Origin of the sequence: Nitrospirillum iridis, assembly GCF_014205765.1 — a bacterium.
In the GTDB taxonomy this organism is placed as follows: domain Bacteria; phylum Pseudomonadota; class Alphaproteobacteria; order Azospirillales; family Azospirillaceae; genus Nitrospirillum; species Nitrospirillum iridis.
The window spans coordinates 111,995-227,016 of sequence record NZ_JACIIZ010000005.1; the positions used below are offsets into that span (position 1 = coordinate 111,995).

Annotated in this window: 99 protein-coding genes and 1 riboswitch (2 of these 100 running past the window's edge); of the genes, 51 read left to right on the forward strand and 48 right to left on the reverse strand. The window is 67.7% G+C overall.

Features of this window, described 5'->3' with window-relative positions; translation table 11 throughout:
• A protein-coding gene (locus FHS74_RS31140; protein WP_184800044.1) for a hypothetical protein crosses the window boundary here: on the reverse strand, nt 1–1,340 show its 5' portion. It extends 403 nt beyond the left edge of the window; the window shows 1,340 of its 1,743 coding nt (coding positions 1–1,340); the start codon lies at nt 1,338–1,340; its stop codon lies beyond the left edge, outside the window.
• A gap of 278 nt (nt 1,341–1,618) precedes the next feature.
• Here FHS74_RS31140 and FHS74_RS10145 point away from each other — a divergent pair, with 278 nt between their 5' ends.
• The 7 genes from FHS74_RS10145 (at nt 1,619) to FHS74_RS10175 (ending at nt 11,411) form a co-directional block, all read left to right on the forward strand.
• Entirely contained in the window at nt 1,619–2,539 is a 921-nt protein-coding gene (locus FHS74_RS10145; protein WP_184800046.1) for a hypothetical protein, read from the forward strand.
• On the forward strand, nt 2,536–3,657 hold the full coding sequence (gene dprA / locus FHS74_RS10150) for a DNA-processing protein DprA (protein WP_246463040.1): 1,122 nt from the start codon (nt 2,536–2,538) through the stop codon (nt 3,655–3,657). The genes FHS74_RS10145 and dprA overlap by 4 nt, the downstream gene beginning before the upstream one ends.
• A gap of 77 nt (nt 3,658–3,734) precedes the next feature.
• Complete coding sequence (topA, locus tag FHS74_RS10155) at nt 3,735–6,428, forward strand: type I DNA topoisomerase (RefSeq protein ID WP_184800048.1); 2,694 nt, start codon at nt 3,735–3,737, stop codon at nt 6,426–6,428.
• Between the two features lie 35 nt (nt 6,429–6,463).
• Nucleotides 6,464–8,797, forward strand: a complete 2,334-nt coding sequence (rnr, locus tag FHS74_RS10160; protein WP_211106215.1) for a ribonuclease R — start codon at nt 6,464–6,466, stop codon at nt 8,795–8,797.
• A 4-nt stretch (nt 8,798–8,801) separates the two neighbouring features.
• On the forward strand, nt 8,802–9,194 hold the full coding sequence (locus FHS74_RS10165; RefSeq protein WP_184800050.1) for a VOC family protein: 393 nt from the start codon (nt 8,802–8,804) through the stop codon (nt 9,192–9,194).
• 203 nt (nt 9,195–9,397) lie between these two features.
• Nucleotides 9,398–9,781, forward strand: a complete 384-nt coding sequence (locus FHS74_RS10170) for a DUF983 domain-containing protein (RefSeq protein ID WP_246463041.1) — start codon at nt 9,398–9,400, stop codon at nt 9,779–9,781.
• 103 nt (nt 9,782–9,884) lie between these two features.
• Nucleotides 9,885–11,411: a S41 family peptidase gene (locus tag FHS74_RS10175; protein ID WP_184800054.1), complete on the forward strand. Its 1,527-nt coding sequence runs from the start codon at nt 9,885–9,887 to the stop codon at nt 11,409–11,411.
• Between the two features lie 11 nt (nt 11,412–11,422).
• On the opposite strand, the gene FHS74_RS10180 is transcribed toward FHS74_RS10175, so the two are convergent.
• Entirely contained in the window at nt 11,423–11,848 is a 426-nt protein-coding gene (locus tag FHS74_RS10180) for a hypothetical protein (RefSeq protein WP_184800055.1), read from the reverse strand.
• 22 nt (nt 11,849–11,870) lie between these two features.
• The gene (locus FHS74_RS10185) at nt 11,871–12,074 is read right to left on the reverse strand and encodes a RebB family R body protein (RefSeq protein ID WP_184800057.1); all 204 of its coding nucleotides are present in this window, start codon (nt 12,072–12,074) and stop codon (nt 11,871–11,873) included.
• Between the two features lie 330 nt (nt 12,075–12,404).
• Between FHS74_RS10185 and rpmG the strand changes: the two genes are divergently transcribed.
• Nucleotides 12,405–12,572 (forward strand): 50S ribosomal protein L33, encoded by a 168-nt coding sequence (gene rpmG / locus FHS74_RS10190; protein ID WP_044562980.1) that lies wholly within the window; start codon nt 12,405–12,407, stop codon nt 12,570–12,572.
• Nucleotides 12,573–12,756: 184 nt separating this feature from the next.
• Nucleotides 12,757–13,515, forward strand: coding sequence for a glycosyltransferase family 25 protein (locus FHS74_RS10195; RefSeq protein WP_184800059.1), 759 nt, complete (start codon nt 12,757–12,759; stop codon nt 13,513–13,515).
• Between the two features lie 32 nt (nt 13,516–13,547).
• Here the strand turns inward: FHS74_RS10195 and FHS74_RS10200 are convergent, their stop codons facing one another.
• From FHS74_RS10200 to FHS74_RS10215, 4 genes are all read right to left on the reverse strand, one after another.
• Nucleotides 13,548–15,974 carry a glycosyltransferase family 2 protein gene (locus FHS74_RS10200; RefSeq protein ID WP_184800061.1) on the reverse strand — a complete coding sequence of 809 codons (2,427 nt, stop codon included), beginning with the start codon at nt 15,972–15,974 and terminating at the stop codon, nt 13,548–13,550.
• A 133-nt stretch (nt 15,975–16,107) separates the two neighbouring features.
• Nucleotides 16,108–17,556 (reverse strand): PleD family two-component system response regulator, encoded by a 1,449-nt coding sequence (locus tag FHS74_RS10205; RefSeq protein ID WP_184800063.1) that lies wholly within the window; start codon nt 17,554–17,556, stop codon nt 16,108–16,110.
• Between the two features lie 63 nt (nt 17,557–17,619).
• Nucleotides 17,620–18,003 carry a response regulator gene (locus FHS74_RS10210; RefSeq protein WP_184800065.1) on the reverse strand — a complete coding sequence of 128 codons (384 nt, stop codon included), beginning with the start codon at nt 18,001–18,003 and terminating at the stop codon, nt 17,620–17,622.
• Between the two features lie 254 nt (nt 18,004–18,257).
• Complete coding sequence (locus tag FHS74_RS10215) at nt 18,258–20,213, reverse strand: FUSC family protein (RefSeq protein ID WP_184800067.1); 1,956 nt, start codon at nt 20,211–20,213, stop codon at nt 18,258–18,260.
• A 148-nt stretch (nt 20,214–20,361) separates the two neighbouring features.
• Here FHS74_RS10215 and FHS74_RS10220 point away from each other — a divergent pair, with 148 nt between their 5' ends.
• Together FHS74_RS10220 and FHS74_RS10225 are read left to right on the forward strand one after the other, a co-directional pair.
• A complete protein-coding gene (locus FHS74_RS10220) occupies nt 20,362–21,270 on the forward strand; it encodes a LysR substrate-binding domain-containing protein (protein ID WP_184800069.1) in 909 nt (302 codons plus the stop codon).
• An 8-nt stretch (nt 21,271–21,278) separates the two neighbouring features.
• Nucleotides 21,279–22,187, forward strand: coding sequence for a LysR substrate-binding domain-containing protein (locus FHS74_RS10225; RefSeq protein ID WP_184800071.1), 909 nt, complete (start codon nt 21,279–21,281; stop codon nt 22,185–22,187).
• A 157-nt stretch (nt 22,188–22,344) separates the two neighbouring features.
• Here the strand turns inward: FHS74_RS10225 and FHS74_RS10230 are convergent, their stop codons facing one another.
• From FHS74_RS10230 to FHS74_RS10245, 4 genes are all read right to left on the reverse strand, one after another.
• Nucleotides 22,345–23,775, reverse strand: coding sequence for an efflux transporter outer membrane subunit (locus FHS74_RS10230; protein WP_184800072.1), 1,431 nt, complete (start codon nt 23,773–23,775; stop codon nt 22,345–22,347).
• Nucleotide 23,776: 1 nt separating this feature from the next.
• Nucleotides 23,777–24,724: an efflux RND transporter periplasmic adaptor subunit gene (locus tag FHS74_RS10235; RefSeq protein ID WP_184800073.1), complete on the reverse strand. Its 948-nt coding sequence runs from the start codon at nt 24,722–24,724 to the stop codon at nt 23,777–23,779.
• Nucleotides 24,721–24,912: a DUF1656 domain-containing protein gene (locus FHS74_RS10240; protein WP_184800074.1), complete on the reverse strand. Its 192-nt coding sequence runs from the start codon at nt 24,910–24,912 to the stop codon at nt 24,721–24,723. Before FHS74_RS10240 ends, FHS74_RS10235 begins: the two co-directional genes overlap by 4 nt.
• 216 nt (nt 24,913–25,128) lie before the next feature.
• Nucleotides 25,129–25,488, reverse strand: a complete 360-nt coding sequence (locus FHS74_RS10245) for a hypothetical protein (protein ID WP_184800075.1) — start codon at nt 25,486–25,488, stop codon at nt 25,129–25,131.
• Nucleotides 25,489–25,795: 307 nt separating this feature from the next.
• Between FHS74_RS10245 and scpC the strand changes: the two genes are divergently transcribed.
• Nucleotides 25,796–27,313 carry a succinyl-CoA:acetate CoA-transferase ScpC gene (gene scpC, locus FHS74_RS10250; RefSeq protein ID WP_184800076.1) on the forward strand — a complete coding sequence of 506 codons (1,518 nt, stop codon included), beginning with the start codon at nt 25,796–25,798 and terminating at the stop codon, nt 27,311–27,313.
• 84 nt (nt 27,314–27,397) lie between these two features.
• On the opposite strand, the gene FHS74_RS10255 is transcribed toward scpC, so the two are convergent.
• Complete coding sequence (locus FHS74_RS10255) at nt 27,398–28,300, reverse strand: cell envelope integrity EipB family protein (protein WP_184800078.1); 903 nt, start codon at nt 28,298–28,300, stop codon at nt 27,398–27,400.
• Between the two features lie 353 nt (nt 28,301–28,653).
• Between FHS74_RS10255 and FHS74_RS10260 the strand changes: the two genes are divergently transcribed.
• Entirely contained in the window at nt 28,654–29,331 is a 678-nt protein-coding gene (locus tag FHS74_RS10260) for a GGDEF domain-containing protein (RefSeq protein WP_246463043.1), read from the forward strand.
• A 164-nt stretch (nt 29,332–29,495) separates the two neighbouring features.
• Here the strand turns inward: FHS74_RS10260 and FHS74_RS10265 are convergent, their stop codons facing one another.
• The 8 genes from FHS74_RS10265 to FHS74_RS10300 form a co-directional block, all read right to left on the reverse strand.
• Nucleotides 29,496–29,975: a DUF1579 family protein gene (locus FHS74_RS10265; protein ID WP_184800080.1), complete on the reverse strand. Its 480-nt coding sequence runs from the start codon at nt 29,973–29,975 to the stop codon at nt 29,496–29,498.
• 27 nt (nt 29,976–30,002) lie between these two features.
• The gene (locus FHS74_RS10270; protein ID WP_211106216.1) at nt 30,003–32,972 is read right to left on the reverse strand and encodes a M16 family metallopeptidase; all 2,970 of its coding nucleotides are present in this window, start codon (nt 32,970–32,972) and stop codon (nt 30,003–30,005) included.
• 520 nt (nt 32,973–33,492) lie between these two features.
• The gene (locus tag FHS74_RS10275) at nt 33,493–34,572 is read right to left on the reverse strand and encodes a WD40 repeat domain-containing protein (RefSeq protein ID WP_211106217.1); all 1,080 of its coding nucleotides are present in this window, start codon (nt 34,570–34,572) and stop codon (nt 33,493–33,495) included.
• Nucleotides 34,565–34,927, reverse strand: coding sequence for a toxin-activating lysine-acyltransferase (locus tag FHS74_RS10280; protein WP_343066899.1), 363 nt, complete (start codon nt 34,925–34,927; stop codon nt 34,565–34,567). The genes FHS74_RS10275 and FHS74_RS10280 overlap by 8 nt, the downstream gene beginning before the upstream one ends.
• Before the next feature lie 23 nt (nt 34,928–34,950).
• Entirely contained in the window at nt 34,951–35,229 is a 279-nt protein-coding gene (locus FHS74_RS10285; RefSeq protein WP_184800084.1) for a type II toxin-antitoxin system ParD family antitoxin, read from the reverse strand.
• 163 nt (nt 35,230–35,392) lie between these two features.
• Complete coding sequence (locus FHS74_RS10290; RefSeq protein ID WP_184800086.1) at nt 35,393–35,803, reverse strand: c-type cytochrome; 411 nt, start codon at nt 35,801–35,803, stop codon at nt 35,393–35,395.
• Nucleotides 35,803–37,155 (reverse strand): cytochrome C, encoded by a 1,353-nt coding sequence (locus FHS74_RS10295; protein ID WP_184800088.1) that lies wholly within the window; start codon nt 37,153–37,155, stop codon nt 35,803–35,805. The genes FHS74_RS10290 and FHS74_RS10295 overlap by 1 nt, the downstream gene beginning before the upstream one ends.
• Before the next feature lie 8 nt (nt 37,156–37,163).
• The gene (locus tag FHS74_RS10300) at nt 37,164–37,739 is read right to left on the reverse strand and encodes a cytochrome b (protein ID WP_184800090.1); all 576 of its coding nucleotides are present in this window, start codon (nt 37,737–37,739) and stop codon (nt 37,164–37,166) included.
• 295 nt (nt 37,740–38,034) lie between these two features.
• Between FHS74_RS10300 and FHS74_RS10305 the strand changes: the two genes are divergently transcribed.
• Both FHS74_RS10305 and FHS74_RS10310 read left to right on the forward strand, forming a co-directional pair.
• Nucleotides 38,035–38,277, forward strand: coding sequence for an antitoxin (locus FHS74_RS10305; protein ID WP_184800092.1), 243 nt, complete (start codon nt 38,035–38,037; stop codon nt 38,275–38,277).
• Nucleotides 38,274–38,663 (forward strand): PIN domain-containing protein, encoded by a 390-nt coding sequence (locus FHS74_RS10310; RefSeq protein WP_184800094.1) that lies wholly within the window; start codon nt 38,274–38,276, stop codon nt 38,661–38,663. The genes FHS74_RS10305 and FHS74_RS10310 overlap by 4 nt, the downstream gene beginning before the upstream one ends.
• 150 nt (nt 38,664–38,813) lie before the next feature.
• Here FHS74_RS10310 and aspS read toward each other — a convergent pair whose 3' ends face one another.
• Nucleotides 38,814–40,634 carry an aspartate--tRNA ligase gene (aspS, locus tag FHS74_RS10315; RefSeq protein WP_184800096.1) on the reverse strand — a complete coding sequence of 607 codons (1,821 nt, stop codon included), beginning with the start codon at nt 40,632–40,634 and terminating at the stop codon, nt 38,814–38,816.
• Between the two features lie 254 nt (nt 40,635–40,888).
• Between aspS and FHS74_RS10320 the strand changes: the two genes are divergently transcribed.
• Nucleotides 40,889–42,058, forward strand: coding sequence for an acyltransferase family protein (locus FHS74_RS10320; RefSeq protein WP_184800098.1), 1,170 nt, complete (start codon nt 40,889–40,891; stop codon nt 42,056–42,058).
• A gap of 35 nt (nt 42,059–42,093) precedes the next feature.
• A complete protein-coding gene (gene rnd, locus FHS74_RS10325) occupies nt 42,094–43,245 on the forward strand; it encodes a ribonuclease D (RefSeq protein ID WP_184800100.1) in 1,152 nt (383 codons plus the stop codon).
• Nucleotides 43,246–43,319: 74 nt separating this feature from the next.
• On the opposite strand, the gene FHS74_RS10330 is transcribed toward rnd, so the two are convergent.
• The 5 genes from FHS74_RS10330 to FHS74_RS10350 all read right to left on the reverse strand — a co-directional run bounded on the left by FHS74_RS10330 (nt 43,320) and on the right by FHS74_RS10350 (nt 50,477).
• Nucleotides 43,320–44,186, reverse strand: a complete 867-nt coding sequence (locus tag FHS74_RS10330; protein ID WP_184800102.1) for an EF-hand domain-containing protein — start codon at nt 44,184–44,186, stop codon at nt 43,320–43,322.
• A 278-nt stretch (nt 44,187–44,464) separates the two neighbouring features.
• Entirely contained in the window at nt 44,465–45,472 is a 1,008-nt protein-coding gene (locus FHS74_RS10335) for an EF-hand domain-containing protein (RefSeq protein WP_184800106.1), read from the reverse strand.
• Nucleotides 45,473–45,866: 394 nt separating this feature from the next.
• Nucleotides 45,867–48,395: a protein translocase subunit SecD gene (secD, locus tag FHS74_RS10340; protein WP_184800108.1), complete on the reverse strand. Its 2,529-nt coding sequence runs from the start codon at nt 48,393–48,395 to the stop codon at nt 45,867–45,869.
• A 228-nt stretch (nt 48,396–48,623) separates the two neighbouring features.
• A complete protein-coding gene (locus tag FHS74_RS10345; RefSeq protein ID WP_184800110.1) occupies nt 48,624–50,267 on the reverse strand; it encodes a RimK family protein in 1,644 nt (547 codons plus the stop codon).
• Between the two features lie 12 nt (nt 50,268–50,279).
• A complete protein-coding gene (locus tag FHS74_RS10350) occupies nt 50,280–50,477 on the reverse strand; it encodes a hypothetical protein (RefSeq protein WP_184800112.1) in 198 nt (65 codons plus the stop codon).
• Between the two features lie 155 nt (nt 50,478–50,632).
• Here FHS74_RS10350 and FHS74_RS10355 point away from each other — a divergent pair, with 155 nt between their 5' ends.
• Nucleotides 50,633–51,118 (forward strand): GNAT family N-acetyltransferase, encoded by a 486-nt coding sequence (locus tag FHS74_RS10355; protein ID WP_184800114.1) that lies wholly within the window; start codon nt 50,633–50,635, stop codon nt 51,116–51,118.
• Here the strand turns inward: FHS74_RS10355 and FHS74_RS10360 are convergent.
• The 3 genes from FHS74_RS10360 to FHS74_RS10370 all read right to left on the reverse strand — a co-directional run bounded on the left by FHS74_RS10360 (nt 51,115) and on the right by FHS74_RS10370 (nt 54,681).
• Nucleotides 51,115–52,023, reverse strand: coding sequence for an alpha/beta hydrolase (locus tag FHS74_RS10360; RefSeq protein WP_184800116.1), 909 nt, complete (start codon nt 52,021–52,023; stop codon nt 51,115–51,117). The two genes, FHS74_RS10355 and FHS74_RS10360, sit on opposite strands and share 4 nt — an antisense overlap.
• A 2-nt stretch (nt 52,024–52,025) precedes the next feature.
• On the reverse strand, nt 52,026–53,849 hold the full coding sequence (locus FHS74_RS10365) for an ABC transporter ATP-binding protein (RefSeq protein WP_343066900.1): 1,824 nt from the start codon (nt 53,847–53,849) through the stop codon (nt 52,026–52,028).
• A 103-nt stretch (nt 53,850–53,952) separates the two neighbouring features.
• The gene (locus tag FHS74_RS10370; RefSeq protein WP_184800117.1) at nt 53,953–54,681 is read right to left on the reverse strand and encodes a fumarylacetoacetate hydrolase family protein; all 729 of its coding nucleotides are present in this window, start codon (nt 54,679–54,681) and stop codon (nt 53,953–53,955) included.
• A 199-nt stretch (nt 54,682–54,880) separates the two neighbouring features.
• Here FHS74_RS10370 and FHS74_RS10375 point away from each other — a divergent pair, with 199 nt between their 5' ends.
• The 3 genes from FHS74_RS10375 (at nt 54,881) to FHS74_RS10385 (ending at nt 57,196) form a co-directional block, all read left to right on the forward strand.
• Nucleotides 54,881–55,909, forward strand: a complete 1,029-nt coding sequence (locus tag FHS74_RS10375; protein ID WP_184800119.1) for a patatin-like phospholipase family protein — start codon at nt 54,881–54,883, stop codon at nt 55,907–55,909.
• Between the two features lie 298 nt (nt 55,910–56,207).
• Nucleotides 56,208–56,417: a cold-shock protein gene (locus tag FHS74_RS10380; protein WP_040849967.1), complete on the forward strand. Its 210-nt coding sequence runs from the start codon at nt 56,208–56,210 to the stop codon at nt 56,415–56,417.
• A gap of 203 nt (nt 56,418–56,620) precedes the next feature.
• Nucleotides 56,621–57,196: a MarR family winged helix-turn-helix transcriptional regulator gene (locus FHS74_RS10385; RefSeq protein ID WP_184800121.1), complete on the forward strand. Its 576-nt coding sequence runs from the start codon at nt 56,621–56,623 to the stop codon at nt 57,194–57,196.
• A gap of 54 nt (nt 57,197–57,250) precedes the next feature.
• Here FHS74_RS10385 and FHS74_RS10390 read toward each other — a convergent pair whose 3' ends face one another.
• A complete protein-coding gene (locus FHS74_RS10390; RefSeq protein WP_184800123.1) occupies nt 57,251–58,840 on the reverse strand; it encodes a tetratricopeptide repeat-containing glycosyltransferase family protein in 1,590 nt (529 codons plus the stop codon).
• A 506-nt stretch (nt 58,841–59,346) separates the two neighbouring features.
• On the opposite strand from FHS74_RS10390, the gene FHS74_RS10395 reads away from it, so the two are divergent.
• The 16 genes from FHS74_RS10395 (at nt 59,347) to FHS74_RS10470 (ending at nt 75,046) form a co-directional block, all read left to right on the forward strand.
• Nucleotides 59,347–60,009 carry a flagellar hook assembly protein FlgD gene (locus tag FHS74_RS10395; protein ID WP_184800125.1) on the forward strand — a complete coding sequence of 221 codons (663 nt, stop codon included), beginning with the start codon at nt 59,347–59,349 and terminating at the stop codon, nt 60,007–60,009.
• Nucleotides 60,010–60,079: 70 nt separating this feature from the next.
• On the forward strand, nt 60,080–61,348 hold the full coding sequence (gene flgE, locus FHS74_RS10400; RefSeq protein ID WP_184800127.1) for a flagellar hook protein FlgE: 1,269 nt from the start codon (nt 60,080–60,082) through the stop codon (nt 61,346–61,348).
• Nucleotides 61,349–61,362: 14 nt separating this feature from the next.
• On the forward strand, nt 61,363–61,695 hold the full coding sequence (locus FHS74_RS10405; protein ID WP_184800129.1) for a hypothetical protein: 333 nt from the start codon (nt 61,363–61,365) through the stop codon (nt 61,693–61,695).
• Nucleotides 61,692–62,219: a hypothetical protein gene (locus FHS74_RS10410; RefSeq protein ID WP_184800131.1), complete on the forward strand. Its 528-nt coding sequence runs from the start codon at nt 61,692–61,694 to the stop codon at nt 62,217–62,219. Before FHS74_RS10405 ends, FHS74_RS10410 begins: the two co-directional genes overlap by 4 nt.
• A 13-nt stretch (nt 62,220–62,232) precedes the next feature.
• On the forward strand, nt 62,233–63,969 hold the full coding sequence (flgK, locus tag FHS74_RS10415) for a flagellar hook-associated protein FlgK (protein WP_184800133.1): 1,737 nt from the start codon (nt 62,233–62,235) through the stop codon (nt 63,967–63,969).
• A gap of 15 nt (nt 63,970–63,984) precedes the next feature.
• A complete protein-coding gene (locus FHS74_RS10420) occupies nt 63,985–64,905 on the forward strand; it encodes a flagellin (protein WP_184800135.1) in 921 nt (306 codons plus the stop codon).
• A gap of 140 nt (nt 64,906–65,045) precedes the next feature.
• Entirely contained in the window at nt 65,046–65,873 is an 828-nt protein-coding gene (locus tag FHS74_RS10425; RefSeq protein WP_343066901.1) for a flagellin, read from the forward strand.
• 81 nt (nt 65,874–65,954) lie between these two features.
• A complete protein-coding gene (gene fliD, locus FHS74_RS10430) occupies nt 65,955–67,658 on the forward strand; it encodes a flagellar filament capping protein FliD (RefSeq protein WP_184800138.1) in 1,704 nt (567 codons plus the stop codon).
• A 76-nt stretch (nt 67,659–67,734) separates the two neighbouring features.
• On the forward strand, nt 67,735–68,118 hold the full coding sequence (locus FHS74_RS10435) for a flagellar export chaperone FliS (RefSeq protein ID WP_184800139.1): 384 nt from the start codon (nt 67,735–67,737) through the stop codon (nt 68,116–68,118).
• Between the two features lie 293 nt (nt 68,119–68,411).
• Nucleotides 68,412–69,089 (forward strand): sigma-70 family RNA polymerase sigma factor, encoded by a 678-nt coding sequence (locus tag FHS74_RS10440; RefSeq protein ID WP_184800140.1) that lies wholly within the window; start codon nt 68,412–68,414, stop codon nt 69,087–69,089.
• On the forward strand, nt 69,079–69,486 hold the full coding sequence (locus tag FHS74_RS10445; RefSeq protein WP_184800141.1) for a hypothetical protein: 408 nt from the start codon (nt 69,079–69,081) through the stop codon (nt 69,484–69,486). The genes FHS74_RS10440 and FHS74_RS10445 overlap by 11 nt, the downstream gene beginning before the upstream one ends.
• 375 nt (nt 69,487–69,861) lie before the next feature.
• Entirely contained in the window at nt 69,862–71,202 is a 1,341-nt protein-coding gene (locus FHS74_RS10450) for a Xaa-Pro dipeptidase (protein ID WP_246463044.1), read from the forward strand.
• 222 nt (nt 71,203–71,424) lie between these two features.
• A complete protein-coding gene (locus FHS74_RS10455) occupies nt 71,425–71,862 on the forward strand; it encodes a protein tyrosine phosphatase family protein (protein WP_211106218.1) in 438 nt (145 codons plus the stop codon).
• 39 nt (nt 71,863–71,901) lie between these two features.
• Complete coding sequence (locus FHS74_RS10460) at nt 71,902–72,210, forward strand: hypothetical protein (protein ID WP_184800142.1); 309 nt, start codon at nt 71,902–71,904, stop codon at nt 72,208–72,210.
• A gap of 5 nt (nt 72,211–72,215) precedes the next feature.
• Nucleotides 72,216–73,592, forward strand: a complete 1,377-nt coding sequence (locus FHS74_RS10465) for a lysozyme inhibitor LprI family protein (protein WP_184800144.1) — start codon at nt 72,216–72,218, stop codon at nt 73,590–73,592.
• Between the two features lie 83 nt (nt 73,593–73,675).
• The gene (locus FHS74_RS10470) at nt 73,676–75,046 is read left to right on the forward strand and encodes a lysozyme inhibitor LprI family protein (protein ID WP_184800146.1); all 1,371 of its coding nucleotides are present in this window, start codon (nt 73,676–73,678) and stop codon (nt 75,044–75,046) included.
• Between the two features lie 344 nt (nt 75,047–75,390).
• Here FHS74_RS10470 and FHS74_RS10475 read toward each other — a convergent pair whose 3' ends face one another.
• Genes FHS74_RS10475 through FHS74_RS10485 form a run of 3 tightly spaced genes read right to left on the reverse strand, consistent with a single transcriptional unit; the run spans nt 75,391 to nt 77,577 of the window.
• Nucleotides 75,391–76,116 (reverse strand): hypothetical protein, encoded by a 726-nt coding sequence (locus FHS74_RS10475; RefSeq protein WP_184800148.1) that lies wholly within the window; start codon nt 76,114–76,116, stop codon nt 75,391–75,393.
• Between the two features lie 35 nt (nt 76,117–76,151).
• Entirely contained in the window at nt 76,152–76,835 is a 684-nt protein-coding gene (locus tag FHS74_RS10480) for a hypothetical protein (protein WP_184800149.1), read from the reverse strand.
• Nucleotides 76,836–76,851: 16 nt separating this feature from the next.
• Nucleotides 76,852–77,577 (reverse strand): hypothetical protein, encoded by a 726-nt coding sequence (locus FHS74_RS10485; RefSeq protein WP_184800151.1) that lies wholly within the window; start codon nt 77,575–77,577, stop codon nt 76,852–76,854.
• A gap of 162 nt (nt 77,578–77,739) precedes the next feature.
• A riboswitch (TPP riboswitch) is annotated at nt 77,740–77,850 on the forward strand.
• Between the two features lie 170 nt (nt 77,851–78,020).
• Here FHS74_RS10485 and thiC point away from each other — a divergent pair.
• The gene (gene thiC / locus FHS74_RS10490) at nt 78,021–79,901 is read left to right on the forward strand and encodes a phosphomethylpyrimidine synthase ThiC (RefSeq protein WP_246463045.1); all 1,881 of its coding nucleotides are present in this window, start codon (nt 78,021–78,023) and stop codon (nt 79,899–79,901) included.
• 24 nt (nt 79,902–79,925) lie between these two features.
• Here thiC and FHS74_RS10495 read toward each other — a convergent pair whose 3' ends face one another.
• On the reverse strand, nt 79,926–80,639 hold the full coding sequence (locus tag FHS74_RS10495) for a TetR/AcrR family transcriptional regulator (protein ID WP_184800153.1): 714 nt from the start codon (nt 80,637–80,639) through the stop codon (nt 79,926–79,928).
• Between the two features lie 80 nt (nt 80,640–80,719).
• Here FHS74_RS10495 and FHS74_RS10500 point away from each other — a divergent pair, with 80 nt between their 5' ends.
• Nucleotides 80,720–81,856, forward strand: a complete 1,137-nt coding sequence (locus tag FHS74_RS10500; protein ID WP_184800155.1) for an FAD-dependent oxidoreductase — start codon at nt 80,720–80,722, stop codon at nt 81,854–81,856.
• Here the strand turns inward: FHS74_RS10500 and FHS74_RS10505 are convergent.
• The 3 genes from FHS74_RS10505 to FHS74_RS10515 are packed head-to-tail and all read right to left on the reverse strand — an operon-like array spanning nt 81,842 to nt 86,006.
• Nucleotides 81,842–83,008, reverse strand: a complete 1,167-nt coding sequence (locus FHS74_RS10505; RefSeq protein WP_184800157.1) for a glycoside hydrolase family 99-like domain-containing protein — start codon at nt 83,006–83,008, stop codon at nt 81,842–81,844. The genes FHS74_RS10500 and FHS74_RS10505 overlap by 15 nt on opposite strands.
• Nucleotides 83,005–84,489: a glycosyltransferase family 9 protein gene (locus tag FHS74_RS10510; RefSeq protein WP_184800159.1), complete on the reverse strand. Its 1,485-nt coding sequence runs from the start codon at nt 84,487–84,489 to the stop codon at nt 83,005–83,007. The genes FHS74_RS10505 and FHS74_RS10510 overlap by 4 nt, the downstream gene beginning before the upstream one ends.
• Entirely contained in the window at nt 84,489–86,006 is a 1,518-nt protein-coding gene (locus FHS74_RS10515; RefSeq protein ID WP_184800161.1) for a glycosyltransferase family 9 protein, read from the reverse strand. The genes FHS74_RS10510 and FHS74_RS10515 overlap by 1 nt, the downstream gene beginning before the upstream one ends.
• 202 nt (nt 86,007–86,208) lie before the next feature.
• On the opposite strand from FHS74_RS10515, the gene FHS74_RS10520 reads away from it, so the two are divergent.
• Nucleotides 86,209–88,128, forward strand: coding sequence for a tetratricopeptide repeat protein (locus FHS74_RS10520; RefSeq protein WP_184800163.1), 1,920 nt, complete (start codon nt 86,209–86,211; stop codon nt 88,126–88,128).
• Between the two features lie 54 nt (nt 88,129–88,182).
• Here the strand turns inward: FHS74_RS10520 and FHS74_RS10525 are convergent, their stop codons facing one another.
• A complete protein-coding gene (locus tag FHS74_RS10525) occupies nt 88,183–88,695 on the reverse strand; it encodes a TIGR00645 family protein (protein WP_184800165.1) in 513 nt (170 codons plus the stop codon).
• 124 nt (nt 88,696–88,819) lie between these two features.
• Nucleotides 88,820–89,602 (reverse strand): EF-hand domain-containing protein, encoded by a 783-nt coding sequence (locus FHS74_RS10530; RefSeq protein ID WP_184800167.1) that lies wholly within the window; start codon nt 89,600–89,602, stop codon nt 88,820–88,822.
• A gap of 467 nt (nt 89,603–90,069) precedes the next feature.
• On the opposite strand from FHS74_RS10530, the gene FHS74_RS10535 reads away from it, so the two are divergent.
• The 3 genes from FHS74_RS10535 (at nt 90,070) to FHS74_RS10545 (ending at nt 92,614) form a co-directional block, all read left to right on the forward strand.
• Nucleotides 90,070–90,972: an MlaA family lipoprotein gene (locus FHS74_RS10535; protein ID WP_184800169.1), complete on the forward strand. Its 903-nt coding sequence runs from the start codon at nt 90,070–90,072 to the stop codon at nt 90,970–90,972.
• 215 nt (nt 90,973–91,187) lie between these two features.
• Entirely contained in the window at nt 91,188–91,736 is a 549-nt protein-coding gene (locus FHS74_RS10540; protein ID WP_184800171.1) for a MarR family winged helix-turn-helix transcriptional regulator, read from the forward strand.
• A 290-nt stretch (nt 91,737–92,026) separates the two neighbouring features.
• A complete protein-coding gene (locus FHS74_RS10545; RefSeq protein ID WP_184800173.1) occupies nt 92,027–92,614 on the forward strand; it encodes a hypothetical protein in 588 nt (195 codons plus the stop codon).
• A 193-nt stretch (nt 92,615–92,807) separates the two neighbouring features.
• Here FHS74_RS10545 and FHS74_RS10550 read toward each other — a convergent pair whose 3' ends face one another.
• Entirely contained in the window at nt 92,808–93,245 is a 438-nt protein-coding gene (locus tag FHS74_RS10550; RefSeq protein WP_184800175.1) for a LuxR family transcriptional regulator, read from the reverse strand.
• Between the two features lie 438 nt (nt 93,246–93,683).
• Between FHS74_RS10550 and FHS74_RS10555 the strand changes: the two genes are divergently transcribed.
• On the forward strand, nt 93,684–94,097 hold the full coding sequence (locus tag FHS74_RS10555) for a DP-EP family protein (RefSeq protein WP_184800177.1): 414 nt from the start codon (nt 93,684–93,686) through the stop codon (nt 94,095–94,097).
• Nucleotides 94,098–94,353: 256 nt separating this feature from the next.
• Here the strand turns inward: FHS74_RS10555 and FHS74_RS10560 are convergent, their stop codons facing one another.
• The 3 genes from FHS74_RS10560 to dnaE form a co-directional block, all read right to left on the reverse strand.
• Nucleotides 94,354–94,824 (reverse strand): hypothetical protein, encoded by a 471-nt coding sequence (locus FHS74_RS10560; protein ID WP_184800179.1) that lies wholly within the window; start codon nt 94,822–94,824, stop codon nt 94,354–94,356.
• A 6-nt stretch (nt 94,825–94,830) separates the two neighbouring features.
• Complete coding sequence (locus FHS74_RS10565) at nt 94,831–98,094, reverse strand: nSTAND1 domain-containing NTPase (protein WP_184800180.1); 3,264 nt, start codon at nt 98,092–98,094, stop codon at nt 94,831–94,833.
• Between the two features lie 397 nt (nt 98,095–98,491).
• Nucleotides 98,492–101,986, reverse strand: a complete 3,495-nt coding sequence (dnaE, locus tag FHS74_RS10570) for a DNA polymerase III subunit alpha (protein ID WP_184800181.1) — start codon at nt 101,984–101,986, stop codon at nt 98,492–98,494.
• A 216-nt stretch (nt 101,987–102,202) separates the two neighbouring features.
• Between dnaE and FHS74_RS10575 the strand changes: the two genes are divergently transcribed.
• A complete protein-coding gene (locus FHS74_RS10575) occupies nt 102,203–103,402 on the forward strand; it encodes an AAA family ATPase (protein ID WP_184800182.1) in 1,200 nt (399 codons plus the stop codon).
• 116 nt (nt 103,403–103,518) lie between these two features.
• On the opposite strand, the gene ahpF is transcribed toward FHS74_RS10575, so the two are convergent.
• The 4 genes from ahpF to FHS74_RS10595 all read right to left on the reverse strand — a co-directional run bounded on the left by ahpF (nt 103,519) and on the right by FHS74_RS10595 (nt 108,011).
• Complete coding sequence (gene ahpF / locus FHS74_RS10580) at nt 103,519–105,081, reverse strand: alkyl hydroperoxide reductase subunit F (RefSeq protein ID WP_184800183.1); 1,563 nt, start codon at nt 105,079–105,081, stop codon at nt 103,519–103,521.
• 274 nt (nt 105,082–105,355) lie between these two features.
• Entirely contained in the window at nt 105,356–105,919 is a 564-nt protein-coding gene (ahpC, locus tag FHS74_RS10585) for an alkyl hydroperoxide reductase subunit C (protein ID WP_184800184.1), read from the reverse strand.
• A 380-nt stretch (nt 105,920–106,299) separates the two neighbouring features.
• Complete coding sequence (locus FHS74_RS31145; RefSeq protein ID WP_184800185.1) at nt 106,300–106,818, reverse strand: DUF2059 domain-containing protein; 519 nt, start codon at nt 106,816–106,818, stop codon at nt 106,300–106,302.
• 185 nt (nt 106,819–107,003) lie between these two features.
• Nucleotides 107,004–108,011 (reverse strand): sulfate ABC transporter substrate-binding protein, encoded by a 1,008-nt coding sequence (locus tag FHS74_RS10595; protein ID WP_281384634.1) that lies wholly within the window; start codon nt 108,009–108,011, stop codon nt 107,004–107,006.
• A gap of 521 nt (nt 108,012–108,532) precedes the next feature.
• Between FHS74_RS10595 and cysG the strand changes: the two genes are divergently transcribed.
• Genes cysG through FHS74_RS10620 form a run of 5 tightly spaced genes read left to right on the forward strand, consistent with a single transcriptional unit; the run spans nt 108,533 to nt 113,371 of the window.
• Nucleotides 108,533–110,041, forward strand: coding sequence for a siroheme synthase CysG (gene cysG / locus FHS74_RS10600; protein ID WP_184800187.1), 1,509 nt, complete (start codon nt 108,533–108,535; stop codon nt 110,039–110,041).
• A gap of 13 nt (nt 110,042–110,054) precedes the next feature.
• Entirely contained in the window at nt 110,055–110,360 is a 306-nt protein-coding gene (locus FHS74_RS10605; protein WP_184800189.1) for a DUF2849 domain-containing protein, read from the forward strand.
• 53 nt (nt 110,361–110,413) lie between these two features.
• Entirely contained in the window at nt 110,414–112,135 is a 1,722-nt protein-coding gene (locus tag FHS74_RS10610) for a nitrite/sulfite reductase (protein ID WP_246463046.1), read from the forward strand.
• A complete protein-coding gene (locus tag FHS74_RS10615; protein WP_184800192.1) occupies nt 112,122–112,658 on the forward strand; it encodes a DUF934 domain-containing protein in 537 nt (178 codons plus the stop codon). The genes FHS74_RS10610 and FHS74_RS10615 overlap by 14 nt, the downstream gene beginning before the upstream one ends.
• The gene (locus FHS74_RS10620) at nt 112,655–113,371 is read left to right on the forward strand and encodes a phosphoadenylyl-sulfate reductase (protein ID WP_184800194.1); all 717 of its coding nucleotides are present in this window, start codon (nt 112,655–112,657) and stop codon (nt 113,369–113,371) included. The genes FHS74_RS10615 and FHS74_RS10620 overlap by 4 nt, the downstream gene beginning before the upstream one ends.
• 13 nt (nt 113,372–113,384) lie before the next feature.
• On the opposite strand, the gene FHS74_RS10625 is transcribed toward FHS74_RS10620, so the two are convergent.
• Nucleotides 113,385–114,572: a hypothetical protein gene (locus FHS74_RS10625; RefSeq protein ID WP_184800196.1), complete on the reverse strand. Its 1,188-nt coding sequence runs from the start codon at nt 114,570–114,572 to the stop codon at nt 113,385–113,387.
• 199 nt (nt 114,573–114,771) lie between these two features.
• Here FHS74_RS10625 and sugE point away from each other — a divergent pair, with 199 nt between their 5' ends.
• Nucleotides 114,772–115,022, forward strand: partial view of a quaternary ammonium compound efflux SMR transporter SugE gene (sugE, locus tag FHS74_RS10630; protein ID WP_184800198.1) — the 5' portion only. The gene runs 67 nt beyond the window's last position; only the first 251 of its 318 coding nucleotides appear in the window; it begins with the start codon at nt 114,772–114,774; the stop codon falls past the right edge of the window.

Here is a 115,022-nt window from a genome sequence, read left to right on the forward strand (position 1 = left end):
ACGGCGTCCACCGGGGCACCCGCCGCCAAGAGGGGAACAATGGATGCCGGTCGCGCCACGGCCAGGGACAGCAGCGGTTCGGCGTCCACGACCTGCGGCAACGGGCCGGCCGCCAGCACCTCGGCCAGCGACGGCTTGGCGTCCGCCTCCATAATGGCGGCTCGCAAAGGGTTCGGCCTTCCGCGCAGCGTCCAGTCGAAGCGGTTGTTGAGGCCGACGTGAGCCGCCAGCAAAGCCTCGTCCGCCGTCAGGCCGTAGCGAGTGCGATAACCCGCCGCCAAATCCGCCCTGGCCTTGAGGAATAAGTCTCGGATCGCCTGGAACTTCTGGTGGTTCCAAGGGCTGTCATAGGACCACGCCAACAGAGGCATGATCTTCAAATCGTGATCAGGGTTCTTGGCCTCCTCCGGATCAGCGGCTTCAGCCAGCAATCGGCGCGGGGCGATCTGCATCACCACGTTCGCCACATAGAAATTCCGGCCATACATGGACCGCATGGTCCCCGTACACCGGTCGAAGGCCCCCCCGTCGAACGCGGATAGTGCTTGTACCAGCTCGGCAACGCTACCCGGCAAGGCGTAGGCGCGGGCCTCGCACGCGGCATATGGCAAGAAAGCATCCCGCGAACTGCCGAACTCCGCTCCCATGGCGTTGATCAGTTCCGGATGACGTTCGTACATTTCGCAGGGGAACTCCGCCTGCCCGGCGGCCGCCCGCATGAAGATGACCAAGCTGCCGATGGTTCCGTCGTAGTCTTCCGGCTTAGGGGAGAAATAAGCGACGTTCTCCTCGTCCTTCGCCTCGGAAACCTTGGCCAACAGCTGGCGGATTTCCGCATCGTGGGCCTTAGGGTCAGAAGCCGTCACCCGCAGCACGACGGCCAAGCCCAGCTTGGCTTCCGTGGTCTGGAACAAGCGAAAAAGCCCCTCAGCGGCCTTCGGCGCCGCCAGCATGCCCGAAAACGCGCCCCGCAACAGTTGCTCGGGCAGGAGCCACAGGTCTTTTTCCACATCACCTGGCCGTTCGATGACGTGGTTCTGTCGCCGCAGCAAGGCGTTTTGCTGACTTTTGCGTAGCGAATCACCGATGAGCGCCACCCGCTGCGCTTGATCCTCGTAGGCCTTGCCAAGACAAACCACACCCTCCGCGTCCGGCGCATCATGGCTGGATCCGAGGAAGCATTCGCCACGCCGGCTCAACCAAATCCGCTGCGTAAAGGTGATCGCTTCCTTCCAGGGACCAGCCACGGAACCGGCCGTTTGCACGGCTTGCTGGTAGGTTTCATTCATCTGCCGGTCCAGGGCCGAAAGCTTGGCATTGCCGCAGATGGCCTTTTCCACTGTCGTAGATGCCGCAGCACAGTTGAAACTGGGGCCGTCAGCCGCGTCGAGGGCAGCTCGGGCGCCCAGAGGTGCACATACTAGCACCAAGGCCGCGGCCAACAGGGCAAGACGGGAGATGACCGGCATCAGATGCCTTTCGTGGAATCAAGTGGCGGTTTCGAAGGTATTCCCGGAAGCGAGGCACGCGCCACCACTTTGCTGCGCTCCGCCGTTTGATCATTCCCTCAATAGGTGTGCCGCGTTAGATTTCCCGTCCTGGGCTGGGGGAGGATAGGGTGCGCAAGGTATTCCTGGTGACCGCGTTGCTGGCGCTGCTGGGCGCCGGGGTTCACATGATGGCGAGCACCGCCGATGCCCAGGCGCAGACGGCGCCCCCCCTAACAGCGCCCCCGGGGGCGGTGACGGAGACGTCCGCCAGCGCCACGCCGGCGGCGTCATCCATCATCACCAGCCCGCGCACCACTATTCTGGTCGACCCAGGTCCCGGCGCGCCACAGCCCCGCCTGTCCGCCGCCTGGCGAGCATTACCGGAAAGCCAGAAGACCCTGGCGGTGGGCAGCGTGTTGATGCTGGTGGCGGTCACCGCCGCCCTGCTGTGGTTGTCGATGTCCACCGATATGCTGCGCGACAACACGCCGTCCACCTTCGCCGGCGTCACCAGCGCCACCGGCAGGCCCTTGCGCCGCGCCTTCAGCCTGGCGCAAAGCCAGATGGCCTGGTGGTTCGTCATCGTGCTGGCGGCCTATCTTTACCTGTTCCTGGTGACGGGGGAGCTGGACACCCTGACCGGCCAGGCTCTGTGCCTGATGGGCCTGGGCACCGGCACCGCCATGGGCGCCGCGATGGTGGAGCAGAACAAGACCAACCCCATTCTGGCGGCCTATCAATCGGTGCTGACACAGATCGCCGATCCGGCGACCCCGCCCGCCGACCTGACCGCCCTGACCGCCACCCGCGACACCCTGGCCCGCCAGCTGGCGTCCCGCGACTTCGTCCACGATATCCTGACGGACGCCAACGGCATCAGCCTGCACCGCTTCCAGACGGCGGTGTGGACGGTGGTGCTAGGTGTGCTGTTCGTGATCGAGACGGTGGTCCACCGCAAGATGCCGGACTTCGACCCCTATACCCTGGGCGTGCTGGGCATCAGCGCCGGCACCTATCTGGGCTTCAAGATTCCGGAACAGCCGAATTGAACAGCCGGGGCCGCGTCCTTTCCCCCACCGAGCGCCTGGACTGGCTGCGCCTGACGCGCACGGAGTCGGTGGGGCCCATCACCTTCCACCGGCTGATGGAGCGGTTCGGCGGCCCGGCGGCGGCGCTGGAGGCCCTGCCGGATCTGGCCCGGCGGGGCGGGCGCGACCGGCCCTTGAGCATCGCGCCCCGCACCGCGGCGGAGCGGGAGCTGGCGGCGCTGGACCGCCTGGGCGCCCGCCTGCTGTGCTGGTGCGAGCCTGATTATCCCGCCCAGTTGGCCGCCATCGAGGACGCGCCGCCGGTGATCACCGTGCTGGGCGACCCCGCCCACCTCAGCCGCCCGGCCATCGCCGTGGTGGGGGCCCGCAACGCCTCGCTGACCGGGCGCAAGCTGGCCACCAGCATCGCCCGCGACCTGGCGGAGGCCGGGCTGACCATCGTCTCCGGCCTGGCGCGCGGCATCGACACGGCGGCGCATGAGGCGGCGCTGCACCGCAGCACCGTCGCGGCCCTGGCGGGCGGCGTTGACGTCATCTACCCGCCGGAAAACGCGGAATTGCACCGCCGCATCGCTGACCAGGGCGCCCTGGTGGCCGAATCGCCGCCGGGGACGGAACCGCAGGCCCGCCATTTCCCCCGGCGCAACCGCCTGATCTCCGGCCTGGCGCGCGGTGTGCTGGTGGTGGAGGCGGCGCTGAAATCCGGGTCGCTGATCACCGCCCGCCTGGCGCTGGAACAGGGGCGCGACCTGTTCGCCGTGCCAGGGTCGCCGCTGGACCCGCGGGCCCAGGGCTGCAACCGCTTGCTGAAGGATGGAGCCGTCCTGGTGGAGACGGCGGAGGACATCCTGGCCTATCTGGGCCCCTCGGGAATGGCCGCCTTGAACGCCCCGCCCCCCGCTGGCGGACCGGTCCCGCCCCGGGCCGATCCCGGGGAAAAGGAGGTGGAGGCGGCCCGGCCCCGCGTCACCCTGTGCTTAAGCCCCACCCCGGTACACATTGACGAAATTGTCCGGGACTGCCAATTGTCTGCGGCGGTGGTGCTGACCATCCTGCTGGAACTGGAACTGGCGGGCCGTTTGCACCGCCATCCCGGCGGCCGCGTCAGCCTGGCCTAGGACCAGTCCCCTAGGATCAGAGGCCCACGCCACGGGTTCTGGATAGCGTCGCCACCTATTTGCAGTGCGGGGTCCCCTTGTCGGGCAGCAATGTCGTCATCGTCGAGTCGCCGGCCAAGGCGAAGACCATCAACAAGTACCTGGGCGACGATTACACCGTTCTCGCCAGCTACGGACACGTGCGGGATCTGCCGGCCCGCGACGGGTCGGTGAAGCCGGAAGAAGATTTCTCCATGGAGTGGGAGCTGGGCGACCGCTCCAAACGCCATATCGACGACATCACCAAGGCCGCCCGGGGCGCCACCCGCATCTACCTCGCAACCGACCCGGATCGCGAGGGGGAGGCGATCGCCTGGCACGTCAAGCAGCTGCTGGATGAAAAGCGCATCAGCAGCAAGGTGGACGTGAAGCGCGTCACCTTCAACGAGATCACCAAGAGCGCCGTCCTGGACGCCATCGCCCATCCGCGCGAGGTGCACCAGGAACTGGTCGACGCCTACCTGGCGCGCCGCGCGCTGGATTATCTGGTGGGCTTCACCCTGTCGCCGGTGCTGTGGCGCAAGCTGCCGGGCTCACGCTCGGCCGGCCGCGTGCAGTCGGTGGCCCTGCGCCTGATCTGCGAGCGGGAGTCGGAGATCGAGGCCTTCCGCCCGCAGGAATACTGGACCATCGATGGGGAGTTCCGCACCCCGGCCGGCGCGCCCTTCACCGCCCGCCTGGTGGGCCTGAACGGCAAGAAGCTGGACAAGTTCACCCTGGGCAACAAGGGCGACGCCGACGCGGCGCTGGCGGTCATCCGCCCGCTGTCCTTCGCGGTGCGCAGCGTGGAACGGCGCCAGGTGCGCCGCAACCCCTTCCCGCCCTTCACCACCTCCACCCTGCAGCAGGAGGCCAGCCGCAAGCTGGGCTTCGGCGCCACCAAGACCATGCGCATCGCCCAGAAGCTGTATGAGGGCGTGGACATCGGCGGTGAGACGGTGGGCCTGATCACCTATATGCGTACCGACGGCGTGCAGCTGTCGAACGAGGCCATCGACGGCGCCCGCCGCCTGATCTCCTCCGCCTATGGCAACAGCTATCTGCCCAACGCCCCGCGCGTCTACAAGTCCAGCGCCAAGAACGCGCAGGAAGCGCACGAGGCCATCCGCCCCACGGACATGTTCCGCAAGGCCGATCAGCTGAGCCGCTTCCTCGACAAGGATGAGCTGCGGCTGTACGAGCTGGTGTGGAAGCGCACCATCGCCTGCCAGATGGCCAGCGCCGAGCTGGACCAGGTGTCAGCCGACATCACCTCGCCCAAGGGGGAGGCGCAGTTCCGCGCCACCGGCTCCATCCTCACCTTCGACGGTTTCCTCAAGGTCTATCAGGAAGACCGCGATGACGCCGGCGATGATGAGGAGAAGGACACCCGCCTGCCGGCCATGAAGGACGGCGACGACCTGGCGAAGGGCGAGGTCAAGTCCGACCAGCATTTCACCCAGCCGCCGCCGCGCTATACCGAGGCCAGCCTGGTGAAGAAGATGGAGGAGCTGGGCATCGGCCGGCCATCCACCTACGCCAGCATCCTGCAGGTGCTGCAGGACCGGAACTATGTCCGCCTGGAAAAGCGCCGGTTCGAGCCGGAGGACCGTGGCCGCCTGGTCACGACCTTCCTGGAAAACTTCTTCAACCGTTATGTCGAGTACGGCTTCACCGCCGACCTGGAATCCAAGCTGGACGACATCTCCGGCGGCCGCATCGACTGGAAGTCGGTGCTGCGGGAGTTCTGGCAGGCCTTCTCCGCCGCGGTGGAGGGGACAAAGGACCTGACCATCACCCAGGTGCTGGACGCCCTGGATGAGGCGCTGGGCCCGCACTTCTTCCCCGCCCCGGCGGAAGGCGGGCGCGACCCGCGCGTCTGTCCCGTCTGCGGTGACGGCCGGCTGTCGCTGAAGCTGGGCAAGAACGGCGCCTTCATCGGCTGCGCCAACTACCCGGACTGCAAATACACCCGGCCCCTGAGCGTCGAGGGGGGCGAGGAAGGCAACGCCGACCGGGAACTGGGCAATGATCCGGAGACGGGCTATCCCGTGGCCATGAAGCGCGGGCCCTACGGCGTCTATGTCCAGACGGGCGCGCCGGATGAGCCCAAACCCAAGCGCGTCTCCCTGCCCCGGGCCCTGAACCCGCAGGACGTCGACCTGGACATCGCCCTGCGCCTGCTGGCCCTGCCGCGCAGCCTGGGTCCGCACCCGGAGACGGGGCAGGATATCACGGCCGGTATCGGCCGCTTCGGCCCCTATCTGAAGCATGGCGACGCGTACAAGAACCTGACGCCGGACGACGACGTGCTGACCATCGGCCTGAACCGGGCCGTGGTGCTGCTGGCCGGCATCACCGCGCGCAAGACGGTGGCGGGCCGCGACCTGGGCAACCACCCCAAGGACGGCAAGCCCATCACCCTGGGCAGCGGGCGCTTCGGCCCCTATGTGAAGCACCTGAAGCTGTTCGCCAGCATTCCCAAGGCCATCAACGCCGACACCATCACCCTGGAACAGGCGGTGGAATTGCTGGCGGCCAAGGCGGCCAAGGACAGCGGCAAGAAGCCGGCCGCCGCCGCGGCTGACGGTGAGGAGAAGCCGAAGAAGGCCGCCGCCAAGAAGGCGCCGGCGAAGGCAGCGACCACCAAGGCGACAGCGGAAAAGAAGGCCGCCGCGCCGAAGAAGGCCCCCGCCGCCAAGAAGCCGGCCACGAAGTCCGCGAGTGCGAAGAAGGTGGCGGCGGGCGACTGAGCCCGCCGACCTCACAGTTAAGGACACACCATACCATGCCGAAGCGCCCGGAAGGCCCCCGGCGGCCGACGCCCAGGCCGGTGCCGGCCCGCCGGGCGGCGGACGCCCCTTTTCCCTCGCGGGAGGAGATTCTGGACTATATCCAGTCCAGCCCGGTGCCTGTGGGCAAGCGGGAGATCGCGCGCGCCTTCAACATCACGGGCGACGGCCGCATCGTCCTGAAGGACCTGCTGAAGGATCTGGAGACCGAGGGCAGCATCGAAAAGGGCGAGGGCCGCCGCGTTGGCGTGCCGGCGGCCCTGCCCGAAGTGGCGGTGCTGATCGTGGCCGAGGTCACCCCCGATGGCGAGGTGCTGGCCCGCCCCACCAGTTGGGCGCATGAGGCCCCGCCGCCGCGCATCTACATGGCGGCGGAAAAGCGCGGCCACCCGGCCTTGGCCGTGGGCGACCGCGTGCTGGCCCGCCTGTCGCGGCAGGCCCAGCAACAGGATGGCGAGGACGTCTACGAAGGCCGCACCCTGCGCAAGCTGGACAGTGGCGCGACCACCCGTATCGTCGGCATCTATGACCGCGCCCGCGATGGCGGCCGCCTGAGGCCGGTGGACCGCCGCGCCAAGGCGGAGTTCGCCGTGGCCGACGCCAATGCCGAGGGCGCGCAGCCCGGCGAACTGGTGGTGGCCGAACTGCTGCCCTCCTCCCGCCTGGGCCTGAAGCAGGTGCGGGTGGTGGAACGGCTGGGCAGCATCGATGAGCCACGGGCCGTCAGCCTGATCGCCATCGCCCAGCACAGCATCCCCACCCAGTTCGCCAAGGCGGCGGTGGAGGAAGCGGAAGCCGCACCGGAACCGACGGTGGAGGGGCGCACAGACCTGCGCGACATCCCCCTGGTGACCATCGACGGCGAGGACGCCCGCGATTTCGACGATGCCGTGTTCGCCGAACCGGACACCGATCCCAACAACCCCGGCGGCTGGCACCTGCTGGTGGCCATCGCCGACGTCAGCTTCTATGTCCGGCCGGGCATGGCGCTGGACCGCAACGCCTTCGACCGGGGCAACAGCGTCTATTTCCCCGACCGCGTCGTGCCCATGCTGCCCGAGGCGCTGTCGAACGAGCTGTGTTCGCTGAAGCCCGAGGTCAACCGCGCCTGCCTGGCGGTCCATATGTGGATCGACGGCCAGGGCCGGCTGAAGCGCCATCGCTTCGTGCGCGGCCTCATGCGCTCCGCCGCCCGCCTGACCTACACCCAGGTGCAGAAGGCCCGCGACGGCGAACCGGATGAACTGACCGGCCCGCTGATGGAACGGGTGATCGGCCCCCTGTATGGCGCCTTCGCCGTGCTGCAAAAGGCCCGCGACGCCCGCGGCACGCTGGAGCTGGACCTGCCGGAACGGCTGGTGAAGCTGGACGAGGCGGGCACCATCCAGAGCATCGGCGTGCGCCCGCGCCTGGACAGCCACCGCCTGATCGAGGAATTCATGATCGCCGCCAACGTGGCGGCGGCGGAAGCCCTGGAAGCCAAGCACAGCCCGTGCCTGTACCGCGTGCATGCGGAGCCGGCGCAGGACAAGCTGGAGGCGCTGCGCCAGTTCCTGGGCTCGCTCGGCTACACCCTGGCCAAGGGCCAGGTGCTAAAGCCCATCCTGTTCACCCGCATCCTGGCCAAGGCGGCGGACACGCCGGAAGCCAACCTGGTGAACACCGTCATCCTGCGCAGCCAATCCCAGGCGCTGTACCAGCCGGAGAATATCGGCCATTTCGGCCTGGCCCTGCCGCGCTACGCCCATTTCACCTCCCCCATCCGCCGCTATGCCGATCTGGTGGTCCACCGCGCCCTGGTGAAATCCTATGGCCTGGGGCCGGGCGGGCTGGACGAGGAGGAAGCGTCCCGCCTGGTGCAGGTGGGCGAGCACATCTCGCTGACGGAGCGGCGGGCCGCCACGGCGGAGCGCGACGCCCTGGACCGCTATGTCGCCGCATATCTGTCGGACCGGATCGGCGGCACCTTCACCGGCCGCATCGGCGGTGTCACCCGCTTCGGCCTGTTCGTCACCCTGGATGAGACCGGGGCCGACGGCCTGGTGCCCATTTCCACCCTGCCGGACGATTTCTACGACCACGACGAGGGCAACCATCAGTTGGTGGGCCGCCGCTGGGGCCGCGTCTATCGCCTGGGTACGGTGGTGAAGGTCCGCCTGGTGGAGGCGGACCGCATCTCCGGCAGCATGGTCTTCGCCCTGCTGGGCGAGGATACCGACGACTCGCCGTGGCTGGCGGGCGGCCAAAGCGAGGCCAAGGGCGGCCGCGCCCGGCTGACCCGGAAGACGGCCACCAAGGCGCGCGTCAAGCGCCCACCCCTGAAAGGATAGGCGGATGCCTCAATTCATCGGCGGCATCACCCTGGTCGTGCGCGATTATGACGAGGCCAAGGCCTGGTATCGCGACGTCCTGGGCTTCGAGGCCGTGGAGGATACCGACCTGGGCGGCGGCAAGCGCTGGGTGGTCATGGCGCCGCCGGGCTCCACCGAAACGCGCCTGCTGCTGGCCAAGGCGGTGGGACCGGAGCAGGAGGCCGCCATCGGCAACCAGGCGGGTGGCCGCGTCTTCCTGTTCCTGCGCACCGACGATTTCTGGCGTGACCATGCCCGCATGAAGGCCGCCGGCGTCCTCTTCCGCGAGGAGCCGCGGGTGGAGGCGTATGGCACGGTGGTCGTGTTCGAGGACCTGTACGGCACCCGCTGGGACCTGCTGCACCTCAACGCTTGATTCGCCCGGCCCACAATTCGGGCGAATCACAACAAGTGTTGATGGCAGAGCTGAGGGCCGGCAAACGCGTCTGGACCATGGCCCATGCCATATCCATCATCTAGGACATGACGACCGACCCCGTTCCCCCCGATGATCCTGGCCCCGTGGGTCCATCCGGGCGGCCCCGAGGCCCCCGTGTCGCCGTTGAAACGGAGGACACCATGACCGACACGCCTGAGGAAATCATCGCCCCGCCCAAGGGCATGGTCGGCACGGCCCTGATGCGCGGCATGCGCCGCTGCTGCCCCAATTGCGGCGCCCACACCCTGTTCGTGGGCTACACCAAGGTGGCGCCGGTCTGCACCAGTTGCGGGCTGGAGACGGGCAATTTCCGCGCCGACGACGCGCCACCCTACTTTACCATCTTCGTCGTCGGCCATATCGTGGTGGGCGCCGCGTTGGCGGTGGAACAGAACTATCATCCCCCCCTGTGGGTGCATGCCGCACTGTGGGGGCCGTTGACCCTGGCCCTGTCGCTGGCCCTGCTGCCCCTGTTCAAGGGGGCCGTGATCGGCGTGCAGTGGGCCATGGGCATCCGCGGCTAAGGGATAAAACAAAACGGGAGGCGCCGTGGCCTGTGCCACCGGCTGGACAGGGTTTGTCCGGCACGCCCAGAGAGGACTGGACCGTATCCCCCCAGGCGCCGCCTTGGGGCTTTTTCTGCTGCTCCTGGCCGCCTGTGCCGGTGGCCCCGGTGACCCGGGCGCGGTCCCCGCCGAGCGGTTTTACCAAAGCGCCTACGGCAAGATCGACGAACTGTACCTGGAACCGGTGGACATGCGCCGCCTGGTGGTCGACGGCCTGATCCATGCCGGCATGGTCATCCCCAGCCTGACGGTGACGGTGCAGCCGGGCGGCGGCGCGATAACCCTGGCCGTGGGCAGCCGGTCGCCGCGCACCTTCGCCCTGCCGGACAGTCCTGAGGCGTCCGCCTGGGCGCATTTCGCCGCCACGGTGACCGACTGGACCGCGGCCCAGGCCCCCGACCAGGCGCCCGCCAGCCAGACGCGCGAATCCCTTTACCGCGCCCTGCTGGAGGGTGGCACCGCCGACCTCGACCCCTACAGCCGCTATTCCGTGCCCGCCGCCGCCCGTACGGAGCGGTCGCGGCGCGAGGGCTATATCGGCATCGGCGTGACCCTGGAGGAAACGCCACGCGGCTTTCGCGTCATCGCCATCGCCCCGGGCAGCCCGGCGTCGACCGCCGGCTTGTGGGTGGGCGACCTGATCACCACCGTGGGCGGCCTGCCGGTGGACGCCGCCGGGGGTGGCGCCGCCCTGACGGTGGAGGGTGTGATGTCCCGCCTCAGCGGGCCGGAGGGCACGGGCGTGCCCGTGCGCGTCGCCCGGGGGGGCACGACCCTGACCCTGCTGATCAGCCGACAGCGCATCATCCTGCCCACGGTCACGGCCGAGCGCGCGGGTGCCGTGGGCGTGCTGCACGTCAGCCGGTTCAACGCCGGCACCGCCGACGCCCTGGCCGCCACCATCCATCGCCTGCGCGACACCGATGCCGGCAGCGGCCCGCCCACGGGCTGGGTGCTGGATCTGCGCGGCAACACCGGCGGCCTTCTGGACCAGGCGGTGGCGGTGGCCGACCTGTTCCTCACCAGCGGGCCCATCCTGACGACCGTCGGCCGCCATCCCGACAGCATGCAACACTATGACGCCACGCCGGGCGATATCCTGGATGGCGCCCCGCTGGTGGTGCTGGCCGATGGGCAGACGGCCTCCTCCGCCGAAATCGTCCTGGGCGCGCTGGTCGATGGTGGCCGGGCCCTGGACGTGGGCACCACCAGCTTCGGCAAGGGCGTGGTCCAGACCGTGGCCCCCCTGCCCAACGGCGGGGAGCTGTTCCTCACCTGGTCGCGCATCATGACCCCCGCCGGCCGCATGTTCGACCATCAGGGCCTGGCACCCGCCATCTGCACCAGCGGCCAGACGGATGCCGGCGCCATCCTCGCCCCCCTGCGCGCCCAGCCCCGCCCCAACCCGGGCATCAGCGGGGCGGCTGCGGCCTGCCCCGCGGAACGGGACCGGCCGGCGGCCGTGGATCTGAGGGTGGCGGAGGACCTGCTGACCAACCCGCCTCTGCTGCGCCGCGCCCAATTGGCCGGACAGACCCTGCTGGCGGACCAGCCATCTGCGACGGAGGGTGCCAGCGGCCTGCCCTAGCTGAACCAGCTCTAGCCTGTGGCGCCGAAGAATCCCGTGATCTGCGGATCGTCAGCGACCATGTGGTCGGTGATGTGAAAGACTTCGGACAGCCATGGGTGCTTCAGCGCCTCATCCCGATCCAGAATCCTTCCCATTAAGGTCACATGGCGCCAAGGTGAACTGTTGGCGTTCACGAGCCCGACCTGGAAGTTGTGCTTATCCGTCCAGATCTGGAACGGGAACGCGACCCTATCCTCCGGCGGCACGTCGTCCCCCCATTCACCCAGGCTGATAATGCCACTTAACCGCTTTTCGGGATGATCCTTGGTGAACTGCGCATAACAGACGGCGTAGGCATCGCCGTCGCGATAGACAAACCGCGTCAGCCGGACTGAGACATTTCCGCAGCAGTCACAGACGGACTCTTGCGGTTCTTCGAATTCAAAGGTCAGCATGTCGCCTGGTTCCTCTGGCGCTTCAACTCATTCCTGCGGGCTCGTGCTCCCGCCGGATGCCGCCTTGCGGCGACTTGGCGCCCTCCACCGAAGGACCAGCTGATTCGTCGGTCATGGCCTGGGGCACGTCGCTTTTCACCTGGGCCGGCGTCTCGCCTGCGACCTTCACCGTGTTTTGCGTCACCGCATCGGTGATCTGGCTGTTCACGGCAGTGCGGAAGGTCATGAGGTTCGCTCCTGTCATGAGGGGTCCAGCGGGAAGCACGGGATGCGCGCAGGATAGCCCAGGCCGACGCATCAAGGTAGCAGGCGCGGCAACGGGTGGATGAGAACCAGCGGCCACCCAGGGTGGAGCGGTCTCATGCATGGCGCGCATCCCCTGCCCCTGCTCCCCTCCCAACGGCGTTTGGCTCTTTGGCCTTGACTCTCAGAGGCCGGTGACTAAAGTGCCGCGACGCCGTGCCCCTGACGGGCCGCGGTACGAAATCGTTATTGACCGCCCCCGACCCGCCGCGCCGGCGACCGAACGGGGTTGTCGTAGGTGGGATTAAAGGTCATGGCCAAGCAGAATACCGTGCTGATCCGTCTGATCAGCTCCGCTGAAACCGGCTTCTTCTACGTGAAGAAGAAGAACCCGCGCAAGACGACCGAGAAGCTGGAATTCCGGAAGTACGATCCGGTCGCGCGCAAGCACGTGATCTTCAAGGAAGCCAAGATCAAGTAAGTCCCGCCGCGCCCGTATCGGGCGCGCTGGTCTGGCCCGATGCCACCGTCCCAAGGCTGGCGGCATGATGGCCGGAACCAATGTGGACAATGATCAGGCAAAGGGCCGCTCCTGGAGCGGCCCTTTCCTATTGGCACGCCTACGCGCCCGTTTCCGGGCGCCAAGAACCCTGGAAGCGGTGCCCTTGGCCTCCTGCCCGATCTTCGTCATCAATCTGGAGCATGACGTGGTGCGGCGCGCGCACATGGCCAGCCAGTGCGCGCGGCTGGGCCTGGCGGTGGAGTTCGTGCCCGCGGTGAACGGCCGCCAGCTGAGCGACACGGACCGGGCCGCCTATGATCGCGACAAGACCCTGCGCGTTTATGGCGTGGAGATGCTGGACACGGAAATCGGCTGCTATCTCAGCCACTACCGCCTGTACCAGCGCATGGTCCGGGAGGACATCCCCGTCGCCCTGATCCTGGAGGACGACGTGGAACTAAGCCCCGCCTTCCCCCGGATCGTGCAGGATCTGCTGGCCGATCCCCAACCGGAATGGCAGGTCGTCCGGCTGGAATCCCTGCGACGGCGCGTCCGCGAACCCAAGAACGCCAAATTCCTGGGCCGGCCGGTGAAGGCGCTGCGCGATGGCGAATTGTACCGCCTCGGCACCCATGTGTTGGGCTTCGGCGCCTATCTCATCCGTCAGGACGCCGCCCGGCGCATGCTGGACTATGGCCGCCACATTTTCATGCCGGTCGACCAGACCATGGACCGGTACTGGGAAAACGACATCCTTCCCTACCTTGTGCGCCCCATCCCCGTGCACCAGCGTGGCGACCTGGCCTCGCGCATCGGGGCCCGGCCGCCTGGGCGGCACAAGGGCCAGCCCTGGGCCCTGCGGCTGCGCCAACGCTGGCAGCGCCTGTCGGACAGCATCGCCAAGCGCCTGTATCCCTTCTGATCTCGATTCCCGGCCTCAACCCGTTGGCGTTTTCACGCCTCGGGCAACAGCCGGGGCCGCTTTGCCAAACGGGGCGTGGTCGATTCAAGGTCGAGGTTGGGATTGAAGCAGGGGTCGGCATGCATCATGTCCGCCCACTGGGCCACCATATAGTCGATCTCACCCGCGAAGCGCCGGCTCTTGGCCGGATCGGTATCCGGCCCGCGCGACACCGATTCCAGATGGTACAGCTCCGCCGTCGCCGCCAACACGACCCGATAGCCAGCCGCCCGCAAGCGCAGACAGTAATCCACGTCGTTGAAGGCCACGGTCAGGTCGCGCTCGTTAAGGCCACCCAGCTCCAGAAACAGCGCGCGCCGCGTCAGCAGGCAGGCGCCGGTGACCGCCGACACATCCTGGGTCAGGGTCGCCCGGCCGGCATAGCCGCCCTCGCCCCGGGGCAGCCGGCGGTGCACATGGCCGGCGACACCGCCCATGCCGATGGTGACGCCGGCGTGCTGGATGGTGTCATCCGCGTAATACAGCAGGGCGCCCACCGCCCCCACGTCCGGCAGCATGGCATGGGCCATCATCTGCCCCAGCCAGTCCGGCGTGATCACCACCGTGTCGTTGTTCAGGAGACAGAGGTATTCGCCCGTGGCCATGCCGGCCGCCCGGTTGTTGAGCCGGGAGTAGTTGAAGGGCCCATCATCACGCAACACCCGGATGGCGCCCACCGACGCCAGCCCCCCCAGGTACGCCAAGGTCTCCGCGTCCGTGCTGCCGTTATCGACGACGATGATCTCGACGTCGGGGTAGGTGGATACGGTCCGCAGACTGTCAAGACAGCCGCGCAGCAGGTCCAGCTTGTCCCGGGTGGGAATGATGATGGAAACGCGCGGCGGGGCGACCAGCGCATAGTCCACGCGGTAACCGCCACCGGGCGCCCGGGACACGGTGCCGGGACGGCCCAGGCGCACCAGATGGTCCTCCACCGCGCGCTTGCCGGCATGCCACGCCTGATCCCCCCCGTCCGCCCCCGGCGGCCGGGCGCACGCATGATAGAGGATACGGGGGATATGGCGGATGGCGTCGGGCGTCGTCGCCGACGCCAGCCGCAGGATCAGGTCGTACCCGGCAGCACCGCCGCTGAAGCCGGGGCGGAAGCCACCCACCGCCATCACCAGCGGGCGACGGAACACCCCCAGATGGGCGAAGGCGTCCTGACCCAGCATCAGGGCCGGGTTCCAGTCCGGCTTGAAGTTGGGATCGCCACGGAAGCCATCCGAGTCGATCTTGTCCTCATCGCTGAACAGGGCATCAGTATCAGGCCAGTGGTCCAGTTCCGCCGCCACCCAATAGAGGGCGTGGGGCGGCAGTTGGGCGTCGGGCTCCAGCAAGGCGATGTAGTCGCCCCGGGCCAGATCGAGGGCGGCGCCTTCCGCGGCCGAGGCCCCGCCGCCGGTGCCTAGCGATGCCACCTTGATGCGGCTGTCCAGATCGGCATGGCGCCGCAGGAGCGCCGCCACCGCCGGATCGGCCGGCACGGGGCCGGCGACGCACAGCTCCCAGTGGGGATAGATCTGCGCCCTCACGGAGTCGATCGCCCGCTCCAGCAAGGGGGCCGAGGACTCATGGATGGGCATCAGGACGGAGATGACGGGATGCCGGCGCAAGCTCGCGACCGCCGCGCGCAAGCGCGCAAGGGCGGCCTCATCCACGGGGTCGTGCGCCTGGATCCAGGCGTCGTAGTCGCGGTCGCGGCTGAAGCGCGGCTGGAAGGCCGGCGCCGTCGGCCGCCCCTGTTGGCGGCCCTGCTCCAGGTAATGGACCAGGGGATTGGCGCCGGCCGCAGCCACATCGGGATTCTGCTCCCAATAGAAACGGGTGGAGAAGTCGGGGCCCGGGTTGCGGCCGGCGGCGGCGCCGACCGTCAGATAGTCCAGAACCGGGTCGGCCCCCGCCTCAGGATATTCCTGGCGATACCAGTCGGCATCGAACAGCGGGTCGCCCGCGAGCAGCCGACGCCAGCCCGCCAGCCGCCGCCGGTGGCGCAATTGCAGGCCCAACCGACCCGTCAGCGCCCAGCCCAGCCAGCGCAGCGGGGGCCGCAACGAGGCCGCCACCCCGGGCAGGCGCGTCAGCAGGGCGCGCAAGGGCGCGGTAAGGCGCCAGGACGTGCTGGTCTCGATCCCAGCCACGCGTGACCGCAGCCAGTCGATCTCCGCCTGCAGGTCGCCACGCTGCCGTTCCGCCCGCGCTTGGGCCCGGATCAGCCGCTCGCGCGTCCGCCGTTCCGCCCGGTGGGACTGGGCCGCCGTGGCGGACACCTCCCGGAACGCCTGCGACAGGGCCACCACCGCGTCCCGGGGATCGGCATGCTCGGCCAGCAGGGCGGCCAACCGCCAGTCGGCATCGCCCCGGCTCGCCGGCCCGGACTCGAGGGGCGGGACGGCGGGCGGCGGTTTGGCAACGGACATGGCGGGGATACGGCCCATTCTGCCTGCGGCAAGGCATGGTTACGGCGACCCCGCTGGCGATCCAGTACGGGACGCATGGCGCCTTAAAGCACAATTGACGGCGTTTGGGGAGGGGAAGACGGGTCGGGCCGCCTCAGCGGGGCAGGCTAAGGTCCGTTGCGTCCACCCTGACGGGGGGGGCCGCCTCCAGGCTGCTGTCGGTGACAACGCGGTTGCGGCCGGCCCGCTTCGCCTCGTACAGCGCCATGTCGGCGCGGCGCAACAGGCTGTCGCCCGTCTCCATGCGTCCCTCCGGGCCCACGGCGCCGGCGGCCACCGCCACGCCGACAGAGATGGTGACGGTGATCTGCCCGCCATCGGTGGTGACGTGGAAGGGGTGCTCGGCGATGCGGCGGCGCAGGCGATCGGCCACCAGCACGCCGGCGGCCAGGTCGGTGTCGGGCATGACGACGACGAATTCCTCGCCGCCCAGGCGCGCCACCAGATCGAAGTTGCGGAGGTTGCGGCTGGCGCGCAACGCCACCTCCTTCAACACCTCGTCCCCCACGCCGTGGCCATAGGTGTCGTTCACCACCTTGAAGTGGTCGATGTCGAACAGCAGGGCCGCCACCGGCTTGTGGTTGTCGCCGCCACGGTCCAGCAGGCGCGGCAAATGCGCGCTCAGATAGCGGCGGTTGAACAAACCGGTCAGGCTGTCGGTCAGGGCCAGCGACAGGCTCTGCTCGTAATTGGCGCGCAGCCGGTCCTGATAGCGCTTGCGCCGAATCTGGGTGCGGGCGCGGGCCATCAGCTCATTCCGGTCGATCGGCTTGATCAGATAGTCATTGGCGCCCAGTTCCAGGCCCTTGGCCACGCGGTCGATGTCGGTTTCATCCGCAACCAGCAGCACGGGCACCTGCCGCGTCTTCTCCTGCGAGCGCAGCTGCGAGCACAGGCGCAAGCCATCCTCGCGCATTAGCGTCAGGCTGATGACGATGAAGTCGAAGTCACCGGCCAAGGCCCGTTCCAGGCCGCTGGCGCAGGTGTCGGCCGACGCGACCCGGCCGCGGTCACGGCCCAACGTCTCGGTGATCTTGTCCAGGTCGATGGAGCTGTCCTCCACCACCAGAACGTTGGCGCCTTCCGCCGACTGGTTGTGCATGCTGTCGGTGGAGACCAGCATGCCCAGCTGGCCCGAGGTGCTTTCGCGCAGGCGCCATTCATCCATCATCATCTTGAGACGGACCAGGGAGCGCACGCGGGCGAACAGCGCCACGTCGTTGACGGGTTTGGTCAGGAAATCGTCGGCGCCGGCCTCCAGCCCGCGCACCCGATCGGCGATATCGGAAAGGGCCGTCACCATCACGACGGGGATGTGCATGATGGCGGGGTCGCTGCGGATACGCTCGCACACCTCGAAGCCATCCATGCCGGGCATCATGACGTCCAGCAGCACGATATCCGGCGCCTGCGCCTTGATCTTGTCCAGCGCCTCGGGCCCGCTGCTGGCGGTGATGACATCGAAATACTCGCGCGTCAGCTTCGCCGCGAGCAGCTTGACGTTGGGTAAGACATCATCAACGACCAGGACGCGAGCCGACATGACACCACTTATTCCGGCCGCGTCTCGGAGGGCGCGGCTTCATGCAAGGTACTGTTGCGCAGCCTAATCCAGAAAGCGCCGAACTGTCCGGATGAAAGTGGCAACCGAAATGGGTTTGGCGATGTAATCGTCACAACCGCCCTCCCGGATACGCTGCTCGTCCCCCTTCATGGCGAAGGCCGTGACAGCGATGACCGGAATGTTTCCAAGCTCTTGATCCTCCTTCAACCAGCGCGTCACGTCCAGACCGGAAAGCTCCGGAAGCTGTATATCCATAAGTATAAGATCCGGACGGTGTGTCCGCGCCAGTTCCACGGCCATGCCACCATCGCGGGTCTGCACCGTGCGATAGCCGTGCGCCTCTAGCAGATCGTTGAAGAGCTTCATGTTGAGCTCATTGTCCTCGACGATGAGGACACATTTTGCAGGGGTGGCGACCGTGGCCATAAAGGGGTCCGTGGCGAAGTGGCGGCTACACTAGAGTACAAGCCGGACGGGCACAACCATCGTCGGGCCTATCTTCGGGCTATTCCCGTCCTGGTTGGCGCGTCGTCGCCATTGCGATATTCCCCATGTATAGCCTCAGGGCTACCCCCATGGTCCCCCGGCTTACCCCAACAGGTAATCCGAAAGCGGGCCTTTACCAGGGTAAATCGGCATGGCGCCGAAACAAGGGGCCGGATGCGGGCGATCCCTGAAACTCAGACCGCCTCGGCGATCCGGTGGCACCAGGCGGCAAGGTCCAGCAAGCGGCGCCGCGTGGGCCCTTTGGCAAGCGCGCCAGCGGCAACCAGCCGGCGGGCGGAGCGCGCGGCGAAGGCGGAGAGCCTGGCCGGGTCGTCGATCAGACGGCCCACCGCCCGCACCACCAACTCCCCCTGGCGGCGATGATCGGGCGGCAGGTCCGGCACCGCATGGCGCATGGCGATCAGGGCCCGGCCCACCGCCATGCGGGCCCGCGCCCGCGCCAACGCGTCCCCCCCATCCGGATCCCATCCCACCAGACGCGCCAGCCGGTGATGATGGCGGTAGTTCCACGCGGCCGTCGCCGGCACCGGCCCCGCCGTCAAGGCGCGCACGCTGGCGGAAAAGCTGGCCAGCAGGCGCCGCACCTCCCCCCGCCCATCCACCGGCAGAACCAGCCGGTAGGTCGCCACGATCCAGACGGTGGCCATGACGACGGCGCCGGCGGTGTTGAGATACCCCTGCAAGTCGAACGCCATGGGATTGGTGGGCGCCACCAGGGTCAGGAACAGCATGGGCAGGAAGGTGCCGAAATCCCCGCGCCCAGGCCGCTGGGACAGCAGTGTGGAGATGAAGATGAGCGGGGCCAGCACGCAGGCCAGCCCCCAGAACTCCGACACCGCCGGCAGCAGCAGGAAGGTGACCGGCAGGCCCAGCAGCGCGGCCCACAGGGCGGCGCGGAAAGCCTGGAGGCTGACCGCCCCGGGGTTGGCGCGGCTGGCCAGAAGGGCGCCGAAGACGCTGGTCCAGCTGACCATGGTGGCGCCGGCCGGCCATTCGGTCGCGACCCAGAAGCCGGCGGCCAAGCCCACGGAGATCAGGGTGCGCAGGGCGGCGATGGCGGCGCTGCCCCAGGGCCCGTCGGCCGGCTCCGGCAAGGTGAAGGCCAGGGGCCGCGACGGGTCGCGGGCGATCGCCACCTGCACCATCAAGTCCAGCCCGGTGCCCAGTTGATGGGCCGCCGCCAGCGTCCTGGCATCGCCGGACCGGTGCGCCAGGCGCGTGGCCGCGCGCAGGCGGCGGCGGGCGGCGGCGGCCACCGTGCGGAAAGCCGCCCCATCGCCCCCGGCCAGATGCTCCAGGCAGGACAGCAGGGGCGCCGTGGCGGCGGGCAGCACCCCCAAGGCCCGCCGCATGGCGTCGGCATGGTCCAGCAGACCGAACAGGGCGGAGGCCGCCACCCGCGCACCGTCGGCCTGGCGCCGGAAGGCGGCCGACTCCACGGCGGCATAGGTGGCCAGATCGTCCAGCCCCTGCAATTCGGCCCACAGTCCCCGGTGCCGGCCGGCACCGTCCCCCTGGCTGACGTCCCGCGCCACCGCGCCGGCCACGGCGGCGGTCACCCGCGCGACACGGCTGTCCAGCCGCTGGGCCGCCGTCACCGGCCACACCACGCCCGACACCGCCATCTTGGCCAGCACGCCGACCACGATGGCGGCGACGCGGGCGGTGGCGATGTCAAAGGTGCGCAAGGGGTCATCCACCGCGCCCAGGGCCACCAGCGCCAGGGTGTAGCCGGCCAGGACCGCGGCGTAGGACCGGAAGCGGCGCAGACGGGACGCCAATGCCACACACCCCGCCAGCCAAAGCGCGTAGAGCAGCAGGAAGGCCTCCGGCGACTGGCCGAAGCCCGCCATCAACGCCAGGGCCGCCCCCGCCCCCACCAAGGTGCCGGCGATGCGCCAGACGCTTTTGGCGATGACGGCGCCGCTCATGGGATGGCTGACGATCAGCACCGTCACCGCCGCGGTCTGCGGTCCCTCCAACTGTAACGCGTAGGCGAGGTAGAGGGCCAGCAGGGCGGCCACGGCCGTGCGCAAGGCATGCCCCAAGGCGCCCAGGCTGGGAAACAGGGACATGACGACGGCGGGGACGGGCCCAGGAAGGGCCACGGGGATGGACAGAGACGGCAAGGGGACGCCCAGGGGCTGAGACGGCGGCCCGCCCATGAGCGAAACGCCAAGCAGTTCATCGATTATCAGGGTGCACCACGCCCATGCCCACGGTCCAATATATCGCCCAGTCATTTTCGATATCCAAAACCGACAGGACGCGCGCGCCGTGGACATCCGCCATCTGCGCTATTTCACCGCCGTCGCGGAGGAACTGCACTTCACCCGCGCCGCGGAAAAGCTGGGCATCCGCCAGCCGCCGCTGAGCCAGCAGATTCAGCAGCTGGAGCGGGAGATCGGCAGCCCGCTGTTCCATCGCCTGTCGCGCGGCGTGGAACTGACCGCCGTGGGCGCGGCCTTCCTTCAGGATGCCAAAGCCATCCTGGCGCAGATCGACCGGGCCCTGGCCTCGGCGCGGGAGGTGGCGCGGGGGGAAAAGGGGCGGCTGCGCCTGGGCATCAGCATGTCGGTCACGGCCCACCCCTGGGTCGCCCGGCTGATCCGCGACTATCGCGCCCAGCACCCCGGCGTGCAGGTGGCACTGCAACTGAACGACTTCGGCCAGTTGACCGACGCCGTGCGCGATGGCGCCCTGGACGTGGCCCTGGTGCGGGGCCGGACGGCGGAGATACCGGGCCTCACCCCCTATACCGTGGTCGAGGAGAAGCTGATGGCGGCATTGCCCGCCGGCCATCCCCTGGCGGACCGGGACGCCATCGACCTGGCGGAACTGGCGGATGAGGATTTCCTGCTGATCTCGCGCAGCGCCGGGCCCAATGTCTACGACATCATCATCGCCGCCTGCCGCACGGCGGGTTTCAGCCCGCGCATCGTGCAGGAGGTTCCCGCCTTCCCGCCGCTGCTGAACCTGGTGGGCGCCGGCCTGGGCGTCGCGCTGGTACCGGACAGCCTGCGGACCATGGGCCTGGAAAGCGCACGCCTGCTCAGCCTCAAAGGCGGTTACGACTCCGCGCCCATCATGCTGGTCTACCGCACCAACGAAGGCGCCGCCGCCGTGCGCAACCTGGTGGCCCAGGCCCGCCGCGCCGCCGCGCGCCCCCTCCCCGCCAAGCCCTGAGGCGTGTCATGCTGGAACTGAAACTGCTGCGGTCCTTCGTCCTGCTGGCGGAAGAGCTGCATTTCGGCCGGGCGGCGGAGCGGTTGCACATCGTGCAGCCGGCCTTGACCCAGCAGATCCAATCGCTGGAACGCCAGATCGGCACGCCGCTGCTGAACCGCACCCGTGGGCGCATCAGCCTGACCGACGCCGGCGCGCTGGTGCTGGCGGAGGCGCGCAAGACGCTGGAGCAGGCGGCGCGCACGGAAGCCATCGGCCGGCTGGCCGGCCGGGGCGAGGTCGGGCGGCTGGAGATCGGCTATGTCGGGTCCGCCGGCTTGAGCGCGCTGATGCCGGCGCTGCTGCGCGATTTCCGGGGCAGCCACCCGGGCGTGGATCTGGCCCTGGCGGAAATGGCGGTGGGAAACCAACTGGCGGCGATATCGGCCGGCACCTTGGACCTGGGCTTCATCCGCCTTCCCCCCCTGAGCCTGCCGTCCGGCATCGCCGTCCTGCCCCTGGCGCCCGAGGGCTTGGTGGTGGCGGTGCCGGCGGACCATCCTCTGGCCGCGCTGGAGGCCGTCCCCGTCGCCCGCCTGGCGGCGGAGCCGATGGTGCTGCACCATCCGGCCAGCGGGGCGGAGCTGCGCAACCAGATCGACGATCTGTGCCGGCGCCACGGCTTCAGCCCCCAGGTGGTGCAGGCGGTGCCCCAGGTGGCGCTGACCATCCGCCTGGTGGCGGCGGGCCTGGGCATCTCCCTGGTGCCACAGACCACCACCTGGCTGACGGTGGCGGGCGTGGTCTACCGCCCCCTGGCCGACGGCGACGCCCGCTATGAACTGGCGCTGGCCTATCGCCAGGACGACCCGGCGCCGGCGGTGCGCGCCTTCCTGGCCCTGGCCGAAAAGGTGGTCCACCCTAACAACGGCATTTGATCGTGACCGGTCAAATGCCGTCCCTCAATCGCCGGGCGCGACCATCCGGTCGCTTGGCTTCCTTGCTTTCCAGTCCGCTCCGCTCCCCGGAAAGCTCCGGCGCCCGCAGTCGCGGGCTACAGCGGCACGAGTCGGAATCTCGTGCCGCTGGTATTGGCTAGTCCCCTTCCTTGCCGTCGAGATCCACGCCCTGCCAGCCGCCACCCAGCGCCTTGTACAGGGTGATGACGTGTTCCACCCGCGCCAGGCGGCTTTCCGCCTCGCGGTCCTCCGCCTGGTAGGCTTGGCGCTCGCTGTCCAGCACCTTCAGGAAGTCGGTCAGGCCGGCGCCGTAAAGCCGCGTGGCATGGTCCAGCGCCTGGGCCGCGTCGTCGCGGGCGGCGGCCAAGGTCTGCTGCCGCCGGGTTTCCGTCTGATAGTTGACCAGCGCGTCCTCCACATCGCGCAGCGCCTCCTTCACCGTGCGCTCATACCCGATGCGGGCGGCCTCGGCCTCCGCCTTGGCCATGGTCACGCGGGCGTCGTCGCGGCCGCCATTGTAGAGGGGCCCCGTCACCTGGGCGCCCAGGGAATAGGTCAGGCTGGCCAAGCTGAACAGTTTGCCCAAATCCGCCGCCTGGGGCATCAGGGTCAGGGGGATGGCGAAATGGGGCAGCGAGGCGGCCATGGCGACGCCGATGCGGGCGTTGGCGGCGGCATAGCGCCGGTCCGCCCGGCGGATGTCGGGGCGGTTGGCCACCACCTCCGACGGCAGGGACACCGGCAGGCTGGCCGGCACGGTCAGCGGCGGGGCCGGCCGGGACAGGTCCGCCTCCAGGTCGCCCGGATAACGGCCCAGCAGGATGGCCAGGGCGTGGCTCATACGCGCCACCATGGCCTCCAGGGGCGGCGCCGCGGCCTGCACCGTTTCCAGCTGCGCCTTGGCTTGCGAGACGTCCAGCAGGGTGCCCAGGCCGCGCTGATAGGCGCGTTGCGCCAGGTCCAGGGCCTTGGCCGCGACGGTGATGTTATGGCGCGCGATCTCCAGCCGCAGCTGGGCCGCGCGCAGGCGGGCGTAGTCGGTCGCCACCTCCGCCAACAGGCTGACCAGCACGGCGCGCCGCCCCTCCTCCGTCGCCGCGATATCGGCGTCGGCCGCCTCCACCGCCCGCCGGGTGCCACCGAAGACGTCGATCTCCCACGTCGCGTCCAGCTCCGCCTGCCAGGTATGGTAGCTGCCGATACCCGCCGGCCAATCCACGCTCTCACTCGATCGTTGCAAGGCCGGATCGATGCCGAGGCGGACGTCGGGCAGATCGGCGGCATGAGCGACGACCCGGGCCGCCCGCGCCTGCACCAGGCGCTGGCGGGCGATCTTCAGATCCTCGTTGCCGGCGATGGCCGCCTGGACCAGGCGGCTGAGGGTGGGGTCCTGGAAACTGTCCCACCAGGCCCGCATGGCCTCGACACCGGCGGCGGGCGGCAGCGCCTCGGTCCAGCCTTGGGGCAGGTCGTCCATCGCCACCGGCTTGTAGTCGGGACCGGCGACGGTGCAGGCGGAAAGGCAGCCGCCCAGGAGGAGCGCCATCAGGATTTCGCGGCGGATCATGTCAGATCCTCGATTCCAGCCGGGCCAGGGCGCGGTCCAGCAGGCTCCGGGGCCGCCCGGCCTCCTCCCCCACCGACACGGTGCAGGTCATGCCGGCGGCCAGGACGATGCCCGCCGGGACGGCGTCGATGCGCACCCGCACGGGGATGCGCTGGGCCAGCCGCACCCAGGTGAAGACTGGGTTCACGTCCTGCAGGCCATAGGCGTTGGGGGCGCTGTTGCGGTCGTTGATGCCGCGGGCGATGGTCTCGACATGACCGGCCAGGGGGCTGGCATAGCCCATCAGCTTGATGCGGGCGGGGTCGCCCTCCTGGATGCGGGCCAGCTTGGTCTCCTCGAAATAGCCCGAGATCCAGAAGCTGTCGGTGTCGATGACCGCCACCCGGGGCTGGCCCACGGTGGCGTAGTCGCCCACCCGCAAGCGCAGATTGGTGACGTAGCCATTGACCGGCGCGCGGATGACGGACCGCTCCAGGTTCAGGTTCGCCAGGTCCAGCGCCGCCGCCGCCGCGTCCAACTGGGCCGAGGCCACGCTGGCGGTGCTGCGGAAACGTTCCTGTTCGGCATCCGACACCACGCCCGCCAACCCCTGGCGGCGCTGGGCGTCGCTGCGCTTCAGCGCCTGTTCGTCCCGGGCGGCGGCGACGGCGGCCCGGGCCTGGGCCTGGGCAATGCGAAAGCGCACGGGGTCGATGACGAACAGCACGTCGCCCTTGCGCACCAACTGGTTATCGTGGACGGGAATGTCGACGATGGTGCCCGCCACCTCCGGCGCCACGTCCACCACCTCCGCCCGCACGCGGCCGTCCCGCGTCCACGGCGCCAGCATGTAGCGCTGCCACAGGGCGCCGATCAGCAGGATGGCCAGCGCCACCATGGCCAGGGTGGCGGCCCCCCGGCCCAGGGCCCGCAGCAGGGGCCACCGGGCATTCAGCCAACCCGCCCTCATAGCAGCACCAGGCCGGACAACAGGATGGAAAACAAGGCGGCCTCGAACAAGGCGGGGTGCCAGACCACGCGCCAGAAGCCCAAGGCGCCCAACAGGCCGCGCAGGGCCAGGAACAGGGCCAGCGCCGCGATGCCATAGCCGACGATGGGGGCCATGAAGATGCCGGCGACATCCAGTTCGGCGAACACGAGAGGAAACCTCGGTGGAAAGGAAAGGAAAGGAAAAGAAAAGGACGTGGCCGCAGACCACGTCCTTTTCTGTGCCGTGGCGTGCCCGACGACCCGATGGGAGGGGGAAGCCGGCGGGCGCTGCCACGACCGGGGTGGGGGAAGCGGAACCGGATCTACCGCCCATCCCCACCCCAAAGTCTTTGGGGAGTATCCCCGTCAGTGGGCCATCCCCATTTAGTTGGCCATCAGGGTCTGCTGCGTCAGGGCGGCGTCCAGGTTGTCGACACAGGCCGAGAACGCGGACGTGCCGGGGGTGACGCCGGCCTGGGCGCAGGCCTGCTGCTCACGGCCCACCTGGGGCGACACGGCCTGGGCGTGGCCGCCCTTGGCCTGGGTCAGCACGGCGGTACAGGCGGCGAAGTCGGCGTTGGCCGGATACAGGCCCATGGCCTGGCACGCCTGATGAACGGCCGGCGTCACCACCACCTCGCCACCCGCGGCGGCACAGGCCGACAGGGGGATCGCCACGACCAGCACGGCGGCGGCGGCGAAGGGGGCGGCGGTACGGGCGGACTTCTTCAACAGCGCGAACATTCAAACATCTCCGTCAATCAACCGGGCCGCGTCCTGTGAGGTCCAGCGCCTTCAGTCGGCGCGGTCGTTGGTGAGACGAACTATGCGCCCGGCTGTTGCGGTGCGTCTAATATATGGATGGTATGTTTTCGATATCTAAATCATATGGCATGACGATCAAAATCCGTGATCGTCAGGCGCTTGAGAAACTATTGGAGGGCAAGCGGCGCAGGCCCCCAAATATTCAGTGCCCACACCCCAAAGGGGCCACAATGACCAAGGGTTCTTGGCCACCCCTCGGGAGAGGTGACGAACAACGGACAAGAACATGGTTAGAGAGCGAATTCGCCTGAGCAGCCTGCACGACCGCATCATGAGCGCCGATCAGGCGGCCAGCCTGATCCAGGATGGCATGACGGTGGGCATGAGCGGCTTCACCCGGGCCGGTGACGCCAAGGCCGTCCCGCTGGCCTTGATCGCCCGCGGCAAGGCCGAGCCCCTGCACATCAACCTGCTGACCGGCGCCTCCCTGGGCAACGACCTGGACGGCATGCTGGCCGACGCCGGCATGCTGAAACGCCGCCTGCCCTTCCAGGCCGACGCCCGCCTGCGCGCCGCCATCAACCGGGGCGAGGTCATGTTCATCGACCAGCACCTGTCGGAGATGGTCGAGCAGCTGCGCTCCGGCGCCTTGGGCCACCTGGACTGCGCCGTCATCGAGGCCACGGCCATCACCGAGACGGGCGCCATCGTCCCCACCACCTCCGTCGGCAATTCCGCCAGCTTCGCCATCCTGGCCGAGCGGGTGATCGTGGAGATCAACCTGGCCCAGCCGGCGGAGCTGGAGGGGCTGCACGACATCTACATCCCCAAGCGCCGCCCGGCGCGCGAGCCCATTGAGCTGACCAAGGCGTCCGATCGGGTGGGCACCCCCGCCATCCAGATCGACCCGGCCAAGATCGCCGCCATCGTGGTGACCAACCAGCCGGACAGCGCCACCACCCTGCAGGCCCCCGACGCCGACACCAGCGCCATCTCCCGCCACCTGATCACCTTCCTGGAGCGGGAGGTACTGGCCGGACGCCTGCCCCGGCATCTGCCGCCGTTGCAGGCCGGCATCGGCGCCATCGCCAACGCCGTGCTGTCCGGCCTGAAGGACAGCCCCTTCACCGATCTGGAGCTGTACAGCGAAGTGCTGCAGGACAGCGCGTTCGAGCTGTTCGAGGCGGGCAAGCTGGCCTTCGCCTCCGCCTCCAGCATCGTGCTGACGGCACCGATGATGGCCAAGGTCATGCCCGCCATCGCGAACTACCGCGACCGCGTCATCCTGCGCCCGCAGGAGGTCAGCAACCATCCCGAGGTGGTGCGGCGCCTGGGCCTGATCGCCATCAACACCGCCATCGAGTGCGACATCTACGGCAACGTGAATTCCACCCACGTCAACGGCACGCACATGATGAACGGCATCGGCGGCTCGGGCGATTTCGCCCGCAATGCCCAGCTGTCGGTCTTCGTCACCAAATCGCTGGCCAAGGACGGCCGCATCTCCAGCATCGTGCCCATGGTGACGCACGTGGACCATACCGAGCATGACGTGGACGTCATCGTCACCGAGCGCGGCCTGGCCGACCTGCGCGGCCTGGCCCCGCGGGAGCGGGCGCGGGCGATCATGGAGAACTGCCTGCACCCCAGCTATCGCGACCAGATGGCGGACTACGTGCGCCGCGCCGTCGCGCGGGGCGGCCAGACCCCGCACATCCTGGAAGAGGCGTTCAGCTGGCACACCCGCGCACGCGAGACCGGCAGCATGCTGGCAGCACCGGCGCAGGAGGCCTTGTCCGCGTAAAAGCGGCCGACGCCGTCAAAGGGGTCGACCGGAAAAAGCCCGGTTCCAACAATGGGACCGGGCTTTTCTTTGCGCGCGACAAAGTCAGCAGGCGGGCTTGGGCAGGGGCTCCAACGCCATCAACTCGGCCCGCACCTTGAAGTCGCCATAGTCGATCAGCATCGACTGCACGATGCCGTTGTCCATCAGCATCATGGCGGTGTCGTAGTCGGGCAGCGCCTGCTGCTCGTCATTGGGGAAGAACGCCAGGTGGACCGGCCAGGCCTTGTCCTTGTGCAGGGCGGCCACGACGATGGCGTCCTTGGCCAGGGGCTTGGCCTTGCCGATGACGGCCGACACCGGCCCCGCCTCCTCCGCCTCCGACCCGTCGAAGACGGGGCGGACATAGACGGGCGCATCGCCATGGCGGGCCTGGTCGATCAGCAGCAGCGTATGGGCCGTGGGGAAGACGGTGCCGGGCGCCAGCTGGACATCCTGCGGCTTCGGCTTCTCGAAATGGGCCACGCCACCGTCCTCGCCGGACAGGGTGGCCACCCCCTTCATCTCCTCATCCGGCTGGCCGGTGGTCTGCTTGCGGACGTTGAAGCGGTAGACGCTGCCGTCCTTGGCCTCCCACGTCGTGTAGCTGGTGGTCATCTCCTGGTCGTCCGCCTCGGAATAGAGGAAGCGGATCTGGAAGCGCTGTTCCGTCGTCCAACCGCGGCAGACGTCGTTCCAGGCGAAGTTCATGGCGCCGACCACGCCGGTGACCCGGCTGCCTTCCTTGGAAGAGGCCAGCGTCAGGCGGTAGGCCGCGCGGTGGGGCGACATCTGGGCGCCCAGTGCCGCCACCGTGGCCGCCATCGGCCCCCCGGCGGAAGGGGGGCTGACGCCCGGTGTCGCCGCCGGCGAAGGAGCCGCCGCCGGGGTCGTGGCCCCCCAGGAGGCCGCCGGCAGAGCCAGCGCGGCCAGGGAGGCCAAACCCATGCTCACCAGACGTGCGCGCATTCTTCTCGTCACTCTCGCTACCTCGATCCGGGTGTCACCATGAATCCGGCCCGACCCCGGGACCCCAGCATGCCGTGTCCCGGGGGCCGCCGCCAAGCATCTTGTCGTCGCGGGGGCATACACCGGCCGTCCCCCTGGTGATACGGCCGGCCGCCGGCGACCTTGTCGGCGGCCGTGAGGGGCAGACATTGCCGATGGGGTCTGCCGAAAGGGGGTCGGCAGAAATTGCCGCATGGGGCCCCTTCCCCCCTCCTGCAAAACGCGAACCCTGATATTCCAATAGCTTAATGCGCGGCATGGGCCTTGCGAACTCCCCCACGCGTCACCCCCGACGCCCAAACGGAGTAGCGCCCATGACCCCGCCGGACACCGCCCTGCCCCTGATGCCCGCCATCAACCTGACCCTGCCCCGGGGCCAGATGCCGGTCGGCCTGCGCGGCCCGGAGGCGGCGGCCAGCCTGAACCAGCTGCTGGTGCAGGAAATGGCCATGCGCCTGGCGGACGCCGAACGCATCATCACCGAGCAACGCGACCGCATCGATTACCTGGAAACGCTGAGCACCACGGACGAGCTGACCGGCCTGCTGAACCGCCGCGGCTTCCAGGTCGCCTTCCGTCGCGAGCTGGCGGGCGCCCGGCGCGGCGGCCGGGGGGGCGTGCTGGTGATGGTGGACCTGGACGGCTTCAAGCGCATCAACGATGTGCACGGCCACCAGGCCGGCGACGCCTACCTGCGCGTGGTGGCACGCACCCTGGCCGACCATGTTCGCGCCCAGGACGTCGTGGCCCGCCTGGGTGGCGATGAATTCGCCGTGCTGCTGACCCGGGTGGCGCCCGACCAGGGCAGGGCGCGCGCCGAGGCCTTGTCGCACACCTTGCACCAGGCGGCGCTGGACTGGCAGACCCACACCCTGCCGCTGAAGGCCAGCTTCGGCTGCCAGGCCTACGGCGCCGACGACCGCGAGGACGAGGTGCTGCACCGCGCCGACGTGCTGATGTACCAGACCAAGGCGGCCAGGAAAGCGGCGTAACGCCGCCGCGGGCTATAGCCGGCTGCGTTTAATCGGAACCGCAGCCGGCTATAGCTGAGTCTGTCCGCGAGCAGCTTCACGCCCAAAGGCGATTCCACCTTTGGGCGATCTGCTCTAGTCTTGGCGCTACGGAAAAGAGCGGCGCGCATGAACCGGGAAAGGCCTCACCCCTCCCGACGGTAGGTGCCTTTCAGGAAGGGTGTCCAGGTCAGGCCGCCGTCGGTGGAGCGGTCGATGGCGGTTTCCATGTGGTCGGGCACCGGCCACCAATAGCGATGCCGGGCACGGCCGCGCGGCGAGGTGCGGATGAAGGTGAAGCCCTCGCCGCCCGGCTCCCCCGCCCCGTCCACCGGCCCCCACAGGCCGGGCGCCGGCGTCGCCGGCACATAACCCATGTCGTCGAACCAGAACAGCAGGTAGACCGACACGTCCGGGTCCCAGGTCAGAACGCCGTGCGCGGTGAAGCCGCCGTCGGCGCCCCGGTCCAACGCGTAGTCCAGCAGCAGATGATGGTCGTTCAGCGCGGCGCGCACGCTCATGGCCCCCGCGCCCATGCCGCCCGCGCCGAACGGGCTGGGCAGGACGCCGTCCGTGCCCGTCCAGTCGCCGATGAAGACGGATAACCGCCGCATTTCCTCATGCATGGCGTCTTCCCACTCCCGGGCCCGCCCTCAGGGCTTCTTGGCCTCGGCCTTAGGTTCCGCCTTGGCGTCCTTGGCCTTGGCATCCTTGGGGGCCGGCTGCTTCAGACTGCCGCTGTCCAGGTTCAGCTGGGCGGCGGGAATGACCTCCACCTTGGGGTACTTTTCCCTCAATGCCGCCAGGAATTGGGCGCTGTCGCCCACCACCACCAGGCTGGTCTGGGCGGGCGCCAGGGTGCGGGCGGCGGCGCGTTGCACCTCCGCCGGCGTCACGGCCTGGACGCGGGATATGTAGCGGCCGATCTCCGCCAGGTCGACGCCCTGCAAGGCGAGCGAGCCCACCAGGCTGGCCACCCCCTGGGTGCGTTCCACCGTGCGGCCGAAATTGCCGATCAGCACCGCCTTGCGGCCCGCCAGTTCGGTCTCGCCCGGCGCCTGGGCGCCCAGCTTGCCCATCTCCGCCATGATCAGGCCGGCGACCTCGGGGGCGGAGGGGTTCTTGGTCTGGGTGCTGGCCACGAACGGCCCCGGCACGCGACGGAAATCCAGGGCCGAGCCGGCGCCGTAGCTGAGGCCCCGCTTAATGCGGATTTCCTGGTTCAGGCGTGAGGAATAGCCCACGCCCAGCACGGCGTTGGCGACGGAGGCCGGGTAGTAGTCCGCGTCCGAGCGGGCCAGGCCCGGCCGTACCACCAGCACCGCCGCCTGGCCGGACTTGGGCAGGTCCACCACCACGGCGCGGCCGGCCGGTTGGGCGGGCGAGGCCGGCAGCGCCGGCAAGGCCGCCGCCGGCTTGGCCCAGCCACCGAACAGCTTTTCGGCCAGCGCGAAGCCCTGCTCCGCCGTCAGCGGGCCGGCCAGCACCAGGGTGGCGTTGTCCGGGCGCCACCAGGTGTGGTGATAGGCGACCAAATCCGCCGGCTTCAGGGCCGTCAGCGATTTGGGCGTCCCGGTCAGCGGGTGGCCGTAGGCGGCATCCGCGTACAGCACGCGCGGCCCCACCAGCTTGGCGAGGCCCGCCGGGTCCTTCAGCGTGACGGACAGGCCGTCCAGCGTCTGGTGCCGCTCCCGCTCCAGCTCCTCCTTCTGGAAGGCCGGGTTGCGGGCCACGTCGGCGAAGATCTCCAGGGCGGGGGTCGGCACGTCGGCCTTGACCAGCAGCGACAGTTCCGACCCGTCCCAGCCGGCGGCGGCGGTCAGCGTGCCGCCCAGCGCCTCGACATCGCGCGCGATCTCCGGCGCCGTGCGCGTCTTGGTGCCCTTGGTCAGCACCGCCGCCGTCAGTGACGCCGTGCCGGGCAGGCGCGCCGGGTCCACCGCCCCGCCGCCGCCAATGCGCAAGCTGGCCTCGACCAGCGGCACGCCATGCGTGGGTGCCACGATGACGCGCAGGCCGTTGGCCAGGCGCTTTTCCACCGGCTGGGGCAGCACGGCGTCCACGGCTGGGCCGGCGGTGGGCGGGGCCTGGCGCTGGTCCGCCGGGGCGGGTTCCACCACCTTCAGATCGGCCGGCACCACCAGGGGGGCGGCGTCGATGGTGGCCGAGGTGGCGACGGTATCCGTGCCCTTCTCCGCCGCCCCTTGGGACTCGCTGGCAGCCGGAACATAGCGGACGGAAACCTTGGTCTCCGGCTTCAGCCAGGTGGCGGCCACCCGTTTCACGTCGTCGGCCGTCACCGCCTGGATGTCGGCCAGCAGGCTGTCGGCGCGCTTGGGATCGCCGAAGATGACGGCGGCGCGGGCCAGCAGGCTGGCGCGGCCGTTGGCCGTCTCCCGCTCCGTCAGCTCATCCGTCACCAGCTGGTTGCGGGCGGCGGCCAGCTCGGCCTCCGTGACACCGTCCTGGGACACCTTGGCCAGTTCGCCCAGCAGGGCCGTCTCCCCGGCCTCCGCCGTGGCGCCGCCGGCCAGGATGGCACCGATGGCGTAGGCGCCCGGCTGCTGGTTGACCTCCTGGAAGGTGAAGACCTGGCTGGCCACCTGCTTCTCATAAACCAGCGACTGGTTCAGGCGGCTGCTGTCGCCATGGCCCAGGATGCTGTCCAGCACGATGAGGGCCGGCAGGTCCTTGTCCGTCGCCTTGGGGAAGGGATAGCTCAGCAGCACGGCCGGCAGGGGCGCGTTGGCCTCCGTGACCGTCAGGGTCTGGGCGGTGGTGCGCGCCGGTTCCACCGCCGTGACGCGAGGGATGGCGGTGGCGGGGTGGGTCAGGGGGCCGAAATACCTGTCGACCCAGGCGTCCAGCTCCGCCGGCTTGAAGTTGCCCACCACCACCAGGGTGGCGTTGTCCGGCCGGTAGTAGGTGGCGTGGAAGGCCTGCACATCCTTCAGGGTGGCGGCGTCAAGATCCTCGATGCTGCCGATGCCGGGGCGGCCGTAGGGGTGCACCTTGAAGCTGACCTGGGGGAACATGAGGTAGAACAGCTTGCCATAGGGCTGGGCCAGCACGCGCTGGCGCAGCTCCTCCTTCACCACGTCGCGCTCGGACTTGAAGTTCTCCTCATCCACGACGAGGGAGCCCATGCGCTCCGCCTCCGCCCACAGGATGCGCTCCAGATGGTTGGCGGGCACCGTCTCGAAATAATCGGTGTAGTCGGCGTTGGTGGAGGCGTTGTTGTAGCCGCCGACATCCTCCGTCAGGCGGTCGAACTGCTCCGCCGCCATGTCGCGCGTGCTCTTGAACATCATGTGTTCGAAGAGATGGGCGAAGCCGCTGCGCCCCTTGGGATCATCCTTGGACCCGACGCTGTACCACACCTGCACCGACACGGTGGGGGTGGAGGCGTCGGGCAAGGCGATGACCTTCAAGCCATTGGCCAAGGTGCGCGTGGTGAACGCCAGCGGCGGCACCGACACCTTGCCACCCACTGCGCCCCCCGGCACCTCCGCCCCCGGCACGATGGGCGTATCCGCCCCACCGCCCGCGGCGAACGCCGGCAGGCTGGAGCAAAGCGCGGTCGTCAGGGTCAGGGCCGCGAGGGTGCGGGTGAAGCGCATCATGGGTGCCGTCTTCCTTCTTGGGACACGAGGCCTTGGGACACGAGGCGTCCGGCGCGGGACGCCCGATAGGACCTGGATCCTACATAGCCCAAAAGCGGAAGCAAGCGGCGGGGTATTTGGTTACAACGCGGTAACGGGATGCCCGGGGGAGACGAAGAACGACGAGAGCACGCACGGCCACTAGGCGCATGGGACGGTGATTGAGGGCTCCAACCTGATCCGGGCGAGGTGGAGCTGACCAATGCCGAGGTGCATGACAGTCAAGCGGACCGTAACAAGCCGCTGACCTCGGCGCAACTCCGGTTGAACAAGGGGGTGTCGCCGGTCCGGGCGGGTGTGGAGCAGGCGTTCGCCACCATGAAACGTAACTATGGGTATCGGGGTGCCAGCTATCGCAATAGGTGTCATCCGCACCTGATGTGCCATATCGGCAGGACTTTTCGCATAAACGGCAGTGCTTATATTTAGAAAGTACTGAGTCAACGGATCAGCCATATCATTTTTTCTGATTTTACTTATATTAATTGCGCTTCATTAAAATAATGACCCGACTTGTAGTCGTTACAGCAATAAGTTCTCCTGAACTAGATATCGAAGTTACTTGTCGTTCACGAGGCAGTATATCTCCATCATATAACTCACCATGTTCGCCGACTAACTTTACCGCTCTCTTCTCGACGCCACCAATTATAATTGCACTATCACGACAACACCAACGAATTGCGGTCACTCCAGAAAGCCCAGTAGCAAACTCAGTACTCAACTCATTTTCATTAATATCAAATATAATTACTGATGGGCCTGCCTTTCCAGGCCACATATGGTAATTCAAACCAATTGCTATTTTGCTATCATCTTCCTTTATCGAAAGATGACTAAAAGGCGTTGCATCGTATTTGTTCCTCAAAATTGGTGATATTTTTTCCGATTTATCTAAATTAATAATGAACAGCTCACCAAACGTCATTACGGCTATTTTATTAGATGAATGGAAAAATCTAATGGATTTCACGACACTCCTTTGCATCGGCGGATCCAGCATTTCTTCATATTTTAAAACTCTCCAGTCGTCCGTACTATATATGGTAATTCCACTTCCACTAACTGACGAAACTGCAAATAATTTCGCGTCCCGGGACAGGTCACAATCCCCGGTTTGCAATTTATCATAGGCACCATTTATTATGGGCTTTTCTATTTTTCTTATTAAATGACCATCATCTTTATCCCAAAGAGCCAAATAATATTTTTGTTCATCGCTAGAGTTAGGAGCAAGTGCGGTAATAATGTTGTTGTCATTTGAGAAAAACAAACATCTCGTTTGATCGCCGCCAGTCCGATGAAACTTACTTATCATTTTCCAAGTATCTGTGCTCCATACGGTCACGGTTGCGGCTCCATCACTCAAAATCGATAAAAATTTTCCATCCCGACTCCATGAAGCAGTCGTAGATGCAGGAAGATCAATCTCTTTAACCACATCAAAATTTGAACTCTTAGTTGGTTTTTCCCCGGATTGCACCTTATTCACGGAAATTACTCGGAGCAATATTATGAGAATGACAATAATCATCGCCCAAAAGGCGAGGAACCTAATCATTTACACCCCCCGCCACCTCCTCCGCCTTCCGCTCCCCCGCCTTGGGATCGGTCTGCTGCAGCTTGAAGGTCTTGCCCTTCAGCGCCGTCTGGCGCAAATCGTCCAGTATACGGGGAGCTAGGAGGTTTTCCGCCATGGTGGTGGAGGCCACCAAGTCGACGATCCAGCAGCGGTCGCCGGACTTCCAGTCGCCCACCTGGGGCCGGCCGCCGCCGGTCAGGCGGCCTTCCGCCTCCTCCGACAAATAGGCGGCCCCGGTGGCCACGCCCACGGGCTGGTTGCCATCGCGGTAGATGCGGTAATGCTCCGCCAGCAGGGGCGGCATGACCAACCATTCCAGGTCGGCCAGCTTCACCGGGTGATGCAGCGACGACTGGGTCAGCAGCCAGACGATCTCGCATACTCCCCATTCCCGACTTCGCCCGCCTCGGCCTTCACGTCAGCCCAGATGTCCAAGACAGTCTGGCCGCTGATGCCGTCCGCCTCGCCCTCTTCCAGGGCCATGCGAAGGGCGGCGAGTTTGGATTCGCGTTCTTCCAGCAGGCACCAGCCCGCCCGCGTGACGGCGCTGGCGGTGCCGTAACGGCCTTGCGCGACCTGCGTTTCCACGAAGTGGGTGAAATGCTCGCCTGAGCTGACCGACGTGTTCTTGGCCATGAACCACACCTCCAGCGCGCACCTTACCAAGGATTAGTACCGCGCGCACCGTCGGCCACGAAAAGTACGCCCCCCCCCCCAAGCATCACCTGTCATCCCATGGGCACGTGACCGGGGAGGCTGAGCGACTGGCGACGCCGGTGCCCCAATCACTTGCGCCCCATCACTTGTGCAAGGTCGCCAGGAACGCGATCAGATCCGCCCGCTCGCCCGGGTCCTTGACGCCCTGGAACTTCATCACCGTTCCCGGCATGGCGGTCTTGGGCGCGGTCAGGTAGGGGTCCAGCGTGTCGGGGGACCACACCCAACCGGCGTTGCGATTGGCGTCGGAGTAGGCGAAGCCCTCCACCGCCCCGGTCCGCCGGCCCATCAGCTCGAACAGGTTGGGCGCGCTGCGCGAACCGCCGCCGGCGCGGGTCGTGTGGCATTCGCTGCAATAGTTGTCGAACAGGTCAGCACCCCGGGCGGCGTCGGCCGCCCGACCCGCCGCCGGCAAGAGGACCGACAGCGCGGCCACTACCAGAACCCGGATCAGGCCCCGGCCCCGCCGGCCGGTGAGGAGGGAACGCGCCATCAGAAAGCCAACCATGTCAGGAGCCACAGCGTGTTGTTGTCGGAGGCGTTGCGGCCGGCGCCGTCATAGTTGCTGGTGGCGCCGTTGAACTGGGTGTAGCCGGTATATTGCAGCGCCAGGCGCAGGTTGGCCCAGGGCGCCATCCAGGACTCCGTCTTGCCGAAGGGCGTCCAGTCGGCCTGCAGGATGTAGCCGCTGGAGTTCGGCTTGCCGTTGACGCTGCCCGCCAGGGGATCCGATCCATAGAGCGTGGCGTCGCCGGACCCGGTGCTGCGGAACACGCCGGCGGTCAGGCCGTAGGTCTGCTGGAAGTAGTAATAGGTGTTGAGGCGATAGCTGTTGAGGTGGCCCGATGGGGTGTCGGCCAGCCCCAAGGCCACGCTGGCCGGCAGGGACCGCGTCTCCAGGATGGCGGTGGCATTGGCCCCCAGGGTGTGGTTGCGGTTGGGATGCCACTGATAGCTGGCGTCCAGGCCCACATCGGTATAGCGGTCGGTGCTGGCGCTGCGGTCGTTGTTGGGGAAGACATGGGCCGAGAGACCGAAGGCGCCCAGGGCGGCCGAATGCTGCAGATCCTCGTATTGCAGCGCCACCCGGCCATAGGGTGCCGTGCCGTTCACCACCTGCCCATCGGCGATGCCTACCCCCAGAGTGTTCAGCGGCCCGCCGCCCAGGGAGCGATAGCCCCCGAACTCGACATAAACCAGGTCGGAGAACAGGCCATAGGCCGTCATGCCCACCACCCGCTGCGCCAACCCGCCCTCGATCAGCGTGGACGCGGCGGGATGGGGCGCCAGCTTGGCGGCGGCATAGGGGAAGCCCCAGGCGGGCGTGGTGTTATAGGGATCGGACACGGTGGGGCTGTTGTTGACCGACAGGCCCAGGATGCTCTCCAGCCCGGCCAGGGTGGCCTCGCGCCCATAGCGCACGTCGGTGTTGTCCCAGGAGATATGGTGGCCGACACCATCCCAGGTGGTCTGCGAGAAGACGCCCAGATGGTCGTAGATCCGGCCGGCGACGAAGACGCTGACCTGATCCACGGCCACGTCATCGTTGGCGCCGAAGCCCGGGGCGGCGCCGCCGTCCTGCCCCTGCGCCGTGTGGGTGAGCGACAGCTCGGCCATGCCGGACACCAGGGGGAATTGGCGGTCGGCCTGGCCGTCGGCATAGCCGGTGAGCTTGAAGGCGCGGCCGTGCGCGTTCAGCTGCGGGCCGAAGCTGCCGACATGGCAGGCGCTGCACGCCTGGCCGGTCTGGTCGGAGAAGGACGGGACGGCGCGCGCGGGCGCCGTCATCAGGGCGCCCGCCACGATGACCAGCAGGGCAAGCGGCGGCATGAGGGGGGATGACATGGACAGCCTCACGATTCGGTGACCGGGGAAGAGGCGGGGAAGCCGCGGCCGCGCGGACGCATGCGGTTCAGCGTGCCGTCCTTCAGGATCAGGGCATGGCCGATGGCGGCGCCGGCGTGCAGGCCGACCAGCGCCAGCAGGGCCCAGGACAGGAAGGCGTGCGCCAGGCCCAGCCATTCCGCCCGCTCCGCACTCTTGGCGATCAGGACCGGCAACGGCAGCCAGCCGAACAGGTCCAGGGCGCGCCCCCGGGCGGACGCCAGCAACCAGCCGCTTAACGGTTGCAGGAACAGAAGGGCATAGAGCCCGCCATGGACCAAACCCGCCAGCGCGTGTTGCCACGCCGGCATTCCCGGCACCGGCGGCGGCGCCGGTCGCGCCAGCCGCAGGCCCAACCGGATGGCGGACAGCGCCATCAGGACCAGGCCGACCAGCCGGTGCCAATCCAGCAATAGCCGCCGCAGGGCGGCGTCCTCGATACCCTCCCGAATCCATGCGGTGGCGAATAGCGCCATCACCAGCGCGGCACCGGCCCAATGGACGTAAATTTGCGCCGCGCTGTACGCGCGTCGATGAACCACCATCACCCACCCCGCCATTGTCATGGTCACGATGGTGCGGCGCGGAATTCCTACCGCACCGCACCCATGAACGCGCCCACCCTAAGGGTCCGGTGTGTGGAGTTGTTTGGAGTTGCCCCCCTGCCCCGTCGAGTGTTTTGCAGGAATCCGGCCCCATGGCGCAGGCGTTCACAGCGCCGGTGGCGCGCACCGGGCGGGCTTTCGCGTCACGCGGCAGTTCCTGGGGCCGAAGAGTAGCCTCCCTTGCCGAGCGCACTCCTTTGGTATATCTTTTTGATAGATATCAAAGGAGGATGCCATGGATACCGCCAAGCTCTTCTGGTCCGGCCGATCACAGGCCGTGCGCCTGCCCAAGGACTTCCGGTTCGAAGGGGAGGAAGTGCGCATCCGCCGTCACGGCAACGCGGTGATCCTGGAACCCATCGCCAACAGTTGGGATTGGCTGGTGGAGGTTACCGGCCCGGTGGATGAGGACTTCGCGAAGGCGGCCACGGAACGGCCCGATGATCAGAGGCGCCCAGCCCTGGATTTCTTCGAGTGAAATTCCTGCTGGACACCAACGCCGTCATCGCGGTGATGAAAGGACACGCCGCTTTCCTGGATCGGATGCGGCAGTACCGGCCGGAGGATTTCGGCCTACCCGCCATTGTGGCGCATGAGCTTTATTTCGGGGCCGCCAAGAGCCAGCGCGCGGCGGAGAACATGGCACGCGTTGAGGCCTTGCGTTTCCCCGTCCTGGACCTCGACCGGGAGGACGCCCGCCAGGCGGGCCTTATCCGGGCGCACCTGGCGGCCGCCGGCACGCCCATTGGCCCCTACGATGTGCTGATCGCCGGGCAGGCCCTGGCTCGCGATCTAACCCTGGTCACGCACAACACGCGGGAATTCCTGCGGGTGCCGGGCCTGCGCCTGGAAGACTGGCAGTAGGGCGGCCGCCCGTCTCGGCCTTCACCACCGCCACTCCCGCTCCCGGAATACCAAAGGTCGGCGTCTTCCAATGACGCCCATAAAAGAGCGGGCGGCGCCCCGAAGGACGCCGCCCGCCTTTACACTCCGCCTCGCGAAGAAACCCCGGCCTCAGCCTTCCTTGGCTTCGGTGGTGATCTTGGGCTTGGGTAGGTCGAGCTTGATCGACAGTTCCTTCAGCCGGGCCGCGTCCACCGCGTTGGGGGCCTGCATCAGCAGATCCTCGGCGCGCTGGTTCAGCGGGAAGACGATGACCTCGCGGATGTTGGGCTCATCGGCCAGCAGCATGACGATGCGGTCGATGCCGGGGGCGGAACCACCGTGCGGCGGGGCGCCCAGCTTGAAGGCCGACAGCATGCCGCCGAAGCGCGTTTCCAGATCCTCGGCGGTGTAGCCGGCGATCTCGAAGGCCTTGTACATGATCTCGGGCTTGTGGTTACGGATGGCGCCCGAGGACAGTTCGATGCCGTTGCAGACGATGTCGTACTGGAAGGCCTTGATGTCCAGCGGGTTCATGCTGGTCAGGGCCTCCAGGCCGCCCTGCGGCATGGAGAAGGGGTTGTGGGAGAAGTCGATCTTCCCCGTCTCCTCATCCTTCTCATACATCGGGAAGTCGACGATCCAGCAGAAGCGGAAGGCGTCCTTCTCGATCAGGTCCAGCTCCTCACCGATGCGGGTGCGGGCCTGGCCGGCCAGCTTGGCGGCGGGGCCTTCCAGGTCGCAGACGAAGAACACAGCGTCGCCGTCGACCGCACCGGTCAGTTCGCGCAAGACCACCTGGGCGGCCTCGGGCACGAACTTGGCGATGGGGCCCTTGCCGGCGCCGTTCTCGAACAGGATGTAGCCCAGGCCGGGCGCGCCCAGGCCACGGGCCCAGTCGTTCAGCTTGTCAAAGAAGCTGCGCGGCTTGTCGCCCACGGCCGGCGCCTTGACGCAGCGGACGACGCCGCCCTTGTCCAGCACGCCACGGAAGGCCTTGAACTCCACATCGTCGCGGCGGAACACGGCCGACACGTCGGTGATCACCAGCGGGTTGCGCAGATCCGGCTTGTCGTTGCCGTACTTCAGCATGCTCTCGGCATAGGGGACGCGCGGAAACGGATAGGGGCTGACGGTCTTGGCCGTGCCGGTGAAGTCGCGGAACTCGGTGAAGATGCCGTGGATCACCGGCTCGATGGCGGCGAACACGTCGTCCTGCGTCACGTAGCTCATCTCGAAGTCGAGCTGGTAGAACTCGCCGGGCGACCGGTCGGCGCGGCTGTCCTCGTCACGGAAGCAGGGGGCGATCTGGAAATAGCGGTCGAAGCCCGCCACCATCAGCAATTGCTTGAACTGCTGCGGCGCCTGCGGCAGGGCGTAGAACTTGCCCGGGTGGTTGCGCGCCGGCACCAGGAAGTCGCGCGCACCTTCCGGCGAGGACGAGGTCAGGATGGGGGTCTGGAACTCGGTGAAGCCCGCCTCGATCATGCGGCGGCGGGCCGACGCGATGACGTTGGAGCGCAGATGGATGTTGCGGTGCATCTTGGTGCGGCGCAGGTCCAGGAAGCGATAGCGCAGGCGGATGTCCTCGCCCGCGTCCTGGTCGGAGTTCACCTGCAGGGGCAGCGGGTCGGCCACGCTCTGCACCACGATCTCATCCACCTTCACCTCGACATGGCCGGTGGGCAGCTTGTCGTTGATGGTTTCGGCGGTGCGGGCCACCACGCGGCCGGTGACGGTGATGACCGATTCCAGGCGGGTCCCGTCCAGCAGCTTGAAGCCGGGATTGTCGATATCGATCACGCACTGGGTCAGGCCGTAATTGTCGCGCAGGTCGACGAACAGCAGTTGGCCATGATCACGCTTGCGGTGGATCCAGCCGGAGAGGCGGACGGTCTTGCCGGCGTCTTCCAGACGCAGGGCGCCGCAGGTGTGGGAGCGATAGGGATGCATGGGGCCGGGCCTTGACGTGTGCGGTTGCAATAGACGGCGCGCCGCAGCCCCGAATGGGGCGCGGGCAAGGTTGCGACACTAGGGCCGCTGGGGGGCGGGTTGTCAAGCCGGGCGCGGCGCGGCTGTCGCCCCGCAGCATCAGCGTGTCCGGGCGGTCCGGCGCCAAAACATCTCCCCTGGCGCAGCGCATTGACAAGCCAGGCGTGGGGAAATAGTCTAAGATCCTGAAATATATATATTGTTGACTGACTTTCATGATCTCTTCCAGCGGCCGCCGCGCCGATATCGACGGCTTGCGGGCGGTCGCCGTCCTGTTGGTCAGCGCCTTCCACATGTTTCCCAACACGGCGGCGCATGGTTTTATCGGCGTCGACATCTTCTTCGTCCTCTCGGGCTTCCTCATCGGCGGAATCGTCTTCCGCCAGCTGGACCAGGGCCGCTTCAGCTTCAAGGACTTCTATGCCCATCGGGCGCGGCGCATCTTCCCGCCCCTGATCCTGGTGTTGGCGACCAGCCTGGTTATCGGCTGGTTCAGCTTGTCCGCCGTGGAGTTGCGCGATCTGGGCCTGACGACGGCGGAGTGCTCCCTGTTCGTGCAGAACCTCGCCTGGTTGGCCTACAAAGGCCCCGGCATGATCCCGGACGGCGGCAAACACCTGCGCCATCTCTGGTCGCTGGCGCTTGAGGAGCAGTTCTACCTGATCTTCCCGTTGGCGGTCTGGCTGATCCACCGCGCCCGCCTCAATCGCCCGCTGCTGCTGGGGGGGGCGCTCGCCGCCTCGGCCGCCGTCCATCTCGCGGTCTACGCGACCTCGGGCTTCCACGCCTATATCTTTCCCCTGGCGCGGGCCTGGGAACTGATGGCCGGCGCGCTGGCGGCCCACTGGGTCCGCGGTCGCGGCGACAGCGGGGCGGCCAGCGGCCCCGCCGACCCGCGCATGGCCTCGGCCGCGTCGCTGGTTGGCCTGGGCTTGATCCTGCTGTCCCTGGTCCTCGTGCGCGGGCCAATCAACTATCCCGCCTGGCACGTGGCGCTACCGGTGCTGGGCACGCTTTGCCTGCTGCTGGCCGGCCCGCGGGGTTGGGTCAACCGCACGCTTCTGTCCACCCGGCCCGCCGTCTGGCTGGGCGGCATCAGCTATTCACTTTACCTGTGGCACGGCGTGCTGCCACGCCTGGCGCTGCCGGTGATCGGCAGCGAGCCAACCAAGGTCCCGCAGTTGATCTGCTTGCTGCTCAGCATCGCCATCTCGGCGGTCAGCACCCACCTGGTGGAGCGCCCCTTGCGGGAAAGCGGTCGCCGATCCGTGGCCGTGGCGTTGACCTTGCTGCTGGCCGCCGTCGGCGTCGCCGGTTATGTCTGTCATTGGGCGGACGGCTTCCCGGGGCGGGCGCCGGCTACGGCGGGCGCAAGAGCCGGCTAGGCATTCGCGGCCACCTATAGTATGTGAAAGGCCTCATGACGCTGATCACCACGACCGCCGACCTCTCCGCCTTCTGTGACCGCCTGGCCTCCGCCGCGTACGTCACCGTCGATACCGAATTCATGCGGGAGAAGACATACTACCCGCAGCTCTGCCTGGTGCAGGTGGCCGGCCCCGACGAGGCCGCCGCCATCGACCCGCTGGCCGACGGCATCGACCTGTCGCCGCTGTTCGGCCTGCTGGCCAACCCCGCCGTGCTGAAGGTCTTCCACGCCGCCCGCCAGGATTTGGAGATTTTCTTCAACCTGACCGGGACCGTGCCGGCCCCCCTGTTCGACACCCAGGTCGCGGCCATGGTCTGCGGCTTCGGCGACAGCGTGGGGTACGAGACGCTGATCACCAAGCTGACCACCGCCCGGATCGACAAGTCCAGCCGCTTCACCGACTGGTCCAACCGGCCGTTGACCGACCGGCAGCTGACCTACGCCCTGTCGGACGTCACCCACCTGCGCCCGGCCTATGAGAAGATCCGCCGCCGCCTGGACAAGACGGGCCGCGAGCAGTGGCTGGCCGACGAGATCGCCATCCTGACCAGCCCGGACACCTACCGCCAGGACCCGGAAGAGTCCTGGCGCCGGCTGAAGCCCCGCACCGACAAGCCGCGTTTCATCGCCGTGCTGAAGGAGCTGTGCGCCTGGCGTGAGCGCGAGGCGCAGCGCAAGGACATCCCGCGCAACCGCGTGGTGCGCGACGAGACCCTGATGGAGATCGCCGCCCACACCCCCAGCACGGTGGATGACCTGGGCCGCACGCGTGGCCTGGGCCCCAGCATGGCCGCGGGTCGTTACGGTGCCGAAATCCTGGCCGCCATCGAAAAGGCGCGCAGCCTGCCCGACAGCGCCCTGCCCCGGGCGGAGCCTCGGGCCGAGCTGCCGGCCGGCATCGCCCCTACGGTGGAACTGCTGCGCGTGCTGCTGAAGCTGGTGTGCGATGATGAGGATGTGGCCAGCCGCCTGGTGGCCAACGCCGCCGACTTGGAAGCCATCGCCGCCGATGACGACGCCAAAGTCCCCGCCATGCAGGGCTGGCGTTTCGACCTGTTCGGCAGCCAGGCGCTGAAGCTGAAGCATGGCAAGCTGGCGCTGGCCATGGAGAACCGCAAGGTCAAGCTGGTCCAGCTGGACTGACACCGGCACCTGTGACCCTGTCCTGACCGACGCCGCCCCGGGGTGACCCGTGGGCGGCGTCGCGCGTTTCAGCCTCACGCCGCCATGGAGCCCTGCAACTGCGCCATGAAGGCGAGAGCGGAGCCGCTCAGCACCGTGCTGGTATCGATGGTGACACCGTCGATGGTGATGCTGCTGGTGCCGCTGCTGGACGACGACGTGCCATCACTGGCACTGGCGGTGCTGGTGGTCGTGCTGGTGCTGGACGAGGACGTGCTGGTGGACGTCGACGAGCCGTCATCGCCGAAGCCGCCCGGTGGCGGTGGCGGCGGGCCCATGCCGTCCGCGCCTTGGGAACTGCCGCCGTCGGCCAACGACTGCAAGGCCGATTGCGCCTCCGACTGGCTGAGGGTCCCGTCGCCGTCGGTGTCCAGCGAGGAGAACACCTCGTCGGCCAGCGCGGAGCTGCCGGTGCCGCTGCCAAAGGCGGACTCGAAGGCGGATTGGGAAATGCCGCTGCTGCTGGAACTGCTGCTCGTCGAGGTGTCGCTGGACGTGGAGCTGTCACTGGACGCGCTGGACGCGCTGGACGAGGTGCCACCGGCTGTCTGCAACAGCAGGTCCAGCAGGGCGTCGCCCGAGCCGGAGGCGGTGCTGTCGGAAGAGGTGGTGCTTGAGGACCCGCTGGCGGTGGTGGACGACGTGTCGTCACCATCACCGTCGCTGATGCCTTGCAGCATGCTCAACAGCCCCCCGCCCATCTGGAAGGTGTAGGGATTGCTGAGACCGTTGGCGGTGGTGCCGTCGCTGTTCAGAAGGGTCGACGTCGTGTCGCTGGTGCTGCCGCTGTCGGTCGTGCCGGTGGTGGTGTCGGTGGACGACGCGCCACTGGAGGACGTTATCTGGGCCAGCCAGGCGCTGTAGAGCGACTGGGAGGACCCCGTGGAGGAGATGGAGGTCATGGGGGGGCGTGCTCCGCGCTAGGGTAAGACCTGGGGCGCCGCTTCCCCCAACCGGTTGCCGCCCCCAAGGACGCGCGAAGGACGCGCGCATGCCCTGCCTAGCAACCGCTGTTCCAGGCATTTCTGCGATCTCCAGCCCTCTTGCACGCCTGCGAATGGGGCCGGAACGGATGATCCGCAGGCGGCGGGACATGGTTTCATGCCGCCGCTGCCGGATCGATGGTCTGGCGGGCGCCCCCCGCTTTTGGGGGCCGGCACCCAAATCAAGGCGACGGCGCTTACGCGGCCGCCAGCTGGCCCTGCAACTGCGCCATGAAGGCCAGCGCCGAGCCGCTGAGCATGGTGCTGGTGTCGATGGTCACACCATCGATGGTCACGCTGTTGCCCGCGGCACTGCTGCTGGAGGAGGCGGTGGCGGTCGAAGCGGTCGTGGTGCTGGCGCCACTGCCGGTAGTGGCGCTGCTCGTGGTGCTGGACGACGACGTCTCGTCCATGGCGCCCAGGATGCTGGCGGCGGAGGTGGGGTCGCTGTCATCCGTCGCGCTGGTGTCGCTCAGCAGGGTGGACGCCTGGCTGGAGGAGGTGCCGCCCCCTATGCCGCCGCCACCGTGGTGGTGGTGCCCACCGCCGTGATGGCCGCCACCGGCCGACTTCAGCGCGGTCTGCGCCTCGGACTGGCTGATCGTGCCGTCGCCGTCGCTATCAAGCTGCGCGAACACCTTGTCCGCCAGTTCGCTGGCGCCCGTGCCGGTGCCGAACGCGGATTCGAACGCCGACTTGGAAATACCGTCGGTGCTGGTCGTCCCGTCCGTGGTCGTGGCGCTGGCCGTCGTGGCGCTGGTGGCGCCGTCCGTGGCGCTGGTGCCCGACGTCCCGAAGGCCGTCTGCAACAGCAGGCTCATCAGCGGATCGGTGGTACCGCTGGTCGTGCCACCGGTGGTGGAACCGTCATCGCCGGGCGGCGGACCAGGCGGGGGGCCCGGCGGCGGGCCGCCCATGCCGGACGCCCCGCTGGCGGAGGTGCCGGAACCGTCTTGCGACGTGGTGTCGCCGATGTCCTGGATGGTCACCAGCAGGTTGCCCAGCTGAAAGCTGTAGGGGCTGCCGGACACACCGGAACTGGACCCGCCCAGCAGGCTGGCGGCGTCGGTGGTGCTGGTGCCGGTCGACGTGGTGGAGGTGGTGCTGGCGTCGTTGGTGGCGGCGGTCTGCATCCGCGACGCCAATTGGGCCTGCCAGGCGCTGTAGAGCGACTGGGACGAACCCGAGGCGGCGACTGAACTCATGGCATTGGGTGCTCCCCGTTAAAGGAACCCCGGGACGCGGCCGCCTGATGGTCCCCCGGCCACGCCCAAGGCTGCGCAGATGCGCGACCTCAAGCATCGCAACCCAGGGACCAACGTTTACCTTTCTGTAATCATTAGGCTTTGATCACCGTCGCGGAAATCACTGAACATCCCTGCAAACGAATCGGCAAAATCGCCCCGGCAATTTCTGCCCAGCACCCGGCCAATCTTGCCGGACTGGTTGCATATTTATTCGGTGCAAATTCGCAAATATTTGGTTTTATTGGATTTCGGGTGTGGCATGGGTGTTGCTCACGCGACCGCCCCCCAAAACACGAACGCCGCGGGTGATCTCACCCGCGGCGTTCGCACGCACCCGAGACGGTGTCTACCGTCACGCCGCCGGCTTGGCCGGGGCGGCGGCGGCGCCATCGGCCGGCACCGGCCGGCGCAAGCTCTTCTCCCCGAGGAACAGCAGGATGGGGGCGGCGATGAAGATGGAGGACGAGGTCGCCAGCACGATGCCGAACAGCAGCACCCAGGCGAACTCGCGCAGCTGCTCGCCCGCCAGCAGGGCCAACGGCACCGTCACCAGGAAGATGGCCAGGGAGGTGCCGATGGTACGGCTCAGCGTCTCATTGATGCTGCGGTCGATCAGCTCGCGCAGCGGCATCTTGCGATAGAGGCGCAGGTTCTCACGCACCCGGTCATAGACCACGACCTTGTCGTTGATCGAATAGCCCATGATGGTGAGGATGGCGGCGATGGACGTCAGGTTGAACTGCATGCCGGTGATGGCGAAGAAGCCCACGGTCTTGGTCACGTCCAGCAGCATGGTGACCACGGCGCCGATGCCGAACTGCCATTCGAAGCGGAAGGTGATGTAGGCCAGCATGGCGATGGCCGCCAGGCCCAGCGCCAGCATGCCGTCGTGGAACAGTTCGGCGCTGACCGACGCGCCCACGGCTTCCTGCCGGCGGATGACGGCGCCGGGGAAGTCCTTGTTCAGCTCGTCCTGCACCGCCTTCACGGCCCCCTGCTGCGCGGCGTCACCGCCGGACTGCTGTTCCAGCCGCATCAGCACGTCGGAGGGGGAACCGAATTGCTGCAGCTGGACCGGACCCAGGTGCAGGGTTTCCATTTTGGCGCGCAGCTTGGAGAAGTCGGCCGGGCCTTCGGTGCGGACCTCGATGACCACGCCGCCGGCGAAGTCCACGCCATAGTTCAGGCCGGGATGGAAGTACAGGATGACGGAGGCGACGGACAGCAGCACCGACATGCCGATGCCCATGTGCCGCCCCTTCATGAAGGAGATGTTAGTGTGGTCCGGCGCCGGGCGCAGGCGGGTGCCCACGGTCAGCGTCTTGGGCCGGAAGCGGCGGAACCAGCTGGCGGTGATGGCGCGCGCCACCACCGTGGCCGTGAACATCGAGGTCATGATGCCCAGGCTGATGGTGACGGCGAAGCCCTTGATGGTGCCGGTGCCCACCGAGAACAGGATGGCCATCTTGATCAGCGTGGTCAGGTTACTGTCGGTGATGGTGGCATAGGCCTTCGAGAAGCCGGCCTCCAGCGCGCCCAGCGGCGTGGCGCCCTTGCGCAGCTCTTCGCGGATACGCTCGTTGATCAGGATGTTGGCGTCGACGGCCATGCCCAGGGTCAGCAGGGCGCCGGCGATGCCGGGCAGGGTCAGCGTGGCCTGCAGGATGCCCAGCAGGGCCAGGGTCAGGAACAGGTTGCACAGCAGGGCGATGTTGGCGAACACGCCGAAAATGCCGTAGCTGACCAGCATGTAGGCTACGACCAGGACGAAGCCCACGCCCACGGCGGTCAGGCCGGCCTTGATGCTGTCCGCACCCAGTTCCGGCCCGATGGTCCGTTCCTCCACCACCGTCAGCGGCACCGGCAGGGCGCCGGCGCGCAGCAGCACGGCCAGGTCGTTGGCCGACTGGGCGGTGTAGCTGCCGGAAATCTGGCCCCGGCCGCCGGTGATGGGTTCCTGGATGATGGGGTCGCTGATGACCTTGTCGTCCAGCACGATGGCGAAGGGCTTGCCCACATTGTTGGTGGTGGTCTCGGCGAAGCGGCGGGCGCCGATGCTGTCGAAGCGGAAGCTGACGACCCAGCGGCCGTTCTGGTCGGTGGTGGGGCTGGCGTCGGTCAGGTTGGCGCCGTCGACCTCCACCTTCTTGCGTACCAGCACCTTGCGCTCAGGCCGGCCGTCGGCCGTGGACAGCAGCTGGGTGCCCGGGGGGGCGACGCCGTCGGCGCGGATCGGCTCATCCTGCACCACCAGACGGAAGGTCATCTTGGCGGTCTTGCCGATCATTTCCTTCATACGGCTGGGATCTTCCACGCCGGGCAGCTGCACCAGGATGCGGTCGTTGCCCTGGCGGGCCACCACCGGCTCGTTCACGCCTGTCCCATCGATGCGGCGGCGGACGATTTCCTGCGACTGCGCCATCGCCTTGTCGATGCGCTCCTTGAAGCCGGCGTCGGTCAGGCTCAGCGTGATGGTCTGGCCGTCGACGCGCAGGTCGATCTCCGGCACGCCGCTGCCGGTCGCGGCCGTGGCGATGGTGTTCAGCGCCTTGCGCGCCGCGTCCACGTCGTCGGCGCTGTTGAGCGCGATGGCCACGGCGCGGCCGGCCGGCGTGAAGCTGCTGGCCGGGACCTTGGCGGTGCGCAGGGCCGTGCGCGCCTCATCGATCAGGCTTTCCACCCGTTCCTTGGCCACCGCGTCGCTGTCCACCTGCAGCAGCAGGTAGGAGCCGCCCTTCAGGTCCAGGCCCAGATTGACATGGCGGTCGGCTATCCAGCCGGGGAGATAGTCCCTGTTGATCAGGCTGGGCAGGGAGAACACCACGCCCAGGAAACAGACCAGGGCGATCAGCGCGGACTTGAGCGGTGAAAAGCGCAGCATGGGGTACGACGTCCTTGGGTCCTGGCGGGGGCGCCCTGTCATGGACGGCCCATTCGCAGGGAAACAGGCGGACCGCGACGGGCACGCGCAAGGCGCACCCACCACGGGCCGGTTAAACCAAGCGCCTTGAATACCCGCAGGCCCGCACGCTTCCAACCAAAAAAGCGAAGGCGCCGCATGCCGGCGGCGCCCCGCTCCCCTGCCCCGCCCTATCGGTCCCGCGCGACCTCAGGCCACGGCGGCCCGGACCGCGGCCGTCCGGGCCAGGGCGGCACGCTCGGCGAGGGGTAGGTCCGCCGGTGACAGGCTGGTGCTGCCGGGCAGGGGCGCGCGGCCGGCGGCGGTCAGGAAGTGACCGATGACCCGGCGCCACAGCAGGGAACCGGCGGCGCGGTCCTCCGCCCCCACATCCAGGTTGGGATTGTCGTTCACCTCGATCACCACCACCTCCCCGGCCCTGGGGCCCGTCACCATCTGTTTCAAATCCACGCCATAGAGCCCGGTGCCCATCAGGCGAGCGGCCGTGAGCGCCGCGGCCAGGACGGCCGGGGGCGTGTCGGCCACCGCCACCGCCCGGGTGGCGCCCTCGTCATGGCTGCCGTCGGCGCCGTGGCGAACGATCTGCCAATGCCGGGGGCACATATGATATTGCGCGACGAACAGCACCTCGCCGCCCAGCACCCCCACCCGCCAGTCGAAGGCCGTGGGCAGATACTCCTGCGCCAGAATGATTTCCGACCGGGCGAGCAGACGGGCCGCCACGCGGTGGAAGGCGTCGATGTCCATCACCCGCTCCACCCCCCGGCTGAAGGCGCCGTCCGGCACCTTCAGCACGGCGGGGAAGCCCTGCGTCGCCGCCAAATCGGCGAGCGTGGCGCGGGTCACCAGCCGGGTGCGGGGCGTGGCGACGCCATGGGCCGCCAGCGCTTCCGCCAGATAGACCTTGTTGGTGCAGCGCAGGATGCTGGTGGCATCGTCCACCACGGGGATGCCCAGCGCCTCCGCCTTGCGGGCGAAGCGGAAGGTGTGGTGGGGCACCGCCGTCGTCTCACGGATGAACAGGCCGTCGAACCGCGCCAGGTGGCGGTAGTCGCGGCGGCCGATGACCTCCACCCGCACCCCCAGGTCCGCGCCCACCCGGGCCAGGTGGGACAGGGTGGCCGCCTTGCTGGGCGGCAGGGAGTCGTCCGGGTCGTGCAGCACCGCGAGCGTGAACGACGGCGCTGCCGGCCCCCGGGGACACTGCCAGCGGCGGCGGACGTAGGCGTCCAGCGCGTCCAGGAAGAAGGCGTCATGGTCGCGGGGCACGGCGTCGGGCCCCAAGGGCGCCACCCCGTCGATGCGCCAGCCGGCCCGATCATCATGGGCCAGGGTCAGGCGCATGAGCGGGCAGTCCAGCCGCTGGAACAGCCGGGCGGCGACATCCGCCAAGCCCGGGGCCAGGCCCGGCTCCGGCGTACGGCCGAAATAGACGGCGGCGGTGTGCCGGGTTAGGCCCGGTGGCGGGGGCGGCAGATTTACCAAGCCGGCGTTCAGATCGGCCACTGCATCGGCCAGATCGGCCTTGCCCGCGAAATCCGCCAGCGTGCGCAGGGCCGGGATCACGCGGTCGCCCCGCGCCTCCGCCAGCAAGGACGCGTAGTAGCCGGCCGAGAGATAGTCGGCGTGGCGGCAGAGGTTGATGACCCGGCGGGGCCGCCCGGTCGTGGCCGCGACATAGGCGCCGGCCGTCATCACCCGGCCACCGGGGTCGGGCCAGCGGAAATCCCGCCGCCGCTCCACCACGATCACCAGGTCGGCGGGGGACGGCGGACGGAGGGTCGGGGACTTGCGGTCGGGCTTGGGGTAAGCGGCTGTGGAACAGTCCGGCATGGCCGTCCACCCCTACTGCCGCACGAGGGCCGGGCGGGTACGTCCGTCACCACCGGCCCCGCGCAGCAATACCGTGGGGTGGCCTGGCTGGAACGCGGCGAAGGCGAAGGCGGCCCGCCGTTCGGTGAAGAGGCCACCGATGAGGCCGGCGCTGTCGTGGGCGGCCCACAGGCCGCAGGGGCCGCGTTCGATGACGATGGTGCGTGCCATGATGATCTCTTCCTGGAGATGCCCCACGGCCCATACCGCCGTGGTGCCCCCAGTGTCCGGGTCCCGGCCATTAAATCTCCATGGCAATGCCTGGGCGGGAAGATAAAGGGGTTTTAATTAGGGTCCCAAGCCCCCGGCCCTTTACCCTGGCGACCATGACGACACCCCCCACCCCCCGCCTTTCGTCCCCCCGGCCGGCCACCCTGGCCGACCTGGACGCCCTGCTGATGCTGGAAACGATCTGCTTCCAGTTCAACCGCATGGGCCGGCGCAGCTATCGCCGCCTGCTGGAGCGGCCCTCCGCCCATGTGCTGGTGATCGACGGGCCCGACGAGCAGCTGGCGGCCAGCGCCGTCCTGCTGTCCCGCCGGGGCACCCGGGGCCTGCGCCTCTATTCACTGGCGACCCACCCCGACCAGCGCGGCCGGGGCCTGGCGAAGGCGATGATGCACGCCGCCCTGGACCATGTGCGGGCCACCGGCCACCAGTGGCTGTCGCTGGAGGTGCATCCGGAGAACAACGCCGCCCGGGCGCTGTATTATGGCCTGGGCTTCCACCAGACCTCGGTGGAGGAGGACTATTACGCCGATGGCTCCTGCGCCTTCCGGCTGCGGCGGTATGTGGATGAGGAGCCGGCTTAAGGCTTGGGCACCGGCAGGCCCGGCGCCCGCCATGGCGCCTCCTGCTCCAACATTACCGACGGCGTCCTGCGCCCGGCCAGGAAGTCCAACAGCGCCTCGGTGCCACCCTTGGCCCACAAATCGTGATGGCCGGCACCCTTGATCCAGGCGGCCTGCTTGGGCTCCGGCGCCGCCTTGAATACCGCCTGGCCCAGGGCGGGCGGCACGACACGGTCGGCCAAACCGTGCAGCACCAGCAGGGGGCAGGCGGGTGCCGCGGCCTTCAGCCGATCCATCACCGCCAAGGGATTGCTGGCCAGGTCCACCAGGAATGAGAGGTGCCAGCGCCCCACCAGCAGGCCGGCGCCGGACGTGGGCGGCGCCGCCAGCACGACAGACGCCGGGCGTCGCTCCCAAGCCATGTGCAAAGCCAGCGCGGCGGCCGCCGAAATGCCGAGGATGACCAAGCGGGAGCCGGAGACGCCCCGGGCGGTCAGGTAATCCAATGCTGCCCGGACATCAGCCAGCAGCGCCGCCTCCCCCCAATCCCCCATTGTCAGGGAAAGCGGACGGCGGCAGGTGACCATGACGCCATAGCCGGCAACCACAAGAGCTGAAGCCAACCCCGCCAACTCGGTCCGCCGTTGCCCGGGCCCGGCCAGGATCAGGACCACTGGTTTCGCCCCGCCCGTGGGCTCCGCCGCCCAAGCCGTCAGCGTGACCCCATCGGGGGTGGGGTAGGCGACCGCCCGGAGCCCGGAGCCGTCAGGTGGCGCCCCGGGATCGGGCATGCGAGGATTGACAAAAAGGGCTGCCCCGCCCTGCCGCACCAGCATGAAGATCAGGCCGGTGAACACGGCACCGGAGACGCCCACGATGATGAGGATGATCAGGACGAGGATATTCGTGATCGCCCCGTCCCCCATCGTCAGCCCACCGCGGCCGTTTGCCCCTGGGCGACGGCGTCCACCTCCGCCACCGCGCCATGGCCACCGGCCTGCAGCGCGTGGAAGTGGGCGTAGGCGCCGTCCAGCGCCAGCAGTTCATCGTGCGTGCCGGATTCCACCACCCGGCCGCCGTCGATGACATAGATGCGGTCGGCATCGACGATGGTGGACAGGCGGTGGGCGATGACCACGGTGGTCCGGCCCTGCTGCAGGCGGCGCAGCGCGTCCTGCACCAGGCGTTCGGATTCGCTGTCCAATGCCGAGGTCGCCTCATCCAGCAGCAGGACGGGGGCGTTCTTCAGCATGGCGCGGGCGATGGCGATGCGCTGACGCTGGCCGCCGGACAGCTTCACCCCGTTCTCCCCCACGCGCGTGTCATAGCCCTGGGGCAGGCCCAGGATGAAATCATGCGCGGCCGCCGCCTTGGCAGCCGCCTCGATCTCCTCATCCGTGGCCGCCAGGCGGCCATAGGCGATGTTGCCCCGCACGGTATCGTCGAACAGCCCGGTCTCCTGGCTGACCAGGCCGATGGCGGCGCGCAGGGAGGACAGGGTGACGTCGCGGATGTCCACGCCGCCCAGGGTCACCGCCCCGCCGCCGACGTCGTAGAAGCGGGGGATCAGGTTCAGGATGGTGGTCTTGCCCGACCCGCTGGACCCCACCAGGGCCACGGTCTTGCCCGCCGGCACGTCCAGGGTGACGCCGTCCAGCGCCACCGTGCCGTCCTGGTAGGAAAAGCGCACGTCCTGGAAATGGATGCCGTGGGAAGCCACGGCCAGTTCCGTGGCGCCAGGCCGGTCGACGATGGTCGGCGGCGTGTCCAGCAAGGCGAAGACGCGCTCCGCCGACGCCAGGCTGACCTGAAGCTGGGTCTGCAGCTTCGACAGGCGCTTAAGCGGCTCGAACGCCAGCAGGAAGGCGCCGGTGAAGCTGGTCAGCGTGCCGGCCGTGCTGTGCCCGGCCGCCGCCTCCAGCCCGCCATAGACGATGACGCCGACGAAGATGAGGCCGCTCAGGATCTCATTGATGGGAATGAGGGAGGAGGAGACGCGGAAGGACTTGTTGGTCAGCTTGCGCAAATCGTCGGCGATGGTGGCCACGCGCGCCTGCTCATACGCCTCCATGCCGTAGGCCTTCACATGGCGGGCGCCCTGGAAGGTCTGGGTCAGCAGGCTGGCGAAGGTGCCCAGCGCCGCCTGCGTGCGGCCCGCCACGCGGCGCAGCCGGCCGGTCATGCGGCTCAGCATCAGGGTGGTGAAGGGCACGACCGTCAGCGAGATGGTGGCCAGCAGCCAATCCTGCTGGAACATCACCCCCACCAGGAAGATCAGCGTCAGCGCGCTCTGGCCATAGTTGGTCAGCACCTCGGCCGTGCCTTGCCGCACCTGATTCACGTCGTTCACCAGGCTGGAGACCAGCTGGCCCGACGGCAGGGAGTGCAGGTAGGCCAGATCGGCCTTGATCAGATGGTTGTAGAGCTGCTTTTGCAGCGCCGCCACCAGGCGCTGGCCGACATTGTTCATCAGCACGGCGGAAAAATATCCGGAGAAGCCGCGCACCACGAAGGTGATGAAGACGATGATGGCGAAGGTGCGCAGATAGCCCGGGTTCTTGCCGCTCAACACCTCATCGATCAGCGGCACCAGCTTCTGCGCCAGCACCGCCGAACTGCCGGCGTTGATGGCGATGAGGATGCTGGCCAGCAACACCATGCCGATGTAGGGCCGCAGGTAGTTGCCGGCCAGGCGCCTCACCAGGGGCAGGGTGGCGGTGTGCTGCGGCTTCTGCTTAGGCTTCTTCGACACGGGACCAGCGAACCTCGGGATGCGGCGGGCAGAATGCCGGCGCGGAAAAAAGACGGGCCATGCTTAGCACAGGCGCGACCGCGACCGGTATGCGGGATCGGCGCTACTCCCGCTCCGTGATCCTGAGCGACAGGTCGGGCAGGCCGTCGATATGGGCGGTGATGACGTCGCCCGGCACCACCGGTCCCACGTTTTCCGGCGTCCCGGTGTAGATGAGGTCGCCGGGCAGCAGGGTGAATGCCTGGGACAGGTTGGCGATCTGCTCCGCCACCTTCCAGGTCATCTGGTCCAGGGAGGAGGACTGCTTGACCGCGCCGTTCACCGACAGGGTGATGGCCCCCGCCGCCAGGTGTCCCAGCTGGGAAACGGGGTGCAGCGGGCCGATGGGTGCCGCGCGGTCGAAGGCCTTGCCGATCTCCCACGGCTTCTTGATGTCGCCCATGGCGCGCTGCAGGTCGCGCCGGGTCATGTCCAGGCCGACGGCATAGCCGAAAACATGGTCCAGCGCCTGCTCCACCGGGATGTCGCGGCCGCCGATACCGAGGGCCGCCACCAGTTCCACCTCGTAATGGTAGTTCCGGGTCAGCGTGGGATAGGGGTGGTCGGCCACCGTGCCCGGCCTCACCACCTGCACGGCGTCGGCCGGCTTCTGGAAGAAGAAGGGCGGTTCCCGCGTGGGGTCGGATCCCATTTCGCGCGCATGCGCCGCATAGTTGCGCCCGATGCAATAGATCCGGTGGACGGGGAAAAGGGCGATATCTTCGCCCGTGGGGCCCACCACCGGCACCGTGGGCTGGGGAACGGGAAACAGAAGCCGGGGCGGGACGGTCATGAGCTTGGCTTTCCGGACGGATGGAAAAGACCGCGCACCATAGCAGACGCGCGCGCTCGTGCCAGCCCGGCACCCTTTCGGCCCCATGTCCGCCCTGCCCGCGCCACTTTCACCGCCTAACAGAAGCCGGTACGCTGTCATCACCGGCCCCGCCCCCTAGATCACTGTGCAGCCGCCCCCTTCGGAGTATCTCGCCGCCATGCCCGACCGTCATCCGGAACGCCATCATTCCCGTCCCAAGCTTGGTCTGGCGCTGGGGGGTGGCGTCGCCCGGGGGTGGGCGCACATCGGCGTGCTGCAGGGCCTGGCCCAGCACGGCATCACCCCCGACGTGGTGTCGGGCTGTTCCATCGGCGCCCTGGTGGGCGGCGTCTATCTGGCCAACCACCTGGAGACGCTGGAGGGTTGGGCGCGCAACCTGACCAAGATGCGCATCCTGGGTCTGCTGGATTTACGCCTGCGCAGCGGCGGCGGCCTGATCGGCGGCGAGAAGCTGCTGGCCGAACTGAACCAGCATATCGGCGACGCCACCTTCGACGACCTGGCGGCCCCCTTCATCACCGTGTCCACGGACCTGGCCACCGGCAAGGAGGTGTGGCTGCGCCGCGGGTCGGTGGTGGAGGCGATGCGCGCCTCCTACGCCATGCCCGGCATCTTCCCGCCCAGCCATGTCGATGGCCGTTGGCTGGTCGACGGCGCCCTGGTCGACCCCGTGCCGGTGGCCGCCTGCCGCGCCATGGGGGCCGCCATGGTGGTGGCGGTGGACCTGAACGCCGATATCATCGGCCGCACCCGCAGCCGCCATGACGCGGAGGCCACGGCCGCCGCCCCACCCGACGCCGCCCCCGCGACGGAGGACATGGAGGCCCCGCCGGCAAACGGCGCCGAGGCCGACGCCCACCCCCGCAACAACTTCGAATTCCTGTCCACCTTCCTGCAGTCCCGCCGCCGCGCCCGTCCCCCCCAGCCGCCCAAGTATGAGGGGCCCGGCATGTTCGGCGTGATGGCGACGTCACTGGGCATCGCGTTGGACCGCATCACCCGGTCCCGCCTGGCGGGTGAACCGCCGGATATCCACCTCAAGCCCCGCCTGGGCCACATCGGCCTTCTGGAATTCGACCGGGCGGAGGACGCGATCGCCGAAGGCAAGGCCGTGGTGGAGCGGGCCCTGCCGGAACTGCGCGAGGCGCTGCGCGTCTTCGGCATTCCGACGCGGGTGGTGCCTTGAGGGCGCGATGACGCCGGGGCGCCACCGGCCTACTCCCATCAGCCGACGCCCCTCCGGGGCTATATAGGCTGGCGATCCCCCATCACCCATCAGTACAGCCAACCGGTCACTTTAAGTATTGTTCAGCTTTTCTTGCTTGTCCTGACGCCATGTCGATTCCATGACTATTGGCGTCGAATTTGTCGCGGCGCCCCACCCGGTCCACCGGCTTGGCACCCCGTCACGATTTGATGCCCGGCGCCCGCACGCCCGCGGCCGGGCGACGCCGGACCGGGAAAACACCCCTCAAGGAGACACCATGTCTATCGGCACCGTTAAGTGGTTCAACAGCACCAAGGGCTACGGCTTCATTCAGCCCGAGGACGGCACCGCCGACGTGTTCGTCCACATCAGCGCCGTCGAACAGGCGGGCCTGCGTTCGCTGAACGAAGGGCAGAAGGTCAGCTTCGACCTGCAGCACGATCCCCGCAAGGGTAAGTCGGCCGCCGGCAACCTGCGGACGCTGTGATCCCTGCGCCCCAGGCGCCCGTATCACTGATGAAAAAGGGCGGCCGGCGCTTTTGTCGGCCGCCTTTTCTGTTTCTGCTTTCCGCCAGTTTCTTTCCCACCTGTTTTTTTCGGGGCGCGTCGCTATTGATCCTGGTCAATGCCGAACTGGATCGGAGGCATCATGGTGGGGGCATGAAAACAGTTACGTGGGGGTTCCATTCCATGCCCGACGCCCTTGCCCATTTCCGCGCCGAAGACGCCATCGCGCTTTGCGTCATCGACGTGGCCAACGCCCTGGTCCGCCATAGCGAGCCCTTGCTGGAAGAAGCCGGCCTGACGGCGCCGCAGTGGACCGTGTTGATGAACGTGGCGGGCGACCGCAACTTCAACGACGGCCCCGCCCTGCCGGCCAACGACCCCCATAGCGACGCGTTCAGCGCCGACATGGGCCGCCAGGGCTGCATCTTCTCCTCCGAGATCGCCGCCGCCCGCGGCCTGTCCCGCCCGCATATCAGCGCCACGGTGACGGAGTTGCTGCGCAAGGGCCTGATCCGGCAGGAGGACGATCCCAGCGACCGCCGCCGCAAGCTGCTGTCCGCCACGACGGAGGGCTTGGCCGTGCTGCGCCGGTTGCAGCCTCTGCGCCAGGCGGTGAACGATCTGCTGCTGGCCGACCTCGACGCCCACCAGCGCCGCACCTTGCTGGAAGCGCTGCGCATCGTCCGCGACCGCTCCCGCCGGGCCGATCACATCCGCCCGTACGCCGAGCGCCCGCCCGCCTTGCGCCACGCCTCCTGACGACGCCTGGTCAAAAGCACACCCCGCCCATGGCCGGGGTGTGCTTTGGCGTTTCTAGATCCCGGCCGCGATCTGCGCCGCCATCCGTTGGATGATCTGCACGGGGGCAAGCCCGCCCGTACGGAATACGCGCATCGACGGGAACCAGGGCCGCGCCCCGGTGCCCAGGCAGGTGACGTCCAGCTCCCCGGCCAACCGCCACACCGGCACGCCCAGCGCGCCGGCCAGTTCACCCGTGGCGGTGGGCACGGTGACCACCAGGTCCAGGGCCGACAGCAGACCCGCGAGCCCCTCCAGATCATCCCGCTGATCCAGATCGGAGAAATGGTGGGGGCCGAGGGGGCCCAGCTCCGCCCGTTCCGCCGCCGTGTCGCCATATTGCAACGCGACCGCCCTGATGCCGGGCCGGGCCAGCAGGGGAATCCAGTCCTTCAGCGCGGACTGCCGCCCGGCGCGGCTTTCCACCGCCAGGCCGCTGCGCCAGCACACCCCGACCTTCAACGTCGGCGCGGAGCCGCCATCCAGATCGGCCAGGCGGGCTCGCCAGTGCGCCACCAGATCCGTCCGGGCCCGCAAATATCCTTCGGGCTTGTCGAAGTCGGCCAGCCGCCGGCGCAGCAGGCCGGGCAAGGCGCCCGCTGGCGTCTGCGCCACGGCCAAAGCCTCCGCCGCATCGGCCGTCCCCTCCGATCCGCGCGCCTCCGCCACCACCCGCGCCGTGGGGAAGGCGCGGCTGAACAGGCCCACCAGGCGCGGATCACAGCGCACCACCGCCGAACCGGCGGCAGCGATGGCGTCGGCATAGCAGCTGGCGAACATCAGTTCGTCCCCCAGCCCCTGTTCGCGCCAGATCAGCAGCGGGCCGTCCAGGCGCTGGCCCCGCCAGGGCGGCAGGCCGGGCGCGGGGCGGAAACGGTGCGGGTCGGCCGCCATGCGCGCGGCGTAGCCGGCCCAGCCCCGGGCGAGATCACCCCGCGCCAAGTCCAGGTTGGCCCGGCCGAAGACCAGACGAGCCTCGTCCGGGTGGGCGCGCGCCGCCCGGTCCCACGCGTCGGCGGCGCCCGGGAGATCATCAAGGGCCTGCAAGGCCGCCGCCTGGGTATACAGCGCCTCCACCTGGGCGGGGTCGCGGGCCAGGGCCTGGCGGCTGGCGGCCAACGCCGCCACCGCCTGTCCCCGGGCCATGAGGATGGAGGCTAGATTGACGTGGGCGTTGACCAGATCCGGATCCAGCGTCAACGCGGCGCGGGCGGCGGCCTCCGCCTCCGCCAGCCGGTCCAGCACCCGCAGCACGGCCGCCAGGTTGCTGTGACAAACCGCATCCTCGGGCGACAGGCGCACGGCCATGCGCAGCACCGGTTCCGCCTGGGGGACGCGGCCCAGGCGGCGCAACGCCACACCCCACAAGGTGAACAGGCCCAGTTCCGCCGCCGGCCCCGGCCGGGCGGTGCCCGCGGCCAGCGCCAGCACGGGCTCAGCCTCCGCCGCACGGTCGAGCGCCAGCAGCACCCGGCCGGCGAGCGCCAGCCACGGCACTGTGCGAACGCCCACCGCCAGCGCCGGTCGGCACAGGACCCAGGCGGCATCCGCCCGCCCGGCCGCCAACAGCGCCGCAGCCGCCGCCAGCGACGGGTCGTCCGCCATCCCATCGTCTTGAGGCACCTGACCCCGTGGTCGCGTCGCGCCCATGGCCGCCCTTTCCCGTAAACGAGCCCAATCCCCTCACGCGCGGCGCCGGGCAACCCGTCGGCCCGACGCGCGCCCGTGTGCGGCCCGCACACGTGGGTGGGTAAAATTTGCCTAGGCGCCGACGGACCGGCCGCGCCCGGAAACCCAGGGTTTCCGCCAATTTTGCGAACGATTCCGACGGACATCCTTGGCGCACTAGGAAAAAACTGCCGATCGGCAATACATTACTAGTAAATTTCTGCCTATCTAAATACTCGATGTCTTGAATGTCGGTATCTCCCAAACCGAGACAAAGCATATAGCCCGCACCTCGACTTCGATGCGCGTAACTTTTTTTTGAAGTCTCCAAAAAAAGTGCGCCCGCTTCTGTGAAGGCTGGCGTTGAACCGATCGAAAGCCAATTCCAGGCCGGGCTCCCATTCCAGGGATCCTGCGGGCCGCCGGAGGATGGGGGTCGGATCATGACGTCGGTCAGCAGCACCAGTTCCAGCACCAGCACAACGACGAGCACCACCTCGTCCTCGTCGTCCTCCAGCATCCTGGGCGATTTCAACTCCATGATGACGTTGCTGCTGAAGGAACTGGAAACCCAGGACCCCACCAGCCCGATGGACACCAGCACCTTCACGACGCAGCTGGTGCAGATGTCCAGCCTGCAGGCGCAGGAGGCGACCAACACCTACCTGGACGGCATCAGCAGCTCGCTCAGCAGCTTCACCAGCAGCTATCCGGCCTACAGCTACCTGGGTCAGACCGTGTCCACCGACAGCGATGAGGCCCCGATGCAGGACGGCTCCGCCATGTGGAGCTACAGCCTGTCGTCGGCGGCCGACAGCGTCAGCTACACGGTGAGCGATAGCGACGGCAACGTCGTCTACACCGGATCGGGCACCACCACCGCCGGCACCAACTACATCACCTGGAACGGCACCGAGACGGATGGCAGCACCGCCACCTCCGGCACCTACACCCTGTCCATCACCGCGACCACCGACAGCGCCGCTTCCTCCGTCACCGCCTACGGCGTGGGCAAGGTGACGGGCGTCGACACCTCCACCGGCACCGCCAAGCTGACGCTGGGGAGCTATGAGATCGACATGGACGAAGTGACGTCAATCCTCTGATTTCAAACAGATTTTGAGGTGGCGGCCTCACCCCGGAAACCGCCGTTTCTGATCCCAAGGAACCACGGCCATGAGCATCTTCAGCGCCCTGAACACCGCCACCTCGGCCCTGTACGCCCAGTCCAAGGCGTTCACGTCCATCTCCAGCAACATCTCCAACTCGTCCAGCACCGGCTACAAGGCGACCGACACGTCCTTCACCGCCTTGCTGACCGACAGCCAGTCCAGCTCGGCCGACTATGGCGGCGTCACGGCGAGCACCGTGCAGACCGTGTCCAGCCAGGGCGACATCACCTCGAGCTCCACCACCACCAACCTGGCGTTGGATGGCAACGGCATGTTCGTGGTGAACGACGGCACCAGCACCTCGTCCTACTACACCCGCGATGGCAGCTTCAGCGAAGACGACAACGGCAACCTGGTCAATTCCGAGGGCTACTACCTGGAAGGGTGGGCCACGGACGACAGCGGCAACATCCTGGCGACCAACCGCAGCGACACCGCCAGCCTGGAAAAGATCAACCTCAACGACATCACCGGCTCGCCCAACGCGACGACCAAGGTGACAACCTCCATGAACCTGCCCTCGGACGCCGCGGTGGGCGACAGCTACACCACGGATACCGAGGTCTATGACAGCCTGGGCAACAGCAGCACCGTCACCCTGAGCTGGACCAAGACGGGCACCAACAGCTGGGAACTGGATGCCAGCAACCCCGTGTCCGCCACCGACGGCTCCACCGTCACCGGCACCAGCAGCGGCACGCCCGTCACCCTGACCTTCAACAGCGACGGCAGCCTGGCCTCGCCCACCACCGACATTACGCTGGGGATCACGGGCTGGAGCAGTGGCGCCACCGACAGCAGCATCACGCTGGACTATGGCGAGAACAGCGGCAGCGGATCGATCACCCAATACGCCAGCGGCTCCACCACCGCCGGCGTGACCGTCACCAGCACCAAGCAGGACGGCTACGCCAAGGGCACGCTCAGCAGCGTCGACATCAATACGGATGGCAGCGTCGTCGCCAACTTCGACAACGGGCAGTCCAAGACGGTCTACAAGATCCCCGTGGCCACCTTCGCCAACGAGGACGGTCTGACCGCCGTCTCCGGCCAGACCTACGCCCAGTCCACGGCGTCCGGCTCCTACACCCTCAAGGAAGCGGGCAGCGACGGCGCCGGCACCATCGAGTCAAGCTCGCTGGAAAGCTCCAACGTCGACACGTCTGACGAGCTGAGCCGGATGATCTACGCCCAGCAGGCCTATTCGGCCGCGGCCAAGGTCGTGTCCACGGCGCAAGACATGATGGACACCCTGTTGCAGGCCAAGCGGTAAGGGAGGGCCAGGCCATGACGCACCATCCCTCTTCCGCATCACCGAACGACGGCTCTTCCATCTTCGATCCCGTCCGGCTGGATCGCCTGCTACGCGAGGGCAAGCGCCTGAACGCGGCCGTCCGCTCCGCGCTGACCCCCGGCGTGCGGGTCGGCGGCGGCATCCGCCGGGCCGCCCAGCTGGCGCTGATCGACGACCTGACCCGATACCAGGAGCGGCTGGAGCGGGCACTGGACGAGTTGCGCCCCCTGATCCAGGTGCAGCAGCAACGCGCCAGGGCGCTGACCCTCTACTCCCGGGCCCTCAGCAACGCCTACCTGCCCTCCTACCGCCGGGGAACGCGATGACCCGCTTTCTTTCCCGTCTGTTCAGCGCGCAGCAAGCCGCCCCGGCCATCGCCGCGCCGGCACCCGAACCCGCCGCCACCGCCGCCGCCGTGCCGGCCCTGCCGCCGCCGCCACCGGGCGGCACCCAGTTCCCGCCGGCCATGCTGGAAGCCTTCGCCGCCTTCCAGGCCGCCGCCAGCCTCGGCGAAGCGACGCTGGAGCGGCGCCGGGCCATGTACAACGCGCTGAAGCACCTGCGTGAGGCGGAGGCGCTGCTGCGCGTCACGCTGCACCAGGTCCCCGTCCAGGGGCGCGCCGCCACCGCCAGCCATTGGGCGCCGCAGCTGCAGGGCCTGATGGCCGAGATGGCGGCGGTGCAGACCCGCATGGCGGCCGAACTGAAGGGCCGCAAATCCCGCCTGCAAGGCCTGCTGCATGTGACGCGGGAACGCACCCAGGACGTCCGCGGCTACTACCCCGCACGCGGCCGGCAGATCCGCCTGGACACCGTCCAGGCGCGCCACTGCGTCCAGTTCACCGCGTGAAGGAAGCCGTCCCATGTCGCTCCGCACCGCTGGTTCCATCGCCCAGTCCGCCCTGACGGCAACGCAGACGGCCATCACCGTCACCAGCGCCAACACGGCCAACGCCAACACCGACGGCTACACCAAGAAGACGGCCAACCAATCCGCCGTCACCGTCAACGGCCAGACGTCGGGCGTGAGCGTCAGCAGCGTGACGCGCGACGTGGACGAATATTTGTTGCGCCAGGTGGTCTCCTCCACCTCGTCCAACAGCCAGGCCAGCGTGCTCAGCAGCTATTTGTCCGACGTGGATTCGGCCTATGGCACCGTGTCCGGCAGCGACTCCATCGCCGACGTCATCAACACGGTGACCAGCGACCTGTCCACACTGGCGTCGGGCGGCGGCACGGACACGGACAAGAGCGCCACGGTGACGGCGCTGCAGGACATGGCGACCACCCTCAGCCAGGCCTCCAGCACGGTGCAGGGCCTGCGCGCCCAGGCCGACAGCGACATCGCCACCGACGTGGATTCGGCCAACACGGCCATCACCACCATCGCCTCCCTGAACAAGCAGATCGTGGCCGCGAAGGCCGCCGGCCAGTCCACCGCCGACCTTGAGGACGAACGCGACACCCAGCTGAAGACCCTGTCCAGCTATCTGGGCGTCAGCTACACGGTGGACAGCACGGGCGCCATGCAGGTGTCGACAACCTCCGGCCAGGTGCTGGTGGGCAGCACCGCGCACACCCTGAGCTACACCGCCGCCAGCAGCGTCACCGCCGACACGACATACCCCACGGGCTTCAGCGCCATCAGCGTGGACGGCACCGACATCACCAGCAGTGTCAAGACCGGCGCCATCGGCGCCCTGGTCACGCTACGCGACGACACCCTGGTGGACCAGCAAAGCCGGCTGGACAACCTGGCCAGCACCGTCATCACCACGGTCAACACCATTTCCAACCAGGGGACCAGCTATCCGGCCGCCACCTCGCTGACCGGCACGGCCACCGTCAGCGCCAGCGACAGCCTGTCGGGCACCGGCACCCTGCGACTGGCGGCGGTGGACAGCAACGACGACACCGCCGCGGTGCTGGACATCGACCTCAGCGGCGTGTCCACGGTGCAGGACCTGCTGGACACCATCAACGCCAGCGGCAACTTCACCGCCAGCATCGACAGCAGCGGCCACCTGACCATCGCCGCCGCCGACAGCAGCGACGGCATCGCCGTGAACGAGATGGACAGCAGCGTCGGTTCCGACGGCGAGGGCGCCTCGCTGTATTTCGGCCTGAACGACGTGCTGACCGGCACCGGCGCCAGCGACATCGCCGTCAACAGCTCGCTGGCCGCCGACAGTTCGCTGCTGCCCACCGGCACCCTGTCGGACAGCAGCGACCTGGCCGTGGGCGACACGGCCATCACCTCCGGCGACGTCAGCATCATCAGCGCGATGGAAAGCGCCTTCACCACCACCCAGAGCTTCAGCAGCGCCGGCGGCCTGGCCAAGGCCACCACCACCCTGTCGGGCTACGCCTCCACCATCATCAGCAGCGCCGCCAACGCCGCCTCCACCGCGTCGACCAAGGCCGACACCGCCAGTTCCACCCTGGACGACGCCACCACGGCGCTGAGTTCCCAGTCCGGCGTCAGCCTGGATGAGGAGACGGCGATGGTCTCCACGCTGGAGCAGGCCTACCAGGCGGCCGCCAAGATCATGTCGACCCTCCAGGAAATGTTCACCGCCACCATCGAGATGGTCAACTAAGGGAGGGGTCCGCCGATGAACCGGATATCGACCAGCGGCGCCCACAACGCCCTTGTCCAGTACATGCTGAAGAACGAATCCGCGCTGAACAGCGCTCAGGTGCAGGAATCCACCAGCACCAAGTCCACGACCTACGCGGGCCTGGCCAGCACCGGGCTGGATGGCAACGTCAAGCTGCTGGTGAACCTGGAGAGTGAGGTCAGCTATTCCAGCACGCTGATCGCCAACGCGGATGCCGCCGTGACCAAGATCGATGCCATCGCGTCCGACATCACCAGCATCTCCGACATCGCCACCAGCCTGAAGACCGCCATCAGCGAGGCCATGTCCACCGACGAGACCAGCCGCAGCACCTATCAGGAGGAGGCGTCGGGCTGGCTGTCCGACGTCGCCTCCATCCTCAACGACACTTATGGCGGGCAATACATCTTCGGCGGCAGCGACACGACGCACGCGCCCGTCTCGGTCGACAGCGCCACCTACGGCGCCCTGACGTCCAGCAGCGATGCCGACACCAGCTACTACAGCGGCAACGACACCCTGGCCTCGGTACGCGTCTCCAGCAGCCAGACCATCAGCTATGGCGTCACCGCCGACGACCCCTCCATCGAGAAGCTGATGCGGGCCCTGAACATGATCAGCAACACCACCCCGCTGGACGACGACACCCTGACCAGCGCCCTGGATCTGGTCAACACCGCCTCCAGCGGCTTAAGCGACATTGGCCAAACATTATCGGACACCTCATCGAGAATACAGACAGCATCCAGCCACCTTTCAGACATAAACTCCTTCGCCAGCGATCAAAGTAGCGACATAAAGAGCGTCGACTTGGCGGAAGTCTCAACAACCGTCTCGACGTTACAGACGTCTTTAGAGGCGACGATGCAGGCGATTGCCGCGTCGCAGAAAATGAGCCTCGTGAACTACCTGTAGGCGCCCAAAGTTTTTCGCAAATTAGCGAAAAAAACGCGCCCGCTTTCATCTGACCTGCCGTTGAACCGTGTGAGGGGGAGTACGGCCCGGCCGCAAAAGGCGGCAGCCCCAAGAACCTCTCGCCAACCACATGGAGGTCCATGATGCCTGTAGTCACCACCAACACAGCGGCGAACTCCGCCCTGCGTTACCTGAACAGCAATTCCGAGGCGGAATCGTCCTCGGTTTCCAAGATCGCGTCTGGTTCCCGCATCACCAAGGCGTCGGACGACGCCGCCGGCTTGGCGGTCGGCACCAAGATCCAGTCCGACGTCACCATGCTGAACCAGGCGTCGACCAACGCCTCGAACGGCGAATCCATCCTGCAGGCGGCTGACGGTGGCATGGCGCGCATCAGCGACATCCTGCAGCGCATGGAATCGCTGGCCACCGAATCCGTCTCGGGCACCGTGACGGATACGGAGCGCGGCTACATCGATGCCGAATACCAGCAGTTGACGGACGAAGTGGACAGCATCTCCACCGGCACCCGTTTCAACAGTCAGAGCCTGCTGGACGGCACCGGTTCCTGGTCCTCCGGCGTCACCTTCCTGGTGGGCACGGCGACGACGGACACGATCACCATCACGCTGACCACGGTGGACAGCAGTTCCCTGGGCCTGACCGGTTCCAGCGTCTCGACCTCCGATGGGGCCACGTCGGCCATCACCACCATCAAGTCGGCGATCAGCGCCCTGTCCACCGCCCGCGCCAAGGTGGGTGCCCAGATCTCCCGCTTCGAATACCAGGGCGAGATGATCTCCACCTCCATCGAGAACCAGGAATCGGCGCAATCCGCCATCATGGACGTGGACGTGGCGTCGGAACAGACCAAGCTGTCGAACGAGGACACCCTGGTCCAGGCCGGCATCAACGCCCTGGCCAAGGCCAACCAGCTGCCCTCCGAACTGCTGAAGCTGTTGCAGTGAGGACTGAACGGGGGCGCCCTCAGCGGGCGCCCCCAGTTTTCATGGAGAGGGTAGGGTCAAGGGGCGAACGGGGTTCCAGCCATGGCGGTGTCAACAATATCCAGCAGCACAACCAGTTCGACGTCCAGCACGTCGGGCTCCACGTCTTCCGTCACCGGCCTGGACTATTCCGCCCTGGTGGCCAGCGCCGTGGCGGCCAAGGAGACGCGGGCCGACACCATCGACAGCGAGGTCTCGGACAACGAGACCAAAATCTCGGCCTATGAGGATTTCCAGACGCTGCTGAACACGCTGGCGTCGGCGGCGGAGGCGCTGTCCAACCCCGTCGACAGTTCCAGCACCAACCTGTTCTCCGAACGCACCGCGTATCTGTCGGGGGGGAGTTCCAGCGTCTCCGCCTCCGACATGCTGGGCGTGTCGGTGGACGACGGCACCGCGACCGGCACCCACACCATCGTCATCAAGCAGCTGGCCACGGCGGAAAAGCTGGGCAGCACCACCCAGACCAGCCAGACGGGCGCCTTGAACCTGTCCGGCACCTTCTCGCTGGGGCTGGCAGACGGGTCCACCGCCACCATCAGCGTCAGCAGCACCGACAGCCTGAAAGACATCGCCAGCGCCATCAACAAGCAGAGCGACAGCACCAACGTTTCCGCCAGCATCATCCAGGTGTCGGACAGCGCCTATGAACTGGTGCTGACAGCGACCGACACCGGCAAGGCCATTGAGTTCAGCAACGACAGCAGCGGCATCCTGAGCTCGCTGGGCGTCACCAACGCCGACGGCAGCTATGCCGACGAACTGACGGCGGCGCAGGGGTCGGAGATCGAGGTCGACGGCATCGACATCCAGCGCAGCAGCAACGTCATCAGCGATGTGCTATCGGGCGTGACGCTGGACCTTTATTCCAGCGACTACGACAGCTCCACCGACGTCGGCTCCACCATCACCATGGAACTGACGGCAAACCTGAGCGCCATCAAGAGCGGCATTTCCACCTTCGTCACGGCCTACAACGCCGTCCGCAACTTCATCTCCACCCAGCAGGCCACCGGCACCGACGGTGGCCCGGCCAGTTCGGCCGTGCTGTTCGCCGACAGCCAGGTGCGGTCCATCTCCACCGCGCTGCAGAACTCCCTGAACCTGACGGACGGCACCTTTTCCATCTCCTCGCTGGGGATTTCATTCAACAGCGACAACACGCTGGCCATCGACAGCACGACGCTGGACAGCGCGCTCAGCGACAACCTCGACGATCTGGAGACCCTGTTGGGCTTCAACTACTCCAGTAGTTCCACGGAACTGACCATGCTCCGCTCGCCCGACAGCACCGCCAGCCTGTCCTTCAATCTGGACATCACCATGAACGACGACGGCTCCATCGCTTCCGCCGGCGTGGGCGGCGACACATCGCTGTTCACCATCAGCGGCACCCGCATCATCGGCAAGGATGGCACGGCATATGCAGGAATGACGCTGGTTTATTTGGGCTCGCAGAGCCTGACGGCCAGCGTCAGCACCAGCAGCGGGCTGGCCGACCAGATCTACAATACCTCGGACAATGCGGGGGATAAGGACAGCGGAACCCTACAGACCTTGATCGACAATCTGACGGACTACGACACGGACCTGACCACCAAGGCGGACGACATCCGCAGCCGCGCCGAGGCCTATGGCACCCAGCTAACGACCTACTACGCCAAGCTGGAGGCCCAGGCGCAGACCGCGGCGAACTTGCTGAAGACCCTCAAGGCGTATTCCAGCTCCAGCAGCAGCAGCAGTTGATGCCGGCCCGTTCCGCCGGCGCCGGCCGGGGGGACACCCGCATTTTCCCATCCCTCCTCCAAAGTGAAAGACGGCCATGAACCATTCCGCGTTCCAGCGCGCCTCCAGCGCCTACGGATCGGCCAAACAGACCCTGCCCCCCCACAAGGTGGTGGAGGCGCTTCAGGACCGGGCGCTGCAGCTGTGCATGTCGGCCGAACGCCACGCCCGGGACGGGCAGTTCGACCGTTTCCATGCCGACATCGTGCACGCGATCAAGATCTACACAGGGTTGCAGGTAGTGATGACCAACACCGTCGGCGGCGCCGCCGGCAAGGCGCTAAGCCAGCTTTACGCCGCCTTCATCCTGGCGCTGGGCAGGGCGGCCGGGGGACGCGATGTCCCCAGCCGGGTGCGGCGCATCCAGGAGCGCCTGGCGCTACACCGGCGGTTGTGGGCCAAAGCGCCGAAGGCGGAGTGATGACGGCGGCATGCCGTTTTCAGGAACGACCGACGGCTTTTGCCCCGTTTAATCTTGGTAATCCGGGGGTCTGCGGGGGACGCGGGACCACCGGGAGGGGGCCTGAAGAAGGATTGGGGCCATCTTCAGGGACGGAGCGGATCGATGAATTCCCCGGCGGCGAAAGCCGCCTGGACAGATACTGGGGCGGCGAAAGCCGCCCGGATAAACACCGGGGCGGCGGACCGCCCAGGGGAAACCCGGAAGAGGCGGCAGGCCGACCCCGGGGGTAAGAAAAAGAGGTGGCGGTGACGATGACGAGCTCCCCTTATTCGCGCGGCCGGCCGGCCGGCGCGATCCTGGACGCGGGCGGTGTGACGCTGGCGACCCCCGTGCTGGCCCCTGTGCTGGATGCGACCGACCTGGCCAACGCCACGGACGAGATGCTGATGGCCCTGCTGAAAACCGGCAACGTCGACGCGTACCGCCTGCTGATCCGCCGCTATTTCCGCCGCCTCTACGCCGTCGCCCGCCGCATCCTGCCCAACGACAGCGATGCCGAGGACGTGGTGCAGGACGCCTTCCTGCAGGTATGGAACCATCGCGAGACCTGGCAGCCCGTCAGTGCCAAGTTCACCACCTGGATCCATCGCATCGTCATCAACCGCTGTATCGATTACCGCCGCCGGCCAGCGGAAAACAGCCTGGAGTTAACCGAAGACATCCTGGACGACAGTCAAAGCTTCGATGAAATCGTCCTGGAAAAGGAATTAGCCACAGTTTTGCGGACAGCCCGGCAACGACTTCCGGCTAGTCAGCAGGTGGCGCTCGCCCTATATTACGATCAATCGATGTCCGCGGCCGAAGTGGCGGCGGCCATGAACACCACCGTGGTGGCGGCGGAAGCCTTGCTGAAGCGCGCGCGTCAGCGCCTTCGCTCCGCCTTCCGCAAAACGGCCATACGGTCCCGGGATGCTTTTGATGACGCCTGAGGAACTCGACGACCTGCTGTGCCAATTCGGGGCCCAGCTCCGCGCTTGGCCGGTCGAGCATCAGCGGGGCGTCACGGCGTTGCTGCTGTCCTCCCATGATGCCCGGTCCCGCGTGCGCGAGATGCGGCGCCTGGAACGCCTGATCGCCGCGGACGCGCCGGACGCGGAACCGCCCCCCGGCATGCTGGAGCGGATGGAACGTAACCTGGTCGCCGCGGCGCTCAAGGATTGGCAGCCACCGACAGCCGCCGCCCTGGGGGCGTCCGCGTCGGTTTTTTTTGGGCCTTCCGGGACGACACCCGCCCAGCCGCCATCATCCGCCGCCGCCAACAGCGACACGGAGCAGACCCCGCCCGCCCGCGGGCGGCGACAGGCCCCCGAACCCCACCGCGACTGACCCCTGGCACGCCCCGGGACACCGTGCGCCCGGCCCTCTCGCCACTGGCCGGTCGGTGGATGCCCCGCGCGCCCGGGAAGCCCACTGGCATCCGGACGGATATGGAACCCCAATTTGGGAGGAAGAGGAGGAGCCCGCGCCTTTGCGCCAGGCTTTGACGAGTGGCCGCTTTGTACGCCACACCCCTTGCACGCACGACGGAACCTATCCCGTCGGTCCTTTCTAACATTTTTTTAATGGTCTGGCGGACGCGGGACTCCGGCGTGCCCCCCAGCCCCCCATGGCGTCGCTGGCACGATTGTCACGTTGACGCCAAGACGCGGCGTCGGCACCTTCCGGCCAACGCCTTAGCGGCACCGAATGGGGATTCACACCATGCCCAACCGCACGCCCGTGCCACCCACCACCTTCTCCCGCCGCCGGTTGGCCGGGGTGGCCCGGGGCGCCCTGATGATGGGTGCCCTGCTCGCCGCCGCGATGGCGGCGACGTCCGCGCGGGCGGAGACGGTGCTGGTGACGGCCGACCATCTGGTGGACGTGCTGGCCGGCAAGGTGGTGGAGCATCCCGCCGCGCTGATCGTCGATGGCCGCATCACGGCGGTGGGCGCGCAGGGGGCGGTGGCGGCCCCGGCGGACGCCCGCACGGTGGCGTTGCCCGGCTTGACCCTGCTGCCCGGCCTGATCGACATGCACACCCACCTGACCAGCCAGCCGACCTGGAACGGCTATGAGTCGCTGGGCGTCAGCGTGGCGGACAAGGCCATCGCCGGCGTCGCCAACGCCAAGCTGACCCTGATGGCCGGCTTCACCGCCGTGCGCAACGTGGGCGCCGACGGCTTCACCGACGTGGCCCTGCGCAACGCCATCGACAGCGGCCTGGTGCCCGGGCCGCGCATGAAGGTCTCCGGCCCCCTGCTGGGCGCCACCGGCGGCCATTGCGACGAGAATCTGCTGCCCGCCGACTATGGCCGCGTGGGCGAGGGCGTGGCCGACAGCCCCTGGGGCATGGTGCAGAAGGTGCGCTGGGTGAAGAAGTTCGGCGCCGACTTGGTGAAGGTCTGCGCCACCGGCGGCGTGCTGTCCAAGGGCGACAGCCCCGGCGCCCAGCAACTGACGCAGGAGGAACTGGACGCCATCGCCAAGGAGGCCCACGCGCTGGGCATGAAGGTGGCCGCCCACGCCCACGGTACGGAGGGCATCAAGGCCTCGATCCGCGCCGGCATCGACACCATCGAACATGCCAGCCTGATCGACGACGAGGGCATCGAGATGGCCAAGAAGCGCGGCACCTGGCTGGGCATGGACATCTATGACGACGACTACATCCTGCAAGAGGGCGCCAAGGCCGGCATGCTGCCCGAAAGCCTGGAGAAGGAGCGCAAGATCGGCCTGTTGCAGCGGCAGAATTTCACCAAGGCGGTCAAGGCCGGCGCCAAGATGATCTTCAGCACCGACGCCGGGGTCTACCCCCATGGCGACAACGGCAAGCAGTTCGCCAAGATGGTGCAGTGGGGCATGACGCCGATGGAGGCCATCCGCGCCGCCACCCGCAACGCGGCGGAGGCCATGGGCACGGATCACGACATCGGCGCCGTGGCCGTGGGCCGCTACGGCGACCTGGTGGCGGTGAAGGGCGACCCGCTGGCCGACATCGCCCTGCTGGAACACATCCCCGTCGTCATCAAGGGCGGCGAGATCGTCAAGGACCAACGCTAGTTTTACGCTAAAATCAGGTCGGCGACCGCCGACCCCGGAGCGAGTACCGCAGGGCGCGGCGAGGAAGCCTAGCGGCCGGACGGCCGCGCCCGGCGCTTGAGGGACTAAAAACGCGGACTGGCACCGGGCGGGGGATTGGGGGTAGCTTCTCCCTCGACTTCCCCGGCCGCCTCTCCGCTGGCCGCTTCCCCGTTGCCCGTTCCATAACCGGAGCCACCGCCCATGCTGACCCCCCGCCCCCTGACCGCCACCCTCAGCGTCCACCCACAGATCGAGGAGGCGGACATCGCCCAGGCCAGGGCGCTGGGCTTCCGCACCATCATCAACAACCGCCCCGATGGGGAGGAGCCGGGCCAGCTGACCCACACCCGCGCGGCGGAGCTGGCCAAGGAAGCGGGGCTGGAATACCTGTACCTGCCGGTCAACAACATGAACCTGGGGCCGCAGACCGCCGCCGCCTTCGCGGAAGCCCTGGACAACCTGCCGGGCCCGGTGCTGGCGCACTGCCGCTCCGGCACCCGCTGCACCATCCTGTGGTCGCTGGGTGCCGCGTCCAAGGGCACGCCCGTGGCCGAGATCATCGAGGCCGCCGGCCGCCAGGGCTATGACCTCAGCCCCTATGCCGGCGCGCTGGAGAACCTGGCCCGCGGGCAAGGTTGATCACCCCGCTTAATCGTCAACATTGATCGTCCTATCGACATGACCCGCCGCACCACCCTGGCGCTGGCCGCCCTGCTGGCCGCCGCCCCCGTCGTCGCCACCGCCCTGCCGGCGGCGGCGCAAGGCCCCGCCTGCACCCGCCCCGACCGCCCCAAGCTGCCCCCCGGCAAGAAGACCAAGGGGCCGGAGATGGAGGCGGCGGAGAAGAAGGTGGGCGACTACACCACCAAGATGACCGCCTACCTGAAATGCCTGGACAAGGCCAAGACCGATGCCATGACCGAGCACAAGGGCGTGATCGAGGAATGGAACGGCGTCATCGACGCCTACAAGAAGGCCCCGGGCTGACGCCCTTGCGGTCCCCCTGGTATGGCCTCCTGGCCGCCCTGCCGCTGATCGCCGCCTTGGGCCCTGCCGCTACGGGAACCGGGGCGGTGGCGTCCGAGGTGGACTGCGCCGCCCTGCCCCGGCGGACGGACCGCATGGTCTGCGCCAACCCGGCGCTGCGGGCAGAGGATGCGGAGATCGCGCGCCTGTACAAGCTGGCCGTGGCCAAGGCGGGCGGGCACGCGGCACCGGTGATCGCGGAACAGGCGCGGTGGCTGGCGACGCAGGACCGGCTGTGCGGCGATCTGGCGCCGGCGGATGACGAGCGGGCACGCACCTGCCTGGCCCGCGCCCTGCCCTTGCGCCGGGCGGCCCTGGCCGTGCAAGCCACCAGGCCGGCCCTGCCCCTCTGCGACCGCGTCGCCGCCACCCTGGCGACCGCGCGCGGCCTGGACGGCGGCCCACCCGTGGGCGATCTGGATGAGCAGCTCATCGGCGCCGGCCTGCTGACCCCAGCGCCGGAGCAGGAACTGACCCAAGCCTGGCGCGACCGGCTGCCGCCCGAAGCGACGGCCGACGCCGGCGACCAGATGGCCGTGGTGCCCTTCGGCAGCAGCCATGTGGCGGTGACGGCGCTGGATGATGCCGCCTCCTGCACCAGCTTCAGCGTCCATTGGCTGGACACGGCCGGCAACGGCGGCCCCGCCCTGCCACCGCCCGAGACGCGGCCAGCCGATGGATCATCGGCCCAGGGGGCGGCCTATTGCTGGTCGGAAAGCGCCGGCTTCGGCCTGGACGCCACCGGCGCCCCGGTCTTCTTCGCCCAGGATTCCGGCCCCACCCGGCCCGTCGCCCGCCCCCAACGGACCACCGTCCGCATCCGGCCGGTGCGTCGCGACCGCTGGGGGGCCGCCTGCCGCGTGGAGGCGACCTACCAGACCGAGTTCCGCCTGGGCGACGGCCGCTGCGCCGCCGACGCCGACACCTGCCGGGCCCTGACCGAGGCGGCACCACGCTGGGCCACGGCCCTGGCCGCCAGCCCCTGGTCCACCGGCGCCGACCACCCGCCGGGCCGCCCCGACTATCCCGCCCTGGACGGCCTGACGCCGCACCACGGCCCCTTCGCCCCCACCTTCCTGGCCATCCCCCGCGTGAAAGGCTGGACCTACACCGGCCTGCCTAATTTCGAGGAGGAGGCGCCCCTGCTGGACTGGCGGAGCCCCGAGGGCCCGCTGGTGCTGCGCCTGTCACCCGGCATGCTGAACTGGCAGCCCGGCCCCATGATCCTGGCGGCCTGGCGGCAAGAGGGTTCCACCCTGGTACCCGTGGCGGCCTATGCCCTCAACCAGGTGCGGGTGGGGGTGCCGGCGGTGACCATGGCCCTCGGCCAGGGAAAGCCCTGACGCCTGAGCTCAACGCCCTGTGGCATTGTTGGCAGGAATGTTCAATTCTGGCGCTCCGTCTCCCCCATCGGTTGCCTGCCACCGTGAACCACCTTCCCGCCCTGATCACCGTCGCCCTGCTTCTTTCGGGCACCGCCCAGGCGGTGGCCGCCGGCCCCAGTTTCGACTGCGCGGCGGCGACCAAGCCGGCGGAGAAAGCCATCTGCGCCCACCCGGCATTAGCCGCGCTGGATGCGGATATCGCCGGCCTCTACAAGGACGCGCTCACCAAGGCCGGATCGGGCGCGGAGTCTCTGAAGACCGAGCAGCGACGGTGGCTGCAGGGCCGGGACAGCCTGTTCGTCCAGGATGGGCGGGCCCTGGATGCCAACGCACAGGCCGGCGTGGCCAAGGACACCTTGCCCGATTGGCTGGTCGCTCGCCGGGCAGCCCTGTCGGTGCTGGCTTCCCAGAAGACGCCCCTGCCCATCTGCGAGCGGGCCGCAGCCACCTTCCGCGTCCTGCATAATTTCAGGGGCGGCGTTCCGGACGGCACGCTCAAGGATCGGTTGCGGGTGGCTGGCCTATTCTCCGAGCCAGCACCGGAAAAGCCCTTGCCGGCCGAGCAGGTGGCGCGCATGTCCCGGATGGCCTACCAGCTGCGTGGTGAAACTGCGGATGAAGATGGTCAGGTCGACCCCATCGGCAAGGACTATGCCCTCGTCAGAATCGGCGTCACGGGCGCAATGTCCGCCTCCTGCACCAACTTCGTCGTCTTCCGGCGCACGCCGGATGGCACGGTGCAGGCGCTGCCCCTGCCGGATGGAACGGAGGACAACTTCTGTGACTACGGCCTGCATGAAACCGACTTTGACATGGTCACCCTGGCAGGCGACGCCGCCAACCATCCAGCGCTGGTGATGTGGAGCACCGGAAGCCTGAGCATTCGCCAGGCCCAAGGGGCGCACTGGAGCGACGCCTGCGACATCGACGTCACCTATGCCCAGGATTATTCCCTAACGGTATCCGCCTGCGACGGGGACGGGGCCACCTGCCAGTCCCTGAAGGACCATGCCCTGGAATGGTCTCGCATCTTCGGCGGGCCGGAGCCCGACACCAAAGGGCCTGGCCCTGGCTATCGTTTCCCCGGACTGGAAGACACGGCCATCGAGGTGGATGAGACGGTGATGCACAATCCGGTCCTGAACGCCTTTCCCAGCCTGGAAGGCTGGTCCTATTCCCAGGTGGAAGGTGGCCCCCACTATCTATGGCGCGGACCGAAGGAGACGCTGGTGGTCGGCATCAACGCCCTGTCCACCTCCCACGGCGATCCGCTCCATGACCTCCTGATCAGCGCCTGGCGCCACAAAGGCGAAAAGTGGGTGCCCGCCGCCGCCTTCATCACCAGCCCTGAGGATGTCGGCGCACCAACGGTGAAGGCCACCGTGACACCGGCCGAGGCGGAGAAGCCATGAGGAAGGCGGCAACTCCCATCGACAGATAACTAATCAAGCCGGTGGAGCCCATGTTCTGCCACGCGCCCAGGCTTCGACCCTAGATGCCAGGGACGGCTGGACCGGCAGCACGCCTATCCCAACCCAACCATTCCCCCACCGCCCCATTTTCCCACCCATTGACACCCGTGCCCTCGGGCGCGCACAGCGCGGTCTTCATGCAGAGGTGCGCCGGAAGACGCTGAGAGACGTGAAAACCCTTTGAAACTGATCCGGATCGTATCGGCACAGGGATGGGAACAGGGCCTGATCCTGTTTGGGAGCACACCTACATCCGCTTCGGCGATACCGCGACCACCCAGGTGTCACTTCAGGCCCTCGCCCGTGCGGGCCACCTTCTCATCCGTGTTGCCGTTCCAGATGACCAACCGCACAACGGACCGTGCGGCCGCATCCGGGGATGACAGAAGTTCCTGCACGGAGGCGTTGTCCGCGGCCATCTTGTAGCGCATCTCCAGACGGCGCCCGAATTCCACAATCATGCTGCCAATATAAACGACCTTGCCCTCTTCCACGGTGAAGGTCGGCGTGTCGGCGTTGGCGAAGCTGTCCTTGGAATACTCCCGGGCCACAACATAACCCGTCGGGGTGTAGGTCGATTTCACCCACGGGTAGGTCGCCATGAGGAAGAAGTTCTGATGGGTCTCGGTGCCGTCGTCATAGCCGCTGGCCTCGACCCCGGACAGGGCGTACCGGCCAGGCGGCAGCTGGAACACGCGGACGCCCCCCGTCTCCCGGCAAGGCCGCTCATCCAGGACGGAGCAGATGAACTGCACCTCGAAATGCTCCGTCCCCAGGAACTCCCGGCCATCCTTGGGCGGCAGCAAGGGCGTGACATGAACCAGCATCTGGCCGCTAGTGATCCCCAGGCGGTCCTTGCCATATTGCTGCACCGTCAGTCCCAGGATTACGGTCCCGGTTCCGGCCTTGGCCGAGGGAATATCCGAATGCGGCCGAAGGAAGGTATGGTTCGGCGCGCCCTGGCAAGCGGCGAGGACCAGCAAGCCCAACAGGCCAAAAACTTTTCTCATGTCGCCCCTGACCTTTTGTCCGCTCGTGGTTCCGATCAACGGCCGCCGTTGGCGTAATACAGCTTCGGCAGGTGCGGATCGTTGGTGACCCAAGGCTGGGCGACCATGCGGTCGGCCAAGCCGGTCTTGGCGAGGAACTGCCGCGCCTCCTGTTCATTGCTGGCGCGGTTCAGGGTCATTGCCTCGACCTTGGGGCCATCGCCGGACGGGGTGAGGACGAAGGTCCCGATGTAACTGACCTCTCCCCCACGCACCCGGAACAGCGGCGTGTCCTTACTGATCTGCCCCGCGCTTGGGAAATTGACCTGCCCCATGGACGCGGAGCCGACCGTTGAAATCGAAGAGAAATGGATCAGCGGGTACATCTCGTTGAATCGGGACACGGCGCCCAGGGCATAGGTTCCCGGCGGCAGCCGCATCAGCACATAGCGGACTCCAGGCTGGCAGGGATGAAAGACACCGCCGCAGCTGACCAACGTGCTGATGGGCGATCCCAGGCCCGCGCCGAACCCGAAACCGGCGCCGATTGGGAAAAAGGTCAACCGTTCCTGCAGGCCGCCGGACAGGCCGTCGTTTTCCGTGGCGATCCCCGCAACCACGGCACCCTCCAGCCCTTCCAGCGGCAAGGCCTTTCCCGGTTCCATAAGGCCGTAGCGCGGCGCCGGGGCGCAGGCGCCCACCAGCGCCAAAGCCAAGCTGAACAAGACGGATAAGCGCATGGTCGCCGCCCCCCTCTCAGTAAAGGCCCTTGGTCGTCCAGGCGACCTTCTCGTCCGAGTGACCGCCCCAGATCGGCGCCCGAATGAGGGCCCGCGCCGATACGTCGGGGGATGCCAGCAACTCCGCCACCGCGCTGTTGTCCGCCGCCATCCAATACCGCATTTCATAGGGCTGCGCGAAATCCATGACCATGCTGCCGATATAAGTCACCTTGCCCTCCTCCACCGTGAAGGTTGGGGTATCCCCATTGGCGAGGCTTTCCTTGGAATACTCCCGCCCCACCACCGCCTTATTGGGCGTGTAGATCACCTTGATCCACGGATACGTGGCCATTTCGAAGAAATTGGTGCTTCTGTCCGAATCATTGTTGACACCGAACGCGGCGACGCCGGCGATGGCATAACGGCCCGGCGGAAGCACGAAGACGCGGACTCCGCCAGTGGCCCGGCAAACCTTTTTATCGAAGATCGAGCACAGGAACTGCGCCTCATAATGCTCGGTGCCCAAGAACTCCTTGTCTCCCTGGGGCGGCAACAGGGGGGCGAAGTGCATCAGGACTTCACCGCTACGACTGTTGCCCAACGCCATGCCGAAGTTTTGCGCCGTCAGCCCCAGGACAACGGCCCCCGTGCCAGGCTTGAGGGAGGGCACATCCTTATACGGACGAAGCAACGTATGGTCCGGCCGTGCGGCACACGCCGCCAGAACTACCAACAAAAGAATGGACAAAATCCTGTTCATTATCAGGCGCCCCATATTCCCCATGCGCGCACACTGCCATGCCCTTCGGGCGGTTGCATTACTCATTTCGCAGCCCTGACCGGGCTGTCCGCCCAAACCATTCCCCCACCTCCCCATTTCCCGCCCCATTGACACCGCCGGCCCCGGGCGCGCACAGTGCGGCCTTCGTTCCAGGGGTGCGCCGGAGGGCGCTGAGATCCGCGGGTTGACGCGGGGACCCTTTGAACCTGATCCGGATCGTACCGGCGTAGGGATGGGAACAAGGGCCTTCGCGTATCGCCGTCATTCCGGCACACTCGCGCGCACGCCCTGACGGGACCGCGAAACCGAGCGGTCTTCCTCCCCCCTCCTCCGCCGTTGCCCCGGGTTGGCGACATGCGACGTGCCGCGCGCATCAACGGCCAGAGAGCCGCCGCGCCCGGACCACGGAGGAGCACGACCTGATGCCCGATACGATTAGCCCCACCGGGACCCCCGCCGCCCTTCCGGGTTCTGACGGCTTCGCCGTCACCACCGGCCCCCTGCCCGCCTCGCGCAAGGTGCACGTGGCCGGCACCCTGCATCCCGACATCCGCGTGGCGATGCGCGAGGTCGACCTCTCCCCCAGCGCCAATGAGCCGCCGGTGCGGGTCTACGACCCCTCCGGCCCCTACACCGACCCGGCGATCACCACCGACATCCGCTTAGGGTTGGCGGAATTGCGCCGCGGCTGGATCGAGGCGCGGGGCGATGTGGAGACCTATGAGGGCCGGGCCATCCAGGCGGTGGACAACGGCTTGAGGGAGGGCGAGAGCAGCCCCGTGCCGGTGTTCGACCGCGCCGGCCGCCTGCCGCTCCGCGCCAAGGCAGGCCCAGGGGGTGTCAAGGCCGTCACCCAGCTGGCCTACGCCCGCGCCGGCATCGTGACGCCGGAGATGGAATACGTCGCCATCCGTGAAAACCTGGGCCGCCAGGCGCTGGCGGACCAGCTGGAGCGGGACGGCGAGAGCTTCGGCGCGGCCATCCCGGACTTCGTGACACCGGAGTTCGTGCGGGATGAGGTCGCGCGCGGCCGCGCCATCATCCCCAACAACATCAACCACCCGGAAACGGAGCCGATGGCCATCGGCCGCAACTTCCTGGTCAAGATCAACGCCAACATCGGCAATTCGGCCGTCACCTCCTCCGTCGCCGAGGAGGTGGACAAGCTGGTGTGGTCCATCCGCTGGGGTGCGGACACGGTCATGGACCTGTCGACGGGCCGCAACATCCACACCATCCGCGAATGGATCATCCGCAACAGCCCCGTTCCCATCGGCACCGTGCCGATCTACCAGGCGCTGGAGAAGGTGAACGGCAAGGCCGAGGACCTGACGTGGGAGGTGTTCCGCGACACCCTGATCGAACAGTGCGAGCAGGGCGTGGACTACTTCACCATCCACGCCGGCGTGCGCCTGGCCCACATCCCGCTGACGGCGAAGCGCGTCACCGGCATCGTCTCGCGTGGTGGGTCCATCATGGCCAAGTGGTGCCTGGCGCATCACCAGGAGAATTTCCTCTACACCCGCTTCAATGAGATCTGCGAGATCATGAAGGCCTATGACGTGGCCTTCTCCCTGGGTGACGGCCTGCGCCCGGGCAGCATCGCCGACGCCAACGACGCCGCCCAGTTCGCGGAGTTGAAGACCCTGGGCGAGTTGACCCAGATCGCCTGGAAGCATGACGTGCAGGTGATGATCGAGGGCCCGGGCCACGTGCCCATGCACAAGATCAAGGAGAACATGGACCTGCAGCTGAAGTGGTGCGGCGAGGCGCCGTTCTACACCCTCGGGCCCCTGACCACCGACATCGCCCCCGGCTACGACCACATCACCAGCGCCATCGGCGCGGCGCAAATCGGCTGGTTCGGCACCGCCATGCTCTGCTACGTCACACCCAAGGAGCATCTGGGCCTGCCCGACCGCGACGACGTGAAGGTGGGTGTCGTCACCTACAAGATCGCGGCGCACGCGGCGGATCTGGCCAAGGGCCACCCCGCCGCGCGCCTGCGCGACGACGCCCTGTCCCGCGCCCGGTTCGAGTTCCGCTGGCGCGACCAGTTCAACCTGTCACTGGACCCGGAAACGGCGGAGAAGTTCCACGACCAGACCCTGCCCGCCGACGGCGCCAAGCTGGCGCATTTCTGCAGCATGTGCGGCCCGAAGTTCTGTTCCATGAAGATCAGCCAGGAGGTGCGCGACCTGGCCAATGTGGAGGGCGGCTTCGCGGAAGCGGAAAAGGGCATGGCCGAGATGTCGGAAGTCTTTCTGGCGCAAGGGGCGGAGATTTACCACACACCGTCCTGACGCCTGTTCCACCCCCGCCGGCCTTCACGCCGGCGGGGATTTACCTTTGACCGTCCCGATGCCGGCCAAGATGAGGTCGACGCCGGCCAGGAACTGTTCCCGATCGTCGTGCGCGCCCAGTTGCGGCGCCACCTGGCGCAGAAAGGGATACTGGGCCGGATCCAGCCGCGCCCATCCCCCGGCGATATCCGCCAGGGCGGCAGACCGGTCCGTCCCCGGCGCCTGCAGGCGGGCGTTCGCCGCGTTCTGCGTGGCGGCGCCGAAGATATAGGTCACCAGCGCCGACCAGGCGTTGAACCACGCCGCTTCCGGCACGCCCAGCGCCCACAGCCGACCGCCGATGGCCTCGAAAACGCGCAGCATCGCCGGCTGCCACGGCGCACGGGAAAACTGGGCGCCCACCCAGGGGTGGGCGTCGATGGCGTCGAATATCCCCAGCGCGATGACCCGGATCGCCTCGCGCGGCTCCACCCCATCGCCGCCACCATCGGACATGCTCCCCCCGGACATGGCCCCCCCAGACATGGCCTGGGTGACGACATCGTCCGTGGCCGCCGCCAGCAGGGCGTCCTTGTCGGCGATGTGCCAGTAGATCGCGCCGCTGCCGGTCGCCAGGCGCCGTGCCAACGCCCGGAAGGTCAGCGCGCCTTCGCCCTCCCCATCGAGGATGTCGATGGCGGCCTGGACGATCCTTTCCTTGGAGAGCGCGTCGTTGCGCCGTTCGGTCCTGATGGTCATGCGACCATCTTGACAGGACTGGAACGTTGTTCCAATTAATAATCATGGAACGCCGTTCCAGTCTCTTGAAAGAGCCCCTGATGACAACACCCGTCACCATCGTCGGCGCCGGCCTGGGCGGCTTGGTCCTCGCCCGCGTCCTGCACCTCCACGGCATCCCAGCCACAATCTATGAGGCCGAGGCGGCGGCGAGCGCCCGCACCCAGGGCGGGATGCTGGACATCCACGAACAGGACGGACAACTGGCGTTGAAGGCCGCCGGCCTGCACGACCAGTTCCGCGCCCTGATCCACCCAGGCGGGCAAGCGTCACGGGCGCTGGACCCGCGAGGCAGGGTGCTGCTGGACCATCCCGATGACGGCGCCGGCGGACGGCCCGAGGTGCTGCGCGGCGCGCTGCGGCGCCTCCTGCTGGACAGCCTGCCGGCGGGAACGGTGCGGTGGGGCCGGAAGCTTGCCAGCGTCGCGACCCTGGGCGGCGGGCGGCACACGCTCACCTTCACCGACGGGTCGTCCATGACCGCCAGCCTGCTGGTCGGGGCCGACGGCGCCTGGTCCAAGGTACGGCCACTGCTGTCAGACGCCCGCCCCGTGTACGTCGGCACGACCTTCATCGAGAGCTATCTGGGCGACGCCGACTCACGGCACCCGGCGACGGCCGAGGCGGTGGGCGGCGGGGGGCTGTTCGCGCTGATGCCGGGCCGGGGCATCTTCGCCCATCGCGAGCCGGGCGGCATCCTGCACGCCTACATCGCCCTGAAGCGGCCAGCCGACTGGATCGCCGCCATCGACTTCGCCGACGCCGCCACCGCGCGGACCCGTGTCGCCGCCGAGTTCGAGGACTGGACGCCGGCGCTGACCGCCTTGATCACCGACAGCGACGGCCCGCTGGTGCCGCGCATGCTCCACGCCCTGCCAAACGACCACCGCTGGGATCGCGTGCCCGGCGCGACGTTGCTGGGCGACGCCGCCCATCTGGCCCCGCCGGCGGGCGAGGGAGCCAACCTGGCGATGCTGGACGGCGCCGAGCTAGGGGCCGCCATCGCAACACACCCCGGCGACATCGAGGCGGCGCTGGCCGCCTATGAATCCCGGATGTTCCCGCGCAGCGCGGTGGCGGCCGTGGGCGCGCACCGCATCTTGAATCTCTGTCTCGGTGACGACGCGCCGGCCGGGCTGCTCGACTTCTTCGCGGGCGCGTTCTCACGCCGGGGCTGACAGCTCATCCTCGATCTGGCGGCACAGCGCCGCGATGACGTCGTAATCCACCGCCGGTGACCGGCCGGGCGCCGGTTCGCCCACCCGGGTCAGCGCCACATAGCCGCCCTGGCGGATGCCGTTCGCGGTCTCATCCAGCACGGTGGTGCTGAACTGGGTGGTGGGCTCGATCTGGCTGCGCTGGCGCCAATGGTTCCAGCTGTCGATGAAGACCAGCCGCTCACCTTCCGGGAAATGCTGCGCCACGTGGGTCAGGGCGCCGGCCAGGAAGCGGCGATAGAGCACGGACGAGGTGCTGGCCAGCAGGGTGGCCCCGCCCCGGGGATGGTCGGGCCAGTCGGCATAGTCCAGCACAACCCGGGGGAAGACCTTCCCCCGGGTGGGCCGGTCCACCATGCGGCTGTTCACGAACTGGGCGTAGTTCATGATGGTGTCGTCGAACATGCCGCCGTCGGCCTGCCCCGCCTCCGCCTGCAGGAAGGTGTAGCCGTTCAGCAGCTCCGCCGGCTTGCACGAGCGCCACTGCGCCGGGCTGGGGTCCAGCAAGGCGTCGAAGCCGGCGTCCAGCAGGCCGCCGCGCGCCTCCGCCGCCGTGGCGACGAGGTAGATGCCGCCCAGGCCCGCCGCCTGCGCCGCCCGCCGCAGCAGGGCGACCGTCCGCGCCGGATCGGGCAGCTTGTAGGGCTCGTTCACCACCAGCACCTGGCGCCCATCGGCCACCAGGGGGCTGAAGCCAGAGATGGCCGCCATCAAGGCCGCCGCATCGTCGGCCGCGGCATCCTCATCCAGCAGCGGGGCGGGCGCCGGCGTCCAGCGGAAGGCCAAGCCGAAATCATCGTCGCACCAGGGATCCAGACAATCGGCGCCGGTCAGGTAGCCGTCGGCGAAGCGGTGGCAGTCCAGGACGAAACCGCCGATGCCCGCCGACCGCGCCACCGCCACCACCCGCCCCGCCGCCGCCGCGTCCGCCAGGTCATAGCGGCCCAGCGCCTTGCCCGGTTGCAACAACGGGCTGTGGTGGCGACGGGCGGGATAGGCCGCCAGGGCGGTCTGCCAGGGATCGCCCCCGCCCAGGGCCTGCCACAGCGGGCCGGAAAATTGGAAGCGGGCGTCGAAGAAGGCGAGCACGCGCAGGTTCAGGGGCGGGATCATGCCGCGTCTCCTCGCAGGGGGATGGCGGCGGGGCCGTAGGCCTCCGCCGCCACATCCAGGATGGCCGCCACCAGATCGGCCGGCGACGGGTGATTGTGGCAGTCTGGGCCACTGTCGAGCGGACAGCCCTTGTAGCCGCCGCAGGGGTTGCACGGCCGGGGGGGCGGCGGCAGGCGATAGCCTGGACGCCGGGGCGCATCGGAATTGCCGGGAAAGGTGGGGCCGAACACCGCGACAGTGGGATGGCCCAGGATCTGGCTGGCGAAATGCAGTGGGAAGCTGTCGACGCTGACGATGACGTGATGGTCGCGGATCAGCGCGGCCAACGCGGCCGTGGTGCCTGCGGTGGCCGGGGTCGCGCCATCGGCCACGGTGTCGAGCGCATCCAGCACGGTGACCTGGACGCCCAGGCGCACCAGCGCGCGGACCAATATCCGCCGGTCGTTCACCGGGTAGGTCTTCAACGGCCAGCCGCCGGACATTTGCATCAGCACACGCAAGGGGCGCTGTGGCAGGCCGCAGCGGCTATGCACCGCTGGGGCGCGGCGATACAGCGTGTCATCCAGCGTGGCCACCGGATCGCCCAGGCTGAACCGCGCGTGATCCACTAGGTTGAAGGGCGTACGCGAGTAGGATTTGGAGAATCGGCAATAGACCATGAAGGTGCCGGCCAGAACATCGGCGTCGATGTGCGCCAGACTGTCCAGGAAATAGCGGCCATCCGACATGTCGCCCGTCCGGCTGACGGGCGGAATGTCCAGCACGATGGGCTCCAGCCGGTTGCCGCAATCCTGGAAAATGTCGAGATAGTCGCGGCAGACCACCTGGCGCTGGAAGGCCAGCACGCCCGGAGGCACCAGGCGGGACGCCAGGCTGAAGAACAGCACGTCGCCGGCATGGTTGGGATGGTGGGCGGCGAAGGGCAGCCGGCGCCAGTCGTCCCGGGTGCGGATCAGCCGCACGGCGTTGGCGCACTGCGCGTGCCAAGCGGCCAGGTTGTCACCCAGGATATAACCCTGGGCCGTGATCTTGGGCAGCGGATGGAGGGAGGCCAGTGGCGTCCGGCGGCGGGGCACGATCTGGCCGGTCAGCTGGGACAGCAGTTGCGCATCCGTCGCCGCCCGGTTGGCCGACAACAGGCAGAGGAAGCGACCCAGCCCCTGGTCGAACAGGCTGCGCGGCAGGACGTAGGCGACGGGAAACGTTTCCGCGTCGGTCAGCACAGCGGGACAGCGCAAGGCCTCCCCGCTGCGCAGCAGGGTGGCCAGCCGGCCGCCCCGTGATGCCACCAGGGGGTTGCTGACCACCACGGCGTCGGCATCCGGCACCTCGGCCAGGGTGCGGCGCGCCACCTCCCACACCATGCGTCCCGGGGGCGAGGTGGCGCTGTCCAACAGGTCCCGGGGGGTGAGGGCCCCCATGGAATAGCGGAAATCGAACGATGTCAGCCGCCCGCCCGTGATCGCCACCCCGCCCAACATTATGCGGCGTCACCCTGGGTCACGGCGGCACCCAGGCCGTGCGCCTGGTGCGCGCGGCCATAGGCCTCATGCGCCAATTCCAGGACGGCGGCGACCAGCTGCGCTGGGCGCGGCTGGTTGGTGCATTCCCGGATCATCAGCAGCGGGCAATAGTCCAGACAACCGCAGGGGCCGCAAGGCAAGGCGGGAGCCGGCAGGCGATAGGCTGGGCGCCGGGGCGCGTCGGAATTGCCGGGCGCCGTGCAGCCGAAGACGGCCACGGTGGGATGGCCCAGGACCTGGCTGGCGAAGTGCAGGGGGAAGCTGTCGACGCTGACAAAGACATGATGGTCGGCCAGCAGGGATCTGAGCGCGCTCGTGCTGCCGGCGGTCACCACCGTGGCGCCATCGGCCGCCGCTTCGGGCTGGTCGATGACCGAGACCTCGCACCCCAGATCGCACAGCGCCCGGATCAGCACCCGGCGATCCTTGGCCGGATAGGTCTTGAGATCCCAGCCGCCGGTCAGCTGCATCAGGACCCGCAAGGGGGTCGGCGGCGGACTGGCGCGGTGCTGGGGCTGGCCCAGCGCCGGCGCGCGGTTGTACAGGGTGTCGGCGAAGGTGGCCACCGGATCGCCCAGGCTGAACCGCGCATGGTCGATCAGGTTGAAGGGCGACTTGGCGTAGGCCTTGGAATAGCGGGAAAAAACGATGAACGTCTCCTCCGCCACACCGGGGGGCAGGTGGGCCAGGCTCTCGACGAAATAGCGGCCGTCGCCCACATCGGTGTTGCGGGGCGCCGGCGGAATGTCCAGCACGATGGGTTCCAGCCGGTTGCCGCAATCCTGGAAGATGTCCAGGTAGCTGTGGCATACCACCTGGCGCTGGAAGGCCAGCTGCCCGTCCGGCACCAGCCGCGACGCCAGGCTGAAGAACAGCACGTCGCCGGCATGGTTGGGATGGTGGGCGGCGAAGGGCAGCTGGCGCCAATCGTCCCGCGTCCGCATCAAGGTGACGGCATTGACGCACTGGACCAGCCAGGCCTCCAAGTTGTCGCCCAGGACATAACCTTGGGGCGTGCTTTCCGGCAGGGTTCCGACGGCGCGCAAGGTGCTGGTCCGCCGCGGCACGAAGCCGCCGCCCGTCAGCCGGGACAGGAGCTGCGCATCGGCCGCCGACCGGCTGACCGACAGCAGGCAGAGGAAGCGGCCCAGCCCCTCCTCGAACAGCTGGCGCGGCAGGATGTAGGCGATGGGGAAGGTCGCCTCGTCCGTCACCACCGCCGGGCAGGTCAGCGCCCCCCCCTTCAGCACCAGGCTGGCCAGGCGGCTGCCGCGGATGGGAAGGATGGGATTGCTGACCACCACCGCGTCCGCCGAGGGACAAGCGGCCAGGGTGCGCCGCGCCACTTCCCAGACATAGCGGCCGGGTGGCGAGGTGGCGCTGTCCAGGATGTCGTTGGCCGTCAACAAGCCCGTGGAGAAACGGAAATCGAAAGACTCCACCCCGTCCGCCGTGATCGCCAAGCTGCTCAGCATCGCCGCCCCCACCACACCGAGCGCGGCACCCACCCCCGGCGCGCCATCGGCAAAAATAGATTCAATTGTCGCTACACGGACAAGATGGCCAAAGCAGGCGCGCTATTTCCGCAACCGCCAACGGACGCCGTGCCGTTGGTCCCGTCGGCGCTTTGTCGCCACACTGCAACGATCGGGGGAATATCGGGGGCGGGGCGGCCAGATGACGGCGGTCAGCAAGGAACGGTTGATGGTGTCGCCGGATTTGGCGGCATTGTTCGCACAGGCGCAGCGCCATGACCGCGCCGGACGCCTGGCGGAGGCGGAAAAGCTGTGCCGCGTCATCCTCCGCCGCCTGCCCAATGAAACCTCGGTGCTGTACCTGCTGGGTGTCGTTCTGTGCCGCAGCGGCCGGCTGGAGGATGGCGCCCAGGCGTTGGCCAGCGCGGTGACGTCCCAGCCGGACAACGTCGCCGCCCTGCGCGCCCTGGGCGACGCCTTTCACGAATTGGGCCGCCTGACGGACAGCGCCACCACCTACCAGCGCATCCTGTTCCTGCAGCCGGGCGATGCCGACGCCCATCTGCGCCTGGGCCTGTCGCGGCAGGCCATGGGCGACCTTTCCGGCGCCGTCGCCGCCTTCCGCATGGCCGCCGCCTTGGCACCCGCCGACCCCGAGATCCGCGTCACCCTGGGCATGGCGCTGGAAGCCATCGGCGACAAGGCGGCGGCGCTGACGGCCTATGCCGACGCCATCCGCCGGGACGCGGACAACGCCATGGCTTTTCTGGGCCTGGGCAACGTCCTGGCCGACCAAGGCCGCCCGGCGGACGCCATGGCCGCCTATGCCCGCGCCCTGAATCTGGCGCCCGACTGGCCGGACGCCCTGACCAACCTGGGCCTGCTGCTGCAGGCCGATGGCCGGGTGGAGCAGGCGCTGGCCCTGCACCAGCGGGCCGCCGATCTGGCGCCCGACGCCGCCAACATCCATGTCAACCTGGGGACGGCGCAACAGCTGGCGGGCCAAGGGGCGGCGGCGGTGGACAGCTACCGCCGCGCGGTAGGCCTGGCGCCAGACGAGGCGACCTATCTGTCCAACCTGGGCCAGGCCCTGGCGGAACAGGGCCAGGTGGCGGAAGCGCTGGCCATCCACGCCCAGGCGGCGGATCTGGCCCCGGAAAACGGCGTGGTGCGCTTCAACCAGGCGCTGGCCTGGTTGCTGGCCGGCGACGACGCCCAAGGCTGGCCCGCCTACGCCTGGCGCTGGCGCGGTGGTGTCAGCGACCTGGTGGATCGGGGTTTCCCCGTGCCGGAATGGCGGGGGGAGCCTTTGGCCGGCCGCACCCTGCTGGTGCACGCGGAACAAGGATTGGGTGACACCCTGCAATTCGTCCGCTTCCTGGCACGCCTGCCGAAGGACGGGCATCTGGTGCTGGAGGTGCAGCCGCCGCTGCTCGCCCTGCTGCGCGCCGGGCTGACGCCGCCGGATGTCACGGTGGTGGCCCGGGGGCAGTCCCTGCCCGCCTTTGACCTGCATCTGCCGCTGATGAGCCTGCCGGCAGCACTGGGCATCCAGGACGCCGCGGACTTGGCGGCACCCGTGCCCTATCTGACGGCCGGCGCCGCACGGCCGGCCACTTGGCGCGGTCCCCTGGGCCAGGACGGCATCTCCGTGGGATTGGCCTGGTCGGGCAATCCACGGCACCGGGCGGACCGGCTGCGCAGCATCCCGCTGGCCGCCCTGGCGGCGCCCTTGGCCGGCGTGGCGGGGGTGACGCTGTGCGCGGTTCAGAAGGACCGCCGGCCTGGGGATGCGGAGGTGCTGTCAGCGCTGGGGGTGATGGACGCCCCTCTGGAGGATTTCAGCGAAACCGCCACCTTGCTGGCCGGGCTGGACCTGGTGATCACGGTGGATACGGCGGTGGCGCACCTGGCCGGCGCGCTGGGCCGACCGGTGTGGCTGCTGCTGCCCTTCGCCCCCGACTGGCGCTGGCGCCTGCACCGCGGCGACACGCCGTGGTATCCAAGCATGCGGCTGTTCCGGCAGGAAACGCAGGGGGACTGGATGTCGGTGATCGCCGAGGTGTCGGCGGCGCTGGCGGCCGAGACACCGGATGTGGGCAGAACCATATCGGCGGCCTGAGATTTCAACCCAGGCCGCAAGTCCCGAGCGGAAGCGCCGGAAGCGACGGCGGGATCAATGCCCGCTCGGCATGTTGTGGGCCTTCTCCGTCAGGTAATCCATCAGCGCCAGCAGGACGCCGGAGGCCACGAAGACCACGTGGATGACGGTGGACCACATCAGGTCTCGGTCGCTGTAGTCGCTGACGCTCATGAAGGCGCGCAGCAGCTGGATGCCGGAGATGGCGACGATGGAGGCGATGAGGCGCAGCTTCAGGCCTCCGAAATCCACCTCCCCCATCCATTCCAGGCGATCGGCGTGATTGGCCACGCTGATCTTGGAGACGAAGTTCTCATAGCCGGCGAAGATGACCATCAGCACCAGATTGGCGATCAGCGACAGGTCGATCAGCGACAGCAGGCCCAGGATGATCTCATGGGACGTGGCGTTCGCCAGGTTGGAGATCAGCTCGTACAGCTCATGGACGAATCCGGCCAGCGGCAGCAGCAGGGCCACCACCAGCCCGAGATAGAGGGGGGCGAGCAGCCAACGGCTGGCGAAAAGCACGCTTTCAATCCACCGGTCCATGAGCGTCCTTCCAGGGGCGGTTGGCCAAGGCGACAGGCAAAGGCTTGATGGGGCGACCTTAACCGATTCCGGCGGCGGATTTCGACCGCATTGTCGCCCTGGCCCCTCGGCCCCTGGGGGAGCGCTACATGCCGCCCGGACCACCGCCCATGCCGCCACCGGGGCCACCCATGCCGCCGCCCGGACGACCGCCACCACCCATGCCGCCGCCGGGGCCGCCGCCACGACCGCCGCCGCCGCCCGGCTCCTGCATGGTCAGGTCGACCTTCTCGATCTCCTCCAGCGTCAGCAAGTTGTCATGGTTGGCGTCGATGACCTCGAACAAGGCGCGGGCGTAGGCGCGGAATTCATCGCGGGTGACGCGAAAATCCACGTTGGTGTCAGCCGCCATGATGGGGTCGACCCCGCCGCGGCCACCGCCGCCCATACCGCCCATACCTCCCTCCATACCGCCACCGGGGCCGCCGCCGGGACCACCGCTGGGCGCGCCTTCCGGCGGGGTACCGTCGGGACCACCCTGCCGGGGCGGGCCGCCCGGCGGGCCGTCGTGGCCCAGCTGTGCCATGCGGTCGGCCTGGCGCACCTTTTCCAGTTCGGTGACGTTCAGGGCGCCATCGCCATTCAGGTCATAATGGTTGAAGACGGCATCGGCCTCCGCCTGGAACTCCTCGCGCGACAGCTTGCCGTCCTGGTTGGTGTCCACACGGATGAACCAGGCGCGCAAGGCGACCTTGGCCGCGTCCTCGGACGTGGTGCGCCCCAGCGTCTGGCCCAGCGGCGTGGTCACATTGTAAAAGGTTTTATGGCTGGAGCATGCGGCCGTCAGCACCAGCCCCCCCAGCAGAACCGGACGGATCAGCGCCGAGGGGCGACAGGTCGGGAGGCGGAACGGCGGGGGACGGTGCATCGAATGTTCCTTCACGTTGCGCGGAGCGCGCGGTCACAGTGCGCGGAGCGCGCGGTATCAAGCGGTCCAGACCCGGGCCAGGCACGTGAGGGTCGGTCATGGCGACGGCCCCGGGGAAAGCGGCGGGTGGTCGGTTCTTTCACGCGCCAAGGCAGGCGACCTGTCGGGTTGCGGCTGCCAGGGCGACCCCGCCGACAGCATGGGTTGCCTACCCCCGTTGGTAAACAACGCTTTTACAACATCCCCCAAATGACAAAGCCGCCATGCGCACGCGACAACAGGGCGGATGATTTTCCGATTTTGGCCCGCTGGCCGCGCCGGTATGGTTAAATGGACGGCTGGGGAGACAGGTTCGACCCGGCTCATCCGTATTGAGCATGCGCCCGCATGCACGTGCCCGATGCGGCATCCCGCCCCTGCGGCCGGTTCCGGCCGTTCCTAGTCCCGTTGCTGGAGGCATCCTCCCGATGCTGCGTCCCGGTTTCCCCTCCGTCTCCCCCTCGGCCCGCGCCCCCCGACGCTTCGGTTTGAAGGCGGCCGCCCTGTTGGGCTTGCTGGCCCTGCCCCTGGTGCCGCCAACCGCCGCCCACGCGCAGGAGGCGGCCATGCCCGCCGCCCCGGCTGATGGGGGTGGCGCCAACCGCACCGAGGTCGCCGAGGCCAAGACGGCGGAGGCGCGCGCGGCCATCGCCGCCGCCCAGGAGGAGGACGCCAACGACCCGCTGGAAGGCATGAACCGCGCCATCTTCTGGTTCAACGAAGGCGTGGACACGGTGCTGCTGCGTCCGGCGGCCAAGGTCTACCGCACGGTGATGCCGGACTTCGCCCAGACCGGCATCCGCAACGTGCTGTGGAACCTGCGCTCTCCCCTGACGCTGGCCAACAAGCTGCTGCAGGGTGACTGGGACGGGGCCGAGGTGGCGACGGAGCGGTTTTTCATCAATTCCACCATCGGGCTGGGCGGCCTGGTCGACGTGGCGGGCGATCACGGCCTGACCTACGAGTATGAAAGCTTCGACCAGACCCTGGCGGTCTGGGGCGTGCCGGAGGGTTTCTACCTGATGCTGCCCTTCCTGGGCGCCTCCACCGCCCGCGACGCCGTGGGCTTCGGCGTCGAGGCCTATGCCGACCCGGTGTCGCGCTACCTGGGGAACACCCATGACACCTGGGCCAGCTACACCCGCGCCGGCGTCTACGCCGTGGACCTGCGCGCCCAATACCTGGACGTGCTGGACGACATGAAGCGCAACAGCGTGGACTACTACGCCACCATGCGCTCGCTGTACCGCCAGCGGCAGAACAACTATATCCGCAACGGCAAGGTGGATCCGGACCAGTTCCCCTCCATCCCCGACTACGACAGCAAATAGCCTTTCCCTTTCGAGATAGAGACGGCTTATCCCAAGGGCTGGTGTGCGGGGCGAATCGCACACCAGCCCTTGTGCATTTTTGTCCATGGTGCCAAGGTCATTGTGATCACAAACATGCCGGGCGCCGCGGGTGATCCGCCCGCAATGGTCCCGGTTTTGATTAGTGGGAACAAGACCCCCCGAAGACGGGGTCACGCATGAGGACAGACCCCACCATGCCGCTCACCCGCCCCCAGACGGCGTCCTTGCCGGTCGGCGACCTGACCTTGGACATGGGCCCCCAGCTGGATATGGACCGCTACGTTCCGGCCTTCCTGAACACCATCGCCAACAAGCTGTCCAGCGGCGCCTCCCGCCTGTACTTCAAGCACTTCGGCATCGGGGTGGTGGAGTGGCGCATCATGGTCCATCTGGTGGCGGAACCGTGGTGCACCGCCGCCCGCATCTGCCAGATCATCGGCATGGACAAGGCGGCCGTCAGCCGCAGCTACGCCCTGATGGAGGATCGCGGCCTGATCCAGCTTCGCCCGGCGGAGCCCCGGGGACGCGAGGCCGCCCTGACCGTGGCCGGCCGCGACCTTCACGACCGCATCCTGGTCATGGCCCTGGAACGGGAGCGCCGACTGCTGGCGGACCTGAGCCCGCGGGAGGTCGACACCCTGATCAGCCTGTTGGGCCGATTGCTGGCCCGCATCCCCCACGTCAACGCCTACGACCCCTCGCCCGAGGAATTGGGCGGCACGGCGCCAGAGCGGCCGGCCTGAGGCGCGGCCCCATGCGGCTGTAACAAACAAGCCCAACCACCAGCCAGATTTGGCCCCATCGGGAACACAATCCGGCGTCATCAATATCCGCAGGGCACATCCTGGTACATCCCAAGCCCGCGTACCAAACCACCAAGTTTCACCGAGACCGGAGCCCCAGCGCCGGTAGATGACGCCGCCCCGCCACGGTCCTTGGACCGTGCGGGAACCTTGCCCTGATCTTCGGGGTTGAAGGGCGGTGTGGCGCGCCCCGCCCGGGGCCCGGCTAATCGACGACGAAGGAGATGGACATGCGGATGCATTTGCTTGCGGCCACGCTGTTGGCCACCGGTCTGATCGGCGGCACGGCTTTCGCCCAATCCGTCACTGGCGCGAACGACATTGTCGCCCCGCCCGAGGCCAACGCCCCGCCCCCGGCCCCGATGGGGGATGAGGGCGCCATCGGCCCGGTGACGACGACCACCACAACGTCGACCACCTCTTCCAGCTATCAGGGCACCACGGTCATCGTGCGGCCCAAGGGCATGATGTCCACCGGCACCGGCAAGGTGAACACCGCCATGAAGCCGGGCGACACCGTGCCGAAGCCCGTCTGCCTGGAAGGTACCGACCCGCACGTCTGGACGGCGCCCGTGGTGTTCGGCATGCCGCAGGGCGCCGGGCAGGTGCAGGGCATCGACACCTGGGTGGAAGATCAGGGGGGCAAGTGGGTGATCAAGTCGGCCCTGCGCGCCGGCGAGGGCGACGCCGCCGTCAGCGACCAAGGCCAGGGCGGTTGGGTCGAGGTCAGCACCATGTGCACCGCGCCCGGCGTCACCGACAGTGAGCGGGCGCCCACCCTGCAGGCCGCTTCGGCGTCCCAGGCGGCGATGCGCTGACGCCCCTGAAAAGGCCGTACCCCCGTCCATCCGTGACTATCCGCGTGATATCAGGGGCGGCCTTTCCCGAACACCGTTGAGTGACCGACACTGAGGCCGGCCGCGGTTCCGATGGAACCCGGCCGGCCTCAGCCGTTTGGGGACCGGCATCCGGATGGGCCAGGCAGGCGCCGGCGGTTGCGACCGCGCTCCATCACAGGTCAGCGGCCAGTGTCGGGGTGTTCACTTTCCCCCGAAATATCATTTCCCCAAGCGTGTGGATGCCCAGTTTTTCACGGGCACGCTCCCGATGCTTGCGGACGGTCAGCGGGCTGATGTCCAGCAGACGGGCGATCTCCTTGCTGGTCAAGCCGGCGACGACATGGCGGACCACTTCAGCCTCGCGCGGGCGCAACGCGTCCCAGACCAGCGGATCGGCAGCCGCGATGGCCGGCCCCGGACCGACGGCGGCGCCCGCGTGGGCGATCAAGCGGGCGGTCGAATTGAGCCCCAGCTTGCGCATGATGCTGGAGCGGTGCTTGCGGACGGTCAGTTCCGCGATGTCCAGCTTGGCGGCGATTTGCCCGCTGGACAGGCCACGCCCGATCAGGTCGAGGATTTGGGCTTCACGGTGGGTAAGGGGCGACGACATGTCGGTTGGCTCCCAGGTGGTTCGTGATGGCCGCGACGCTTGGGCGCCAACGGCCCGACCACCATGCCCCTCGTGGGAAGAGTTCTTCCTTCCGTTATCTTTCCCCCAGTTAACATATTGATATAAAATGATAATACGTCACTTAGGTCGCCCTGCGATCCATTCGCGGAAGGGCACCCGGTCTCCCCCCGGGGACGCATATCCTGGGGACGCACCGCCGCCCGTCGACACTCGGCGGCGGTCATTGACCTTCAAACGCGCCGTATCACCCAGCAACGTCTCGCGCCATAGTCCCGCCTTGAACTTTTGCGCGTGTTAATATATAAAATAATCTTATGGAGGGTGTTCTTTGCTGAGGCCCTTGGCTTTAAATCTTTAGCGGTATGTATCTTTTAAATTCGTCTCAATAAACATCGCGCCAAGCTGGAGTCAAAAATCATGACGCAAGCTCGCCAGTACGTCTCCAAAAAGACCTTGCCGATAAAGGTCCACCTCTGTGTGGATAAGAACGCGGCGCCGGGAACCGCGCCGGTATGGTATTTCAACGACATGACCGCTGACGTCATTTCCATAGGCGTCGGGATTCGATACGGCCATATCCAGTTCGAGCTGACGGAGAAGAGCGCGCGATCCTTCATCTTCACCGGCGCGACCATCCAATCAAGCTGCGACGACCTTAAGGTCGCCTGCGTCGAAGAGACTTACATCGTCGTCGACAATGACCAGCAGAATCGAAACCACGTCGGCAAAATCATCCTTACCGTCGCCACCAAGGAAACCGCGTCGGGATCAAGCCCCCTGACCTTCACGTCACCGGACCCTGAAGTCACCAATACGGGTGAAAACGGCTGAGCGCGATGTGGCCGGCATCGCACCCTCAATGTCCTCATCGAGGTGGAAACCGCACCCACGCAAAATTTCAGGACCTACAGAGCGATTGGCACCCCGACGGGTGGTGATTGCTGCAAAACCTGGATGCCAGAAGGCATGATCAGCAAGAAGTACGGGAAGGGGGGAGCGGCGATTAACCAGAACTCCCCGTCCCGCACCTCAACCCGCGACGTTCATCCGACCGAGATTGTCATCATCCGGTCGCCATGAAATCCTCTCAGGCTTTCGTTACAGGAGGGGGCGCCTCCCAATCTCCGGTATTGGTCACCTCGGGGTCCGGGCTCTCAAAGCTATCTTCATCATAGCCATTGCCGTAAGGGGCGACCACGCCATCAAGAGTAGCGACGGTAAACGTGAGGCCACCGACCGTCACGTGATGATTCTCTTGCGTATCTGAAATTATGACACAGTCGTCTGTTATGGATTTTACTTCAAGATCTTCGTACTCGTCGCCGTGATCGTCGCACTTCCTTACCAAGTCAACGTCCAAAAATCTAAATTTGCTTTTTGTATATGAATCCATCTGAAAATTTATTTCAGATGTGGAAATATTTGCCATAATATCTAGATTGTCTCCAGCAACGCCATTATAGTACCATACAAGCTTGGTTAATTTACCCTCATCTACCTGCTGTATGTGGACTATCACATCAACCGCAGACCCTTTAACTGAAACATGATCTGTCATGGTCGCCTAATCCTTCTGGCTGGTTAGAAATTCCTGGAAATCCGGATCCCGATACCCCATCCGTTCCAGGGCGGTGAGACTGGGTGTGGCCCCCTGGCGGTCACCCGCGCACATGGCGGCGCGAACCCAGGGGTCCAGGATGCGAAAATCGGCGCTGGACCGCGCGGCCGCGCGCAGCCTGCTCGCCACTTCCTGGCAAATGCCTTCAGCGGCGGTGGCATCTCCCCGCCGCCGCAGCGCGTCGGCACGGGCCAACTGGATGGCCGACAACCGCGCCTCATCCCACTGATCACGACCGCCCATGCCATCGAGCATTTCCTTAGACCTAGTCAGCATGGTCTCCGCCTGGTCCAGACGGCCATCGCGCATGGACATCCGAGCGCGCAACAGTAGGGCCCAGGCCTGCTGCCGACGCATGGAGGAACCCGCTGCTCCGGCTTTCGTCATCTGGTCGATGTCATACTGGGCCGCCGTCAGCTCGCCGACGGCGACATCCACCTGCCCCAGCGCCAGCGCCGCCTCCACCCGGCCCAACCTCAGGGCAATCCGCTCCGTCAGCCAACGCTGATTGTTGGGCTCCTTGCGTATTATGGCGTCGATCGCTTCGGCGGCCCCGTCGAGCCCGGCCAGCGCCTCGTCCGGCCGGCCCTGCGCCAGCAGCAACGAAGCCTTGAGCTTGTCGGCCAGCGCCATGCGATAGGTCCAGACCGGGGCGGCGGGCTCGGCCGCCTGCAAGCGGTCCAGCACGTCATGCTGCTGATCGTATAGGGTGGTGGCCACCGCCAGACGCCCCCGCTGGGCTTCGGCGTTGGCCAGCCAGGACAGGCTGTTGGCCAACTCGGCGGCCAGCGTCCTATCCTCCGGGCGCCGTTCAAGCGCGCGGCGCTTCAGGGCGATCGACGTCTCGAAGCCGGTCACCGCCGCATCCACCTCCCCCTGCCGCAATTGCAGGGTGCCCAGGCTGCTCAGGGCATAGGACAATTCCACCCAGCCATCGGGCTCCTCCGGCGCCAAGGTCATCCGGCGCTGGGCATGGTCGCGGTACTGGGTGAAGCGCCGCTCGGCCTCATCGATCCGGCCCTGGTCCAGGGCGATCTGCCCATACCAGAAGGCGACGGTGCCCAGGGTCTTCAGCAATTCCGGTTCAACCGGACCTTGGGCCAGATTGGCCCGCAGCAGGGCGTCGGCCCGGTCCAAGGCCTTCAGGGCGGCATCAAGATTGCCCCGGGCGCGATCAACGTCGGCCAGGGTCTGCAAGGCCTTGGCCTGGCGCAAGCGGGAGGCGGCGGGAACCTGGCCGGCATCATCCACCGTCAGATATCCCAGGGCCTTCTGCGCCACCCCGTCCAACACGTCGAGGCGCCCCAGGGGCCGTAATTTCTCAGCCAGGTCGCCCAGCATGTAGTCCACCAGGTCTTCCGCCCCATGCAGGCGCAGGGCGGCGACGCTCTCCGCCTGCCGGGCGCGGAAGCCGAGGAAAAGCGCCACGGCCGCGATCACCGCGAAGGCGACGGAAACCGCCAGCCGCCAGCGGTCGGCCCGGCGCGCCTGGCGGATGGAGGCGGTGATCAACGCCTTCGCCTCCGCGCTCAGGGGCACGGCGGCGCGCGCCAACAGGTCACGCGCCTCCTCCAGCGGCTTGCCGGCGCGCAACAGACGGTCGGCGCGATGGCCCTCCCCCTCCCACTGCCGCGCCAGTCCTTCGAGCTGGCCCCGGGTGCGCAAATCCTGCTGATGGGCGGCGATCCAGGCCACGGCGCGCGGCCATTGCCGCAGCAGCGCCTCATGGGCCACGCCAAAAACCGGTTGCCGGTCGGCGATCAGGCTGACGAACAGCCGCTCCTCCACCAAGGTGCGGACCAGGGTCAATTCATCCTCGTTGGTCAGCGCCGACCACGGCGCGCGCGCGCCGCGCACCGCCCCGTCCGTCGCCCCCGCGACCACGATGCGAGAGAAGACGCGGGGCAGCGCCGACTGGGCCGCCAGTGGAAGGGCGCCCAGGATGGCGTCCGCCCGCCGGCCGATGGCGCCCTCCATGCCGCCCAGCGCCCGATAGGCCGCCATGGTCAGCTCCCGCGCCGGGCTGCGCTGAAGGTAGAGCTGCTGCAGGGTGTACTGCAGCAGGGGCAAGGCGTCGGGGCTGCCGGCCGCGCCCTCGCACAGCAGGTCGTCAAGGTGCTCGCCGGTGGCGGGATCCACCCCGAAGCGGAGGCCGGCGATCTCGGCCGGAAGCCGGATCATCTGGGCGATTTCCGTCCGGCTGGGCGGCGCCAGGTCGAAATGGCCACCCGCCGCCTTGCCCTCCATCAACACCGGTTCCCGCGCCAGGTCGGCATAATAGTCGTTGCGACAGGCGGCGATGACCATGACCTGCCCGCCCCGCGCCAACCGGTCCAGGGCCGTGAGGAAGAGGCCGCGCTGCAGGGCGCCGCCGGTCCCGGGGCTGAACAACGCCTCCAGACGATCGACGAACAGCACAAAGCGGTCGGCGGCCGGAGCGGCGGCCGACGGCATGGGATCGGCGGACGGGGCGCCCTCCCCCGCCGGATTGGCGCTGGCGCCGGGACCATCACCGGTCAGGGCCAGGCCCAAGCTTTCCGCGCTATGGCCGGCGAACAGCGGCCGCCCCTCCCGCTCCAGGTCCAGCAGGGCGCCGCCCAAGGCGGTGGGCAAGGGCACGACACCGACATCGCCCAGGTCAAGGGTCGCGACCGCGGTGACCCGCAAGCGTCCCGGCTCCCGCATCAGCGATGGCAGGAGCCCCGCGAGGATCAGGGAGGTCTTGCCGCTGCCGCTGGCCCCCAGGACAAGCACGAGGGCGCGACCGGCATCGACCTGGGCGGCCAGCGCGGCGCGCAGACGGGCGACGGCGCCCTCGCGACCGAAAAAGACGGCGGCGCGGGCCGCGTCGAACGGGGCGAGGCCGACATAGGGGGACTGCCGGGACCATGTCTCGGCCGCCTCATCCTGGGCGAGGTGGGGGGGGAAGGACACCGGCGCCACGGTGCGATAGCCGCGCTTGCGGATATTCTCGATATACCGGGGGGCGTTGGCGGTGTCGCCCAGAACGCGGCGCAGCTGTGCCACGGCCTTCTGGGCCTGGTTCTCACCGACGACGACCCCGTCCCAACAGCGCCGCAACAGATCGTCCGCGCTCAATATCTTGCCCGGCTCCCGGCACAGGACCAACAGCACGTTCATGGCCCGCGGCTCGATCTGGACGTCGACCTCCTCCCCCACCCGCCGCAGGGCGCAGGCCCGAACGTCCACCTTCCAGTCCCCAAATTGGAAGTGTTCGACTTTCAATTCCCATTCCTTGCGACCGGATAGGGCGATCCCCAGAGAAAGGGGATCCAGAGGGGGGGATTTCCTCCTCCTGCCTAAACGTGTTAATCGCAAAGGATGTCTCACGAAGCTATTCCCGCGATCAAGGCCCGGCACACGCCCGCCTTTGGCCGGACCGAGAATCCCGCCATTTATCTAGTTTTGGTTGCACATCAAGATATTAAGACACGCCCCGCCTTTGGGGGGACGGTCGCCACCGCAGGAAACGACACCAGCAATGGGCAGGGGGAGTGTGTCCGCCGCCGGCCCCCGTCACCATACCCTTGAGGGCGTACCGTTCCGGAGGGGGCGGTTGAGCGGTCCGGGTCAACCGCCGTTGCTATCAGATGTCCTGGACGTCGAGCACACCGGGGATGGAGCGCAGGGCGGAGCGGCTGGCGCTGCTGATCTGATAGGCCTGGGGAAGCACCACCTCCACCTCGAGGCGGTCCACCTCCACCATCAGGTGGATCTTGCCGCGGCCCGCCGGCAGGCGCTTCAACACCGTCTGCAGGCCCGCCACCGGTTCCTCATCCTTCAAGGTCACCCGCAGGCCCGAGGCCACCTTGGCGATCTCATCCTCCAGCAGCTGGACACCGCTGCCGGTCAGGCGCAACTCCTCCCCGTTCTGCTGGACGTCCACCGTCATGATCACGGCCTTGCCCGGCTCCAGATGTTCGCGCGCCGGTGCCAGCGCCTCGGAGAAAAGGGTCACCTCATAGACGCCGGACGCGTCCGACATGCCGATGAAGGCGAAGCGGTTGCCGCTCTTGGCCGTGCGCTCCTGCCGCGCCACCACGATGCCCGCCATGCGGAAGCGGGTGGAGCCGCCACCCCGGGCGACGATGCCCGGCAGATCGGCGAAGCGCACCACCTTCAGCTTGGCCAACGGGGACGCGAAGGCGTCCAGCGGGTGGGCCGACAGGTAGAAGCCGATGGCCTCGAACTCATGCCGCAGCTTTTCCAGCGGTTCCCAGTCCACCACCCGGGGCAGCTCGGGCGCCTTCAACGGCGCCGACGCGCCAAACAGGCTGTTCATGCCGCTTTCCCGCTCCGCCGCCTCGGCCTGAGCATAGCGCAGCATAATTTCGATGGCGGAATGAACCTGGTGGCGGTTGGGGACCAGGCTGTCGAAGGCACCGGCGGCGGCCAGGTTTTCCAGCTGGCGCTTGTTGATGACCTTGTTGTCCAGGCGGCGGGCGAAATCGAACAGGTCGCGGAAGGGGCCGTTGGCGTCCCGCTCCGCGATCACCGCCGCCATGGCGGGACCGCCCACCCCCTTGACCGCCGCCAGGGCGTAGCGCACCGCGCCGTCGCCATTGGGCAGGATCTCCACGCGGAAGATGTCGCCCGAGCGGTTGATGTCCGGCGGCAGCAGCTTGATCCGCAGGCGGTCCAGTTCCTGGCGGAACTGGTTCAGCTTGTCGGTGTTGCCCAGGTCCAGCGTCATCGACGCCGCCATGAACTCCACCGGATAGTTGGCCTTGAGGTAGGCCGTCTGATAGGCGATGAGGGCGTAGGCCGCCGCGTGCGACTTGTTGAAGCCATAGCCCGCGAACTTGTTCACCTGATCGAAGATCAGGCCGGCCTGATCCGCATCGACCCCGCGCGCCGTGGCGCCGTCGACGAATTTGGACCGCTCCTTCTCCATCTCCTCCTTGATCTTCTTGCCCATGGCGCGGCGCAGCAGGTCGGCGCCGCCCAGGCTGTAGCCCGCCAGAACCTGGGCGATCTGCATCACCTGTTCCTGGTACACCATGATCCCGAAGGTTTCCTTCAGGATGGGCTCCAGCGAGGGATGCATGTAGTCGGGCTCCTCCTGCCCGTCCTTGACCTTGATGTACTTGGGGATGTTGTCCATCGGGCCCGGCCGGTACAGCGAGACCAGGGCGATGATGTCCTCGATGCGGTTGGGCTTCATGCGGCGCAGCACGTCGCGCATGCCCGAACTTTCCAGCTGGAACACGCCCGACGCCTCGGCCCGGCCCAGCAGGCGGTAGGTCTTCTCGTCGTAGAGGTCGATGTTCAGCAGGTCCAGGTCCGGCTGGCGCGGCCGGATCAGCTCCACCGCCTTCTGCAGCACGGTCAGGGTCTTCAGGCCCAGGAAGTCGAACTTCACCAGGCCGGCCAGTTCGACATACTTCATGTTGAACTGGGTGACCGGCATGTCGGAGCGCGGATCGCGGTACAACGGCACCAGCTGGTCCAGCGGGCGATCACCGATCACCACGCCGGCGGCGTGGGTGGAGGCGTGGCGGTACAGGCCTTCCAGCTTCAGCGCCACGCCGATCAGGCGGTCCACCGTCTCATCCTGGCGGCGCATCTCCTGCAACAGCGGCTCACCATCCAGGGCCTGCTGCAGGGTCACGGGGTTGGCCGGGTTGTTGGGCACCATCTTGCAGATGCGGTCGACCTGGCCGTAGGGCATCTGCAGCACGCGCCCCACGTCGCGCAGCACGGCGCGGGCCTGCAGCTTACCGAAGGTGATGATCTGGGCCACGCGGTCATGGCCGTACTTGGCCTGGACGTAGCGGATGACCTCGTCGCGGCGATCCTGGCAGAAGTCCACGTCGAAGTCGGGCATGGACACGCGTTCGGGGTTCAGGAAGCGCTCGAACAGCAGGCCGAAGCGGATGGGGTCCAGGTCGGTGATCAGCAGCGACCAGGCGACCAGCGAACCGGCACCGGAGCCACGGCCCGGCCCCACGGGGATGCCGTTGTCCTTGGCCCATTTGATGAAGTCCGACACGATGAGGAAGTAGCCGGGGAACTTCATCCGCTCGATCACGGACAGTTCATAGTCCAGGCGCTCGCGGTAGCGCTTCTCCGTCTCCGCCTGGGCCTCCTCGTCCATCTCGGGGGTGTAGACATAGCGGTTCAGGCGGAAGGTCAGGCCGTCATGGGCCTGGGCGTGCAGTTCCTGCGCCTCCGTCCTGCCCTCCACCGTGGGGAAGTTGGGCAGGATGGGGTTGATCTTGCGCGGCATGTAGGCGCAGCGCTGAGCGATCACCACCGTGTTGTCCACCGCCTCCGGCAGGTCGGCGAAGAGATCGCGCATCTCCCGCGCGCTCTTGAAATAATGGTCGGCCGTCAGGCGGCGCCGGTCATCCTGCATGATGAAGGCGCCGTCGGCGATGCACAGGAGGGCGTCGTGCGCCTCGTACATGTCGGCGGTGGCGAAGAAGCAGTCGTTGGTGGCGACCAGCGGCAAATCATGGGCATAGGCCAGATCCACCAGCGGGCCCTCGATGCGCAGTTCGGCCCGGCCGATGGGGCTGTCCTTGTCATGCCGCATCAGCTCGACATAGAGGCGGCCGGGGAACAGGCGCTTCAGTTCCAGCAGCAGCTCGGTCGCGGCCGGCGCCTGCCCTTCCAGCAGCAAACGCCCCACGCCGCCATGCAGGCCGCCGGTGAGCGCGATCAGGCCATCGGTGTGACCGTCCAGCGCCGCCATGGAGACCTGGGGCTCCAGCCCCGGCTCCGTCTCCATGTAGGCCTTGCTGATCAGCTCCATCAGGTTGGCGTAGCCCTGCGCGTTCTGGGCCAGCAGCACCAGCTGGTCGGCGCCGAAGGTGCCGGGGCGTTGGGAGCCGCGCGTGGTGGCGGCCGGGCCCCAGCGGGTGATCCACATCTGGCAGCCGACGATGGGCTGCACGCCGGCGTCCGACGCCGCCATGGCGAATTCCAGGCTGCCGAACAGGTTGCCCGTATCGGTGACGCCCACCGCCGGCATGCCGTTCTTGGTGCACAGCTTCACCAGCTCCTTCACCTTGATCGCCCCTTCGGACAGCGAATAGGCGGAGTGGGTGCGCAGGTGGATGAAGCCGGGATGGGACATGGGGCGAGAGGTTCCGGATAAGGGCCAAGGCGGCAGTCTACGAAGGTGACGGCGACCGCGTCACCTGTCCTGTCGTGCCCAAGGCGCTCGTTCTAGGGTTTGTAGCGAGTTTACACTTTTATAGGGACAATTCACTATAACTGCCTAAACTCTCTTGAAATGAGACTTTATCCGTTTATAGTAAGATTCCGCTATAAATGCCTAAGGTCACTCAAAATGGACCTCGTACGGAATCCCTACGCCCCAGGTGCTGGCACCCCGCCGCCGGAACTTGCGGGTCGTGCGGATGTCATTTCCAGCGGGGCCGTCGCCTTGCAACGAACCGCCCTCGGCCGCCCCGCTCAAAGTCTTATTCTGGTTGGGCTGCGGGGAGTTGGCAAAACCGTGCTTCTCAACAAGCTCAACGACGAAGCCGAGAGCCTGAAGTTCAAGACGGCGTTTATTGAAGCGCACGAAGGAAAATCACTGCCAGAACTGCTTGCCCCCAGCCTTCGCACCATTCTCTATTCCCTGAGCCTGGTTGACGGTGCGGTGGAAAAAGCTCGGCGAGGCCTCCATGGCTTGAAGGGCTTCCTGAATGGCCTCAAGGTCACCATAAGCGATATCGATTTCGGACTAACAATAGGGCCTGAACCGGGCCTGGCTGATAGTGGGAATATTGAAGCCGATCTTCCCGATCTTATCGTGGCGATTGGTGAGGCCGCCAAAGCGGCGAACCGCCCTGTGGCCCTTTTCATCGACGAGATGCAATACTTGGATGAGCGTGAGTTCAGCGCCCTGATCATGTCCATGCATCGCGCCAGCCAACGGCAGTTGCCCATCCTGCTGGTGGGGGCCGGCCTGCCGCAGATCGTCGCCCTGGCGGGCAATTCCAAATCCTATGCGGAACGACTTTTCCGCTTTCCGGAAATCGGCGCGCTGGCGGCGGAGGAGGCGATGCTGGCCATTCAGAAGCCGGCCCACGAAGAAGGCGTGACTTTCACCCAAGCGGCAATGGACGCGATCTTGAAGGATACGGAACGGTATCCGTACTTCCTTCAGCAATGGGCCTATGAGGCGTGGAATGTCGCCCAGGGTGACACCATCACCGACGTCGATGCGCGCAAGGCCCGGGATCTGGCGATCGCGGAGCTGGACCAAAGCTTTTTCAAAGTCCGCTTCGATCGCTGTACCCCCGCGGAGCGCCGCTATATGCGGGCATTGGCCGACTTCGGGCATGGCAAGCACCGTTCCGGTGACATCGCCGAAAAGTTAGGCGTCAAGGTGACGTCCGTGGCCCCGGCGCGCAACGCGTTGATACGCAAAGGCATGATCTATTCACCATCACATGGTGACACCGCTTTCACGGTCCCCTTGTTCGACGACTACATGCGGCGGGTCATGCCGGATATGAAAGCCGCGCTGGGGAATGTCTGAATTCCCCAAAACCTCCCCCAAAACCTCCCAACGCCAATGAAAACGCCCATCCGGAGGCGACGCCGGTGGGGACCGGCGCCGCCCCGGATGGGCGCTGAACTTCAGATGGACCCGACTCAGGCGGCCTGGACCGAGCTGCGGATCAGGTGGTCGAAGGCACCCAGCGAGGCCTTGGCCCCCTCGCCCATGGCGATGATGATCTGCTTGTAGGGCACGGTGGTGACGTCGCCGGCGGCGAAGACACCGGCCAGCGAGGTCTCACCATGGTGGCCGACGATGATCTCGCCGCGTTGGGTCAGCTCGACACTGCCGCGCAGCCAGTCGGTGTTGGGCAGCAGGCCGATCTGCACGAAGATGCCTTCCAGCGCCACGCGATGGGTCTCGCCCGAGGCGCGGTCCTTGTAGAGCAGGCCGTTCACCTTCTGGCCATCGCCCGTGACCTCGGTGGTCTGGGCCTGGGTCAGGATGGTGACGTTGGGCAGGCTCTTCAGCTTGGTCACCAGCACGGCGTCGGCCCGCAGCTGGCTGTCGAATTCCAGCAGGGTGACGTGGGCGACGATGCCGGCCAGGTCGATGGCCGCCTCCACACCGGAGTTGCCGCCGCCGATCACCGCCACGCGCTTGCCCTTGAACAGCGGGCCGTCGCAGTGCGGACAGAAGGCGACACCCTTGGTCTTGTACTGCTCCTCCCCCGGCACCTTCATCTCGCGCCACCGGGCGCCGGTGGCCAGGATAATGGCCTTGGACTTGAGCTTGGCGCCGCTTTCCAGCGTCACCTCGTGCAGGCCGTCGACCGTGGCCAGCGCCTTGGCGCGCTGCTGGCTCATGATGTCCACGTCATAGCTGCGGACATGCTCCTCCAGCCCGCGCACCAGCTTCGGCCCCTCCGTCGCGGTGACGGAGATGAAGTTCTCGATGCCCAGCGTGTCCATCACCTGGCCGCCGAAACGCTCCGCCACGATGCCGGTGCGGATGCCCTTGCGGGCGGCGTAGATGGCCGCCGCGGCGCCGGCGGGGCCACCGCCCACCACCAGCACGTCGAACGGCTCCTTGGCGTCGATCTTGGCGGCCTCGCGGGCCCCGGCGCTGGTGTCCACCTTCGCCAGGATCTCCTCCAGATCCATGCGGCCCTGGCCGAAGGGCTCACCGTTCAGGAAGATGGCCGGCACGCCCATGATCTGGCGCTTGGTCACCTCATCCTGGAACTGGCCGCCGTCGATCATCTCATGGCGGATGCGGGGGTTCAGCACCGCCATCAGGTTCAGCGCCTGCACCACGTCCGGGCAATTGTGGCAGGTGAGCGAGATGAAGGTCTCGAAGTGGAAGTCGCCTTCGATGGCCTTGATCTGCTGGATCACCTCATCGGAGACCTTGGGCGGATAGCCGCCAGCCTGCAGCAGCGCCAGCACCAGCGAGGTGAACTCGTGGCCCATGGGCAGGCCGCTGAAGCGGATGCCGATGTCGCCGGCCGGGCGGTTCACGGTGAAGGACGGGCGGCGTCCGGCGCCATCCACGTTCTCGGTGATGTTGACCAGCGGGGAGGCTTCGGCGATATCGGCCAGCAGCTCCATCATCTGGCGGGAGGCGGCGCTATCGTCCGGGTAAGCAACAATCTCGATGGGCTGCTTCACCCGTTCCAGATAGGCCTTCAATTGGGTCTTGAGATTGGCGTCCAACATCGATCGGGCTTTCTGGCGGAGATTAGAAGGGGAGTGGCGGGCAAAGAGGGGACGGTCACCGGCGCCAGGAAGGCGGCCGGACCTGTCTCGAAACGTAATGTCGCAGGCGGGCTGTTCAAGCGGGGGCCTGCCGCTGAGGGCACGGCCCAGGTACTGGCCCCCAGGTCGCGAGACCCATGGGGCAACCGGGAGCGATCACGCCCCTGGAACGGGCTGGGGCGTCACCGCCCCAGCCCCAAGTCCCAGCGTCAGACGAATGTCCGACAGGGCTGGATCAGATCTTGCCGACCAGATCCAGCGACGGCTTCAGGGTCTCGGCGCCATCGGTCCACTTGGCCGGGCACACTTCGCCCGGGTGGGAGGCGACGTACTGGGCGGCCTTCACCTTGCGCAGCAGCTCGCCAGCGTCACGACCGATGCCGTTGTCGTGGATCTCGCACAGCTTGATCTGGCCTTCGGGGTTGATGACGAAGGTGCCGCGCAGGGCCAGGCCCTCTTCCTCGATCAGGACGTCGAAGTTGCGGGCCAGCGTGGCGGTCGGGTCGCCAACCAGCGGATACTCGACCTTGGCGATGGTGTCGGAGGTGTCGTGCCAGGCCTTGTGGGCGAAGTGGGTGTCGGTCGACACGCCGTAGATCTCCACGCCCAGCTTCTTGAACTCGGCGTAGTTGTCAGCCAGGTCGCCCAGCTCGGTCGGGCAGACGAAGGTGAAGTCGGCCGGGTAGAACACCACCACGGACCACTTGCCCGTCAGGTCGGCCTCGGTCAGGGACACGAACTTGCCGTTGTGGTAGGCGGTCGCCTTAAAGGGCTTCACGGCGGTATTGATGAGGGACATCGCTAATTCCTTGGCTGTTGAATTAATCAATCAGGGTCGGTTTCGGTGGGCGCCCTGCCGCGGCTCCGTTCGGGACCGTGCGGCGTTCGCCCCACCGACGAACAGGACCATACCGACATCTTAGAATAATTCCAATTATAAAAATTGAGAGCCGTTTGCAGTCGCGGCATGCCTGCCCCCCGGCAGGCTGGGGGGCAAGCCCCTTGGCGGCGGCGGCGGCTGACACGCTGGTGGCTGACCAGCCCGCGACGTCGGCCACTTTAAAGGCGGACGCGACGAAGCGCCATCCGTCACATGGGGCGGCGGCGTCTTTTGGAACCGGCCCGCCGACATCCCCTTCCCCGCAGGCTCGTCTCCTGAGCAGTAGTACAGCCAATGCCTTATTGCGGCAGTTTCAGGCCCTGCCGCTCACAAGCGGCCCTGAATTCCTCCATGACCGGCCCCAGCAACTGGGGCAGCGCCCCCTGCGCCTGGGCGACACTGCGCCGCATCAGGGAGGGCAGCTCGTTCAACGCCTTCTGCCCCACCGGCGAGGCGTAGAAATCGAGCATGGCCTTTAGCTCCGCCTCGGTGAAGCGCGCCGCGTAGGTCCGGGCGGCGGCGTCGAGGACGGGTTGCATCGCGGTGCGGAAGGACGGCAGCAGGGTCTTCTCGAACAGGGCGTCGACGTCCGCCTCCCGCCCCGGGTTGGCGGCTTTCAGGTTGAAGGTCAACGGCTGTACCGTGGCCTCCAGCACTTGCCGCATCAGGCTGTCGGCGGTGGTGGCGTAGGCCAGGTCGCGGGCCAGTTCCACGGCGTGCGGCGACGGCGCCGCCGTCTGCGACCAGGCTGGCATCGCCCCGGCGAGAGACAGGCCCAGCAACACGCCGGCCACGCCGGCACCAGATCCCTTGCGCACTCCCATTCCTCCCCTGTCGCCTGCAGCTTATAGGGTCCGGCCCGAGCCGGAACCCCGCTGCCATACCTCTACCGTCCGGCACCGGCGTCAAGGAAGGGCGGGCCTGCGCCCTACGCCTAAATGACAACGCCGCCGCCCGGCATCCCGGACGGCGGCGTCGCGCTGGCGTTCGCTTGGAACCTGGTTCAGCCCGGCTGGTACAGCTGGTCGAAGCTGCCACCGTCGGCGAAGTGCGCCTTGTGGGCATCGTGCCAACCACCGAAGGTGGTGATGTCGAACAGCTCCACCTTGGCGAACTTGTTCGCCACCTCCTGCAGGACCACGGGATCGCGCGGGCGGTAGTAATGCTTGGTCGCCAGGATCTGCGCCGGCTGGGTGTAGAGGGTCTGCAGGTAGGCCTCCGCCACCCGGCGGGTGCCGTGGCGGTCCACCACCTTGTCCACCACCGCCACCGGCGGCTCCGCCAGGACGGAGACGGACGGGGTCACCAGTTCGAACTCCCCGGGCCCCAGCTCCTGGATGGCGAGGTAGGCCTCATTCTCCCAGGCCAGCAGCACGTCGCCCAGACCGCGCTGCACGAAGGTGGTGGTGGCGCCACGGGCGCCCGTGTCCAGCACCGGCACCTTCTTGAACAGCGCCTTGATGAAGTCGCGGGCCGCGGCGTCGCCGCCCTTGGCGCGGGCGTAGCCCCAGGCCGCCAGATAGTTCCAGCGCGCGCCGCCCGAGGTCTTGGGATTGGGGGTGATGACCTCCACACCGGGCTTCAGCAGGTCCGGCCAATCCTTGATGCCCTTGGGATTGCCCTTGCGGACCAGGAAGACGATGGTGCTGGTGTAGGGTGTGGAATTATACGGCAGGCGCTTCTGCCAATCCTTGTCGATCAGGCCGCCATTCTCGACGATGGCGTCGATGTCGTAGGCCAGCGCCAGGGTGACGACGTCAGCCTCCAGCCCGTCGATGACCGCACGCGCCTGCTTGCCCGACCCACCATGCGAGGTGTTGACGCTGACCTGATCGCCACTGGCCGCCTTGGCCCATTCCTTGGCGAACAGTTCGTTGTATTCCTTATAAAATTCCCGGGTCGGGTCGTACGAGACGTTCAGCAGCTGCGAAGCGGAGCGCGCCCGCACCGACCCCAGCATGGCCACACCGGCGGCACCCACCATGGCGGTCAACAACGTTCTGCGATGCATTCGGATTCCCCCTCGAAGGTTCAGGTCCATCCCGATGAACGGACCCCGGCCGGAGATGGGCGCCCCCTGTGGCAGGACGCCGCACCCCCATCCGCGTCGTTGGCGCCCATGACAAACGACACCGCAATCTGTGTCAACACAAACATAAATAACAAATCTTACACGTTATTATGAAGGGCCCGGCTTTCCTGGCCGGCAAAGCGTCGACAGGGCAAGGCGTTACCTGAATCGCGGCCTATTGCCCATTTCCAAGCTGTGAAACCCAGCCAGGATCACACCCCTGTTGTGCATGGCAGTGTTGCGACCTTCCGCCCGCCCCGCGCCCATGTCGGCGCATTTTTCGATTCATTCTGTTACAGCCCTTTGAAGGAAAATGGTTTTCCATAACGGCACCCCGAGGTCGCACGGGCGACGCGGGTGGAGCCCCATCCCGATGCCCGGGTGCTTGAACCTCGACAAATCCGCTGTTTACGAACACATTATGAAAGAACGCGACTTTATTCACAGGACTGTTCTGTATAATGCCTTCCGCCTTCCCCCTGTTCCTGACGCTGACCGGCCAGACCGTTCTGATCGCCGGCGGGGGTGAATTGGCCCTGCGCAAGGCGCGGCTGGTGGCGGGTTCGGCAAATGGGAACGGGGACGCGAATGGGGAGGGCGGCCGTGGCGCCCGGCTGGTGGTGGTGGCGGCCGATGTGCACCCCGATCTCGCCAGCTTGGCCGCCGAAGTGCGCCGCCGCCCCTTCACCCCCAGCGACCTGGACGGCGCCACCCTGGTGTTCGCCGCGGGCGACGATGAGGACGAGGCGGCCCGCGTGGCGGCTCTCGCCCGCGCCCGGGGCGTGCTGGTCAATGTGCCGGACCGGCCGCGATTGTCCACCTTCATCATGCCGGCCATCGTCGATCGCGGGCCGATCACGGTGGCGATCTCCACCGCCGGTACCTCACCCGTGCTGGCCCGCCGCCTGCGGGCCCGCATCGAGGCCGCGCTGGAACCGGGCCTGGGCCGCCTGGCCCTCTTCCTCGACGGCTTCCGCAGCGCCGTCCGCGCCGTCAAATCCGACGAGACGGCGCGCCGCCGTTTTTGGGAGCGGGTGATCGATGGCCCCATCGCCCAGCGCTTTCTGGCCGGTGACGAGGCCAGCGCGCGCGAACAGCTGGTGAAGACGCTGAACGCGGGCGCCGGGAACAGCGGCGCTGCCGCCGAAGCCGGCTCCGTCGCCCTGGTCGGGGCCGGCCCCGGCGATCCCGATCTGCTGACCCTGCGGGCCCTGCGCCTTCTGCAGAACGCCGACGTGGTGGTGCACGACAAACTGGTGGACGACCGCATCCTGGATTATGTCCGTCGCGACGCCCGTCGCGTTTATGTCGGCAAGTCCAAGTCCTGCCACACGGTCAGCCAGCAAGAGATCAACGCGCTGCTGGTCAGCGAGGCCCAGGCCGGCCACCGCGTGGTGCGGCTGAAGGGCGGCGATCCCTTCATCTTCGGCCGGGGCGGCGAGGAGATGGCCGTGCTGCGCGCCGCCGGCGTGACGGTGGAACTGGTGCCCGGCATCACCGCCGCCGTGGGCTGCGCCGCCGCCGCCGGCATCCCCCTGACCCATCGCGGCCTGGCCCAGGGCATCACCCTTATCACCGCCCATGGCGCCGGTGTCGACGGCGGGTCGGTCGACGCCGCCATCGACTGGTCGGCGCTGGCCCGCCTGGACCACACGCTGGCGGTCTACATGGGCCTGAGCAAAGCCGGGCTGGTGGCCGACCGCCTGGTCGCCGCCGGCAAGGCGCCGGGCACGCCCGCCGCCCTGGTGGAGAACGGTACCCGCCCGGACCAGACGCTGCTGGTCGGCACGCTGGCCACCTTGGCCGACATGGCCGCCGGGCGCGCCGGCCCGGCCCTGATCCTGGTTGGGGAGGTCGTGACCCTGGCCGACCCCGGCAAAATCGCCGCCGACGTTTTCACCACCCTGGCCCCCAATCCGGACCGCATCGCGGACACGACCCCGGATCCGGGTTTCAAAGCCGCCGTCTGATAGAGGATTTCCCATGGCCCGCGTTACCGACGCCCCCAAGGTCGTCACCGCCAATCGCCTGCAGGACGGAGCCGTCGTCTGGCTGACGCCGGCCGGTGATTGGTCGATCCGCGTGCAGGACGCCCAGGTGCAGACGGAAAACGCCCCGGTCGAGGCGGCCTTGGCCATCGCCCGCGCCTCAGCCGCCCGGCAGGAGGTGGTGGACCCCTACGCCGTGGACGTGGCGGTGGAGGCGGCCGGCCCCCGCCCCCTGAAGACGCGGGAGTGGATCCGCGCCGCCGGCCCCAGCATCGACGCCCTTCCGGCCTCGGCCGCCTGACGCCGGCGCATCGCCTGTTCCCGCAAGACCAAAATCACACAGAGCCCGCCGTCATGAGCCCCTCCGCCGCCGCCCGCCAGATCGCCCCACCCGCCCGCGGCCTGCCCAGCCACGCCGGCATCTACCACTATGACCAGGTGGACCGTGACTTCCTGAAGGAGCGGGTGGAGCAGTTCCGCCGCCAAGTGGCCCGGCGCCTGTCCGGCGAGCTGACGGAAGACGAGTTCAAGCCGCTGCGCCTGATGAACGGGCTGTACCTGCAGCTGCACGCCTACATGCTGCGCATCGCCGTGCCCTACGGCGTGCTGACCAGCCGCCAGGTGCGCCAGCTGGCCCACATCGCCCGAATCTATGACAAGGGCTTCGGCCATTTCACCACCCGCCAGAACCTGCAGCTGAACTGGATCAAGCTGGTGGATGTGCCGGCCATCCTGGATCTGCTGGCCGAGGTGGACCTGCATGCCATCCAGACCAGCGGCAACTGCATCCGTAACGTGACGTCGGACCAGTTCGCCGGGGCGGCCAGCGACGAGGTGGTGGACCCCCGCCACTATGCCGAGGTGCTGCGCCAATGGTCGACCCTGCACCCGGAATTCTCGTTCCTGCCGCGCAAGTTCAAGATCGCCATCACCGGCAGCAGCGCCGACCGCGCCGCCATCTGCATCCATGACGTCGGCCTGATCGCCAAGCGCGGCGCCAATGGTCAGGTGGGGTTCGAGGTCTATGTCGGCGGCGGCCTGGGCCGCACGCCCTTCATCGCCAAGAAGCTGCGCGACTTCCTGCCCGAGGATGAGCTGATCGCCTATCTGGAGGCGGTGCTGCGCGTCTACAACGCCTATGGCCGGCGCGACAACATCTATAAGGCCCGCATCAAGATCCTGGTGCACGAGCTGGGCATCGAAAAGTTCCGCGAGGAGGTGGAAGCCGAGTTCGCGCGCATGCCGCGGGCCCAATATCGCCTCGATCCCGCCATCGTCGACGGCATCAAAGCCCGCTTCGCCAGCCAGCCCTATGAGACGCTGGAGCCGATCTCCGGCGTCCTGGCCCGCGCGCGGCTGGAGGATCACGCCTTCAACCGCTGGGTCCGCACCAACGTGGCCGCCCACCGCCAGCCGGGCTACGCCATCGCCACCATCACGCTGAAGCCGGCGGGCGGCATTCCGGGCGACGCCTCCGCCGACCAGCTGGACGCCATCGCCGCCCTGGCCGAGCGCTACAGCTTCGGCGAAATCCGCGTGACGCATGAGCAGAACCTGGTGCTGGCCCATGTACGCCAGGACGACCTGCCGGCCCTGTGGAAGGCGCTGAGCACCATCGGCTTCGGCGAGGCCAATTCCGGCCTGATCACCGACATCATCGCCTGCCCCGGCCTGGACTACTGCGCCCTGGCCAACGCCCGCTCCATCCCGCTCGCCCAGCGCATCTCCGAGCGCTTCGCCGACCTGGATCGGCAGCACGACATCGGTGAGCTGAAGATCAAGATCAGCGGCTGCATCAACGCCTGCGGCCATCACCATGTCGGCCACATCGGCATCCTGGGCGTCGATAAGAAGGGCGTGGAGGCCTACCAGCTGACGCTGGGCGGCAGCGCCAGCGAAGAAGGCGCCATCGGCGACATCATGGGCCCGGCCCTGTCGGCGGACGAGGCGCTGGACGCCATCGGCGCCGTGGTCGGCGTCTATCTGGAACAGCGCCAGGACGGGGAACGCTTCCTCGACACACTGGCCCGCATCGGTCACACCCCGTTCAAGGACAAGGTCTATGCCGCTCATTGAGTCCGGAAAGCTGATCGACGACGCCTGGGTGCGCCTGGGCGACGACGAGGCCCTGCCGGCATCGGACGTGCCGGTCATCGTCAGCCTGGCCCGCTTCCACAAGGACCGCGAGTCCCTGGTGGGCCGCAACGGCGGCCTGGGTGTTTTCCTCGCCAGCAACCAGCACCCCAAGGACATCGCCGACCATTTGGCCGACTTCGCCCTGGTGGCGCTGGACTTCCCCAAGTTCCGCGACGGCCGTGGCTTCACCGTTGCCCGTGAGCTGCGGGAATATCTGGGCTATCGCGGCACCATCCGCGCCGTGGGCCACACCATTCCCGACCAGTACCTGTTCCTGGTCCGCTGCGGCGTCGATCAGGTGGAGATCGCGGAGGGCAAGGATGCGGGCCTGTGGGCCCACGCCCTGACGGAGATCGACGTGGCCTACCAGGTGTCGGTGGCGGGGCCCCTGTCCACCGCCCGCTTGGCGCGCCATGCCAGCACCACCGGCGGCGTCTCCGCCCGGACGGAGACGGCAGCGTGACCGGCGTCGGCGACCGGGCGGCCGAACTGGCCCGGAGCTATGCCGGCGTGACGGGGCCAGCCCTGCTGGAACCGCTGCTGACCCGGGAGCTGAAGGGCGAGATCGCCCTGGTCTCCTCCTTCGGGGCGGAGTCGGCGGTGCTGCTGCACATGGTGGCGGAGATAGACCCGTCCACCCCGGTCATCTTCCTGAACACCGGCAAGCTGTTCGGCGAGACCTTGCGCTATCGCCGGGAACTGATCGCCCGCTTGGGGTTGACCGACGCCCGGGAGATCAGGCCCCTGGCGGAGGACGAGGCCGCCCGTGACGCCGACGGCATGCTGTGGCGCCGCGACCCGGACGCCTGCTGCCACTTCCGCAAGGTGGAACCGCTGAACCGCGCCCTGGCCGGTTTCGGCGCCTGGATCACCGGCCGCAAGCGCTTCCAGGCCGCCACCCGCGCCGACCTGGTGACCATCGAGGCCGCCGACGGCCGCCTGAAGATCAACCCCCTGGCCGACTGGGACCGCGACGATCTGGTGGCCTATCTGGACAGTCACGATTTGCCCCGCCATCCGCTGGAGGCCGACGGCTATCTTTCCATCGGCTGCATGCCCTGCACCGACCGGGCGGCCCCGGGCGATGATCTGCGGTCCGGCCGCTGGTCTGGCTTGGGCAAGACGGAATGCGGCATCCACATACCGGTTTCCGCGCTGGCGGCGCCCAGCAGGTGATCCCGGGGGGGCCTCAGCCCTGCGTTTCCCCCACGACCCGCCGCGGCGCGGCGGATGGCGTGGCCGCTTCCTGCGGCTTGAACACCTCGCGCAACTTGTCCACGGCGGCATCGAACATGGTGAACACCGCCTCGACGCTATACCCCGCCAGGAAGGCCGCCCCCAGCAGGGAGATCTGGGCCGAGGCCGTCGGCTCGATGGTGGCGACCACGCTTTTGTAGAACAGCCCGGTGGACAGCCCCAGCGTCAGGCCCAGCGCCCGGCGCAGTACCATGCGGAAGCCCAGCTGCGGCATGAAGGAGGCGTTGACCACCGCGTCGGTCAGCACCCGCGCGATATAGGCGCAGGCGCCCAACAGCCCGAACAAGGCCGGCAGGACGTAGAGCGTCAGGGCCGTGCCGGCGCTCCACGCCAATTCCACCGTGTGCAGCAGGATGGTGTCGGCATCCTCCGCCATGGGGGCCGCCATGGGGGCCGCAGTGGGGGCCGCCGTGGGAGCCGCCATGGGGGCCACCGGGGAGGCCGTCTCCCGCCGCTGGCAATAGCCGTGGGCGTCGAAGCTGAGGGTCACGATGCGGGAGAGCGGGTGGCAGATCCAGGGCGCCAGCAACTTCGCGGCCGCCTGCCGCCGCAGTTGGACCAGCGGCTCCTCAGCCTCCACCTGGGCGGGATTGGCGCCCGGCACCGCATCCCCCATCGGCCGCTGTGCCGCCGCCCCCTCGATGAACAGCAATTGGCGTACGCCGGTCTGGGTCAGCAGGTTGGTGCCGTTGGCGGCGTGGATCTGCACGATGGCCGTCACCAGCGCCACGCCGACCAGCCAGGCGACGCCGCTGCGGATGGTCCTTTGCACCAGTCCCGCCCGGGTCAGCGACCGCCACCAGCCCGCCAGGCCCAGTTCGCGACGGAATTCCCCTAGATGGCGCAGGCTGGCGCTGGTGGCCGGGGCGACCACGGCCGACAGCGCCTGATAGGCCACCCAAAGCTCCTGCCTTTCCTCCAGGCTCAGCTGGTCGGGGGACGGCGCCGTGACGCGCACGGCCATGTCGATCACCGGCCGTTCGAGCGTGGCCAGCCCCCGCGCGGCGGCGTAGGCCAACATGATGCGCACGTCGTCCTGCCACTCCCCCCAGCGCTGATGGCCCTGTGGGACCGCTGCGCCCGTCGCAACCGTCCCACCGTTAGTCGCCCCATCGGTCATGATGTCCCCCGTCCTTTGACGACCTCAATTAAAGAGACATGGCGTTCTAAAGTCTTTCTCTTTTTCGTGATCTTGGCATCGGACGGCTAGGCGGCCATGCTGGCTCGGCCGGGGACGACCCCGGCCCGGCGCCCTGTCTGGCGGCCAGGCATCCTTCCGGCGGGGACGGCCCCGCCCCTTCACATACCGGGGTAACGTCATGGCCTGGCTATGGTTGCTGCTGGCTGGCCTGTCCGAAGTGGGCTGGGCCGTGGGCCTGAAATACACTGAGGGGTTCACCCGACCGGTCCCGTCCCTCCTCACCGTCGCCGCCATGGGCGTCAGCCTGGGCCTGTTGGGCCTGGCGCTCCGCACCCTGCCGCTGGGCACCGCCTACGCGGTATGGACGGGCGTCGGCACGCTGGGCACGGTCATCGCTGGCATCGTGCTGTTCAACGAGCCGGCGACCGC

Bases quoted from the DNA above. Each gene is read 5' to 3' on its own strand.
- rnr (WP_211106215.1), top strand. From the start codon at position 6,464: ATGCCGAAGCGCCCGGAAGGCCCCCGGCGGCCGACGCCCAGGCCGGTG.
- FHS74_RS10165 (WP_184800050.1), top strand. From the start codon at position 8,802: ATGCCTCAATTCATCGGCGGCATCACCCTGGTCGTGCGCGATTATGAC.
- FHS74_RS10170 (WP_246463041.1), top strand. From the start codon at position 9,398: ATGACCGACACGCCTGAGGAAATCATCGCCCCGCCCAAGGGCATGGTC.
- FHS74_RS10180 (WP_184800055.1), bottom strand. From the start codon at position 11,848: ATGCTGACCTTTGAATTCGAAGAACCGCAAGAGTCCGTCTGTGACTGC.
- FHS74_RS10185 (WP_184800057.1), bottom strand. From the start codon at position 12,074: ATGACCTTCCGCACTGCCGTGAACAGCCAGATCACCGATGCGGTGACG.
- rpmG (WP_044562980.1), top strand. From the start codon at position 12,405: ATGGCCAAGCAGAATACCGTGCTGATCCGTCTGATCAGCTCCGCTGAA.
- FHS74_RS10200 (WP_184800061.1), bottom strand. From the start codon at position 15,974: ATGTCCGTTGCCAAACCGCCGCCCGCCGTCCCGCCCCTCGAGTCCGGG.
- FHS74_RS10205 (WP_184800063.1), bottom strand. From the start codon at position 17,556: ATGTCGGCTCGCGTCCTGGTCGTTGATGATGTCTTACCCAACGTCAAG.
- FHS74_RS10210 (WP_184800065.1), bottom strand. From the start codon at position 18,003: ATGGCCACGGTCGCCACCCCTGCAAAATGTGTCCTCATCGTCGAGGAC.
- FHS74_RS10225 (WP_184800071.1), top strand. From the start codon at position 21,279: ATGCTGGAACTGAAACTGCTGCGGTCCTTCGTCCTGCTGGCGGAAGAG.
- FHS74_RS10230 (WP_184800072.1), bottom strand. From the start codon at position 23,775: ATGATCCGCCGCGAAATCCTGATGGCGCTCCTCCTGGGCGGCTGCCTT.
- FHS74_RS10235 (WP_184800073.1), bottom strand. From the start codon at position 24,724: ATGAGGGCGGGTTGGCTGAATGCCCGGTGGCCCCTGCTGCGGGCCCTG.
- FHS74_RS10245 (WP_184800075.1), bottom strand. From the start codon at position 25,488: ATGTTCGCGCTGTTGAAGAAGTCCGCCCGTACCGCCGCCCCCTTCGCC.
- scpC (WP_184800076.1), top strand. From the start codon at position 25,796: ATGGTTAGAGAGCGAATTCGCCTGAGCAGCCTGCACGACCGCATCATG.
- FHS74_RS10255 (WP_184800078.1), bottom strand. From the start codon at position 28,300: ATGCGCGCACGTCTGGTGAGCATGGGTTTGGCCTCCCTGGCCGCGCTG.
- FHS74_RS10260 (WP_246463043.1), top strand. From the start codon at position 28,654: ATGACCCCGCCGGACACCGCCCTGCCCCTGATGCCCGCCATCAACCTG.
- FHS74_RS10265 (WP_184800080.1), bottom strand. From the start codon at position 29,975: ATGCATGAGGAAATGCGGCGGTTATCCGTCTTCATCGGCGACTGGACG.
- FHS74_RS10270 (WP_211106216.1), bottom strand. From the start codon at position 32,972: ATGATGCGCTTCACCCGCACCCTCGCGGCCCTGACCCTGACGACCGCG.
- FHS74_RS10275 (WP_211106217.1), bottom strand. From the start codon at position 34,572: ATGATTAGGTTCCTCGCCTTTTGGGCGATGATTATTGTCATTCTCATA.
- FHS74_RS10285 (WP_184800084.1), bottom strand. From the start codon at position 35,229: ATGGCCAAGAACACGTCGGTCAGCTCAGGCGAGCATTTCACCCACTTC.
- FHS74_RS10290 (WP_184800086.1), bottom strand. From the start codon at position 35,803: ATGGCGCGTTCCCTCCTCACCGGCCGGCGGGGCCGGGGCCTGATCCGG.
- FHS74_RS10295 (WP_184800088.1), bottom strand. From the start codon at position 37,155: ATGTCATCCCCCCTCATGCCGCCGCTTGCCCTGCTGGTCATCGTGGCG.
- FHS74_RS10300 (WP_184800090.1), bottom strand. From the start codon at position 37,739: ATGGTGGTTCATCGACGCGCGTACAGCGCGGCGCAAATTTACGTCCAT.
- FHS74_RS10305 (WP_184800092.1), top strand. From the start codon at position 38,035: ATGGATACCGCCAAGCTCTTCTGGTCCGGCCGATCACAGGCCGTGCGC.
- aspS (WP_184800096.1), bottom strand. From the start codon at position 40,634: ATGCATCCCTATCGCTCCCACACCTGCGGCGCCCTGCGTCTGGAAGAC.
- FHS74_RS10320 (WP_184800098.1), top strand. From the start codon at position 40,889: ATGATCTCTTCCAGCGGCCGCCGCGCCGATATCGACGGCTTGCGGGCG.
- rnd (WP_184800100.1), top strand. From the start codon at position 42,094: ATGACGCTGATCACCACGACCGCCGACCTCTCCGCCTTCTGTGACCGC.
- FHS74_RS10330 (WP_184800102.1), bottom strand. From the start codon at position 44,186: ATGACCTCCATCTCCTCCACGGGGTCCTCCCAGTCGCTCTACAGCGCC.
- FHS74_RS10335 (WP_184800106.1), bottom strand. From the start codon at position 45,472: ATGAGTTCAGTCGCCGCCTCGGGTTCGTCCCAGTCGCTCTACAGCGCC.
- secD (WP_184800108.1), bottom strand. From the start codon at position 48,395: ATGCTGCGCTTTTCACCGCTCAAGTCCGCGCTGATCGCCCTGGTCTGT.
- FHS74_RS10345 (WP_184800110.1), bottom strand. From the start codon at position 50,267: ATGCCGGACTGTTCCACAGCCGCTTACCCCAAGCCCGACCGCAAGTCC.
- FHS74_RS10350 (WP_184800112.1), bottom strand. From the start codon at position 50,477: ATGGCACGCACCATCGTCATCGAACGCGGCCCCTGCGGCCTGTGGGCC.
- FHS74_RS10355 (WP_184800114.1), top strand. From the start codon at position 50,633: ATGACGACACCCCCCACCCCCCGCCTTTCGTCCCCCCGGCCGGCCACC.
- FHS74_RS10360 (WP_184800116.1), bottom strand. From the start codon at position 52,023: ATGGGGGACGGGGCGATCACGAATATCCTCGTCCTGATCATCCTCATC.
- FHS74_RS10370 (WP_184800117.1), bottom strand. From the start codon at position 54,681: ATGACCGTCCCGCCCCGGCTTCTGTTTCCCGTTCCCCAGCCCACGGTG.
- FHS74_RS10375 (WP_184800119.1), top strand. From the start codon at position 54,881: ATGCCCGACCGTCATCCGGAACGCCATCATTCCCGTCCCAAGCTTGGT.
- FHS74_RS10380 (WP_040849967.1), top strand. From the start codon at position 56,208: ATGTCTATCGGCACCGTTAAGTGGTTCAACAGCACCAAGGGCTACGGC.
- FHS74_RS10385 (WP_184800121.1), top strand. From the start codon at position 56,621: ATGCCCGACGCCCTTGCCCATTTCCGCGCCGAAGACGCCATCGCGCTT.
- FHS74_RS10390 (WP_184800123.1), bottom strand. From the start codon at position 58,840: ATGGCGGACGACCCGTCGCTGGCGGCGGCTGCGGCGCTGTTGGCGGCC.
- FHS74_RS10395 (WP_184800125.1), top strand. From the start codon at position 59,347: ATGACGTCGGTCAGCAGCACCAGTTCCAGCACCAGCACAACGACGAGC.
- flgE (WP_184800127.1), top strand. From the start codon at position 60,080: ATGAGCATCTTCAGCGCCCTGAACACCGCCACCTCGGCCCTGTACGCC.
- FHS74_RS10405 (WP_184800129.1), top strand. From the start codon at position 61,363: ATGACGCACCATCCCTCTTCCGCATCACCGAACGACGGCTCTTCCATC.
- FHS74_RS10410 (WP_184800131.1), top strand. From the start codon at position 61,692: ATGACCCGCTTTCTTTCCCGTCTGTTCAGCGCGCAGCAAGCCGCCCCG.
- flgK (WP_184800133.1), top strand. From the start codon at position 62,233: ATGTCGCTCCGCACCGCTGGTTCCATCGCCCAGTCCGCCCTGACGGCA.
- FHS74_RS10420 (WP_184800135.1), top strand. From the start codon at position 63,985: ATGAACCGGATATCGACCAGCGGCGCCCACAACGCCCTTGTCCAGTAC.
- FHS74_RS10425 (WP_343066901.1), top strand. From the start codon at position 65,046: ATGATGCCTGTAGTCACCACCAACACAGCGGCGAACTCCGCCCTGCGT.
- fliD (WP_184800138.1), top strand. From the start codon at position 65,955: ATGGCGGTGTCAACAATATCCAGCAGCACAACCAGTTCGACGTCCAGC.
- FHS74_RS10435 (WP_184800139.1), top strand. From the start codon at position 67,735: ATGAACCATTCCGCGTTCCAGCGCGCCTCCAGCGCCTACGGATCGGCC.
- FHS74_RS10440 (WP_184800140.1), top strand. From the start codon at position 68,412: ATGACGAGCTCCCCTTATTCGCGCGGCCGGCCGGCCGGCGCGATCCTG.
- FHS74_RS10445 (WP_184800141.1), top strand. From the start codon at position 69,079: ATGACGCCTGAGGAACTCGACGACCTGCTGTGCCAATTCGGGGCCCAG.
- FHS74_RS10450 (WP_246463044.1), top strand. From the start codon at position 69,862: ATGCCCAACCGCACGCCCGTGCCACCCACCACCTTCTCCCGCCGCCGG.
- FHS74_RS10455 (WP_211106218.1), top strand. From the start codon at position 71,425: ATGCTGACCCCCCGCCCCCTGACCGCCACCCTCAGCGTCCACCCACAG.
- FHS74_RS10460 (WP_184800142.1), top strand. From the start codon at position 71,902: ATGACCCGCCGCACCACCCTGGCGCTGGCCGCCCTGCTGGCCGCCGCC.
- FHS74_RS10475 (WP_184800148.1), bottom strand. From the start codon at position 76,116: ATGAGAAAAGTTTTTGGCCTGTTGGGCTTGCTGGTCCTCGCCGCTTGC.
- FHS74_RS10480 (WP_184800149.1), bottom strand. From the start codon at position 76,835: ATGCGCTTATCCGTCTTGTTCAGCTTGGCTTTGGCGCTGGTGGGCGCC.
- FHS74_RS10485 (WP_184800151.1), bottom strand. From the start codon at position 77,577: ATGAACAGGATTTTGTCCATTCTTTTGTTGGTAGTTCTGGCGGCGTGT.
- thiC (WP_246463045.1), top strand. From the start codon at position 78,021: ATGCCCGATACGATTAGCCCCACCGGGACCCCCGCCGCCCTTCCGGGT.
- FHS74_RS10495 (WP_184800153.1), bottom strand. From the start codon at position 80,639: ATGACCATCAGGACCGAACGGCGCAACGACGCGCTCTCCAAGGAAAGG.
- FHS74_RS10500 (WP_184800155.1), top strand. From the start codon at position 80,720: ATGACAACACCCGTCACCATCGTCGGCGCCGGCCTGGGCGGCTTGGTC.
- FHS74_RS10505 (WP_184800157.1), bottom strand. From the start codon at position 83,008: ATGATCCCGCCCCTGAACCTGCGCGTGCTCGCCTTCTTCGACGCCCGC.
- FHS74_RS10510 (WP_184800159.1), bottom strand. From the start codon at position 84,489: ATGTTGGGCGGGGTGGCGATCACGGGCGGGCGGCTGACATCGTTCGAT.
- FHS74_RS10515 (WP_184800161.1), bottom strand. From the start codon at position 86,006: ATGCTGAGCAGCTTGGCGATCACGGCGGACGGGGTGGAGTCTTTCGAT.
- FHS74_RS10520 (WP_184800163.1), top strand. From the start codon at position 86,209: ATGACGGCGGTCAGCAAGGAACGGTTGATGGTGTCGCCGGATTTGGCG.
- FHS74_RS10525 (WP_184800165.1), bottom strand. From the start codon at position 88,695: ATGGACCGGTGGATTGAAAGCGTGCTTTTCGCCAGCCGTTGGCTGCTC.
- FHS74_RS10530 (WP_184800167.1), bottom strand. From the start codon at position 89,602: ATGCACCGTCCCCCGCCGTTCCGCCTCCCGACCTGTCGCCCCTCGGCG.
- FHS74_RS10535 (WP_184800169.1), top strand. From the start codon at position 90,070: ATGCTGCGTCCCGGTTTCCCCTCCGTCTCCCCCTCGGCCCGCGCCCCC.
- FHS74_RS10540 (WP_184800171.1), top strand. From the start codon at position 91,188: ATGCCGCTCACCCGCCCCCAGACGGCGTCCTTGCCGGTCGGCGACCTG.
- FHS74_RS10545 (WP_184800173.1), top strand. From the start codon at position 92,027: ATGCGGATGCATTTGCTTGCGGCCACGCTGTTGGCCACCGGTCTGATC.
- FHS74_RS10550 (WP_184800175.1), bottom strand. From the start codon at position 93,245: ATGTCGTCGCCCCTTACCCACCGTGAAGCCCAAATCCTCGACCTGATC.
- FHS74_RS10555 (WP_184800177.1), top strand. From the start codon at position 93,684: ATGACGCAAGCTCGCCAGTACGTCTCCAAAAAGACCTTGCCGATAAAG.
- FHS74_RS10560 (WP_184800179.1), bottom strand. From the start codon at position 94,824: ATGACAGATCATGTTTCAGTTAAAGGGTCTGCGGTTGATGTGATAGTC.
- dnaE (WP_184800181.1), bottom strand. From the start codon at position 101,986: ATGTCCCATCCCGGCTTCATCCACCTGCGCACCCACTCCGCCTATTCG.
- FHS74_RS10575 (WP_184800182.1), top strand. From the start codon at position 102,203: ATGGACCTCGTACGGAATCCCTACGCCCCAGGTGCTGGCACCCCGCCG.
- ahpF (WP_184800183.1), bottom strand. From the start codon at position 105,081: ATGTTGGACGCCAATCTCAAGACCCAATTGAAGGCCTATCTGGAACGG.
- ahpC (WP_184800184.1), bottom strand. From the start codon at position 105,919: ATGTCCCTCATCAATACCGCCGTGAAGCCCTTTAAGGCGACCGCCTAC.
- FHS74_RS10595 (WP_281384634.1), bottom strand. From the start codon at position 108,011: ATGCATCGCAGAACGTTGTTGACCGCCATGGTGGGTGCCGCCGGTGTG.
- cysG (WP_184800187.1), top strand. From the start codon at position 108,533: ATGCCTTCCGCCTTCCCCCTGTTCCTGACGCTGACCGGCCAGACCGTT.
- FHS74_RS10605 (WP_184800189.1), top strand. From the start codon at position 110,055: ATGGCCCGCGTTACCGACGCCCCCAAGGTCGTCACCGCCAATCGCCTG.
- FHS74_RS10610 (WP_246463046.1), top strand. From the start codon at position 110,414: ATGAGCCCCTCCGCCGCCGCCCGCCAGATCGCCCCACCCGCCCGCGGC.
- FHS74_RS10615 (WP_184800192.1), top strand. From the start codon at position 112,122: ATGCCGCTCATTGAGTCCGGAAAGCTGATCGACGACGCCTGGGTGCGC.
- FHS74_RS10625 (WP_184800196.1), bottom strand. From the start codon at position 114,572: ATGACCGATGGGGCGACTAACGGTGGGACGGTTGCGACGGGCGCAGCG.